Annotated in this window: 102 protein-coding genes, 1 tRNA gene, 1 other RNA gene, 1 pseudogene and 1 riboswitch (2 of these 106 cut by a window edge); of the genes and pseudogenes, 13 read left to right on the top strand and 92 right to left on the bottom strand. The window is 35.9% G+C overall.

Annotation, left to right across the window (positions count from 1 at the left end):
• From WCV66_RS07035 to WCV66_RS06975, 13 genes and pseudogenes are all read right to left on the bottom strand, one after another.
• Window positions 1–320, bottom strand: partial view of a flavin reductase family protein gene (locus tag WCV66_RS07035; RefSeq protein ID WP_338788431.1) — the 5' portion only. The gene continues 289 nt to the left of window position 1, outside the view; 320 of the gene's 609 nt are visible here — the first part of the coding sequence; its start codon is at window positions 318–320; its stop codon lies beyond the left edge, outside the window.
• A 24-nt stretch (window positions 321–344) separates the two neighbouring features.
• Window positions 345–1283, bottom strand: coding sequence for a ring-cleaving dioxygenase (locus WCV66_RS07030; RefSeq protein ID WP_338788430.1), 939 nt, complete (start codon window positions 1281–1283; stop codon window positions 345–347).
• 146 nt (window positions 1284–1429) lie between these two features.
• Window positions 1430–1828: a DoxX family protein gene (locus WCV66_RS07025; RefSeq protein ID WP_066329037.1), complete on the bottom strand. Its 399-nt coding sequence runs from the start codon at window positions 1826–1828 to the stop codon at window positions 1430–1432.
• Window positions 1829–1886: 58 nt separating this feature from the next.
• Window positions 1887–2315, bottom strand: a complete 429-nt coding sequence (locus WCV66_RS07020) for a MarR family transcriptional regulator (RefSeq protein WP_338788429.1) — start codon at window positions 2313–2315, stop codon at window positions 1887–1889.
• Window positions 2316–2518: 203 nt separating this feature from the next.
• A pseudogene (locus tag WCV66_RS07015) lies at window positions 2519–2689 on the bottom strand (enoyl-CoA hydratase); the annotation flags it as partial.
• A 60-nt stretch (window positions 2690–2749) separates the two neighbouring features.
• Window positions 2750–3526: an AraC family transcriptional regulator gene (locus tag WCV66_RS07010; RefSeq protein WP_338788428.1), complete on the bottom strand. Its 777-nt coding sequence runs from the start codon at window positions 3524–3526 to the stop codon at window positions 2750–2752.
• Window positions 3527–3554: 28 nt separating this feature from the next.
• A complete protein-coding gene (locus tag WCV66_RS07005) occupies window positions 3555–4130 on the bottom strand; it encodes a LysE family translocator (protein WP_338788427.1) in 576 nt (191 codons plus the stop codon).
• Window positions 4131–4336: 206 nt separating this feature from the next.
• Window positions 4337–4609, bottom strand: coding sequence for a hypothetical protein (locus WCV66_RS07000; protein WP_338788426.1), 273 nt, complete (start codon window positions 4607–4609; stop codon window positions 4337–4339).
• 108 nt (window positions 4610–4717) lie between these two features.
• Complete coding sequence (locus tag WCV66_RS06995) at window positions 4718–4888, bottom strand: Fur-regulated basic protein FbpA (RefSeq protein WP_338788425.1); 171 nt, start codon at window positions 4886–4888, stop codon at window positions 4718–4720.
• A gap of 26 nt (window positions 4889–4914) precedes the next feature.
• The gene (locus tag WCV66_RS06990) at window positions 4915–5328 is read right to left on the bottom strand and encodes an IDEAL domain-containing protein (protein ID WP_338788423.1); all 414 of its coding nucleotides are present in this window, start codon (window positions 5326–5328) and stop codon (window positions 4915–4917) included.
• An 818-nt stretch (window positions 5329–6146) separates the two neighbouring features.
• Window positions 6147–7250 carry a GerAB/ArcD/ProY family transporter gene (locus tag WCV66_RS06985; protein ID WP_338788422.1) on the bottom strand — a complete coding sequence of 368 codons (1104 nt, stop codon included), beginning with the start codon at window positions 7248–7250 and terminating at the stop codon, window positions 6147–6149.
• A gap of 17 nt (window positions 7251–7267) precedes the next feature.
• Window positions 7268–8443, bottom strand: coding sequence for a Ger(x)C family spore germination protein (locus tag WCV66_RS06980; protein WP_338788421.1), 1176 nt, complete (start codon window positions 8441–8443; stop codon window positions 7268–7270).
• On the bottom strand, window positions 8440–9939 hold the full coding sequence (locus WCV66_RS06975) for a spore germination protein (RefSeq protein WP_338788419.1): 1500 nt from the start codon (window positions 9937–9939) through the stop codon (window positions 8440–8442). The genes WCV66_RS06980 and WCV66_RS06975 overlap by 4 nt, the downstream gene beginning before the upstream one ends.
• Before the next feature lie 368 nt (window positions 9940–10307).
• Between WCV66_RS06975 and WCV66_RS06970 the strand changes: the two genes are divergently transcribed.
• The gene (locus tag WCV66_RS06970; protein ID WP_413789632.1) at window positions 10308–11447 is read left to right on the top strand and encodes a YibE/F family protein; all 1140 of its coding nucleotides are present in this window, start codon (window positions 10308–10310) and stop codon (window positions 11445–11447) included.
• Window positions 11444–12202, top strand: a complete 759-nt coding sequence (locus WCV66_RS06965; protein WP_066329045.1) for a YibE/F family protein — start codon at window positions 11444–11446, stop codon at window positions 12200–12202. Before WCV66_RS06970 ends, WCV66_RS06965 begins: the two co-directional genes overlap by 4 nt.
• 429 nt (window positions 12203–12631) lie before the next feature.
• Here WCV66_RS06965 and WCV66_RS06960 read toward each other — a convergent pair whose 3' ends face one another.
• Complete coding sequence (locus WCV66_RS06960; protein ID WP_338788417.1) at window positions 12632–13210, bottom strand: LysE family transporter; 579 nt, start codon at window positions 13208–13210, stop codon at window positions 12632–12634.
• A 133-nt stretch (window positions 13211–13343) separates the two neighbouring features.
• On the opposite strand from WCV66_RS06960, the gene WCV66_RS06955 reads away from it, so the two are divergent.
• A complete protein-coding gene (locus tag WCV66_RS06955) occupies window positions 13344–14276 on the top strand; it encodes a LysR family transcriptional regulator (RefSeq protein ID WP_338788416.1) in 933 nt (310 codons plus the stop codon).
• A gap of 183 nt (window positions 14277–14459) precedes the next feature.
• Here WCV66_RS06955 and WCV66_RS06950 read toward each other — a convergent pair whose 3' ends face one another.
• The 10 genes from WCV66_RS06950 to WCV66_RS06905 form a co-directional block, all read right to left on the bottom strand.
• Window positions 14460–15569, bottom strand: a complete 1110-nt coding sequence (locus WCV66_RS06950; protein WP_338788415.1) for an endospore germination permease — start codon at window positions 15567–15569, stop codon at window positions 14460–14462.
• Window positions 15570–16368: 799 nt separating this feature from the next.
• The gene (locus tag WCV66_RS06945) at window positions 16369–16974 is read right to left on the bottom strand and encodes an AAA family ATPase (protein WP_338788414.1); all 606 of its coding nucleotides are present in this window, start codon (window positions 16972–16974) and stop codon (window positions 16369–16371) included.
• 112 nt (window positions 16975–17086) lie between these two features.
• Window positions 17087–17953, bottom strand: coding sequence for a class II fructose-bisphosphate aldolase (locus tag WCV66_RS06940; protein ID WP_066329053.1), 867 nt, complete (start codon window positions 17951–17953; stop codon window positions 17087–17089).
• 42 nt (window positions 17954–17995) lie between these two features.
• The gene (locus WCV66_RS06935; RefSeq protein ID WP_338788412.1) at window positions 17996–18394 is read right to left on the bottom strand and encodes a tetratricopeptide repeat protein; all 399 of its coding nucleotides are present in this window, start codon (window positions 18392–18394) and stop codon (window positions 17996–17998) included.
• Window positions 18395–18425: 31 nt separating this feature from the next.
• Window positions 18426–19715 carry a PTS sugar transporter subunit IIC gene (locus WCV66_RS06930; protein ID WP_338788411.1) on the bottom strand — a complete coding sequence of 430 codons (1290 nt, stop codon included), beginning with the start codon at window positions 19713–19715 and terminating at the stop codon, window positions 18426–18428.
• A gap of 36 nt (window positions 19716–19751) precedes the next feature.
• Window positions 19752–20060 carry a PTS sugar transporter subunit IIB gene (locus WCV66_RS06925; protein ID WP_136355383.1) on the bottom strand — a complete coding sequence of 103 codons (309 nt, stop codon included), beginning with the start codon at window positions 20058–20060 and terminating at the stop codon, window positions 19752–19754.
• Between the two features lie 107 nt (window positions 20061–20167).
• A complete protein-coding gene (locus WCV66_RS06920; protein ID WP_338788408.1) occupies window positions 20168–22276 on the bottom strand; it encodes a BglG family transcription antiterminator in 2109 nt (702 codons plus the stop codon).
• Between the two features lie 875 nt (window positions 22277–23151).
• Window positions 23152–23817 carry a YesL family protein gene (locus WCV66_RS06915; RefSeq protein ID WP_338788407.1) on the bottom strand — a complete coding sequence of 222 codons (666 nt, stop codon included), beginning with the start codon at window positions 23815–23817 and terminating at the stop codon, window positions 23152–23154.
• Window positions 23818–23853: 36 nt separating this feature from the next.
• Window positions 23854–25149: a Gfo/Idh/MocA family oxidoreductase gene (locus WCV66_RS06910; protein WP_338788406.1), complete on the bottom strand. Its 1296-nt coding sequence runs from the start codon at window positions 25147–25149 to the stop codon at window positions 23854–23856.
• A 13-nt stretch (window positions 25150–25162) separates the two neighbouring features.
• Window positions 25163–25759, bottom strand: a complete 597-nt coding sequence (locus tag WCV66_RS06905; protein ID WP_338788405.1) for a hypothetical protein — start codon at window positions 25757–25759, stop codon at window positions 25163–25165.
• A gap of 216 nt (window positions 25760–25975) precedes the next feature.
• Between WCV66_RS06905 and WCV66_RS06900 the strand changes: the two genes are divergently transcribed.
• Entirely contained in the window at window positions 25976–28273 is a 2298-nt protein-coding gene (locus tag WCV66_RS06900) for a helix-turn-helix domain-containing protein (RefSeq protein ID WP_338788404.1), read from the top strand.
• Window positions 28274–28350: 77 nt separating this feature from the next.
• Here WCV66_RS06900 and WCV66_RS06895 read toward each other — a convergent pair whose 3' ends face one another.
• The 7 genes from WCV66_RS06895 to WCV66_RS06865 all read right to left on the bottom strand — a co-directional run bounded on the left by WCV66_RS06895 (window position 28351) and on the right by WCV66_RS06865 (window position 36861).
• Window positions 28351–29226: a carbohydrate ABC transporter permease gene (locus tag WCV66_RS06895; RefSeq protein WP_207981878.1), complete on the bottom strand. Its 876-nt coding sequence runs from the start codon at window positions 29224–29226 to the stop codon at window positions 28351–28353.
• A 21-nt stretch (window positions 29227–29247) separates the two neighbouring features.
• Window positions 29248–30207: a sugar ABC transporter permease gene (locus WCV66_RS06890; protein ID WP_338788403.1), complete on the bottom strand. Its 960-nt coding sequence runs from the start codon at window positions 30205–30207 to the stop codon at window positions 29248–29250.
• Window positions 30208–30814: 607 nt separating this feature from the next.
• Window positions 30815–31990, bottom strand: coding sequence for a mandelate racemase/muconate lactonizing enzyme family protein (locus WCV66_RS06885; protein ID WP_338788402.1), 1176 nt, complete (start codon window positions 31988–31990; stop codon window positions 30815–30817).
• 305 nt (window positions 31991–32295) lie between these two features.
• Window positions 32296–33753 carry an alpha-ketoglutaric semialdehyde dehydrogenase GucD gene (gene gucD / locus WCV66_RS06880; RefSeq protein WP_338788401.1) on the bottom strand — a complete coding sequence of 486 codons (1458 nt, stop codon included), beginning with the start codon at window positions 33751–33753 and terminating at the stop codon, window positions 32296–32298.
• Window positions 33754–33783: 30 nt separating this feature from the next.
• Window positions 33784–34704, bottom strand: coding sequence for a dihydrodipicolinate synthase family protein (locus WCV66_RS06875; RefSeq protein WP_338788399.1), 921 nt, complete (start codon window positions 34702–34704; stop codon window positions 33784–33786).
• Window positions 34705–34911: 207 nt separating this feature from the next.
• Window positions 34912–35601, bottom strand: coding sequence for a GntR family transcriptional regulator (locus WCV66_RS06870; RefSeq protein WP_338788398.1), 690 nt, complete (start codon window positions 35599–35601; stop codon window positions 34912–34914).
• A 156-nt stretch (window positions 35602–35757) separates the two neighbouring features.
• Complete coding sequence (locus WCV66_RS06865) at window positions 35758–36861, bottom strand: glycoside hydrolase family 105 protein (RefSeq protein WP_338788397.1); 1104 nt, start codon at window positions 36859–36861, stop codon at window positions 35758–35760.
• Window positions 36862–37192: 331 nt separating this feature from the next.
• Here WCV66_RS06865 and WCV66_RS06860 point away from each other — a divergent pair, with 331 nt between their 5' ends.
• A complete protein-coding gene (locus WCV66_RS06860) occupies window positions 37193–38692 on the top strand; it encodes an extracellular solute-binding protein (protein ID WP_338788396.1) in 1500 nt (499 codons plus the stop codon).
• A 51-nt stretch (window positions 38693–38743) separates the two neighbouring features.
• On the opposite strand, the gene WCV66_RS06855 is transcribed toward WCV66_RS06860, so the two are convergent.
• A complete protein-coding gene (locus tag WCV66_RS06855) occupies window positions 38744–39622 on the bottom strand; it encodes an alpha/beta hydrolase (RefSeq protein WP_338788395.1) in 879 nt (292 codons plus the stop codon).
• A 421-nt stretch (window positions 39623–40043) separates the two neighbouring features.
• On the opposite strand from WCV66_RS06855, the gene WCV66_RS06850 reads away from it, so the two are divergent.
• Window positions 40044–40469 (top strand): SRPBCC family protein, encoded by a 426-nt coding sequence (locus WCV66_RS06850; protein WP_066329066.1) that lies wholly within the window; start codon window positions 40044–40046, stop codon window positions 40467–40469.
• A 331-nt stretch (window positions 40470–40800) separates the two neighbouring features.
• On the opposite strand, the gene WCV66_RS06840 is transcribed toward WCV66_RS06850, so the two are convergent.
• The 3 genes from WCV66_RS06840 to WCV66_RS06830 all read right to left on the bottom strand — a co-directional run bounded on the left by WCV66_RS06840 (window position 40801) and on the right by WCV66_RS06830 (window position 44714).
• Window positions 40801–41547, bottom strand: coding sequence for a MerR family transcriptional regulator (locus WCV66_RS06840; protein WP_338788393.1), 747 nt, complete (start codon window positions 41545–41547; stop codon window positions 40801–40803).
• A gap of 490 nt (window positions 41548–42037) precedes the next feature.
• Window positions 42038–43471: a spore germination protein gene (locus WCV66_RS06835; RefSeq protein WP_338788392.1), complete on the bottom strand. Its 1434-nt coding sequence runs from the start codon at window positions 43469–43471 to the stop codon at window positions 42038–42040.
• Between the two features lie 340 nt (window positions 43472–43811).
• A complete protein-coding gene (locus WCV66_RS06830) occupies window positions 43812–44714 on the bottom strand; it encodes an AraC family transcriptional regulator (RefSeq protein ID WP_338788389.1) in 903 nt (300 codons plus the stop codon).
• A gap of 191 nt (window positions 44715–44905) precedes the next feature.
• Here WCV66_RS06830 and WCV66_RS06825 point away from each other — a divergent pair, with 191 nt between their 5' ends.
• The gene (locus WCV66_RS06825) at window positions 44906–45886 is read left to right on the top strand and encodes an aldo/keto reductase (RefSeq protein ID WP_338789410.1); all 981 of its coding nucleotides are present in this window, start codon (window positions 44906–44908) and stop codon (window positions 45884–45886) included.
• 366 nt (window positions 45887–46252) lie between these two features.
• Here the strand turns inward: WCV66_RS06825 and WCV66_RS06820 are convergent, their stop codons facing one another.
• Window positions 46253–47422, bottom strand: coding sequence for an MFS transporter (locus WCV66_RS06820; protein ID WP_338788388.1), 1170 nt, complete (start codon window positions 47420–47422; stop codon window positions 46253–46255).
• A 169-nt stretch (window positions 47423–47591) separates the two neighbouring features.
• Window positions 47592–48173 carry a GNAT family protein gene (locus WCV66_RS06815; protein WP_338788387.1) on the bottom strand — a complete coding sequence of 194 codons (582 nt, stop codon included), beginning with the start codon at window positions 48171–48173 and terminating at the stop codon, window positions 47592–47594.
• A gap of 488 nt (window positions 48174–48661) precedes the next feature.
• Here WCV66_RS06815 and WCV66_RS06810 point away from each other — a divergent pair, with 488 nt between their 5' ends.
• On the top strand, window positions 48662–49900 hold the full coding sequence (locus WCV66_RS06810; RefSeq protein WP_338788386.1) for an ATP-binding protein: 1239 nt from the start codon (window positions 48662–48664) through the stop codon (window positions 49898–49900).
• Window positions 49901–50191: 291 nt separating this feature from the next.
• Here the strand turns inward: WCV66_RS06810 and WCV66_RS06805 are convergent, their stop codons facing one another.
• The 6 genes from WCV66_RS06805 to WCV66_RS06780 all read right to left on the bottom strand — a co-directional run bounded on the left by WCV66_RS06805 (window position 50192) and on the right by WCV66_RS06780 (window position 58425).
• Window positions 50192–50872, bottom strand: coding sequence for an aspartate/glutamate racemase family protein (locus tag WCV66_RS06805; RefSeq protein ID WP_066329081.1), 681 nt, complete (start codon window positions 50870–50872; stop codon window positions 50192–50194).
• A gap of 1344 nt (window positions 50873–52216) precedes the next feature.
• Entirely contained in the window at window positions 52217–52855 is a 639-nt protein-coding gene (locus WCV66_RS06800; RefSeq protein ID WP_338788385.1) for an O-methyltransferase, read from the bottom strand.
• A gap of 60 nt (window positions 52856–52915) precedes the next feature.
• Window positions 52916–53401 (bottom strand): nitroreductase, encoded by a 486-nt coding sequence (locus WCV66_RS06795; RefSeq protein WP_338788384.1) that lies wholly within the window; start codon window positions 53399–53401, stop codon window positions 52916–52918.
• 247 nt (window positions 53402–53648) lie between these two features.
• Window positions 53649–54110: a MarR family transcriptional regulator gene (locus WCV66_RS06790; protein WP_338788383.1), complete on the bottom strand. Its 462-nt coding sequence runs from the start codon at window positions 54108–54110 to the stop codon at window positions 53649–53651.
• A gap of 276 nt (window positions 54111–54386) precedes the next feature.
• Window positions 54387–56840, bottom strand: coding sequence for a glycosyl hydrolase (locus WCV66_RS06785; protein ID WP_338789408.1), 2454 nt, complete (start codon window positions 56838–56840; stop codon window positions 54387–54389).
• Between the two features lie 304 nt (window positions 56841–57144).
• Entirely contained in the window at window positions 57145–58425 is a 1281-nt protein-coding gene (locus tag WCV66_RS06780) for a Gfo/Idh/MocA family oxidoreductase (protein ID WP_338788382.1), read from the bottom strand.
• Between the two features lie 338 nt (window positions 58426–58763).
• Between WCV66_RS06780 and WCV66_RS06775 the strand changes: the two genes are divergently transcribed.
• The gene (locus WCV66_RS06775) at window positions 58764–59120 is read left to right on the top strand and encodes a hypothetical protein (RefSeq protein WP_338788381.1); all 357 of its coding nucleotides are present in this window, start codon (window positions 58764–58766) and stop codon (window positions 59118–59120) included.
• 172 nt (window positions 59121–59292) lie between these two features.
• Window positions 59293–60549 carry a multidrug effflux MFS transporter gene (locus WCV66_RS06770; protein WP_338788380.1) on the top strand — a complete coding sequence of 419 codons (1257 nt, stop codon included), beginning with the start codon at window positions 59293–59295 and terminating at the stop codon, window positions 60547–60549.
• A gap of 141 nt (window positions 60550–60690) precedes the next feature.
• On the opposite strand, the gene WCV66_RS06765 is transcribed toward WCV66_RS06770, so the two are convergent.
• From WCV66_RS06765 to WCV66_RS06735, 7 genes are all read right to left on the bottom strand, one after another.
• Complete coding sequence (locus WCV66_RS06765) at window positions 60691–61791, bottom strand: GerAB/ArcD/ProY family transporter (RefSeq protein WP_338788379.1); 1101 nt, start codon at window positions 61789–61791, stop codon at window positions 60691–60693.
• A gap of 432 nt (window positions 61792–62223) precedes the next feature.
• Window positions 62224–62775, bottom strand: coding sequence for an acyl-CoA thioesterase (locus WCV66_RS06760; RefSeq protein WP_338788378.1), 552 nt, complete (start codon window positions 62773–62775; stop codon window positions 62224–62226).
• 495 nt (window positions 62776–63270) lie between these two features.
• Entirely contained in the window at window positions 63271–64704 is a 1434-nt protein-coding gene (locus tag WCV66_RS06755) for a DHA2 family efflux MFS transporter permease subunit (RefSeq protein ID WP_338788377.1), read from the bottom strand.
• A gap of 39 nt (window positions 64705–64743) precedes the next feature.
• Window positions 64744–65484, bottom strand: a complete 741-nt coding sequence (nfsA, locus tag WCV66_RS06750; protein ID WP_185653330.1) for an oxygen-insensitive NADPH nitroreductase — start codon at window positions 65482–65484, stop codon at window positions 64744–64746.
• 17 nt (window positions 65485–65501) lie between these two features.
• Window positions 65502–66845: an NtaA/DmoA family FMN-dependent monooxygenase gene (locus WCV66_RS06745; RefSeq protein WP_338788376.1), complete on the bottom strand. Its 1344-nt coding sequence runs from the start codon at window positions 66843–66845 to the stop codon at window positions 65502–65504.
• Between the two features lie 253 nt (window positions 66846–67098).
• Entirely contained in the window at window positions 67099–67524 is a 426-nt protein-coding gene (locus WCV66_RS06740) for a MarR family winged helix-turn-helix transcriptional regulator (protein WP_338788375.1), read from the bottom strand.
• 561 nt (window positions 67525–68085) lie between these two features.
• Window positions 68086–68445, bottom strand: coding sequence for a winged helix-turn-helix transcriptional regulator (locus WCV66_RS06735; protein WP_338788374.1), 360 nt, complete (start codon window positions 68443–68445; stop codon window positions 68086–68088).
• Between the two features lie 173 nt (window positions 68446–68618).
• Here WCV66_RS06735 and WCV66_RS06730 point away from each other — a divergent pair, with 173 nt between their 5' ends.
• Window positions 68619–69365, top strand: a complete 747-nt coding sequence (locus tag WCV66_RS06730; RefSeq protein WP_338788373.1) for an NADPH-dependent F420 reductase — start codon at window positions 68619–68621, stop codon at window positions 69363–69365.
• Between the two features lie 460 nt (window positions 69366–69825).
• Here WCV66_RS06730 and ssrA read toward each other — a convergent pair.
• The 18 genes from ssrA to WCV66_RS06640 form a co-directional block, all read right to left on the bottom strand.
• Window positions 69826–70188: a transfer-messenger RNA gene (ssrA, locus tag WCV66_RS06725) on the bottom strand.
• A gap of 196 nt (window positions 70189–70384) precedes the next feature.
• Complete coding sequence (gene smpB, locus WCV66_RS06720; protein ID WP_066329164.1) at window positions 70385–70852, bottom strand: SsrA-binding protein SmpB; 468 nt, start codon at window positions 70850–70852, stop codon at window positions 70385–70387.
• Window positions 70853–70971: 119 nt separating this feature from the next.
• A complete protein-coding gene (locus tag WCV66_RS06715; RefSeq protein WP_338788372.1) occupies window positions 70972–71097 on the bottom strand; it encodes a hypothetical protein in 126 nt (41 codons plus the stop codon).
• 117 nt (window positions 71098–71214) lie between these two features.
• Window positions 71215–73572 (bottom strand): ribonuclease R, encoded by a 2358-nt coding sequence (gene rnr, locus WCV66_RS06710; RefSeq protein WP_338788371.1) that lies wholly within the window; start codon window positions 73570–73572, stop codon window positions 71215–71217.
• 15 nt (window positions 73573–73587) lie between these two features.
• Complete coding sequence (locus WCV66_RS06705) at window positions 73588–74328, bottom strand: carboxylesterase (protein ID WP_338788370.1); 741 nt, start codon at window positions 74326–74328, stop codon at window positions 73588–73590.
• Window positions 74329–74785: 457 nt separating this feature from the next.
• Window positions 74786–75019 carry a preprotein translocase subunit SecG gene (gene secG, locus WCV66_RS06700; RefSeq protein WP_066329173.1) on the bottom strand — a complete coding sequence of 78 codons (234 nt, stop codon included), beginning with the start codon at window positions 75017–75019 and terminating at the stop codon, window positions 74786–74788.
• 229 nt (window positions 75020–75248) lie between these two features.
• Window positions 75249–76208, bottom strand: coding sequence for a nuclease-related domain-containing protein (locus tag WCV66_RS06695; protein WP_338788369.1), 960 nt, complete (start codon window positions 76206–76208; stop codon window positions 75249–75251).
• 238 nt (window positions 76209–76446) lie between these two features.
• Window positions 76447–77739 (bottom strand): phosphopyruvate hydratase, encoded by a 1293-nt coding sequence (eno, locus tag WCV66_RS06690; RefSeq protein WP_066329179.1) that lies wholly within the window; start codon window positions 77737–77739, stop codon window positions 76447–76449.
• A 14-nt stretch (window positions 77740–77753) separates the two neighbouring features.
• Window positions 77754–79289, bottom strand: a complete 1536-nt coding sequence (gene gpmI / locus WCV66_RS06685; RefSeq protein WP_338788368.1) for a 2,3-bisphosphoglycerate-independent phosphoglycerate mutase — start codon at window positions 79287–79289, stop codon at window positions 77754–77756.
• Window positions 79282–80043: a triose-phosphate isomerase gene (tpiA, locus tag WCV66_RS06680; protein WP_338788367.1), complete on the bottom strand. Its 762-nt coding sequence runs from the start codon at window positions 80041–80043 to the stop codon at window positions 79282–79284. The genes gpmI and tpiA overlap by 8 nt, the downstream gene beginning before the upstream one ends.
• A 307-nt stretch (window positions 80044–80350) precedes the next feature.
• The gene (locus tag WCV66_RS06675) at window positions 80351–81535 is read right to left on the bottom strand and encodes a phosphoglycerate kinase (protein ID WP_338788366.1); all 1185 of its coding nucleotides are present in this window, start codon (window positions 81533–81535) and stop codon (window positions 80351–80353) included.
• A 339-nt stretch (window positions 81536–81874) separates the two neighbouring features.
• Entirely contained in the window at window positions 81875–82882 is a 1008-nt protein-coding gene (gene gap, locus WCV66_RS06670; RefSeq protein WP_066329186.1) for a type I glyceraldehyde-3-phosphate dehydrogenase, read from the bottom strand.
• Between the two features lie 116 nt (window positions 82883–82998).
• On the bottom strand, window positions 82999–84018 hold the full coding sequence (locus tag WCV66_RS06665; RefSeq protein ID WP_338788365.1) for a sugar-binding transcriptional regulator: 1020 nt from the start codon (window positions 84016–84018) through the stop codon (window positions 82999–83001).
• 146 nt (window positions 84019–84164) lie between these two features.
• Window positions 84165–84398, bottom strand: coding sequence for a glutaredoxin family protein (locus tag WCV66_RS06660; RefSeq protein ID WP_338788364.1), 234 nt, complete (start codon window positions 84396–84398; stop codon window positions 84165–84167).
• 39 nt (window positions 84399–84437) lie between these two features.
• The gene (rpoN, locus tag WCV66_RS06655) at window positions 84438–85730 is read right to left on the bottom strand and encodes an RNA polymerase factor sigma-54 (RefSeq protein WP_338788363.1); all 1293 of its coding nucleotides are present in this window, start codon (window positions 85728–85730) and stop codon (window positions 84438–84440) included.
• Window positions 85731–86049: 319 nt separating this feature from the next.
• The gene (locus tag WCV66_RS06650) at window positions 86050–89901 is read right to left on the bottom strand and encodes an EAL domain-containing protein (RefSeq protein ID WP_338788362.1); all 3852 of its coding nucleotides are present in this window, start codon (window positions 89899–89901) and stop codon (window positions 86050–86052) included.
• A gap of 1 nt (window position 89902) precedes the next feature.
• A riboswitch (cyclic di-GMP riboswitch) is annotated at window positions 89903–89990 on the bottom strand.
• A 224-nt stretch (window positions 89991–90214) separates the two neighbouring features.
• Complete coding sequence (locus tag WCV66_RS06645; RefSeq protein WP_066329195.1) at window positions 90215–90463, bottom strand: hypothetical protein; 249 nt, start codon at window positions 90461–90463, stop codon at window positions 90215–90217.
• Between the two features lie 143 nt (window positions 90464–90606).
• Window positions 90607–90682 (bottom strand) — tRNA-Arg (locus tag WCV66_RS06640).
• A 367-nt stretch (window positions 90683–91049) separates the two neighbouring features.
• Here WCV66_RS06640 and clpP point away from each other — a divergent pair.
• Window positions 91050–91646 carry an ATP-dependent Clp endopeptidase proteolytic subunit ClpP gene (gene clpP, locus WCV66_RS06635; protein ID WP_066329197.1) on the top strand — a complete coding sequence of 199 codons (597 nt, stop codon included), beginning with the start codon at window positions 91050–91052 and terminating at the stop codon, window positions 91644–91646.
• 110 nt (window positions 91647–91756) lie between these two features.
• On the opposite strand, the gene WCV66_RS06630 is transcribed toward clpP, so the two are convergent.
• From WCV66_RS06630 to WCV66_RS06570, 13 genes are all read right to left on the bottom strand, one after another.
• Entirely contained in the window at window positions 91757–92014 is a 258-nt protein-coding gene (locus WCV66_RS06630; protein ID WP_066329198.1) for an HPr family phosphocarrier protein, read from the bottom strand.
• 31 nt (window positions 92015–92045) lie between these two features.
• Complete coding sequence (whiA, locus tag WCV66_RS06625) at window positions 92046–92996, bottom strand: DNA-binding protein WhiA (RefSeq protein WP_066329200.1); 951 nt, start codon at window positions 92994–92996, stop codon at window positions 92046–92048.
• A 29-nt stretch (window positions 92997–93025) separates the two neighbouring features.
• Entirely contained in the window at window positions 93026–93994 is a 969-nt protein-coding gene (locus WCV66_RS06620) for a gluconeogenesis factor YvcK family protein (protein WP_066329204.1), read from the bottom strand.
• Window positions 93995–93997: 3 nt separating this feature from the next.
• Entirely contained in the window at window positions 93998–94903 is a 906-nt protein-coding gene (gene rapZ, locus WCV66_RS06615) for an RNase adapter RapZ (RefSeq protein ID WP_083964509.1), read from the bottom strand.
• Window positions 94904–95020: 117 nt separating this feature from the next.
• Window positions 95021–95479 (bottom strand): 8-oxo-dGTP diphosphatase, encoded by a 459-nt coding sequence (locus WCV66_RS06610; protein ID WP_066329206.1) that lies wholly within the window; start codon window positions 95477–95479, stop codon window positions 95021–95023.
• Window positions 95480–96132: 653 nt separating this feature from the next.
• Window positions 96133–97083 carry a thioredoxin-disulfide reductase gene (gene trxB / locus WCV66_RS06605; RefSeq protein WP_338788361.1) on the bottom strand — a complete coding sequence of 317 codons (951 nt, stop codon included), beginning with the start codon at window positions 97081–97083 and terminating at the stop codon, window positions 96133–96135.
• 265 nt (window positions 97084–97348) lie between these two features.
• Window positions 97349–98809 carry a tetratricopeptide repeat protein gene (locus WCV66_RS06600; RefSeq protein WP_338788360.1) on the bottom strand — a complete coding sequence of 487 codons (1461 nt, stop codon included), beginning with the start codon at window positions 98807–98809 and terminating at the stop codon, window positions 97349–97351.
• A 256-nt stretch (window positions 98810–99065) separates the two neighbouring features.
• The gene (locus WCV66_RS06595; protein WP_338788359.1) at window positions 99066–100391 is read right to left on the bottom strand and encodes a gluconate:H+ symporter; all 1326 of its coding nucleotides are present in this window, start codon (window positions 100389–100391) and stop codon (window positions 99066–99068) included.
• A 139-nt stretch (window positions 100392–100530) separates the two neighbouring features.
• Complete coding sequence (locus WCV66_RS06590) at window positions 100531–101547, bottom strand: sugar kinase (protein ID WP_338788358.1); 1017 nt, start codon at window positions 101545–101547, stop codon at window positions 100531–100533.
• Window positions 101540–102295 carry a 2-dehydro-3-deoxy-phosphogluconate aldolase gene (gene dagF, locus WCV66_RS06585; RefSeq protein WP_338788357.1) on the bottom strand — a complete coding sequence of 252 codons (756 nt, stop codon included), beginning with the start codon at window positions 102293–102295 and terminating at the stop codon, window positions 101540–101542. Before dagF ends, WCV66_RS06590 begins: the two co-directional genes overlap by 8 nt.
• Before the next feature lies 1 nt (window position 102296).
• Entirely contained in the window at window positions 102297–103403 is a 1107-nt protein-coding gene (locus WCV66_RS06580; protein ID WP_338788356.1) for a DgaE family pyridoxal phosphate-dependent ammonia lyase, read from the bottom strand.
• Window positions 103381–104478, bottom strand: a complete 1098-nt coding sequence (locus WCV66_RS06575; RefSeq protein WP_338788355.1) for an amidohydrolase/deacetylase family metallohydrolase — start codon at window positions 104476–104478, stop codon at window positions 103381–103383. The genes WCV66_RS06580 and WCV66_RS06575 overlap by 23 nt, the downstream gene beginning before the upstream one ends.
• Window positions 104479–104769: 291 nt before the next feature.
• Entirely contained in the window at window positions 104770–105480 is a 711-nt protein-coding gene (locus WCV66_RS06570) for a GntR family transcriptional regulator (protein WP_066329231.1), read from the bottom strand.
• A gap of 408 nt (window positions 105481–105888) precedes the next feature.
• Between WCV66_RS06570 and WCV66_RS06565 the strand changes: the two genes are divergently transcribed.
• On the top strand, window positions 105889–106374 hold the full coding sequence (locus tag WCV66_RS06565; RefSeq protein WP_338788353.1) for a hypothetical protein: 486 nt from the start codon (window positions 105889–105891) through the stop codon (window positions 106372–106374).
• A gap of 247 nt (window positions 106375–106621) precedes the next feature.
• Here WCV66_RS06565 and hisIE read toward each other — a convergent pair whose 3' ends face one another.
• From hisIE to WCV66_RS06510, 11 genes are all read right to left on the bottom strand, one after another.
• Window positions 106622–107251 carry a bifunctional phosphoribosyl-AMP cyclohydrolase/phosphoribosyl-ATP diphosphatase HisIE gene (gene hisIE, locus WCV66_RS06560; protein WP_338788352.1) on the bottom strand — a complete coding sequence of 210 codons (630 nt, stop codon included), beginning with the start codon at window positions 107249–107251 and terminating at the stop codon, window positions 106622–106624.
• Window positions 107248–108006, bottom strand: a complete 759-nt coding sequence (hisF, locus tag WCV66_RS06555; RefSeq protein WP_066329241.1) for an imidazole glycerol phosphate synthase subunit HisF — start codon at window positions 108004–108006, stop codon at window positions 107248–107250. The genes hisIE and hisF overlap by 4 nt, the downstream gene beginning before the upstream one ends.
• Entirely contained in the window at window positions 108003–108740 is a 738-nt protein-coding gene (gene hisA / locus WCV66_RS06550) for a 1-(5-phosphoribosyl)-5-[(5-phosphoribosylamino)methylideneamino]imidazole-4-carboxamide isomerase (RefSeq protein WP_338788351.1), read from the bottom strand. The genes hisF and hisA overlap by 4 nt, the downstream gene beginning before the upstream one ends.
• Before the next feature lie 2 nt (window positions 108741–108742).
• Window positions 108743–109366 (bottom strand): imidazole glycerol phosphate synthase subunit HisH, encoded by a 624-nt coding sequence (gene hisH, locus WCV66_RS06545; RefSeq protein WP_338788350.1) that lies wholly within the window; start codon window positions 109364–109366, stop codon window positions 108743–108745.
• Window position 109367: 1 nt separating this feature from the next.
• Window positions 109368–109958, bottom strand: a complete 591-nt coding sequence (gene hisB / locus WCV66_RS06540; RefSeq protein WP_338788349.1) for an imidazoleglycerol-phosphate dehydratase HisB — start codon at window positions 109956–109958, stop codon at window positions 109368–109370.
• Between the two features lie 13 nt (window positions 109959–109971).
• On the bottom strand, window positions 109972–111240 hold the full coding sequence (hisD, locus tag WCV66_RS06535) for a histidinol dehydrogenase (protein ID WP_066329248.1): 1269 nt from the start codon (window positions 111238–111240) through the stop codon (window positions 109972–109974).
• 4 nt (window positions 111241–111244) lie between these two features.
• Window positions 111245–111850 (bottom strand): ATP phosphoribosyltransferase, encoded by a 606-nt coding sequence (gene hisG, locus WCV66_RS06530; protein WP_396652621.1) that lies wholly within the window; start codon window positions 111848–111850, stop codon window positions 111245–111247.
• A 25-nt stretch (window positions 111851–111875) separates the two neighbouring features.
• On the bottom strand, window positions 111876–113042 hold the full coding sequence (locus WCV66_RS06525; protein WP_338788347.1) for an ATP phosphoribosyltransferase regulatory subunit: 1167 nt from the start codon (window positions 113040–113042) through the stop codon (window positions 111876–111878).
• 373 nt (window positions 113043–113415) lie between these two features.
• The gene (locus WCV66_RS06520; protein WP_338788345.1) at window positions 113416–113940 is read right to left on the bottom strand and encodes an acyltransferase; all 525 of its coding nucleotides are present in this window, start codon (window positions 113938–113940) and stop codon (window positions 113416–113418) included.
• Between the two features lies 1 nt (window position 113941).
• A complete protein-coding gene (gene ppaX / locus WCV66_RS06515) occupies window positions 113942–114583 on the bottom strand; it encodes a pyrophosphatase PpaX (RefSeq protein WP_338788344.1) in 642 nt (213 codons plus the stop codon).
• A protein-coding gene (locus WCV66_RS06510) for a nucleoside recognition domain-containing protein (protein ID WP_338788341.1) crosses the window boundary here: on the bottom strand, window positions 114573–115343 show its 3' portion. The gene runs 177 nt beyond the window's last position; only the last 771 of its 948 coding nucleotides appear in the window; its start codon lies beyond the right edge, outside the window; the stop codon is at window positions 114573–114575. Before WCV66_RS06510 ends, ppaX begins: the two co-directional genes overlap by 11 nt.

Here is a 115343-nt window from a genome sequence, read left to right as displayed (position 1 = left end):
TCGCTTTGATCAGGAGGAAGGCTAGCCGCTGTTTCATTCACCTTTTCAACATTTTGCTCATCAACTATATGGATAACAAATTCTTTTGAACCAATGATGTTTCTCGCTGTATCCTTTTGTATTCCCTTTGAACGTTGAATTGATAATGAAATCATCGGTGGATTGGATGATACGATATTGAAGTAGCTAAATGGTGCACCATTTAAAACGCCATCCTTTGATAGGGTTGTGACAAAAGCAATAGGTCTAGGTATGATGCTACCTATTAGAAATTTATAATTTTCTCTTTCTGTATTTTTAGCAGGGTCAATTGATAGCAAAGAAATCACTCCTTCACATGAAACTTATTCTAACTCTCTTACTTCAAACTTTAGTAAACTTCGTTCAATCTGTCCTCTAAATTGTTCATACTGTTCTGGTAACATTAATTTATCTCCCATTGTCGCTACGGATTCATCGTGTGCAAATCCAGGAGGATCTGTTGCAATTTCAAAGAGAATTTCCCCATGTTCTCTAAAGTAAATGGCATTAAAGTAGTTTCTATCTTTTACAGGAGTTACACCATAGCCATTCTCTGCAATATACTCTTGCCAATCCAATTGGTCTTGGTCATCAATTGCTCGCCAAGCAATGTGGTGTACTGTTCCTACACCCATTTGCCCACGTCCTATTGGGGTTATTTTCAAGTCAATTACATTTCCAATTTCTGCAGAAGAACGAAAACGGATAAAGTCCCCTTCCTTTGAAATAAGTTCTAATCCCATAACCTTTTCTAATAATTCCGCAGTTTTATTTGGCTGAGTGGATAATAGTGTTGCTCCACCAAATCCTTTTATAGCAACTTCCGGAGTTATTCCTCCAAAGTTCCATGAATTTTCTTCCCCTTCTTCCCTTTCAACAATTTCCAAGTGAAGCCCATGTGGATCATCAAATTCTAAATATTGTTCCTCAAATCTCCTCATAACAGTAAAAGATACATTGAATTTTTCTAGTCTGTTTTTCCAGAAGTTCATTGCTCCTTTTGGAACAACAAATGACGTAACTCCTACTTGACCGTCTCCTATAACTCCTTGATTAGCTCCAGCCCAGGGAAAAAAAGTAATGATTGTACCTGGTTTGCCACCTTCATCACCAAAATAAAGGTGGTAAGTGCCTGGGTCATCAAAATTGACTGTTTGTTTCACTAAACGTAGACCTAAAACACCTGCGTAGAAATCAACATTCTCTTGAGGATGACCAACTATTGCTGTAATGTGGTGAATACCCATTGTTTTTTTACTCATTTTATTTCAACTCCTATTTTAAAATTTCAAATAGTTTCTTATAAAAATTCGCTAACTGGTTTACGGTACCCTCTATTTCTAGTATATAAATCTGCCATTTACTCACACATATACCTTTAATCAAAACATATTCACTTCGAGATATATTAAAATAAAAAAGCATCGAGACTATACTGACCAGCACCTATTAAAGCTATGCCGATAGCAACCGCAAGCAAGGTTAGGTTATATTCGTATCCATTTGATGTTGCCCATAATCCATTTGGAGCGTGCACTTTAACAATAGCCATTAACATAGTTCCTGCAATCATAATTCCAGCAAGTGGAGTTAAGAATCCTAAAGCGAATAAAATTCCTCCAATAAGTTCTGCTAATCCCGCGAACAGAGCCATAGTTACTCCTGGCTTCATGCCAATTGACTCAAACCATCCTCCTGTCCCTTTTAATCCATAACCACCGAACCAACCAAACAATTTTTGAGCACCGTGACCAATAAATAAAGCACCAATTACCAATCTAATTATTAATAACCCAATATCTATCATAATTAATTTCCTCCAATTTTTTATTTTATCTCGAATTCGAGATATATGATTATAAAAATTATTTTCCCAATCTAACTTTTACTTTTTTCAAAAGAAAGACCAAATTCTCTATCTCATTTGGATGCAAAGAATTAAAAGCATTATCAACCAATTCCTCATGTTCTGGCATTAATATTGTCATTAATTTAAGACCATCTTCAGTTAATATTACATGTACAACTCTTCGATCATCAGGGCAAGCATTCCTTTTTATCAGACCTTTTTGTTCCAATTTGTCAATAACATATGTCATTGAACTACTGGCAATTAGAATACTTTTAGCAATTTGCTGGATTGTTTGTTTACCTTTATGAAAAAGCACCTCTAAAACTGAAAACTCCGTAATACTTAAGTTGTTTTGAGCCATATCATCCCTTATTTGTTCCTGAAATGCTCTTGCGGTTTGCATTAGCAATAAAAAAGGATGATTCGTGCACTTTCTTTTCATGAGACACCTCCTTATTGATCTCACATAACTTATCTCGAATTAATTTATCTTGAATTAATTAATCTCGAATATGAGATAATTTTAATATCTGTATTGTCTTTTGTCAATAGCTTTTCGAATGTCTAAAAAATTTATATTTTTTATTTAAAAAGAACCTGGAAATGTTCCAAGTTCTTTTCATTTGTTTGTTGTGAAACGAAGTGTATTTTTGTTGGTAATGTAGCAGTTAGTAATCCTTGTATGACAAGTCTTCCCTGTTCATCAGGAGTCACATGGTGAGAGCTTTCATCACCTGAAATCGTAGTAAACAATTCAACATCCTCTACTGTGAAAGTCCGTTCAAATGTAATAATTTCACCTACAACTAAAGACAATTCTATTCCCCCTTTATTTTAAATCTATTTATCTTAACTAATTATGAAGACTACGTCCTCTCAATGTAAATGTGACATATATTCAAATGCTGTTGTTCCATATACGCTTTTAAAGTGTTTATTTAAATGGGTTAAATCAACAAAGCCACATTCAGCTACAGCTGAATAAACATCTCGTTTTTTTTCGATTAACTGCTTTGCACGCTCTATCTTGCAGTTAAGATAGTATTGGTATGGTGAAATTCCAGTATGAGCCTTGAATAATCTGATAAACTGAAATTTTGATAGATTAAGCTCTTTACATATATCATCAAGCTTGAGTACATTTTCTAAGTTGCTATGAAGCATATCCTTTGCTTTTCTAATTAGAGCGTTATCTGTCTTATGTTTTGTAGAAAGATTTGTTTGAATAAGGTTATCTGAGAGGGATAAGAGTAATTCATTGCACAAAGCCTCATCTTTAGCGCTCATTATTGCACTAGAAAGACTTAATATTTTTTGTTTAAGTGAATAATCATACACAATAGGGGTTGAAAAACGAACGATATCCTTTTTCTCACAAACCTCCAAAAGCAATTTTGGCTCAATATAAAGCATGACATAATCAAGGCCAGCCTTATCATGTGCCATTCCGTCATGTGCCTGTTCTGGATTAAAAAGCATAACACCATTTTGATAGGATAATTGTAAACTGCCATCCAAGGTATACTCTTGAATCCCACGCAATGTTACACCTATTGCATACTCTTTGTGAGAGTGCTTTTTATACGTAAAATCAGTCATACTTGCTGACAACGCAGTAATACCTGCAGATTTTTTATAGATAAATTTGTCCATTAAATTCATCACCTCTTAATTAGCTTACCTACATCCATATCATGATTGCAGCATAAACTAAAAATAGTGCCATCATTATATTAACAGGCTTTTGATGTTTCTGTAAAAACTGCTTAAAGATTGTACCGAAAAGAACCCATGTAATTAATGCTAAAAATCCGATAATCGTTATAGTGATAACACTTATTGTCACCTCAGGTATTGTGATATAGTTGGGCATAATAAAGCTAGGAATGACAGTCATTGTAAATAGTACCACCTTAGGATTTAAAAATTGCATAAGGAAGCCTGACAAAAAGGTACCAGTTTGGTTTACAATTGGTTTTGATGGATCCATTTTGTAAATTTGATAAGCGAGATAGAGCATATAAAAGCTTCCGATAATCTGCATAACAATTACTATTTTCGGTATGATCGTGATAAGCATCGTATTCAACATAGCTGAAATAATAAGTAATAAACTAAAAGCAAGAGTTGCTCCATATGTATATTCAATTGCCTTTTTCGGCCCAAAATTATGCACTGTGGATAATATGACGATATTAGTAGGCCCAGGTGTAAAAGTAACAATAAAACAGTATATTAAAAAAGATGTAATATTCATGAGAAAAACTCCTTTCAAGTTATTCTCATAAAAATATACATCTTAAAGCTAAAAGGCATATAGTATATTATTGCAGGATTATATAAGCTACTGTAAAAAGAAACTCTACAAATTCAGGGTTAACGTGGATGACTTTATCCATTTAGTGGGTAGTTCTCACAATCAATCACTGGTAATTTTCCATCAGTGGTAGATAAAATATCAAATTAGCAAATAAAATATTCTAAACTCTCTCCATGTTTCGTTTTGATATTGTATGATTGCATGGGGTGGACTACACAAGCTTCATCAGCATGCAATTGAAATGCTTCAAGTCCTAAATTTATTGTCCCTTCCCCCTCAATGACTATTAGCAGTTCAAAACAATGACTAAGCCTAAATGGGACTTCACGTGATTTTAATCGATTGATATCACTTAATTGATAATAATAGCGGTTCCAATTTTCTTCATTCTTATCTTTTTGGTTATTATATTGCAAAAGTAGTGGCTCCCTTCTAATGATTTTTTATTATTTGAATTTAAACATGCAAAATAAAGAAAGCAAAAAGGCTGTTTCCAATCTCATTGCTTTCATCATGAATAGATATTAAATTGCATTGTTTCGACTCTCCACAATCTTATACTCATTTTCTAATTCAGGTAAGGTCAACTCATATAACTGACGATTATCAGATGATTTATACCTTTTCATCTCTAACAACTTTTGAATCATCTTTTCTTTTGGATTCATCATTGCTTTGATAGAAATATTGTTCATATTTTCACGCCTTTTGAAAAAGAAATTTAAATGAATAAGTTTTCTTCGGATCGCTGCACGTAAATGTCTAATTTTGATTTATTTTTACTCGCTTCTGTTAATTTCTTTGTATACTGTAGAAATGATTCTTCATCACCTTTTTCCAGAGTTTGATCGATCTTAAATTGTAAATAGTTTACTTTTAAATCTAAATCCACTAACGACAAAATATATCCACACTTGAAATAATGTTCCAAATCTTCAATCGCTATAAAAAAGTCTCTGCTTTTATTAATAAAAATTAGAAAGTACCAGCCGAAGTCATCGATGTATCTGCGCTCGTTCTTTACTTCCAAAATATCTCCCTTACTTATTGTCACGACATCTGCATGCCCGCCATCTGGGCATAAACAGTCAATTTGATGTTCAAACATAATTTCAGCAATAAAATATCTGCTCATACACTTATCTCCTTTTTGATAATTAACCAACTGTGATATGTAACATCCTGGGTTATTAGGCTATTAACTCTGTATTGCCACTCATGCTTGAAAAAAGAATGATTTCATCACCAGATGATAATAATTCTCAACAAAAGACATATTTAATGCTCGTATAACGAAAGAAAACAGGCTTCGATAAGCTCCAGTCCACAACATGTACAATGAGTATAGGCAAAATTCTTGTCATCAACAATTTCTTGTCTAAAAGCACACCATTCACAAATCAACATAGTTTCTATACCTTTCTAAACCTATTTCTTTTATTCTAAAAACAAATGATAATGATTATCATTATCTTTTTGTATTATATTTGATAACCATTCTCATTGTCAAGAAAATCACTTGTTCATAATCTATCTAGAAGTTAAGAATAATGATTTATTTATTCTTGTTGTTACCTGATACTCCTGAAAAACCACTCTATAAGGATAAAACGACTTAGTTATTGGTTATGAATGATAAAACATGTTAAACATATTAAAGTAAACATGTGATCATAAATTCTTTTAGATTTCTATTTTACAAATAAATAATAGCTTGAGGTGAATCATGTGCTTACGTTAGGCATTCTTATCTCCATATTGATTAGTACTTTCGTTCTTATTGTCTTTCTAGATATAATGCAAGGTAATGATTTATACGAAGCTTGGTTTAATCTTAAAAATATCTTGAAAGTAGCAAGAGGAGAAGATTATTTTCTTATCACGATTTTTATTGTTTTATTTCTACGATTATTTTGGCACCATATTCGCGGAAAGAAATAACCTCTATTTATTTTATGAAGTAACTTGTTTTATTTTTCCTTTTATAAATACTGAAATTAATAAAAGTACCGGGATGATTATTTGAAAAGGTATATGAAGAAGATAAGGGACTTCTTTTAGCCCTTCATCTAAATGATCTTGGTAACTAGGTGCAATAATAATCGACGATATATAAATAATTGCTCCTACAAAATAAGTAGGAAACGAACTAGGTTTTAATTTGAACATGTTGTTCATTCCAATGACTGCACAAAAGAAAAATATTGTTATTTTAATAAATGCTAGGATCACAACTAATAAGATGATAAAAGTATCTAATCGCTGGAGAAATCCTGCGATATTTATATAGCCAACTGCTGTAAGTGCAGGAAATGCAGATCTTGATACGACGTCAGTTCCTAGTATGCAAATTAATAAAAGCGTGTTTAATGTTAAATACAAACCCGCGAATACAATAGCCATACCCCCAACCTTCATTATTTTCGTTTGTTTATTTATATAAGGGAATATCATAGACAAGATAATTAATTCCCCATAAGGAACGGTAATATTTAACGGTATTAATTCTTTTAGTATCGGTTTCCATCCCTCTACAAGAACGGGTGTTACATTTTCAAAATTGATTAAATCACCTATTACATAAAAAATATTTATTATTAATAATGTGAAAGCAATCATAATAAAACAAATGCAAACTGCCTTTGTGAATACTTCTATACCAAAATTCACTGCGTAGATTAAGACAAACGTCATGCAGATACCAATTGTAATAATCGAAGTTTTATTGTATGGGGCACTAATTAATAACTCCTCAAAGTCTCGTAAAACTCTTGAAGCGATATAAATAAAATAAATGATATAAAAGTAACCAATTATCCCTCCGATGTATTTCCCCCATATCTTCCTAACATATTCTGTTAAGGGCAAATCCGGAAAATGCTTGTGGAGTTGATAATAAACTGTAAACAAAATCAATCCTGCAATAGGAGAGATTAGAGTTACGATCCATGCATCTTGTTTTGCTCCACTGCCTAAATCTAAAAAAATCGCTGTCCCAAACATGAAAAGAACCATCATACAGAATAATTGAATGCCATCAATATTAACTTTGGACAAAACAACTCACCTCTTGGTTATTTAGTTTCATAGGGATCCGTTAACATTCCTGAATTATAGATAGAAGTATTCACATGAACATCGACACCTGCATTAGTGAATATATTTTCCCACTCATTTTTATGTTTTTTCCAATATTCAGGGTTTTCCTTTGATAATTTATTTCCAAACCCAAAAACATCTGATCCAGCATCTTGTGCGATTTGAATGGTTTGTTTTATTTGCTTTGTAATTTCTTTTTCCAAATCATTTTCCAATTTTTTCAACACTTTTGCTTTACTAATATCAATTATGCAATTTGTTTCACCAATTTCACTGTTTAATGTTACGTTAACTTGTAAAGTTGGACTAGGTTTTAAAACAGTTTTAATTGTGCTATTACTTCCTTTGGTCATAAATGTAATGTGCTTATTTTTATCACAGGATATAGGAAACGACGTACCTTTTAATTCTGATAGAATTAATTGAGCAGTACGAGCCTGTTCTCTATCGTACCAATTTACTAATTTATTATGATTAATAATCCCTAAACCACTAATTTCTATAATTGATGGTTCTATATCTTGTAAATTTTCAGTTTGGTTTCTCGATTTTAGGTCCTTATTTAATTGAATCCCAGTTAATAGAAGATCTGTTCCTTCACTAGCTAAGGCAGAAATGACTTCATATACAGGCATAACCTTTGCACTTGAATACATTTTTTGATTGTTTTCACTTGTGCTAATGATGCTTTTTGTTGGGTTTGACTCAATGGGTTCAATTACCCCTAAAATGTCTTCAGCAGTCGAACCTCTTGCAATAAAAACAGGCATATATGTTCTAGCATTTTCCCCTCGTTCAAACGAATCAAATAATAAGTTTAGTCCGTCCCTCGCCACCTCTTCGCCAATAACTAATAGAGCTAGATGTGAGACATCGTTTTCTCTCGGAATGATGGCAGATGCCTTTCGAAGTGCATCATAGATCGTTTTAGATTCGACCGTATAATTCGTAACTGGTATTCCATTTGAAGTGCCTGTTGTCGATAATTGGCTTGGATTCATCACTTGATAGGTAACGCGGTATCCATTGTCTATATCCTGAGAGCGATCTATTCCCATAGCAATTATCAGACCTAATTCATTTAATTCTCTATAGTTGGAACACCCAGTGAATAACATCATACATATAAGCATTGTGTAGATTTTCTTCATTTTTGATCCCTTCTTATATTAACGCGCGTTTCATTTGATTTATTTACCGGCGATTTCTTAAGCGCTGAAATAATTGGAAAACGAATTAAACCATCTCTTTGTTCACCTATTCTTAAAGGTGCAAAAGGAGCCAAATAAGGTACACCTAACGATCGTAAACTACATAAATGTAGTAAAATACATAATGAAATTAGCAAAATCCCATAAAAACCAATAAAAGCAGAGCTGAAAATTATCATAAAACGCAGCCCTCTCGCAACATTCACAATACTTGTATTTGGAATCGTAAAGTTACTAATTGCAGAAGTGGCTACAATGATAACAATTGCAGCTGAAACAAACCCAGCCTCAACAGCTGCTTGCCCTAAAATGAGTGCTCCTACAATAGAAACAGCAGGACCAATTGCTCTAGGCATACGTACTCCAGCTTCCCTTAGCACTTCAAATGCAAGTTCCATAATTAATAATTCAACGATTGCTGGAAACGGAACCCTTTCTCTTTGGGCCATTAACGAAACCATTAATGTCGTGGGGATTAATCCATGATGGTGTGTGATTAAAGCTAAATAGATGGCGGATGCATACATATTCACAAAAAATGAGCCAATTCGAATCAATCTTAAAAATGAACTAAAAATATTGTTTTCATAATAATCTTCTGATGATTGAAAAAACTGGATGAAGTATACCGGTATAATTAAGACAAATGGTGTTCCTTGTACGAAAATAGCAATTCTGCCTTCTAATAAATTCGCAACAACTGTATCCGGCCTCTCAGAATTCTGCAAAAGAGGGAAGATTGTTTTTCTGTTGTCTCGAATTACCTCTTCTATATAATTAGAATCAAGTATGCCGTTTAACTCAATCTTCTTTATCCTAGACATAGCTTCTATAACCATGTTCTTATCCGCAATTCCCTCAATATACATAATGCCAATATCCGTTTTTGTCACGCTTCCTACTTTTGTACGTTCAAGCCGTAATTTTGAATTTTGAATTCGTGCACGAACTAATGAAATGTTTGTACTTATATTCTCTGTAAAACTATCCTTTGGCCCCTTAATTACTGTTTGGGTAGTTGGTTCAGTAATAGAACGGGATTGAATTTTTTGTGTACCAACCGTTATTGCCTTTGTATTACCATTTATCAAAATCACTGTATTTCCGGCCAAAATACGATCTAAGAGTTCAGACCAGTCTAAAATAATATTGATGGAGGCTACAGAAATAATTTGAATGATTTGATCCACCAAGTCTTTTGTAGTATTGGTAGACTCGATTTCTTTAAGAAGGTGTATAATTGGCTTTATCACATTTTCATTTATGCTTTGTTCGTCTACTATACCTTCAATATGTATGATGGAAACATTTGAATTAGTGGAAAATTTGAGTTTTCTAATAGATAAATCGGCACTGTTTCCGAATTCATTTTCTAACTTTTGAATATTTTCATCTACATTCTCGCTAATTGGAATATTATTATTATTTTGGAACACAATAAATCCCCTTTAAATGAAATGCCATACATTTTAGATCATTATTATGTTTCCCGGAATAATCTTAATTATGTTTTAGATTTTAAGAGGAGAGGAAATACGAATAAATATTTTTGAGATAAGTAGTAGAAATTTCTACATATCGTAATAAGAGACGAATTGAATCGGGAGAAACTATTGACTGTTAAAAAACATTCCTGTTATTCTAATCCCATTGCTGAGTATCATCATTAGGCGAGGCTTCTGTATTGAAGTCGCCCTGCTCCCTAGTACAATGCACTTTTTGAAAAAAATCACGTAAATCTCAATTAGTTTCTGCAACTAATAAATCTAAAATTTTATTCATCCTGATAGTTGGAGGCTTTTTTTTGAATGTTATAGTAAATAAATTTAAGAGAATGACTTATAAACAAATTCTTTTTTACACCATACTAATACTTTGCTTTGCCGTCTCAATTGTTTTTGTTAATCACAATTATTCATTCTATGAACGTCCTATAGCCAAAGTCATCGAAACGAACTTGGAAGATACAACTGAAAGTATTGATATCCATGATAACGAGGATAAGATATTCTCTCAGAGTATAATAGCCGAATTGAAAAATGGAGAAGAAAAAGGACATCTTATCCACTTAACTAATGAGTATTCATCATCCGGAGGCTATGATCAAGAATATCATGTTGGGAATGATTTGTTTGTTTCGATTGATTCAAACACAGTACAAAATAAAGAGTTAACTGGAACCATAAATGACGTTAAACGTGATAAATATGTTTTGATTATTGCATGGATTTTTATCTTCACTTTACTTTTCGTTGGCAAAAAACAAGGGTTGTTTTCTATCATAAGTTTGGCAGTCAATGCCATTTTATTATCATATTCATTAGATATTTATCTGAAAACATCAAACATGAGTTTGTTATTGATATGCAGTATAAGTGTTATTTTATTTACCGGCATTTCTTTGTTACTCGTTAACGGTTTTAATGAAAAAACATTTGCAGCTATTGTTGCGACCTTGTTAGGAACTTTTATATCGCTGTTAATTACCTATCTTGTTATGTGGTTAACTGCTGAAGAAGGACTTCGATATGAAGAAATGCAATTTCTAACCCGGCCTTATAAAATGGTGTTTATGGCAGGGGTATTAATCGGATCTTTAGGAGCCGTAATGGATGTAGCCATTACAATGTCTTCTTCTATCTTTGGGTTATATGAAAATAATAATAGCATCCCAATAAAAGCACTGAAAACGTCAGGATTGGATATTGGTAAAGATATTATGGGAACCATGACAAATATATTGTTTTTTGCATATATAAGTGGTTCCATCCCAATGCTTATTTTATATTTGACGAATGATTCTCCATTGGCGTTTACACTTTCCATGAACCTTTCATTGGAATTAGCTCGAGCCTTAGCGGGTGGTATTGGAATCGTGTTAACGATTCCGATAGGTTTATATACATCTATTTTTTTCGTTAATAGAAAGAGGGCAAGATTATGAGTGTATTAGTATTAATGGCTGCCATTTTATTTCTATTGATGATCCTTATTGGTGGAAAAAAAGGGGCACGGTCTTTTATTGCTTTATTTTTAAACTTTGGTGTACTCTTTCTTACTATTCTTTTTATGACAGATCCAAATGTTGATCCGATTACCTTAACAGTGATTTCATCTACAGTGATTAGTTGTATCACTCTATTTTATATTAATGAAGTGAACCGCAAAACAACAGCAGCATTCATTTCTACTATTATCACTATTGTTATTTCACTCTTTTTTATTGTTATCGTGACAGAAAATTCCATGATTCAGGGGTTTGGTGAAGAAGAAATAGAGGAGCTTAGCATGTTTTCCATTTATATTGGAGTAGACTTTGTTAAAGTTGGAGCTGCCATGATTATCATGAGTACAATAGGTGCGATTACTGATGTAGCCATTTCCATTGCATCACCAATGCGCGAAATATCTCATCATAATCCATTAATTAGTAGGAAGGATTTATTCACATTTGGATTAAGTATTGGGAAGGATATCTTAGGAACAAATACAAATACGTTATTTTTCGCCTTCTTTGGAGGCTATCTGGCATTAATTATCTGGTTTAAAGATTTATCTTATTCTATTGGGGAAATTGTAAATTCAAAAGTATTTAGTGTTGAAATGATCACTATACTTTGTGCCGGAATTGGTATAGCTCTGGTTATTCCAATTACTTCGTTGATAACTGCCTATTTTTTTGTGAAAACAAGAGAATAACCTTAAATAGGCTTTATCACAATAAAGTAGATGTACCACATCCAATCGTTAATTTTGCTGATAAATGAAGGAAACCCAATCTTCCATAATGGTAAGGTTGGGTTTTTCTTCTAAATCTTTGAATATCCTTAATGTATATTGCCAGTTAACCTAATTACAAACCTTCATAATCTGTTGTTTTTATTAGGCTGTTTTCGCAAACTTTGTTGCTATTTACCTAGTGGTGCAGTGTGGTTGATTTCCACTCCAGTTGCTCGCTTTCCGCGGGGCGGGCGGTGAGCCTCCTCGGCGTAAACGCCTGCGGGGTCTCTCCTGTCCCGCTGTTCCCACTGGAGTCTCGCACTTCCGTTCCAATCAACCCTTCAATAGTTTTGTTTTAATAGCAACAAACTCTTAGAAAAGTGCCTTTTATTATAAGCTATTGGGTTATCACAGAAAAATAGTAACCGCAGAATAAATCAATAACAAGCACATAATGAACCGAAATGACTTATCATGTTTGGTAAAAAAGCTTTTGAATAGCGAGCCAAACCCTGACCACAGAAGCAATGCTAACCAACCTAGAAAAATGGCTAAAGTTAAATGGAAGACAATAGATTTAATAGAATGATTGAACGGCAGAATAAAAGCACTCATCACTGTTAAAAAGAACAATATGCTTTTAACATTTATAATTTGAAAGATAAAGCCTGATAAAAAGGAAGATTTCACATCACTAAAATTCTCCTTGGAACTTTTTGATAGACCAACCTGCCAAGCCAAATAGAGTAGATATATTGCACCGGTAATTTTAAAATATGGTTCTATAATCGGGACTAAATTGTATAGACCTGTTGTAAATACTCCACTCATAATCCCAAGTGCCGCAAATCCTGCCAAGATACCAATCATAAACCTCCAAGACCCTAAAAAGCCAAATCTTCTCGCTTCATTCATCATTAAGATGTTACTTGGCCCCGGTGTAATTGATGTAATAATCACATACGAAAGAAACGCTATTATACTCATAGACTCACCTTCATTTACTAATTTACGATCGAACAGCTTTTATTGTATGATGATCATAACTATAAATAAAATTGAAATTTAAAAATTCATTATCATTTTTTTCGATACATCATACAACATAAGGAGAAACGATATGGAAATTAGACACCTTATAACATTTCAATCTATTGTAGAAATAGGAAGTTATACAGGGGCTGCTACGAAGTTAGGTTATACTCAATCTACACTAACTTCACATATACAGGCTCTTGAACGTGAGATTGGTGGGGAGCTTTTTACTTATATAAATAGAAATTTGCAACTTACTCATTTAGGGAGAGAATTAATACCTTTAGCGGAGGATTTACTTTCCACTCACGAACAGATTAAGAACATGCGAAGCACCAACCAGGTTAAGGGAGTACTAAAAGTGGCTGCACCAGAGTCTTTAACAATCTCTAGGTTAGGCCCAATAATAAGGGAATATTCCTTAAAATATCCTAATGTTAAATTAATATTAACCAACGGTACTTGTGGGCAAAACCAAATTGACTTAATGACTGGACATGTAGATGTTGCATTCATGGTCTATCCAGAAATAAAACCTGAAAAATGCATTCATTATTCGTTAATTGAGGAAAAAATCGTTCTTGTAAATGGAAATAGCGGTCCAGCACATTTTGATGAATATAAAAAAAATAACACCAACCATTTCTTCATCACAAATGAAGAAGGCTGTAGTTATCGATCAATGTTCGAAAGATATCTTTTAAAGCATGGAGTGCACAACTTTCAAACAATGGAGCTATGGAGTATAGAAGCAATCAAACAGATTGTTATGAGTGGACTTGGATTTTCTGCCTTGCCATATATGACAGTTAAAGAAGATGTAGAGAATGGTAATCTAAAAGTCTTGCCTCATTCTGAAAAATTTGAACCAATTTATTCTCATATGCTGATCAAAAAGAAAAAGTGGTTATCTCCTGCTATAGAAGCTTTTGTGGAACTTGTTATAAATTCGATTAGTGAAACTGATAAAGATATGTTTGTTCAAGATCAAGAAATAGAATTAATCAAGCAAAGTTAAAAAATAAAAAGAAAAGCTAAATTTTAACTTGAGGCAAATTTATCTTTTCTTTTTGTATTAACAAAAATTTCTCATTTGACTAAACTACCATTAATAACACTTTTTCAACAAAATGGTATTTTTGTTGAAAAAGAAATTGTATATTTTCTAAGTTGAGCATATACCTACTTGCCCTTAAATTTTTCAGTTAGAAGAGTTTTTAGGATTGAACTTTTTACGAATAAAGGCGATGCATAGTAATAGGGTTGGTATAATGATTTGCAATAGGGTATGGATATATGGAATATATACCGTAAATCCGATTTCTAAATGTTCTACATAACTTGAGGTGCTTATGAGTGATAAGGAGGTAATAATTGTCCCCAGTCCAAGTATGACAGAACGGGTTTGTTTTAATTTAAATAATTGAGCGATTCCAACAGCAGCTCCGAATGTAAACCCTCCAACCTTAAAAAACACTCCGGTTATCATCATCAAAATAACAAGTACATCAAAACGTTCAAGAAAATCTGCAATAGATACTATCCGGGTAGCTGTAAGAAGAGAAAAAAAATTATTACTATAAATCTCTGGACCCAAAACGGACAACATCATTATTGAATTAACTGTTAATAGTATACCCCCAATTAGAATGGCGGATAATCCTATTTTTTTTATGTTTTTCTTATTATTTAGAAATGGAAAAAACATCATGAAAACAACTGTTTCTCCAAATGGAAAATTTATAGCAGAGGGAATTGTCTTTATTAAGACTGGCTTAACACCATTTGCTAATACTGGAGCTAGATTATTAACATCAAACCCTTTCACGCTAATTAAAAGAATCCAAATCAGCATAAGAGCAAAAATATAAACTGGAAACACTACTTCGCCCATACGACATAAAATCTCCACTCCACCCCTTAGACAATAAATCATTAAAACCATAAAGCTACCGATTATTACAAATAGAGGAGTTTCTGTTAAAATTGTTGTGACAAGAAGATCTCCTAATTCTCTACATGCTCTTGCTGCAGAATATGTAAAATGCAAAATATAAATCAAAATTATTGGATACGAAAGATACTTTCCAATAATTTTAGGAATCATCTGAACCAATGTATCATCAGGATAAAAAGCTGATAATTGCATGTAAATAGCCATTAAGACCATACCGAATACCATACCGACTAAAATAAATATCCATGCGTCCTGTTTTACTTCTGCTCCTAATCCCAAAATTATAGCTGTCCCTAATACGTATCCAACTATTAAATAAAAAAGTTGAAACCTACCTATTTTTTCTTGGTTCATTATTGTCTCCCAGTTATAAAAAGGATTACAATCTTATTATGAAAATCGAAATCTTATTTTTGTTTATTATTACCAAGCGCAAATATGTTATACAAGTAAATAAGATACCAAATATCACATGAATACTCTTTACATTCTACTTATGACTCAGACCTTAAAATGAAATAGGCGCTATCCTTGTTAAAGGATAGCACCCGATTGTCGATGACCCTTATTAAATTAAGGCTCTTTTCTAAAAGATTGTTGTTTTTGAACAAAACTGATTAGGGTGATTGGAACGGATATGCGAGACTCCTGTGGGAGTAGCGGGACAGATGAGACCCCGCAGGCGCTTCGCGCTGAGGAGGCTCATCGCCCGCCCCACGGAAAGCGAGCATCCTGGTGCGCCAATCAACCAACCCAATACTATTTTAAAAGCAACAAAGTTTGCGAAAACAGCCTAAATTAAAGAACCCTATTAATCAATAATGAAATAACTGGTCAAACCGTTCGTCCATCTCTCAATAAAATAAAATTGTTATGCAGCTCCCTTTCATTAATCGATATCCTAATTGCCAAGTCTTTAGTTCGTAAAACAAAATCTCTGACACCTATAAATTCAGATTCAGCAATCAAATAGAATTGTGTTCCCTTTTTTAGACCTTTAAAATCATTGTTCAGCTTATATATCTTCATTTTATTACCTAGCTACTTCCTCTTAAATTTATTGATCACTGGTGGCCCTAACTAAACTTAATAGGTTGCAGGTCTTGCATGAATTCCAGAATCGCTAATTATTATATATTTTTTTTCAACCATTTTAATTCTCCATCTTTAAAAGGTCTTCCAACAACCTAGAATAATTCACTTTGGTATAATCTGATACATCCATTTCATATAACTTACCTAATTCAAACGTATCATATCCTCTAGTTGTACATCTTTTTATAAATTCCTCATAGTTTAATAAGTTATCAGCATTTCTTCTATCAGCTAATTGATCCCCTTTTTTGTAGGAAGTTACGATATGACTCAAATGCCTTGTCGGATCTAAATCTCGGTTTTTTTGTCGTTCAAATAATACATCTAAATCTGCAATTAATCGAATAGTAACAACCTCGTAACCATATCTTTCTACTAATTGCTGAATATGGGGTTTTTGTTTCTGACTAAAAGGATAATCAGACATAATATTGCTACCTACTTGCATTTGCTGTTCCATTATTTCATAGTACTTCTTCCATGCTATTTTTTCAATCCTCTGCTTTTCTTCTAAATTACGATAACCATACATATCACAATAAGATTCTTTCAAGTTATCCTGAGAAAGATTATAAAATAACCCTAATGTACTATTGATGATATTACTCAAGTAGGTTTTTCCTGTTCCTGGTAAACCCGCTAATAAGATTAAGACTTTATCCATCTTACCACCTCATAATCTAAAGAGAGAGTACAAGGAATTCCCCGTACTCTCTTTCTTTATTAGTCACATTTTCTCAAACTCTTATGAAAAAGACTATGAACTTTTATTGTAATTATTTTACTTGAAGGGTACGGTCTTCTTTATTCATGAAGATTCCGATTTTATGTTTGACAATTTCTTTTACTGCATGGTTACATGGAATAATATTATGTCGTAATGATTTAGTTACTTTAGTTTCTCCGAATGTTTCTTTCGCTGTTTTCGTCCATGCTACTAATAATTCAGTACCCACATTAAATTTACGAATCCCGTTATTAATTAACTCATGTATATCCATTTCATTAACACCTGTACCTCCGTGAATAACTAAAGGTACATCTACTACAGCGTTGATTTCTTTTAATAGTGGTAGATTAACTTCTGTTTTGGATTTATATTGACCATGATTAGTACCAATTGCAATGGCCAAAGCATCTACTCCTGTTGCTTTAACAAACTCTTCTGCATCTTTTGGGTCCGTGTAAACCTTATCATTCTCATCTACATGTATCCCTTCTTCTGTACCGCCAATAGTTCCTAGTTCGCCCTCGACTGAAACACCATATTTGTGTGCATACTCTACTACTGCTCTTGTTTTCATAATGTTCTCTTTGAATGGTAAATGAGAACCATCAAACATCACTGATGTATATCCTTTATTGATTGCCTCTTTAATATCATCAAAATCCCTTGCATGGTCTAAATGCAATACCACATCCACCATTTCATTTGTAGCCATCGTTTTACATACAGCAACGATATTTTCATGACCAATATATTTCGCAGTATCTATACTTGTTTGTATAATAATTGGCGCTCCTTGCTCTTTTGCTGCACGGATCATATCCGGTAACATCTCTAAATTATGTGCATTAAATGAACCGACTGTATAATTCAATTCTTCAGCTCTAAGTGTTACGTCTTTTAATGTTGTATACATGGTCAATTACTCTCCCTTTATATTAATCATTTATTTTCTTCCTTATCGAACACCGCGTGTAACCTCTTTAGAAACTTGCATCATTTGATCCATTTTCTTTAGATATACCTGTAATAATTCTTCATTATTCACTTTTGCTGCTTCTGCACGCTTCTTGTTATAAAGTTTTAATAACGTTTTGTAACCATTTCCTAATGACTTTTTGGCCTGAATACTTTTTTCTAACGAATCAATAGCATTATCTTCTTCGCCAAGTTCATTAAATGCTAAGCCAATCTCCTCATAAATTTTTGCTTGTTCTTCTCCAGATGTTTGATTTATGTCTTCTTTTTTAATAGAGATGGTCCGTAATAACGCTTCTTTTCGTTCTGCTGTTAACACTATCTCTTCGGTTGTTTCTTTTTTCGGTTCTTTCGTTTTTTTCTTACCAAATCCAAACATTACTTAAAACCTCCCTTTCTCTTCCCACATTCTAGAAAGCTTTTAAAAGTGGACCAATGAGCCATGCATATAGTAAAGCAGCTGTTACTGTATCAACATCTGTAGCTGTTGCATTGACAAATCCCATAGAATTGAAAGTCGTTACTAACAGTGCTGGTAATAATGTAATGAAGAAACCATGTACAATACCACCAATAATTGCTCCACGAATACCACCTGTTAAGTTACCGAATATACCGGCAGTACCACCCGCGAAGAAAGCTGTAAGCATACCTGGTAAGATCATTGCTAACCCAAAGACAGGTAATACAAACATTGCAATAATCGAGCCTATAGTAGTTGTGATAAACCCTACAATGACTGCATTGGGGCTAAAAGGGAATAGGACTGGACAATCTAATGCAGGCTTTGCATTTGGAACCAATCGCATGGCAATCCCTCTAAATGCCGGAACAATTTCACCTAGTAGTAAGCGAACCCCTGCTAATAATACATACACCCCAACTACGAATTGGATAGATTGTAAGAACGCAAACATTAAATAGTGGGTATCTCCTGATAATGTAGAAGCGAACTTTTCACCTGCAAACGCTGCTGTAATAATGTAAAGTGGAGTCATTACCACCATCAAAGATAGATAGGTATCTTGTAAGAATTCAAATTGAGCTGGTAATTTCAAATCTTCAACAGATTTTTTCTTATCGCCTTTTCCCCCAACAAGTTTCGCTACTCCTGCTTCAAACACATACCCAACTGTACAAAAGTGACCTAAAGCAATATCATCCATTCCAGTAATTTTACGAACAAATGGTTGTGCAATTGCAGGCATTGCTACCGCAAAGACACCCCCAATGAAACCGCCTACTAAAATCAAAGCAAGACCACGTAAACCTGCAAAATAACCAAATACTGTTGTCATAGTAGCCATCCAAAGAATTGCCTGACCAGTTAAAAAGATGTATTTCCATTTAGTGAACCGTGCAATGATGATATTGAAAACAAAGATAGCTAAGAAAGTTAGTGCGATATCACGACCTAAACCTAACTCATTCATTGCTTGACCGTTAATAGCTTCAATCGAAGGAATAATCCCTTGCATATGGAAACCTTCTGTAAAAATATGACCGAAATATATTAAACTACCAACAATAATGCTAGAACCGGCAGACAATACCATAAACCCTAACATCGTCTTTAACGAACCAGAAATAACTTGCCCTGTTGACTTCTTTTGCAAAATTAATCCCAACATAGCAATCAACGCGATGGTGACTGATGCCTGTGTCAAAATATTCTCGATAATAAAATTAACTACACCCATGTTTTCCCCCCCATTTCTAGCTATCTCTATTTATTTTTAAGCTAAAACGCCTTTTTCCCTTAATACTGGGGTGATTTTTTCTTCAATCTCTGGCTTAGATACAATATTTCTCAAATAAACAATTGTCGTTTGTTTCGGATCAACTGAAAATTTTTCAAATTGGGATTTGAAATTCTGTGCCGTAATAATAATATCGGGTTTTACTGAAACAGCAGACGAGATATCACTATGATCTAGTTTGGCATTGACACCTAATTTGCTTAATACATCCTCTGCCGCCATTTGACAAGCAAAACTGCTTCCTAAACCTGCTCCACATACAAATAAGATATTTACTTTTTTCATTTCACTCACTCCTATACACTTTTTGGATTATATATTTATTTGGTACTAGAAAAATCATTTGTTTTATATAAGTTCTTCTACATCAATTTTAATAACCACAGCTTTCCTTACTCCATTACTTCACTTCCATATAACACCTGCTTAAACAAGTTTATATTTTGTGCTGTAATCAATTGGTCCAATTTCTCTTCATCATTAATTAACTCAATCAGATTTTTCATCACATTTAGATGCGAATAAGAATCCACTGCTGCTAGACAAAAGACAATTTTCACCGGATCATTATCAGGATTTCCGAAATTCACCGGTTCCTTTAACGTCATGACGCTAACACCTAATTTATTTACTCCATCTTCCGGCCTTGCGTGCGCTAACGCTAAGTGCTTCCCTACTACTATATATGGCCCATAATCTTCCACAGATTTAATCATGGCATTTATATATCGTTCTTCAATGACCTCTTCTGTTAATAAGCCCTGGGCAGACTTTGTAATCGCCTCTTTCCAGTCTTTGCATTCTTGCTTTAGTAGAATGTTGGAATCCCTCAAAATATCCTGCAACATCGGCTGTATCTCCCTTGTATTAATTTTCAAATGATGTTCTTTAAAAGTATCTTCTACTTTGTGATAGCTTTCCTGTGTTACCTTCCCACCGCTTTCAACAATTAACATCAGAATATCCTGCATTAGCTTTGTGGCATCTAACTTATTGGACACGATTCTTCTCATATTCTTATTTTTGAGTAAAAAATCTTTAATTTCCTTCTTATCACTTTCTCTTAAAATCGGATTAAGTAATAATACAGGTTTTCTTGGATAATCAATTGAAATGGTTGTAAAAACTAAATCAACATCCAGCTTGTCAATAAAGGCTAGTTCATACGAACTCAATACAGCTACAATCTCGATATTGAATTGCTCTTTCAAATTCGCAGCCAATAGCTTTCCAGTTGAAATCCCATGATTACAAAGCACAACCGCCTGATAAACATATTGTTCTTTCTGCTTTATCTGGCTAGCAGAAGTTGAAAAATAAACGGTCAAAAACCCGATCTCATCTTCTGATAATGGCTTTTTGATGTAGTCTTCTATTTGCTTACTAAAGTAAGTGACTGCCTGATAAATTTCGGCATAGGATTCCTTAATAGTGTCTTTTAACGGATTAAATACCTGTAAATCATTCTTCGCCCTGCTTAATAACCCTGTGATATGCTTATACAAACCTTCATACAAATCTTCTTCTCTCTGAGAAAAAGGAATTCTGGTTACCTTTTCTACATGTTCAATTAATTGAATAGCTAATAATTGTGCTGTAACCCAATCGAATGAATTATTCATATCTTTTGGATTAAACGATTCGATTGTAAAGGTAGTATATTTAATTTCATTTAATGATGGATATAAACCAAACTCTATACAGATGGAATCGACAAAGTTTCTGACTGGATCTTCTCTTATTTCGGCTCTTACTTTGGCTAATTCCCTAAGGGTATTTCCTTCTTGCAACCGCCTTACCCATATCCCTAAAAATAGAATGCTTTGATTTCGATATACATGATTAATCTCTACTCTTGACTTTTCAAAGACATCGTCATAATGTTCTCCAATGACCCTCAATGCACTTGTATCCAAATAATCAAGAACAAATCGGTCTGCAAAGGTATTCACTGCATCAATATCTCGGTATCCCAAGAGATTTGAAATATCTGTCATACTATTAATCACGTCGTACAACATAGTGCGTATTGATCGTTCATCACCTTTTAATACAATACCTTGCTTCGTTAAACTCACTACAGAAATACCATACTCCTTTAAAAACTGACGTAGTTTTCTCATATCCTCATCTAATGTACTTTTCGATACCTGCAGTTTTTCTTCCATTTCAAAAAGCAATGTCGTTTTTGTAGTATCGGCAATATCTAAAAGTAAGGCAAGAAACCGTTCATTGGGCCTATAATAATCTGTTTCTCTGTCATCCCCAATTTTAGACAGGAGCTTTTCTCGATCCATCTCTGACAGCTCTAATTTCAACCCTTTTCCTCTTGTCGTCGTAATCGACGGATAGTTATTTTCTTCTAGGTATTTATTAATTAGGACCAATTCATTTCGGAAAGTACGCTCACTAATATTGAACTCTTTACTTAAATCCTCACAAGTCAAAAAGGTATTTACTGTCAAAAATCTTGTTAGTACTCGTTGAGTTCGTTCTTTCATGATAGTAACTCCTTTCATAATTTGATTATAAATTGTAATATTTAAATAGTTTAGTACATCTTTTTGCAACTTCAATTTGCAAAAATGTAAGCGTTAACACTTTTTTTTACAACGACAAAAAGCGACCTCATTATTCTAATTAATGAAGTCGCTTAGCCTATTTTCATACTTATTATTATTTCCACTCATTTTTGAAACAGTATTACAAGATTAGCAAAACATTATGTAAGGTAAGAATCAATTTCAAATCGATCTTTTTATACAAAATCAGTTAATGTTAATTTGTTCTTTCTCTCAATTTTAAATCCTGTTACCTCCTATATTTACATCCATATCTTTATGATTTTCAATCTATCATTCTTTTATACATCTAAACTTCCTAATGGAACAAAGTAAATCTCCTTAAACTTCCAGACCTCGTTCCTAGTATCGGCCCCACCTACGCCAAATACTTTGACAGCCACGCGTGCCATCCAACCCATAATCATTATAATTGAAAACGCTTTCAAATCCAAAGGTTATTAGAAACCAAATTTCGACATAAATATGTACGGCAACTTTGAAACTCGCTAATCGATACAGCTATGGATTAAAAAAATTGAACATTTTATCGATAGTTGTTGAAGTAGAACAGATTGGTAAGCTTTGTAACTATGTAAAATAGAATATATTAAAATTAAGCACGACTGTTTAATTAGAAAAACGAAGGCTTTCACCAAGCCCTAAGGCGAAAGCCTTCGTTTTTTATTCTTTCAACCATAAGAGATAATTTCTAATATTACAAAAAAGGCTGTAGGTGATTTCTGTAAAATCTCTACAGCCTTTTGTTTTAACGTTTGTTGGTTGTACCCCTATTAGAAAGAAATCTATTTTCTTCATGCCAAATCTTGTTGAGTAGATGACTGGCTTGAATAAGCATCTTTGTTTACTACTAAACTCTCTGCTTTTATAAATACTTGATTCGCAATCCACATGACGAGATAGGCTAATAAACTAACACTAAAAAATGGTATAAACCCAGGCACAATTGTTAATAGGACATATAGCAAAAACAAACAAAAGATCATTCCAAAAGTAAGGTGTGGATATGAGGCACCTAAAATAAATGCATTTTTTAAGTATTTGCTTATTTTCCAATCATAATGAACATAAATAGGGAAAATATAAAGTAAGACAATGAGAAACAAGAAGCTGATGACTAAAACGCAAAATCTTAGTATTGTGTAAAATATGCCTTCGGTTGGGATTAATGTTAGATCAACATATAAACTATAGCCAAAAATAACTAAGATCGCTCCAAGTATATTTGATTTTATAAATTCTTTACGATAGGTTTTCCAAAATGTCGAAAATACAGGAACTTCGGTTTGTTTTAATACCCATTTACGGATAATTGTAAAAAGCGCAACAGTTGCTGGCATAAATCCTAAGAATACAATCCCTGCCAATGTAAAAACAAGCCAAAGGAAGTTTACATATGCAAGCCTTGATATCCATTCACTTATTTTAAAAAATCCACCTGATAGCCCACCTAATCTCATATTTGCAGCCTCCTTAGATCAGGATTAATACAGAAACTAACTATTAATCTTATTTTCAACATTTAACATACTTTGGATGTTGATTGGTGCCTTTTCCTTTACCGATCTCCATACGGCTTCACCAATAGCGATAGAATATGCTCCTGCAACAGTTCCAGCCATTATTTCATAGGACCTTCTTGGATCAGGACCTAAGAAAATATCTTCTAAGAGAATCGGGTCTCCTCCACCATGTCCTCCTGGTGTTTGAACAACATGAATAACTTCTTTCGATCCAAATAACGGATAATATTCAATTGTTTGTTCAGGTACTGGAAATGGCACTCTACTTGGTGCATGGAATTCCGTTGTTTCAATTCTTCCCTTTGTACCATTAATAGCTAGGCGATAGCCTTCATACGGTGAAGAAAAATTAATCGAGTAGCTTAACAGCGCTCCTTTGTCATAATTTACAGTTGCAGCATATGTGTCTTCGATGTCAATCTCCGAATCAAAAATACAAGCATCAGGACGATAGCCTGTATAATTACTAGCACTCATATCTTTCATCGTATAATGATCATCTTCAACATTTGCCGTCTCGCTTCGCGTACTCCATCTCATAAAATAATCACATTTATGTTTTACATGACATGTACCACAATAGCGATTATCTCCAATTTCGGGATTGTGTTCACCTTCTGGTCCATAATAATTTAGAGCACCAAATGCAAATACTTCAACTGGGCTTTGATCTAGCCACCAATTGACTAAGTCAAAATGATGCGTTGATTTATGTATTGATAGTCCACCGGAATACTTCCGCATCCGATTCCAACGTTTGAAATAGCTCGCCCCATGATAGGTGTCAATATACCAATTTAAATCGACAGATGTAATTCTTCCAATCTTTCCTTCTAGTAGTAATTCTTTGATTTTTCTATGAAATGGACTATAACGATAATTGAATGTAACAGTCACTTTTCCTTTGCTGTTCGCCTCTGCTTTTAGCACTTTTTTTACATCTTCAACATTTGTAACCATAGGTTTTTCTGTAATTACATCCAAGTCGTGAGCAAGTCCATTCAGTATATAATCTACATGTGTATCATCTCTACTTGCTACAATTAATGTATCCGCTCTTGTTTCTTCAATCATTTGTTGAAATTGCTCAGGTCCATATGTAGGAACATTGATTAATTGTGGATACTCTTTCTTACAAGCGGTAATTCTATAATCATCAAAATCAAGTAGTGCAACAATTTCGTTGGTCGAAGAGAACTCGTTTAATAAAGGTTTAATAAACATTTTCATTGCTCTATTACTTAATCCACATATCGCATACTTCTTCAATTCATATCACCTCTTAATTATTTGTATTGACCAATTCAGATAGAATGCTATAAGCTTCATCCTGATAGTTTGTGTACTTTGGAATAATCCCTACCATTTCAGCAGAGTCATTGTAATTAAGCTCCTTTAATAAGGGTGACTCTAGTGGTATAGGTAACGCATAAAGATGAATATTTCCTTCTTCATCTTTCAACTGATATTCTTTTAGATCGTTTTTATCATTTGTAATTTTGATTTCATCCAAAGCATGTAAACCAACCGGATCGAAAATGGATGACAATAACTCCTTTTCCATCAGTATGAGATCTCCTGAGTGGTCCACAAACTCTACAATCAATTTTTCAGGCATTGGATTATGAAACTCAATATCAATAGGTTGATCTCTTCTTGAATTGTCGTTAATGATTGTTCGTATTTGTTTTTTTGTTTCTTCCTGTAAGTTTTTAAAAATGAATAGCTGAAAATCATCGTTTTTTTGCTGACAGCCAGTCATAAGCAATATGATGAGTAAAGAAATAGAAATAAGAAATACATTTCGAATCAAAATGTGTCTAGTGCTTGTAAGCGATACCATTTTATTGAAATTTACGATCCTCTCCCCCTTATCCAAGTTCTTGACTCTAACGTACCTGATAATTGATATGACATCTATAATCATATCCACAGCTAAGTTAATTGTTTCGCATATTAATAGGTGGTCAGACATAAAAAAACTGAGATACTGAATGTGACATAAGATAATGATTATACCCATATTGTCGTGTTTTAAGATATAATTAAATTACTATAATGCAAATTTTCAAAAAAGATATGTAAGGGGGTTCTTATGAAGAAAAATTCAACAAACTACTATTTTCGATTAATGACCTTTATCATCATTTTAACGACTGTTCCTGTTATTATTGTTGGATTATTTTCTTATTTAAAATCTTCAGAGGTTATTCAATCGAATGTAGCGAAAGAAAAACAACATAGTATTTACCAAGTTCAAACCAATATTGAACAAGTTATGAGAACCGTTGATCATTCATTTACTAATTTAGTTTCTTCATCCCAACTTACGGAAACTTTAAGACAACCATTAACTCCAGATCAATTCCAGTTATATAATCAGGTGAGAGAAGAATTAAGCCATCTTCAAACCTATGATACTGGATTGAAAGATGTGTTATTAGTCAGTTTTCATGGAAATTGGATCATAAACAACAGTGGCCTTCGTAGACTCAATAATGAACAAGCAACGGAGATTAATCGTAACTACCTCTCTTTACCAACGAAATCGATGTGGGTTTTGGAAAAGAAAAACGAACTATTATTTAATCAAGATGCAAACAATTCCTGTATGCATTATATGAATCTCGTTAAACAATTACCTATTAATAGTGTAAGGAAAACTGGAGTTGCTGTGGCAACCATACCTATATGTGAATTTTCAAGCATTACATCACAAAATCTTGACCTGGAAGAGACGGTCATATTAAATGAAAAATTCGAGGTCGTTGGCCATAGTACAAATAAAAATATCGGGAAAAACTATTCCAACCATAAATTGATTCAAAATTTACAGGAGATTAAGCAGCAATCAGGACAATTTAATATGGATATTAATGAAACCGATTACAAAGTTACATTTCGAAAATCAGATTATAATGGTTGGACCTATCTATCGTTAATAAAAATAAAAGACTTGAACAAACAATCGAGTTCCATCGGTTGGTTTACCTTCTTCATTTGTACATTATTGCTTATTCTGTCTTTGATTATTTCTTTCATAGGTTCAAACCGAATATATCGACCAATTCATCAGCTTCAATCTTTTATTTCAAGTAAATTTCATCATAAACCCGAGCTCGAGCACCGAAATGAATTTGATTTAATTGAGCATCAAATTCAACATATGTTAGACCAAAATGTTCAGCTAGAACAAAAGGTACAAGGTCAGGTGACACAATTAAAGCAGTTTTTTATGGTTAAGCTTTTACAAGGAAAGATAAGTACAGATGAGTTACAAACAAAGCTAGCTTCCTTTGGCTTTAATCAGCACTGGAGGAGACTTTGTGTATTTACGCTCCAAATTGATTCGTTTGAAGGGACAGGCTATAACAGGAAGGAAGAGGATTTATTACTATTTGCCATTAATACAATGATTGAGGATCTTTTTCCAAGCGACATAAGAATGATGCCGATTGTCATGAATTATTACCAGGTTACCATCTTTTTAAGCGACCATGATTCTGACTGGGAATACACCCAGTTTATCACCTCCACCGCTCAAACGATTCAAACAAAAGTTAAAGAAGAGTTGAATATCCCTGTCAGCATTGGAATAAGTTTACCTTTTACCAATTTAACTTCTACAATTCACGCGTACAAAGAAGGCAGTGAAGCACTGAAATACACGATAAAATTCGGTAAAGAATCGATTATCTTTTTTGATAATTTACAAAGAAGTAAAACATTTCATACTTTCTTTCCAAAACAAATTGAACATGAATTATTTGATGCCATTAAAGTCTGTGATAAACCAAAAATTGATGAACTTCTACATACTCTCTTATCAAAAATCGTGGAAAAAGAATTAAATCATACTCATTATCAAATTTCCATTGTTCGTCTACTAAATGATCTAATAGAATTAATGCAAACATTAGGTATCGAAATTTTTGAATTTGATAATAAGAAATCGCTTTTTGATCATTTGTATGAATTAAAAACATTAACAGAAATCCAATATTGGTTTAGGGACATCATTATTTATCCTTTAATAAATAAAATAGAAGAACGAACAGAGTCTCAATATAAAAACCTATCTGATAAGATTATCCATATTGTTCAACAGGAATTTGATACAGATATCACACTAGAGTCAATTGCAGCAAGGCTTCACTACAATACGAATTATTTAAGCACCATCTTTAGCAAAGAGACAAATATATCGTTCAGTGACTACTTATCGTTGTATCGTATAAATATGGCGAAGAAATGGTTATTGGAAACAAATATGTCTGTAAAAGAGATTTCCGAAAAGCTTAAATATAATAACTCACAAAACTTTATTCGTTCGTTCCGTAAAAATGAGGGAACGACACCAGGAAAATATCGTGAGCTAAAGAAAGCAAAATAAATAGCTTTCAGTAAGGAAACAATAGGAGCTCTCTCGATTTGAGATCGCTCCTATTGTTAATGTTACATGTTAATCACTTACTCTTTAATGGATCCTAGCAAGGCACCTTTCGTAAAATGCTTTTGTAGGAAAGGATAAACCAATAATATCGGTAGTGTAGCTACTACAATTACAGCCATTTTAACTGTCAATTCTGGTGGAGGAGCATCTGTAAACTCTGCTCCGTCATAGTTTAGTCCACTTGCCAACACAACAATTTGTCGCAAAAGCACCTGGACAGGCCATAGATCGGCATTATTAATATACAAAATGGCATGCATATATGTGTTCCAATACGTTACTGCATAAAACAAGGAAATGGTCGCAATTGCCGGCATTGAGCAAGGAATAATGATTCGAAATAAAATTCCAAAGTCACTGCAACCATCAATCTTTGCTGCATCTTCTAATGAGTCAGGCAACCCTTGAAAAAAGCTTTTTAAGATAATCATATTAAATACATTGATTGAAACTGGGATAATTAATGCTAGTAAAGAATCGAGCAATCCTGTATATTTTACCGCTAAGAAAGTCGGTATCATCCCACCATTGAACAGCATAGTGAAGACGAAGAAAAACATGATAAACCTCCGACCAACTAAATCTTTTCTGGAAAGACCATAGGCTGTTAAGACAGAAAGAAACATACTCCACAAAGTTCCGCCTGCTGTGACAACAATTGATACTAACAGTGATCGGAAAATTGTATCTGTTGAAAAGATATATTTATAGGCTGCAAGGCTCCATTCAGTTGGAAAAAGAACAAATTGCTTCTCTGCTAATTCAGCGCTTGTCGTAAAAGAACTTGCTATCACGTGGATAAACGGCAGTACAGTCACCAATGCAATAATGGATAGTAGCAGGATATTCGTAATCGTAAATATACGGCTCCCTAAAGACTTGTCTTCAACCATTCTAATTTCCCCCCTATATAATTAATAAATTCCTTCTTCTCCACTTTTCTTAGCTAACCAGTTAGCAAAGATAACAAGAATCAGACCAACAATACCTTTAAAGAAACCAACAGCTGTACTGTAGCTAAATTGGCCTTGCTTTAATCCTGCAGTATATACATACGTATCAAAGATTTCTGCTACCTCTCGGTTTGCTGCGTTTAATAACAGGAAGACATGTTCAAATCCAAGTTCAAGAACATCACCAATCTTCAAAATAACTAAAATGATAATAACACCCTTAATGGCTGGTAGTGTAATATGCCACATTTGCTGGAGTCGACTAGCCCCATCCATTCTTGCAGCTTCATATAATTGGGGATTAATCGCTGCCATTGCAGCAAGATAAATAATCGTACCCCATCCTGCTTCACGCCAAATTACCTGGGTGATATAAATAGGACGGAACCAGTCGGGATTCAAAAGGAAATTAATTTTTTCCAAACCTATAGCAGTCAATAATCCATTAATGACTCCACCATCTAGTGTCAGCATGACATAGCCAATTGAAACAATGATGACCCAAGACATAAAATGCGGTATATAAATCAATGTTTGAACTGTTCGTTTAAATGCCATATACCTTACTTCATTAAGCATGAGTGCTAAAATGATTGGAATTGGAAAGAAGAGGATTAAATTTAACGCAAATAACATAAGCGTGTTTCCAAAGATCATCCAAAAATCAGGATCTGTAAATAACCTTTCAAAATGTTCCAACCCTACCCATTCACTGCCGGAGATTCCTAAGTATGGTTTATAATCTTGAAATGCAATGATCAAACCATACATAGGGATGTACTTATAAATGATGAAATACAAGATACCTGGTAAAAGCATTAAGTAGATCCATTTATTCTTCTTAATTTTCCCCATAAGTTCTTTCCGCCGAGCTTCTTTCAAAACGATAGGATCTTTGTTTACAGCTACCTCACTATTCATTGCCATCATCCTTTCTAGAATAGAATGTATGAAGGGTACTACCCTGCCAATTCACTTCACTTGGAAAACCTTCAATTTTTCTTTTTAATATGTGTTGGAGAGTCCGAGGTACTTTTAAGCGCTTTCATTTAACTGAGTGACAAGTGTGGTTATCCGTAGTGTAAGAGTAGTACTAACATTCTTTCTTGATCTGGTCATTTTCCTATCCTCCATTATCTAATTGTTTTTTCGTGAATCACATTTACAGACTACTTCACCAAAATCATTTCGTAAATAATCACTTCCTCATATTCCCTTGAAAACACTAGGTTTCTAGCTGGTCAAATCTTAGAAACTAATACAATGATTATCGGTTTATGGTTGCAATTTAGGCATTCGTATATATCGCCTGACGATTGGTTTTTAACCATTTCAAATGGAAAACTAACAAAAAGTAAGCGAGTTGATACCTATAAAAATAGATAAAAAGATTATCGGGAGTTCCTAATCAATATGAAAAAATCCCCTCAAAAAAAGCATCTGCACTCATACTTCACAGATACTTTTTAATATGCGGACTTTATTTCTCTTCTATATAATTACTTTTATTTCATTACTCATACGCTTCTTAGACTTTCGTTTGCGCTGTTCGGTCTTGTAATTGATGGACAGAGACTTCTCCCCAGCTCAAATCTTTTACTTGGTATTTTTCTATCAATTCTTCATCCAATTCAATACCTAAACCTGTTATTCCTCGATCTGGCAAATGGAGATAACCATCTTTATAGTGTACTCTATTTTTAACTACGTCTCCTATATATAACTCTGGACCTGTTGGATCAGAAGTATAAGTTAAATTTGTAAGTGCTGCTCCTAAATGGGCCATTGCAGCTGTTCCAATTGATAATTCCTGTGTGGTTCCTAGAATAACACCTTTTGCAGCAACTTCTGCTACTGCGGCTGCCCTTTTCGCTGCGGTTAAGCCACCGATAAACACTGGAGATATATTAAAGATATCAACTGAATCATGCTTAATCATTTCGTATTGCTGTCTAGTACTCCACACATGTTCACTAATTGGATAATCTGTTCTCATTCGAATATGATTAAGGCCTTCATGATCATTTGCAAGTGCAGGACTTTCGATCATTTCCAATCCTAAATCATACTTGGTTAATCTTTTAACTGCTTGTAGAGTCGTTTTCCAATCATGTAAGTGACTAAAATCTAATGACTTTATTTTTACTTTCTGACCAAATTCACGTTGTACAGCATCTAAAAATGCCTCATCTGCATCTATGTTTTTCCCAACATATAATCTAAACACATCAAAACCTTGATTTAAACGCTTACGAACAACTTCAATATTCTCCTCTACTTCATCCATAAACCTCATTCTAAAAATTGGATAGCAGACCTTTATTTTGTCTCTTACTCTACCACCTAACATATCCGCAACTGAAATTCCTAAGTATTTTGCACAAAGGTCATAAAGTGCAGCATCGATTCCATTACGAATAAAACTACCTTTTTCATAATAGTACATAGCTTCAGGGAAATTTCCGACGAGCTCTTTGTTTAGCTTCATAATATCAAATGGATTTTCACCAACGAGAACTGACTTGATTACTTTCGTTAAATCCTCAACATCTGGTGCATAGCGCGGTAGATGAGAAAAATCTGACATTTCCCCGATCCCAATTACTCCCTCATCTGAATAAATCTTCACGATGATATGTTTATTTATAAAACCAGTATGACGCGGAACACCAACTACCGTTAATTTAATATCTGTGATCTTCAATTACCATCATCCTTACAATTTTATTTTTGGCTTTTTTCGCAAACTTTGTTGCTTTGAAAATAGTATTGGGTTGATTGATTGGCACTCCAGGATGCTAGCTTTCCGTGGGGCGGGCGATGAGCCTCCTCAGCGCAAAGCGCCTGCGGGGTCTCATCTGTCCCGCTACTCCCACAGGAGTCTCGCATATCCGTTCCAATCAACCTAATCAGTTTTGTTCAAAAACAACAATCTTTTAGAAAAGAGACTTATTTTTCATGCAAAATATGATTGTTATGTAGATTCTAGTAGCATATTGTTATTGCATTTTACGGAACTGGGGTGATTGTGACTGTTTTAATTGATGTGAAAAATTCCTTTGCCGCCTCACCTTGTTCTCTTGAATGTGAGCTTGATGCTTTCATTCCGCCAAACGGTGCCTGTAATTCAACTCCTGCACTTTCACCGTTTACTTTGATTAATCCTGCTTCTATTTCATTAATATACGTAAATGATTTAGCTAAATCTCTTGTAAATAAGGATGCAGATAGACCAAACTTATTGTCATTTGCTTGTCTTAATGCATCTTTTAAACTAGTAACTTTAAATAAGCATAAAACAGGGCCAAAAATTTCCTCTTGGGCAATGGCATTTTTGTTATCCACATTCTCAAACACGGTAGGTTCTACATAGTATCCATCTTTGAATTCATCTCCTATTGGAACTTTACCACCAGTAAGCAATGTTGCTCCTGATTTTTTCCCTTCCTCAATATAATGTAAGACATTCTCAAGCTGAGCCTTAGAAGCTACAGGTCCCATATAAGTCGATTCATCTAAACCAGGGCCAATTTTTATTGCGGCTACTCTCTCAAGTACCTTCGCTTTAAATTCTTCATAAATGGATTCATGTATATATGCTCTACTAGTTGCAGTACATTTTTGTCCGGTATGTTTCATTGCCCCATTCACGGTCAGTTCTGCTGCAAGATCCAAGTCTGCATCATCTAGTATAATTGCTGGGTTTTTTCCACCCATTTCCAACTGATATTTAGCCCCTCGCTCTATGCATCCCATAGCCACTGCTTTGCCAATTTCATTTGAACCAGTAAAACTGATTGCATTTACATCCGAATTATTAATTAAATTTCCACCTACGACAGAACCTTTACCTGTTACAATATTAACAACACCAGTTGGAAACTCAGCTTCTGCAAATGCCTCGATTATTTTAATCGCTGTGATAGACGTTTCAGACGCAGGCTTTAATATGACTGTATTTCCATACACTAGTGCTGGCGCAATTTTCCAAACCGGTATTGCAATTGGAAAATTCCACGGAGAAATAATTCCAACTACGCCTACGGGTACTCTTGTTGTAAATAATAGGCTTTGACTGTCACCAGATGGAATATTATCTCCAATTTTGCGATATCCTTCTTGTGCATAATATCTTAAGATTTGAACCGCCCTAGCAACCTCACCTCTTGTTTCTGCTAAGGTTTTACCCATTTCCATCGTTGCTGTATAAGCAATGTCTTCCAATTTATCAGCTAAAATATCAGCTGTTTTATGAAGAAAGTTGCCTCTCTCTAGAGCTGAGAGATTTCTCCAAGATGAAAAAGCATGTTTTGCTGATTGGACAGCACGGTCGACATCCATTGAGGTAGAGCTAGGGAATAATCCTACAATTTCAGAAGTATTTGCAGGATTTTTACTTTCTAGTGTTTCGTCATTACTAGATTGACACCAATTTCCATTAATGAAATTCGCATATAATTTTCTCATTTGCTATCATTTCCCCTTCTAATTGGATCTTTACTTGACTGAATGTGGAGTAAATCCCCAGGAATGAATAAGATTTCGTAATTCTTGACGATCATTTTCCTTAAGCTCTGCAACTGGTTGTCTTGTAATCCCAGCGTTTAATCCAATATGCTCCATAGCTTCCTTTATAACGACAACATTATTACCGTTATTATATTTAGCTCGCAAATTTTCAAAAGGGACAACCTCTCTCCATACTTTCCATAGTACAGCTTCATTTTTTGACTGCAGTGCTTCAAGCATTTCAAATGATTTTTCAGGATATAAATTTACTAGTCCTGAAGTAAACCCAATTGCCCCTGCGTGATAGAAAAATGGTGCCCATTTCTCTGCCGTCCCACATATCCAGGCAATATTAAGTTCTTTAGGTACTGATTGAACTGTGTTTGCAAATCTAGGAAGGTCATTAATAGCATATTTAACAGCTACAAGTTTTTCTAAGGGGGCTAGTTTGAAAAGGATATCATCACTTAAATTAGGATCTTTGAAATAAATGACGGAAGGTAAATCAACTGCTTCAATAATCGTTTCAAAGTAATCGAAAGCACCTTCATCTGTAATATAAGGGTGAATAGGCATATGAATCATGATACTATCAGCGCCTACCATTTTGGCGTAATTACCCATTTCAATGGCTGTATCAACTGAGTAGCCGATTCCTGCTACAACTATTGCACGCCCATTCACATATTCTACAACTCTTTTAATCTCTTCTTTTGCTTCATCAATTGTTAATGAATAGAATTCGCTTGTGTTCCCACAAGGTACTATGACTTTTACACCTTTGTTGATGAGAAACTCAACATTCTCTTGCACTCCATTCCAATCTATTTCTTTCGTATCTTTTTTAAATGGTGTAATTGTAATTCCCGATATCGTTTCGAATTTTTTCCTAAATTCAGCGTAATACATCGTTTCCTCCTTTTTGCTAAGCACAAAGATCTCTTTGGATCTAAGACTTTCATAGCTTATATTTTTCATTAAGAGTACTAACTCAATTAGTTAGCGCTTTCAAAAATAACAACACTAGTAAAATAAAGTACTTGTTCAGAAGGGGCATCTTCTATAGAAGCAATATCGCTGCTTTTTCCCATACAGAACAAGTACTTTAAGGATGATCTACTTTTCTTTCGATCCATTTAAAACATCTTGGGCCGTTCTTAAAATATGCTGTTTCATTACCTGTTCAGAAAGCTCTGGATCTTTTGAAATAATTGCTTCATATATTTCTTTATGTTCGGAGAAACCAGCTCGTAACTCGCTTTCTTCTTTTAAGGCTCTTTTCCGAAAGGCTTTGTCAAAACTCGAAATATTATCTGTAATTTGCAACATCATCGGATTACCAGCTACCTCATTAATCAAACGGTGAAACTTTGTGTTTTCTTCTATCAATTGATCAACTTCATTATTATTTAAAAGAAATTCCATTTTTTCAATTTGATGTTTCAATGCTAATTCGGTTTTTTCCGTTAATTTCATTGCAGCAAGTTTTGCACAAACTCCTTCAACTGCAGCCCTTAGCATTTGCACCTCCTGAATACTAGTTTCCGCTAAATCGGAAACATATGTACCTTTTCTTGGGATAGTTACAACTAACCCTTCATAACCAAGCATTCGAAATGCCTCTTTTATAGGGGTAGTACTCACTCCCATTATTTCTGAGAGCTCCCGTTCTTTTAAATGTTCTCCAGGCTTAAATCGACCAGTTACTATTGCTTCTCGAAGGGATTCAATGACAATATCTCTAAGTGATTTTACTTGTTCAGTTTTCATTGAAAATAAGTCCCTATTTATGGATTGTTCACTCATAAAACTCCTCCATTTTATGTTTCCTGTAGTACTGATATCTGATATATCATATTTTAGCATAAGCGTTTTTTCCTGTAAATACCGAATTATCAGATAAAGGATTCAGGGTTATACTTCATTGTAATTTTTGTTTATTAATCTAAAACATACGACTATCTATTTAAGCATTAGCATCTCATTATAAGCCATTAACAAAGGAGCTACTCCATGTCCGTTGTTTTCTACGACTTTTTCACGATATACATAATATTCATAACTACCATCACGAACGATCCCTGTATCTGGATTTGTCCCCAAACCAGCACTTCTGCATATACCACCAAGCAATACTTCACCATTTTCCTCACGAATATACTTCTTTACTGTACCTTCAAATGCGGCTACACCGTTATTTTTATAGGTTTTGGGCAAATAGCCAAGACGGACTCCTTTTAAGATGGCATAAGACAGCATTGATGTTCCGCTTGTTTCCAAGTAGTTTCCTTCTTCACCGATGTAATCAACAACTTGATACCACATACCATTTTCATGCTGATATTGCAGCATCCCATCTACAGTTTCTTCTAAAAGGCTTTTTAATTCCTCGCTAAATCCTTCCTCACCTTCTAAAATTTCAATAATATCAACTAATGCCATCACATACCAACCTACTGCACGGCCCCATACATGTGGTGAACGACCCGTTTTCTTATCACACCAAAACATCTCGCGACTTTCATCATATGCATGGACATAGAGTTGAGTTTTCTCATCAAATAGAAACTTACGTACATTTCTAAATTGCTGTAGCGTATCTGAGTAATCCTTTTCCTCTTGAAATTCCTTTATATATTGAACATAAAATGGTTGCCCCATATAAAGACCATCCAACCAAACTTGATTTTCATAATTTGTTTTATGCCAAAAACTCCCGCTATCTGTTCTTGGATAGGTTTCTAATTGGTTATAAATTAAATCTAGTATTCTTTTATATTTTAGATCTCCTTCCTTCTTGAAAAGCGTAAATAAAATAGATGTCATTCGAATTTGGTCAATATTGTAATACTGGATCTTAATCGCATCAATTTCTCCATTCTCATTAAAGAGTTTGTCAATAAAGTTCTTTACAAAAAGATAATCATCCTCATTACCTGTGTATTGATAGCTATCTAAGTATGCCTTAAGGATACAACCTTCTATGTAGTGCCATCTTGACGAATACCATTTACCACACCCATTCATATATTGCGTTTTCAACTTTCCTACTAATTCATAATCCATCTTACTTCCCCTCCTAGCTTTCTTCTAAAATGGTAAAAAACCATTTTTTACAAAAAATGAAAAAATAATCAATATTTCCTTATATTTAAAAGTAAGTTGAAAGCGTTGTCAACAAGAAGCATTTCATCTAAGCAAATTTAGACAGCTAGAATAACCTTGTGTGTATATAAATATATTACGCTACTCTTTATTAATAGACTTCTAGTTGACATTAATTATCAGATTAATTTAAAAAATCCAAAAAAATGTTTACTTATTAATGATCGTCGTTTAATATAAAAAGTGTTGATATATCAAATATCAAATATCACGACAATGGGGGTTTAATAAAATGAACAAATCAGGGAAGGTTTTTTCTGTCATTTTTGCACTTTCTTTAAGTATTGGTTCTTTAACAGCGTGCAGTAATGAAAGCGCTTCAAACGAAGGTTCTAAAGAACCATCTGAATTTTCAGCCATGGTTAAACTACATACTCCAGAGGTTCCTGATAAAAAGGTGTTAGACATCATAGCAAAAGAAACGAACATGGAATTAGATATTCAATTTGTACCTGCTACTACTTATCCAGAAAAAGTGAATACCTTATTCGCTACAGGATCATTTCCTGACTCCGTTGTTTTAGACTTAGATATGTTAACACAATACAAAGAGGCAATCCGTGATGGACAATTTTGGGAAATAGGTCCTTATTTAGATGAGTTTGAAAATTTAAGTAAAATGAAGAAAGAAGTAGTTGAAAACACGAAGGTTGATGGAAAAATTTATATGATCTATGAAGGAAAGCCAGCGTCTCGTCAAGGTATGATCTATCGAAAAGATTGGGCGGAAAAACTTGGACTTTCTGCTCCAACCAATACAGATGAGTTTTATGAAATGGTAAGAGCATTTACCGAGGACGACCCCGATGGAAATGGAAAAGATGATACCATAGGCTTAACGGACCGAAATGAATTAATATTCGGAGCTTTTAAAACAGTTGCGTCTTGGTTCCATACGCCTAACAACTTTGGCGTGAAGAACGATAAAATCGAACCAGAATTTATGTTCCCTGAATATATGGAGACATTAGACTTTTTTAGAGATCTACATGAAAAAGGCTATATAAACAAAGATTTCCCAGTAACAAGTAAAACCGATCAGCAAGCGATGATCAAAAACGGGACAGCAGGCGTTTATGTTGGGTCTATGGGAGATGTACAATCTCTATACACCGATGCAGCTGCCATTAACCCAGATGTTGAGTTAGATGTACACAACAAAGTTGCAGGTCCCGATGGTAAATTCACAGTCTGGTCTTTACCGGGATATGGAAATGCTATATTATTCCCTAAATCATCAGTTGAATCAGAAGAAGAGTTAAAGAGAATTCTAGCTTTCTATGATTACCTGATGACTCCTGAAGGTGCAAATTTAATTTATTGGGGTATCGAAGATGAACATTACACAATTAAGGATGGAATGGCTGAAATAAAAGATCAATCTTTATTTGATCGAGAAGTATTACCAATACAAACATTAGAGATCGCCGAGGAAGAATCCAATGGTAGATTGAAAGGTTATTTCACATATGAACCACAAAACAAGGCAGAAGAATTATTTACAGATAACGAGCAATATTTAATCAAAGATCCGACAATTGGGCTTGACTCACCAACCTTTTTAGAAAAAAGCGTTTCATTACAAAAAATCATTGATGACGCAACATACAAATATATTATTGGAGACCTAGATAAAAAGGGATTCCAAGCTGCAGTAGAAGAGTGGAAAGAACAAGGTGGAGATGAAATAATTGAAGAATTCAGTTCGTCTTATCAAGAGATGAAGAAATAAATTTTGGATATCGAGCCTGTAGGGGATTTTCTGCAGGCTATTTTTCCCTTATCAGTAGTGTGTATTTAAGAATCCCCTAATTTCATTGTTAATTTCTATTAAATGTTCTTCTGAAGGAAAATGTCCCATATCAATTGTTTTGACGTCTATTAAATTTGATATGATTTCTTTTGCTACTTTGTTTAACCGATAGGCTGGAAAAAAGATGTCTTTTTCTCCTGTAATAATCAAGGTTGGAGAGTTATACTGCATTAATTCCTCCTTTTTTGTTAATTTAGGCATTTCTTGTTCAAGTTTAATATATTTGAAAATATCTCCAATCATGCGTTTATCAATTTCTTTCATGCTATTAGAAGACATAATGTTAGTAATATTATTGAGATATTTTTCAGAAGAAGTGAAATTAAATAGGATTAATGGAAGTAAAATATGCTTAATCATTTTAAACTTAGATCCCAACTGTATTCCTGCTGGAGAGACTAAAATTGAACAATCAATCTTATCTGGCATAAATGTAGCTAATCTAAGAATAATTCCAGCACCATAAGATGGACCGATAAATGCACATTTTTCAATATTAAAATAATTCATTTGCTCTGTTATCCATTGAGCAAAACTATTGTCCTTTGCTGAAATCCTTTTTTGTTCACTGTATCCAGGGTGACCGATAGTATCTGGTGCGTAGATTCTATACTTATCCATAAGAGGTAAAAACCATGACAGTGTCATCGGATTAATACAATTTCCTCCTTGAAGTATAAACAAAGGTTTACTTTCAGTCGGACCCGCAACAAGCATATGAGTTTTCCCGAAACTTGTATCAATATAAAATCTTTCAATATCGTATGTAAAAGTCTTTATATAATTTTCATAGTACTGATCAATTTTTCTTTTTCCTTCTGTACTTTTGTAAATTGTTGTTTCCCTCATGATACACCTCGATTCATATTTCAAATATAATCTTCTATTTAGATTTTACGTTAACTATCCTTTAAAAGTTTCATCTTTCTTTATTTGTAGAATGTGATCTTCAGTTATATCGCCCTAAAAAGGATACCATCGGCAACTAAACCAGTAGGTATCCCTTCAAGTTTTTATCCTTCCACACGTTCAATTTATAACCACTGTCCAACTGGCAAAATGATTCCTTTTTTCATCACAATTTCTTTATAACAATAGATTTAAGTTTCCTGCTTCATTGAGTTTCTATATTAATTTAACGGATTACGAGGGCGATAAAAGGAACTAAGGAAGAAGTAGCGTAAATATTCAAAATACTCTACAATATAGTCAGACACCTATTGTACAACTTTCTTAAAAAATATTCGTATTAAGAGAGGCGGTAAATGTAATGGAAACAACTAAAAAAATTACAGTAGAAACAACAGTTCACGTACCAGTAGAAAAGGTATGGGAATATTGGACAGAGCCAACTCATATAAAGAAATGGAACAATGCTTCAGATGAGTGGCACACACCAGTTGCTGAGAATGATTTGAGAGCAGGTGGGAAATTCCTTTCAAGAATGGAAGCCAAAGATGGCAGTTTTGGTTTCGATTTTGGTGGAATTTATGATGAAGTGATATTACATGAGGTTATTGCTTATACAATGGGTGATGGAAGAAAAGTTAAAATTACTTTTAAAGGTCAAGATAACGAAACCGAAGTAATTGAAATCTTTGATGCTGAAACTACAAATTCAATTGAGTTACAACAACAAGGATGGCAGGCAATTCTAGATAATTTTAAAAAGTATGCAGAGCAAACAACCATTTAAAAAGCATAATAAAAAAATAACAGTTTCTACAACATCTTTAGGCATTACAGGCGAGTTAATAGGTTGATGACTTAAATACGCCACTTTTCTCCAATCAGGTTTAGTATCCATCATCGGAGTACTGACCATTGTAGGTGCAACAGCTTTTGAGCTGTTTGCGTCTAAATTGAATTGCAAAAACGCATGACATTTTTTCGTGTCATGCGTTTATTTTATTTGGCGTGATGTATTATTTCCGCAAAAATTCGTATATTCTCTTTATCCTGAATAACTTTTTAAATAACCTCCGCTAAAGGGCCTCCTATACAAAGGACAACCCTTTTTCGTTCATTCACTTTTTATTATTGTCAGCGTAGTAAGCCATAGCATCCCTCATGAATTGTGCCAGTCCTTCACCGAATTGGTCGATACTTTCCGTGAATCGCTCATCTTCGACATACATTTCACCTAGGCCCTTGAATGCCTCTAGTGAATAATGGATTCCGATATTACTGTTCAAAAAGATGTACCATTTCTGGATTGCTGCTTGAGCTTCATCTGATTCTGGTAAAGTGTGACGAAGAGAGGCAAGGCTGCGATAGATGGCGTTCATTTCTTCTTGCATCGCTTTTTGTTCCTCTTTTGTCATACTAGCCAGGTTAGCGTTTGATTTATCGACTGCTTCATCACCCCAACGTTCACGTGCTTCCTGTTCATATGGATTATGACTAAAGTCGAACCCTTCGAATTTTTCTTTATTGGTCATTTCGATCGTTCCTTTCATATGTTCAATTGTCATATCGATCGTCGAGATCATCTTATCGATGCGCAAGCGTCTTTCCACCAGTATTTTCCGATGGAAATTGAGTGCTTCCTTTCGATCGAAGGAAGGACGATTGATGATCTCCTTTATTTTCTTTAAAGGGAAGTCAAGCTCTTTAAAAAACAGGATTTGTTGCAAGGTTTCAAGATTTTCATCGGAATATAGACGATAACCAGCTTCAGACGTCTGTTCCGGTTTTAATAACCCTATTTCGTCATAATGATGCAGTGTGCGCACACTGATGCCGACCAAGTCAGCAACTTCCTTCACTTTCATAGCTGTGTACCTCCCTTTAATCTTTACTTTAAGGTATCACGTAACGTGAGAGTCAACTAGAAAATGTTAATTAATAAATGGGTGAAAGTTATGGAAAAACGACATTCGCCATGCGCTGATTAAAAGCACGCATATTTTCAGTTCGTAAATCCACATAAGATGCGTCACATACCTGTCCGAGATGTAAAACGTTATCCCCAACAATTATGCACCAGGATTGGATAAACGTAATGAAGATCTAGATAGTTCGGATAATTTTCCTTATAATATGTTCAAGAAACAACAAAAAAACGTCCCAAACCCTTTATTAATAAGAATTTAGGATGTTTCATTTATAGTAAGTTGGTTTGGATAATTGATATTTTACACACTACCAATTATTTCAAAATCAGTTGACAAACTCAATCTTTAATTTAATAAAAAAGACACTTACCTTTTTACCGATAAGCGCCTCGATTGTTGAAGAAAATATTGAATTGACTATTAACAACTAGTTATTGTCAGGGTATGAGTGCTTACTATTAAGTAAGGATCGTAAATCACCTCTATAAAGAGTATCTTTTAACTCTTCGTATCTAAAAGGAATTAATGGCGAAAGATAGGGAACCCCTGCAGACTTTAGATTTGTCATATACAAAATGAGGATTGTTGTGCCAGCAACTAAACCAGTGAATCCAAAAAAAACAGCAATTAGTAAAAATAGGAAACGCAATGTCCCCATAGCATCGGCTAGTCCTCTATAGACGATGAGAAAGCTTGCTAAAAAAGTAATTCCAATGGTAATTAGGCTTGCAGGGTGAATGATTTTAGCTGTCACAGCTGTTTCACCAATAACAATTGTTGCAACTAACGATACTAGAATAATTGCGCTTTTAGGAATCCGGAAAGAAGCATCCGTAAGAATTTTTAATAAAAAAATCAAAAACAACATTTCCCAAAAGGCGGGTAATACTTCACCATCAGAGAACAATGACTTTACTACTTTTTTGGAATACTCATCTTGATGGAATTTTTCTAATGTTACATATATTGCAGGCAGATAAACAGATAAGAAAAAGCCAATAAAACGGATAAATCGGGTTGTAAATCGACCTGCTTTAAAATAATAATCATCTGGGGTTTGAAAGGCATCTATAAATAAGGATGGTGTAATAATAGCGAAAGGAGTACCATCCACAATAATTCCTACCTTTCCTTCGTACAAAGCGGATGCAAGAACATCAGGACGCTCTGTTGTTTTGTTTAAGGTAAAAATACTTTTCTGTCCTTCAATTGCCTCGTCAATAATTCTGGCTTCTAATATGTATTTAACTGAGAGATTGCTTATACGTGATTTTACCTTTTCTAATACTCCTTTATCGACGAGTCCATACATATAAATAACTGATATGTGTGTTTTTGAAATTAGTCCAATCTCTTTATTTTCTACACATAGCTTAGGGGATTTAATAATTGAACGTAAAATATTAATATTCGTTTTGAGTTTTTCTGTTAAACCAATAATGGGTCCATGTGGTACACGTTCACCTTGAGCTTCTTCAAGACTTCTTTCATTCCACTTTGGAGTATCTACAATAATTCCAATGTCATGATCTTCAAATAAAATAGCTGTTTTGCCATTAATTATTGCATCCGTTAGTTCCTGAAAGTTTGTACCCATTTTGACATCAGCCGATTCAATAACTTCACTGACTAAATTTATAATATCGTTTTTTTCAGATGTTTTTGTAAAATCAAGTAATGGTCTAATCACAAAATCCTGTATTATTTCCGAATCAATAATACCATCAATATAAATAATGGCTGCATGTTCTGACTTCTCAATACCAAACTTTAATTTTCTTACAACTAAATCAGATGTTTGATTAAATAAGTTCTTTATATGATCGATATTGTCTTCAAGTTTTTTTTCAATATTATCCACTTTTATCTCCTCAGGATTAAAGAATTTAAACTTATTATGTGAGGAGCTTTTTTATTTATTCCTTATCAACAATATGCCCGATTGTTGAACAAGATCTGTGATAACCAGTTCACATAAGCAATGTTATCAGTTGAACTAACGAGTTTTATTAAAAATACACCCAGTTTAGATAGTTCGGATATTTTTCCTTATCGTTAATTTTTATAATTAAAAAGACGCCTTAACCCAATAATACCAAGGATTTAAGACGTCACATTTATACTCATAATGGAAACCTTTGCAGTATGAGTGTCTGACTAATTTTAATTACTACGGAAGATATTTTTCTATTCGAGAATCGTTAATTATAGTTTTCTCTCATCCGTCTTATATCTACTCTAGGTGAACAGCCAAACATTCGGGAATACTCCCGACTAAATTGCGATTGACTTTCGTACCCCACCTTGAATGCAACATTAGCTACATCTGTTGGATCAGCCAATAACAAGCGCCTTGCTTCTTGCAATCTCAATTGTTTTTGGAACTGAATAGGACTCATAGCTGTTACCTCTTTAAAATGTCGATGAAGAGATGACACACTCATATTAGCTATTTTAGCAAGCTCTTCAATTCGAAAGGGTTCTTTAAAATTTTTGATAATATGGTCTATCACTTCTCTTATTCTAGATGCATTGCTACCCTCTAATGCTATTTGTTCTAGTGCTTCTCCATGTGGACCTTGTAAGATCCAATAGATAATTTCTTTTGTCAATAATGGACCAAGAACAGGAATGTGCTTTGGATTCTCTAATAAACAAGCTAATCTTAAAACTGCATCCAACAAAGATGGTTCTACTTCGCTAACAAACATAGCTCGTTTCGAGTTCTTTCTCTGATGAAATGGAATATCTGTTTCATTTAAAACTTCTAAAACTTGTTTCGTTGTAAATTCAAGCTTGAGAGCTAAATAGGGAATTTCTGTAGTGGCCTTTCTTACTTGCCCTGTTACTGGCAAATCAACGGAAGCCACAATATAATGACCAGGGCCGTACAAGAATCGCTCTTCTCCCAATAATACTTCCTTCTCTCCTTGGAGGATAATGCAAAAAGAAGGCTCGTTAACTCTTGAAATTGGTTCAGTAATAATGGATTCACGGATGAGAAATAAAGAGGGGATAGATGTAGCGTGGACACCATCCTGTTTTGAAAAGTTCTCTATGAGATTAACAAGTTCTAGTTGCTGTTTGTAGGTTTTCCCAGACATTATTTATTTCTCCCTTTTCTTCATCTACATTTATATTATCTGATATTCGTTGTTTAGGTAAGAGGAGTTGATAGGATTAGGCAAAAACTTGGTAGGAATGGGATAAGGATTTCCTTATTATTTATGACATAATTATTTCTAAAGAGGTCACGATAAACGTGGCAAATATACTAAAGAGAGGGAACAATCGTATGGAGTATGTGAAACTTGGTAATACAGGCTTAGATGTATCTCGATTTTGTCTTGGTTGTATGGGTTTTGGTGATGCAACTAAATGGCTTCACCAATGGGTACTTAACGAACGGGACTCACGCCCCGTAATAAAAAAAGCCCTTGAATTAGGGATTAATTTTTTTGATACTGCCAATGTATACTCACTTGGCACAAGTGAGGAATATCTTGGGCGAGCCCTGAAAGATTACGCAAATCGTGATGAAGTTGTAATAGCAACGAAAGTCCACGGTCAAATGCACAAAGGTCCAAATGGTTCCGGCCTATCTCGAAAAGCCATAATGAGTGAAATTGATAATAGCCTTAAGCGTTTGGAAACAGATTATGTAGATCTTTATATCATCCATCGTTGGGACTACAATACTCCTATTGAAGAAACAATGGAAGCATTGCATGACGTTGTGAAGTCAGGAAAAACAAGATATATTGGTGCTTCTGCGATGTTCGCTTGGCAATTCCAAAAAGCTTTACACGTGGCAGAAAAAAATGGTTGGACGAAGTTCGTTTCCATGCAAAACCACCTCAACCTAATCTACCGTGAAGAGGAAAGGGAAATGCTACCTCTTTGTAAGGAAGAGAAAATTGGTGTAACTCCATATAGCCCCCTTGCCTCTGGGAGATTAACACGGGACTGGTCAGTAACCACACATCGTTCTGAGACCGATCAAATTCAAAAATCAAAATACGATGCGACTACCGATGCCGACCGATTAGTCGTTGAGCGAGTAGCATCAATTGCAGAAAAACACAGTGTTCCTCGTACACACATCGCACTTGCTTGGTTATTACAAAAAGAGACAGTAACAGCTCCAATTATCGGGGCAACGAAAATATCACATCTTGAGGATGCTGTAGGTGCTTTATCAGTAAAGCTATCACCTGAAGAAATTGCTTTTCTTGAAGAGCCATATGTACCACATCAAATAGTAGGTCATAACTAGTTTCGATATTTTTAGAGCAGCGATTGAAATGTCGAAAGAACAAATTCAGGCAATCCAGCAAATCTTTCCCGACAACCATCGTCCTGTTTTCCAAAAAAAATACCACACAAACTCATATTTAGGGTAAATAATAAGAATCCATTTTGCAAAAGAAATTGATCAAAATGGATTCTTATCTAGCAGTTTTAGTTTTGTTTTATAATAATGTTTGATCATTTCAACCTTCTTCCGCAATCGCGTTCTATTGTGGAAGATCAGTACTACTCAAAAGTATCGTTGTACTGCGCAAAAAAATTCTGTTTGAAATTATAACTATTGTTCAACTAAAGCTAACTGTTAGTTCAACAAAAAGACTTCATTTTGAGTTCATCTATCTGCTGGAAAAGCTGATTCTTTTTTTGTGTCTTGGACCTTTTGGGTACTGAGGACAAAACTAATGATTGCTGCAATGCTACAAACATACGGAAGGAAAGGGTATCCCCAATTAGATATGACATAACCACCAATCATTGAACCAATGGTAATACCAATATACAGAGCCGTATTATTCCACGCCATAACAATTCCTCGTTCCTTTGGATATTCGACTGCTAATCTTGCTTGGTATGATGTAAATCCTGCATACCCAACCAAAGCCCATATGAACAGAAAGAAATATATCCAATAGCCAGATGAGAAGAATATTCCTAAACAAATGAGTATTATAGTCAAAAAAATTAGCGAATCTTTCGAAATCTTCCTTGATCCAAACCTATCTGTAAATTGTCCACTTATAAGATTTCCTAAAACAGCACCAATACCATAAAAAGTGACAGCTAATGCGATTTCTGATGATGAGAATCTATTTTCGGAATAAAGAGCTGCACCTATGTAAACATAAAGAGAATACATTGAAATCGCCCAAATGGTGGTTACACTTACCGAACCAAGTATTCTTAGGAGATTTCCTTCTAATAAATTTCTTGTAGTATCACTTTTAGGTACATATTTCCATGTTTTGAAATTCACTACTGCTAATATGGTCCCTATAATAGCCATTACAACAAATACTGAACGCCAACCAAGAAAATGCTCTAGTAACGAACCGACTGGTGCTCCTGCCCAAAGAGCCGTTAGATGTCCTGAAACAACAATTGAAAGCCAAGTTCCCCTCCGATTTGATGGTGCAATATCCCCGATAATGGCATAAATCAATGGGGTAATCGCAGCAACCGACAAACCAGCTAAAATACGACTAATGATTAACCAGGTAAAATAAGGTGACAAAGCAGTTAAGATATTAGAGAAGGAAAATAACAATAACCCAAGCGTAATAAAAATCCCTCTTCCATTTTTATCTGAAGCCCAACCAAAAAAAGGTGCTGCAATAGCATACGTTACAGCAAAAACAGTTACCATCCATCCCGTCATCGCTGAACTAACATTATACGCTTCCGAAATGAACGGTAGTAACGGAGATACTACAAATAAATCAGTACCCATGAGAAACAAAGTTATCCAACCAACACTTAAACATACTCTCCCTTGCGAGTTCATTACATCCCCCATTTACACTTAATATTATATGTATATTCTTTATAGTCTAGAAAGAACTTCTTGTTCAGTAAACTCCCGTTAGAGGAACAACAAAAGGGCTGCCGCAGCAACCCTGAATCTTCAACTATAGCACCCTTAGTTTAATAAGGAACACTTCCAAAATATTGGATTACCGTAGCATACTCTCTAATTTGTCCTTCACTAGCACCCATTCTTGGTCGATTATACTGTAAAAAACAGAGTCTCTTAGATAACCGTCAGGCATAACCACATGATTCCGAAGCACTCCTTCTTTTACCGCACCCAACCGTTCCATTGCCTGCTGAGACCGCAAGTTTCGACTATCTGTTTTCAACTGAACACGAATCGTCCCAAGTGTCTCAAAGCAGTGTTTCAAAAGAAGATACTTACATTCTGTATTTATTCTAGTTCTCCAAACAGTTGGAGAGAGCCATGTCCAACCAATTTCCAAGTTACGGTTTGGTATGGATATATTAAGAAAACGAGTGCTTCCCACAATTTTTCCCGAATCCTTATCGAAGATAACAAAAGGAAATTCGCTTCCTTGCTCTCTTGCTAGAAGTGCCCCATTCACAAGGTACTTCATATCTTCAATCGATTGAACCTTCATTGGCATGTATGCCCATATATCTGGATTGTTTCCCGCATCAAATAATTCCTGTACGTGATAATCCTCCATAGGTTGTATCTTTACTCTATCTCCTATTAATACTACTGGTGTTACCTCCATCATTCTTCTCTCCTTTTTCTTCTTTGGTAGAATTATATAAACAAACTATCCAGTATTAAAGTGTCAGTTGTATATTTTTTTATTAAAGTCAGATAAAGAAGGAGGTTAAGGAACTCTTCATATCCACTAATCTGACCGTTACTTTATGTACATTTTTTCACATAGTCATATGAAAGTGAAGACTTATTGCACAGTATTTAGTCTACTACGTAATAAAAGAGTTACACCACAATCTGGCCCTAAACTGAAATAAGCGCATTTCCTTGTTCCAGAAAGGCGCTTGATTACTGAAGATTGATATTGAAGGCAATAATTTTGACGATTAGAAGATTTCAGGGAAATTTATCCTCACATTTTTTTCCTATAAGACTAGAAATATGAAATAATTGAACAAACTCTTACCAAAAATATAGTATGATAAAAATCAATCCTATTATATATAGTATACTTTTTTAAGTTGATATAGAAGACGAAAGGAAGTCATTCCCTTGTTTGAAACATTGCTAGTGAATTTCTTATTTTTACTTTTACCTGTTGTAATATTTCTGATTTTCTTTGAAAACAAACAATATACATATAATAAAATAATTCTGATATTACTTTCATCCGTAACAATGTTTCTTTGTATGACCATACCAATTAAATTAGATATCGGCTTTATTTTTGATTTGCGATATATTCCTTTTATTGTCGTTGCCCTTTTTGGTGGTTACAAAAACGCTTTCCCCCTTTATCTCGTATTAAATATTTATCGATTCTACTTAGGTGGGGAGGGAACTATTCAATCCTTTCTTTTTTCAACAGTAATATTCATTATAGTACCTTTGTTAAGCAAAAAGTTTAGTCAACTACAATCAAAAAATAGAATATTTTTCGCAACATTTGTTTCTTTTTTTACAATGGGATTTTACCTTTTTATTTTAAGTACATTTTTTGATTCATTAACTAGAGAGTTTTGGATATTAACAATAAATGCATTAACTACTCATGTAGGGATGATGCTCATCATTATGACCTTAATAGAGCGAATTATTATCAATATAAAAAATCGTGAAAGGTTTTTCCATACAGAAAGACTATCTGTTATTGGTGAATTATCAGCTAGTGTTTCCCATGAAATAAGAAATCCACTTACTGTTACAAATGGATTTCTACAACTTTTAAAATCATCAAAGAACCTATCTCAAGATGAAAAGAGATATGTCGAGTTTGCATTACAGGAATTAATTCGAGCTGAAAAAATAGTAAGTGATTATCTAACACTAGCTAAGCCACAATCAAAAAATATGATTTATTCCAATTTAGAAGTCGAGACAGAATATACAAAAGATCTAATTACACCCTTTGCGAATATGCATCAAGTCAATGTTCAATATTGTTTTAACAATTCGTTAAAAATAAATTATGATAAAAATCAAATCCAACAATGTATGATAAATTTGTATAAAAACGCAATTGAAGCGATGAAGGAAAAAGGTGGAGGGACTCTACTCATAGATATTTCTGAGCAAAAGCAAAACATTTTGATCAAAATTCAAGATACAGGAATCGGAATGACAAAAGAAGAAGTTTTACGTTTAGGTAAACCATATTACTCAACAAAAGAAAAAGGAACTGGTCTTGGCATGCTAATGGTATACAGTACAATTGATAAATTGAAAGGAAAAGTTGAAGTTCAAAGTGTAAAGGGAAAAGGCACAACATTTCTGATAACTATTCCCGTTTAACAATAACACATCATTTTTTTATGGCTATGTAATTGTGACACTAAACAATCGTATTTTTCATATGATATTTAACAGCCTGACGGATTACCGTTAAGCATAGTTTTTTCCCGACAAGACCTAAAAATAACAAGCGCTTATCCTTATTTATGGACAGCGCTTGTTTTAATTTCACTCGTTAAATAATTAACTTTCTTGTGATTGATCCTCAACAATCTGGCTCTATAAATGAAAAAGAGCGACATCCTTATTCAAGAATGGCGCCCTTTAGCTGGAGAAGGACACATCAGTCTATCATTGATTTATCCTCTCTAATTCTAATTGATTAACAACCGAAGATACTAGTGTATTCAATGGGTTAATAATAGTCTTAGATGTTTCATACTCGACTTGCTGAGATGCATCAACCATAGATAATTGAGCAACGGAGATAACTTTCTTCCCATCTTTAATGATTTGATTTAAGAACTTTGAAATTTCTTGGTTGTATTCTTCTTTTAGTCCTCGCATTATCAATTCAAAAGTATTATTTATAACAACAACCTCAAAATCTAAAGATTTTTGATGGTTATTAGCATGTTGTTTAAGACGTTCTACTGTACCTTCAACAGTTGCAGGATTTGTAAAAAGAATTGTCTGAGGTTGCTGTATATTGCAGATGTAATCAAAGAAAGGTTCATCAATTTTAATAATTGGCACTGATATCGAGAGTTGATCTTCCTGTAAGATGGCAATATAGTTTGTGCAAGTAATAAGGATAGCATCAACATTACATTTGGCAATCCATTCTATTTGCTCTTTAACTTTAGTTTGAGCATCTGCTTCTTGAAAATTTTCATCTGATGTAACTCGATACATTAATGCGGGGTCAACAAAATGGATTAATTCTATGTTATATGGGGAAAGTGCATTTTCTATATATTCTATATTCGAATAATGGGCGTGTAAGCATCCTAATCTTTTTTTCAATTCGATTCCACCTCTAATATGTTTCTGCTTATTCTATCAGTATGCGCATCCAAATGTCTATTAAAATTGAGATAGAGACCTTTCCTCTTATTCTACTAAAGGCTCCGATTGTGGAATAAAGAGATTGTATAATTATAAAGATGTGCCATTAGTCTACATGACCTAAATTTTATGTTATTTTAGTTATAGCAGAATCAGAAAATACTAATATAACCAAAGAAAGGTTACCAACGGCGATAACCAATCGGTAACCTTTCTTTTGTTATATTATTTTTTTTCCTTTACACGACCAATTGATAATCCTTGTCCTCGATTCCAAATCATGATCATTCGCCATAAGTTGATTAAATGCACGCATGTTTTCAGTTCGAAAATCAACATAAGTGGCGTCACATACCTGTGTATGTACATCTTTCTTATTAGTATTGCTTTAGATGATAATAGTCGCAATTAGCGCAACGAATAGAGCCTGTTACATAAATTATTACATATGGCCTTTTTTTATCGCATTGAGGGCAAAATTTCAAATTCGATTGTGCTGTCTTTTCAATTGTTTCATTCATGTAAAAACCTCCTTTACACATAATTCGTTGAAAAATCAACATTTTCATCTCCTAAAAGAGATTTACAATTGCATAAAAATGCTAATTTTAAAAATTAAAAAGTCATATCCTCTATTGAAAACAATTGTTTTGTGTATAAATGAAGCTAAAGAACAATTCTCTATTCTATTGGGTTTTTTCTCAAGTTATTTTGTTATATTAGTAAAGTCTTTTCCATAGGAAATCAATTCCTCAAATCTTTTCTCTATCAAATAAATATATGACAATGTATATATTAGTTTAATGTTCTAAATGTAAAATTGGAGCAATTTAATCAATTAGCACATAGCATCTCATAAGAGAAGAATGACATAAAATAAAAATATTGAACTACCCTTTGTATCGGCCCCACCTACGCCAAATACTATGACGGCCACGCGTGCCATCCAACCCATTAATATTATAACTGAAAACGCTTACATTTGTAAAGACTAATAGACCAAAAGTTTCTAATTGTTGACCAACCGTTTTTTTATTTTTTATGATTATGTACTATTTTATACAACGTTGATTTATCATCGTTTGGGCCTCGGAAGAAGCCTTGTAACTGCATGAAAAAGTGAGATTTTATGCAGTTCTTTATTCAATATAATGGCCATTTTGTTGAAGAAGAACAGTGTATTCCTCTTCTTTTCATTAATCTACTTATTCATAATATTTTGTTCGGTTAGTTATAGTAGACTCAGAAACTGTGAAATAAAAAAAGATACCATCAGTAATAAACCAATTGGTATCCCTTCAATCAATATCATTTTGATTCCTTTACCCGACCAATTGATAATCCTTGACCAACCGGCAGTATAATCGATTCCAAATCAGGATCATTAGCCATACGTTGATTAAATGCACGCATGTTTTCAGTTCGCAAATCAACATAAGTGGCGTCACATACCTGTCCACGTTGCAAAACATTATCCCCAACAATTAAAGCTCCAGGATTGGCTAAACGTATTGAACGATCCAGGTAGTTCGGATAATTTTCCTTATCCGCATCGATAAAAATGAAATTAAATCTTTTTTCGTTCTTCTCGAGTTGATCTAAACTCTTTAATGCTTCTCCCGTATAATAAGTAACCCGATCACCAAACCCAGCTCTTTGTAGATTTTCATGTGCCAATTGAGCATATTCTTCTTTTAGCTCTAAAGAGGTTAAATGCCCCTCTTCCCGAAGGCCACGAACAAGACAAATTCCACTATATCCTCCAAGTGCTCCAATTTCCAGTATTTCTTTGGCTCCAGAAATTTTCACCAATAGAGTAAGCAGCTTTCCGATTTCTGGTGGTACTGATATATTTCGCATACCGTTAGCATGAATACTCTCCAACACTTTTTCTAATATAGCATCATCTTTAGTAAATAAAGAGTGGATATACTCTTCTACATTCATCCATTTCCCTCCTGAATTTAAGTCGGTTGAACTCTCTCTGGTAGATGATCGTTTCCTTTTTTACGATAAGTGCTTTATTTTGTCTTGAATCGGCGTTCTTTCTTTTGGCTGATTTATTTCTTCTGGATATCCTACACCAAATACTCCGATTACATCATATCCATCTTGAACACCTAGAATTTCGCGGTTTTTCTGAGCACCTCCCATTGATGACCAGAACGTTCCAACTCCTTCTTCCCAAGCGGCTAAATTAAAATTTTGCACGAAGCAAGCAGTAGCAATTACATTTTCTTCTGTTTCAATTTCTGTAGCACCATGCTTGGATAAAATGGCTAGTACTACAGGAGCATTGAAAAAATTTGCTTTATGATTTAACTTTTCTCTTGTCTCCGGTCCAACCACATACACTTCCCATGGTTCAGTCATTTTATGATTTGGAGCCATCGTACCAGCCTCCAGCCATTTGCTGATTTGCTCCATATTGACCGGATCTGATTTGAATTTTTTTATAGTGCGTCGAGAATTGATGGTTTCTATAATACTCATGAAATGTTCCTCCAATTAGTTTATATTTAAAAAATGTAAAGCCTTTATCTAATTTCCTAGATCTAAAACTGAAATGATGAGGTAAATGAAATCCATGAGTGACAATTGTAATGTAACCGCGAACATTCTGTCCTAAAGTTAAAATATATGCAGAAACTTCCATTGATTGTCCAGCATCCGTATCTTTTTCACCACTTTATATAGCGACCCTAAATAATGGGTCAACTAATAGGCACAACAATCCTGGCTATTTTCCTTCTTGGCGTTGTCGTCCTTGTGGTTTTAGAGAGCTTGTCATCTTCTGCATTATCTCGACAAGTGCCGTCTGTTCCTCCAGTGTTAACTGATTAAACGGACCAGCCAACATCTCAACTTGAGCATTCTTCATTCTTGTAATCGTCTCTCTACCAGTATCTGTTAATTTAACAATTCGCGTTCTCGCATCATTCTTATCTTGTTCACGAAATACCGTTCCCGCTAACTCTAAGCGGTCAATCATTTGCGACATTGAACTCGAACGAACCTCTAGACGCTCTGCTAGCTGACCAATCGTACAACCGTCGTGTTTCCACAGAAAACGCAGGATTAGCCATTGTGTTTTTGTAATTTCAGTTGCTCCTTGGTTACTCCATTGATTGCGTTTCATAAACCGCCCAATTGCTTGAAAACAGTCTACAAATTGCTCCAGCTGCTTATCACGTGATTCCATCATATTCCACCTCACAAATAAATTATATAGCGATCCTAAATAACTTGTCAATACGTGGATAAATTGATTCCCAATTAGGAGTATCAATTAAGTAGGAAAAATCACGAAGTAAAAAGAACATCATGAAAAATATCATGATGTCCAAAAAATATTACACTAATAACTTGTTATTGATTATAGCAAGCTCTACGATCGGCTTATTTTATCAAGTGCCTATTGTGAAATACTCCAATTAGTAACTTTCCCTATCTATTTAAAATTATTAAATAACTTCTTTTATTTTTCACAACATATCTCAAGTGTAACAGGACCAAGTAATCCAGAAGTTAAACGTGCATCATCCATTTCATTTGCGCGATTGTTAGTGACAGCAACAGTTAGTTTATTAACACCTTTTATAAGATAATCTGGATTAACTTCAAGGTGATAAGGTGCCCACATTTTCACACCAACCTCATGTCCATTTACTGTCACCTTTACGATTTCATGTACTTCACCTAAATCTAGGTAGACTTTTATAATTGAATTCTTTTCTTCTATTATAAACTGATTCTCATAGATTACTGTTCCCGAGAAGGATTGCATACCATCCCAATGAAGCCACGATTCCAATGCGAGATTTTGTCTGTTATCAATGATCCAATTATTATCAAGCTCTAGGCTTTCCACTTTAAAGATCGGTATAACTGATCCGTCAATCAAAGGCTTTTGATCAGTATCGACAGCATACACAACTGAAGATCTACGGTCGACATTCAATGGAGCTACTAATCCACCACTTTGGCGTTTTAGGTTTACTTGTTCGATTTCACCAGTCCATGCGTCCCATTTTTCGACACTTCCTTCTTCCTTCAGGTGGAAGATCCCTTTATAGTTTTCCTCCCCTTCATTAACAAAGAAATAAAAAAGCTGACAATCTTTAACGATTTTACTGACTCTTATGTCCTTGCTGGTAGGGGAGATCACCACTTCTTCACGGTGAATTGAAGATAGTATATCAACAACCTCTTCGGGCTTTTGAACTGTTTTTGCCCCATTCATCGGTGAAGATACATGTTCATCCGTCAGAACGATTACCTCACCTCCACTTTGAATAAAGGTTTCCAGTTTATCGATTGCAGCAGATTCAAGCTTTGAGCTATCCTCAATAATCAAGGTTTGATAGGATTGACTCACTATCTCTATTTTCCCATTCCTAAGATGACTTGATGATAAAAACAAAGACTCCTCAAGATAATTGAATTCCACTTGATTTTCAAATAATGGTTTTGCAACCTTCCATGGCAAATGATCTTCCACACACAAAATAGCTACAGCCGTTTGATTCGTGCTATCGGTCATTAACCAGCTTAAACGCTTCATGTATTGGGCAAATTGTTTATAATACGGCCACCATAGATTATTCGGACCAACATCTGGTGGGCGCTCGTGACTTCTCCGTTCTCCTTCAATTGAATAATAAAAGGCGTGTGGACTGAGAAGGTTGACACCTCTGACTAGTAGCCAATCTATATACCACTTCATGTCACCTGGAGTAAGCGCCCAAGGACTTTCTTTGCTACAAACTCCTAAAAATTCATTCAAATTTCTTCGTCTTCCTCTATGTCTTGCTGCGTCGGCTGAACACTTTCCGGCTGTAGAGTGTTCTCCTTCTAAAGCTTTTCCATCCTCTGGTGCAACCCAACGCCACACAACATCCTGACCAGGGATTTGAAAATGATCGAGTAAACCAATGTCATCACTTTTCGCAGGATGGCCTGTTAAGGCAATACCGTGGCTTGCACACCAGTCACTAATTTGATTATAGTAAGCTTCTGTTAGTCTTTTATTGACGGTTTTTCGATAGTTGCTTCGATTTGTTTCAGTTTCCAACCCGGCATTAAACCACAAAGAGGCCAAATGCTCCTCCTTGTTTCCATGCTGCTTATAAAAGTTGAGAAAATCTCTGGTCCATGGCTTCAAATCTCGAGCTGAACCTCTCCCCAAAATGTCTGGCTCATCGGTGAACATGGCAATCACCGTATTTCCAAAGTAGTCTTTCAACTTATCGTAATAATTATCATGTGTGATGCGGATAAATTTTGCCACTGTATCAGGATTTAGTAAATCAGCAGATGCTGGAGCATTCTCCTCACCATCGTCTTCACCAAAATGGATACCACGGATATTTCCACCCGAATACGTTTCGACGAACACGAGTATGGACCAGTTATCGTCATCTGGAGCACTAAACGACACTCTGCCATTTACGCAATCTAACACCTGGGATGTCGATGAATCTATTGCTTCTAGTGATAGCTTTTTAACTGCTAGAGCCGAAACAAATGAGTCTCCCGCCACTAGATCAATCTTTATTTCATTAGCCATGTTACATGGATACTCGATCATTTTTAAGCCTCTACTTGCATATTCTGGATTATCTTTAACAACTAATCCTTTAGCTGACCCTGAAGGATACATCGCTTCATCGTATAAAATAACTAACATTCCCAACTGTTTTGCTTCTTCTACGGCTGTTTGGACCAATTCCATAAAATAATCTGACAAATATACGATTTCCTCAGGAATCCCAATCCTTGGGTGTAAAACGAATCCCATTACCCCTTTGTCATAGAAATCGTTGATTTGTCTAGTAATTTCCTCTTTCGTTAAGGAATCATTCCAAAACCAGAAAGGAATCGGAGTAAATTCCTCTGGAGGATGCAAGAATTGTTGATGTAACGCACTCATCACTATTTCCCAACCCCTTTCTAATTTGTGTCAATTCGAAAGGCTGTTTTCTAAGAAATTGTTGCTTTTATAACATAAACTAATTCAGGTTGATTGGAGCGGATTGCGAGACTCCTGCGGGAATAGCGGGACAGGTGAGACCCCGCAGGCGTTTACGCCGAGGAGGCTCACCGCCCGCCCCGCGGAAAGCGAGCATCTCTCGCTGCAATCAACCGCCGTATTACTTGGTAAATAGCAACAAAGTTTGCGAAAACAACCATTCGAAAACAGATCCTTCTTGTCCAAATCGTCTAAGATGCTCGAATTAGAATTTAATTAGTTCATCTACTTTTACCGCATGACCTGTGTTAAGCGAGATGTTTCCTGCAATTCCAGTTAAAATGGACATCGCACCATCAACATGAGAAGCTGCCCGTTTGAATTCGTCTTCAACTGGAGACCCGAAAATATCTTGTAAAAGGATCGGATCCCCACCACCGTGTCCTCCTTTTCCTTCGACAACATCTACTTCATAAGGCTGACCAAACATTGGCATAACCATGATTGATTTCTCTTTAACTTTTCCCTCGTCATCCTTGCTACCACCCGAATTAATGTAAGATTGTTCACGAATTCGAACTTCAATTCTTCCTTTTGTACCATTAATGGAAACAATGTAGCCTTCCCATGGTAAGTAAGCGTTTAAAGAATAGTTTAAGATCGCTTTATTTTTGTAGGTTACCATAACACCCAGTGTATCTTCGATGTTAATTCCGTCTCCAAAAACACTTTGGTCACGTTGGTAACCATCTTCTTTTTCCGCATCCAAATACATAGCTGTTAAGTGCTCATTGCTTTCCAAGTCAATTGCGAAAGGATCATCTTTCGCATACTCACTTCCATATGCACGTTGATAAAATTGTGTAACACCTCTAGATTCTGCATTTTCTCTACCATAGAAACGTAGCCCTCCAGATGCATAAACTGTTTCTGGTTTTGTATCGAGCCAAAAGTTCACTAAGTCAAAGTGATGTGTTGATTTATGAACAAGTAATCCACCACTATTGCGCTTATCGCGGTGCCATCTACGGAAATAGTCTGCACCGTGCTGAGTATCTAACGCCCACTCAAAATGAACGGAATTTACTTGGCCAATCACATCATTCATAATTAGCTCACGAATTTTCGTATTGTGTGGTGCATAACGATAGTTAAAAGCAACGCGAACTTCTTTTCCAGTTCTATTAATCGCGTCAATAATCGCTTGGCATTTTTCAGCATCCACTGTCATTGGTTTTTCAGTAACAACATCACAGCCTAATTCCAATGCTTTAATAATGTACGTATGGTGTGTACGGTCAACAGAAGTAACCACAACCGTGTCCGGTTTTTCTTCCGTAATCATTTTTTCAAAATCAGTGTGTATGTACGTGTTAATTTTAGGATGATTATATTTTTCTTCGAGTAAACGATTCGCATAATCCATTCTAGTTTGATTCAAATCACAGAAAGCGACTAGATTACAAGTTTCATTAAAATCTCTAACAATTGCTCCATAGAAAAATTCAGCTCTTCCACCAGTTCCAACTAATACATATTTTTTCACTTGATTCTCCCCCTTTATTTTTTAAGGAACAAATTCCTTTTCTAATTTGAATTATTTAATTGATTGTTAGACAAATAAGAAAAGTTACCAAAAGACGAGACAGAATAATCATCTCTCTTCTTACGTTAATATCTTGATAAATTTCCAGCAATAGTACTTTTTTGAAAAAGGCAAATTTGGGGTGATAATGATAAAATAGATGATCATTTTTAATAATTGAATATTATTTAGTAATGCCACTCTATAAAAAATGAAAGGGAAAACATAATATTGACACCGAGTATACAAATGTATACAATAACTTATGTATACATTTGTATACTGAAAGGGTGAGGAAAATGAACGATAAACACGGAAGAAGATACAAAAGAGATGAAAGACACTTCAACGGTGAACACAATCGTGAAGAACATCGTCATGGCAAAGGTAGTGGGCACAAGCGTGGCGCAAAAACATTTCGCCGAGGTAGAGCTATTGAATTTTTAGACAGAATGAATGTAAAACGTACAACCTTAAAACAACAACTAGAATCACCAGAGCTGCAATCAATTAATCCAATTTTAGTAGGTGAATTAAAAGCGGTCGAATCAATCATAAATGAATTTACTCAATTATTTGAAATTCACGAAGATGAAATCAAACGGAAAGAAGATGATGGTTCAGCTGAAAATAGCCTTCCTAATGGGAATGAATAACAGGTTCAAATTAGGAAAGTCACCTATGACAGAATTAAACACCTTAACTAAATCGTGGGAGTGCCTGGGCAGTCCCTTACCTATTTTCTATTAACCTTCAACTATTAAACTCAAACTTCAACAGGACTATCTAAAATCAATACGGTAATTCTTCGAAAGGATGAAAATATTGATGATTAATTCTCTAAGTAAATTAGATATCGCGACGAACAAACCTAAAAAGTCCAAGCGTTTATGGATCGCTTTTGTACTTGGAACATTAGTAGCCTTTGGACCACTCTCAATCGATATGTACTTACCTGCCCTGCCTCAGATGGCTAATGAGTTAAAAACTACCCCTTCGCTTATCCAACTTAGTTTAACTTTTTTCTTACTTGGTTTATCACTTGGCCAATTATTTACCGGACCATTAAGTGATGTCCATGGACGTCGAAAACCTTTGCTTATTGGCATAGTCATCTATTTTATTGCTTCTTTATTATGCGTTTTTAGCCCATCAATCTGGATATTTATATTTTTGAGGTTTATTCAGGGGTTGGCAGCTTCCTCCGGTGTGGTCATTTCCCGTGCAGTAGTACGAGATCTTTACTCAGGTTCAGAGCTAACGAAATTTTTCTCTCTACTAGCTTTATTTAATGGTGTTGCACCGATTGTTGCGCCTGTAATTGGGAGCCAACTATTACATATTGCACCTTGGCAAGGTATCTTTGTTACCTTGAGTTTAATCGGCCTAGTAATGTTTTTCATTGTATTATTTGGTTTACCAGATACTTTACCTAATGAATTACGGTCTAAGGGTGGTATTAAAAAAACACTAACAACGTTTAAGAGCCTTTTAGTTGATCGTAGTTTCATAGGATACGCCCTTTCGCAAGGTTTAATATATGCTGCCATGTTTGCTTATATTGCAGGATCACCTTTCATATTACAAAATATTTATAATGTGTCTCCCCAAGAATACAGCATCATTTTTGCCATTAACGGAATTGGGATTGTGATTGCAAGTCAAATAACAGGAAAATTAGCTGGTCATATCTGTGAAAGAAGACTGTTCGTTTTGGGGCTAATTATTGCCTTCATCGGAGGAATTACATTGTTAATTATGTTAATCCTGAATATCGGATTATCGACAATATTACTTCCTCTATTCTTTGTCGTATCAAGTATCGGAATAGTCAGTACTTCTGGATCTTCTCTTGCAATGCAAAACCAAGGAAGATCAGCAGGCAGTGCTTCGGCATTACTTGGTGTATTAATGTTACTTTTGGGAGGAATTGCTTCCCCTCTTGTTGGTTTAGGAAATAACTCAGCTATAACAATGGGAATAGTAATTATTATTGTTAGTATTTGCTCGATCCTATCTTATCTTATACTCGCCCCACGTAGAGAACATGAATCTAAGCAAAATTCAAATTCTGTATCAATGTAGAATTATTAAATAGAGAATTAAATAGGCATTGTTTCTATTTCAATGCCTATTTGCTTTAGTTAAATCTTGGTCAATAACAAAATCAATTACTTTTGTCCGGAGTCATTTTTCTCATAACTGTAGTTTTTCTAAAAACTATATTTATATTTGGAGTTTAAATTTCTTCCGAATAAATGCGATACAGAGCAACAATATCGGAAAAACAATTTGCAAAGGTATATGAAAGTATAATGTGAAAAAATCTAGCCCAATTTCATTATGTCGAATTTGGTTTGATGCAATTAAAAGGGATAATGGGGTAAGAATAGTCCCTAGGCCAAGGAATACAGAACGATTTTGTTTTAATTTAAATAATTGAGCAATCCCAACAGCTGAACCAAATGTCCAACCACCAATCTTAAAAAACACGCCTGCTAACATCGTTAAAATAACCAATGCATCAAATCGTTCCAGGAAATCTGCAATTGAAACCATTCGTGCAGCTGTAAGAAGAGGGAAAAAATCCCGACTGTATATTTCTGGTCCTAATACTGATAAAACCATGATCAAATTTACTGTCATTAAAACACCTGTAAATAGGATAGCTGCCATTCCAACAATTCCTTTTCTACCCATATTGTTTAAATAAGGGAAAAACATAGTAATGATGATTGACTCTCCGAATGGAAAGGTTAATACTTTTGGAAATACTTCTTTTAATATAGGCTTCGGGCCATTTCCTAAAATGGGGGTAAGATTTTTTATGTCAAATTCTTCAACAGTTAGCAACAGAACCCAAATGATACTCAAGGCCATAATATAGGAAGGAATAACGGCTTCTCCCATTCTGCTGAATGATTCAATTCCCCCTCGAAAACAATATACAATTAAAACCATAAAACTTCCTATTACAACCACCAGGGGGGTTTTGACTAACATTGATGCAGCGAGAATTTCTGCGAAATCTCTACAAGCTCGAGCGGCTAGATATGTAAAATAGCTGATATAAATCAAAATAAATGGGATGGCCAAAAACTTCCCGATGATTTTTGGGATCATCTGGATTAACGTATCATCTGGATAATAGTTCGATAATTTTGTATACACAAGCATCAAGATAAACCCACCTAGCATCGACACCAAAATAACTAGCCAAGCATCTTGTTTTGCCCCTCCACCTAATCCAAAAACAAACGTATTACCAATTTGAAACCCTAGTATCACATAAAATAACTGTAGAGGACTTATTTTTTCGTGTTTCATATTATCACCCTAGAGGATATTGATAAATTATTTGTTGGAACTTTACGTAATGCCCCTTACTCATATTGGTTATTTTATCCGTTAGTGGGATTTCTATTCTATTGTGATATTCAGAAAGGTGCATTTATCAATAAGTGAAGATAGTTTCCAATGTTTTTGCTACTCAATCATTTATAATTCTTACTAAATTTGACGGATTATTGGATTTCTATTTATTTCCACTCAAAAAAAATAAGAATTATGTATACGTTCTTTAATAGAAGTATAAATAATTCCAACTAAAATAGACTATTAATCTTATTCTTTTCTTAATTGAAGCACTGCGTAAATTGATTATGTACTCTAAATATTCAGAATTATAATAGCGTTATTCTTGAGTAAAGGAATAGAAATTGCAAATACAATGTAGGAAAGCTTGATTATCAATTCTGATTATCCTGTCACAACACCATACAACTGTTCATTCACATCAAGATGATTTGTGTTGATATAAGTTAAAGTTTCAATTAGTTCTTTTGTTTCCTCTCTATGTTTTTTTCGTGAAATGGCACGCATCGGAGCAGTTCTAAATAAATACTCCTCTTCCTCTGTCTCAGGGATTACTTCTGGTACAGGAACTGGTGTTCCATTGTCATCTATAGCTACAAGAGTCTGAAACGATACAGCTGCAATTCTTCTTTCTCCTGTCATCAAGTCTTCAGCAGTAGAGCGAATAAAAACTTCCATCGAAGTTCTGCTTGTCCATGTTACATAAGCTACTAAACAGATTGAATCCCCTACTCGAACCGGGGAAAGGAAATCGACAGAATCTGTAGAAGCTGTGACACAAGGTTTTCTTGCATGGCGGGTTGCAGATAATACAGCCACTTCATCTATTAACTGCATGAGTCTACCACCGAATAATGTGTGGTGATGCTGCGTATCTGGTGGAAGAACAACATTGGCTTTGACACAACGCGAAAGTTTACAGGGTTTAGCATCCATAATATCACCTCATAATATAGTAAATATAAATTGTATTATAACAGATGTATTATTAATTTGTTGTTATATTATAGATAGTGAGTAAAACAGGTAAATATACCTATTAAATTGAGTAGAGAGGGTGACTAACCCTTTGAAGGAAACCAGTTAATTTCAATACCTTCATCATCGTATGAGTTACTGAATCCAGACATAAAATGAAAATAAGCGCTCATCCTTGTTACTGGAAAGCGCCTAAAGTGGAGCATCATTAATCTTTGCCCTTTTGATTTTCATAGAATTACTCTTTTTCAAAAACCTTTTAGTAACTAAACATCCCTTCTTTTATAAACCTATTAAAAGGACCTTCACATTTTAAAATATTGAATGCAACATTTACAAACACGCATCTATAGATTAGGAATTTCCTTATAGTAACTAAGAGTAGGTACTAACATATTCGAGTTATAGATACTATCAAGTTCTGATCTAGTTACCCACTTTTTTATAAAAATATCAATGCGCCGAATACCTCTTCTCGTGGATGACTACGCGGCGAATGAAAAATGCCAGGATCAAGCCAATCAATGCTATGATCATCGTGAACCAGAACACGTTTTGTGACCCTTCCGTCATCGCGTTTGCTATTTCGGTTAGCTTAGTCGGATCGGAGGAGCCGCGCAAGTATTTCTCCACACCACCCGTAAGGATACTGATTGCTACAGCTATTCCAATTGCGCCTGCAACCTGCTGCAGTGTATTCAAGACTGCCGTGCCGTGGGGGTATAACTCCGGCGGCAATTGATTTAGTCCATTCGTTTGAGCAGGCATCCAAATCATAGATACCCCCACCATGAGCCCGATATGCAAAGCCACGATAAAAGCCACTGAAGAAGCAGGGGATAGGGTAGTAAAAAACCATAACATGACTGCAACGAGAACGAGGCCGGGGGGAACTAGCCATTTCGGTCCATATCTATCGAATAAACGCCCCACCAGTGGTGATAGGATACCGTTCAACGCACTGCCCGGCAAAAGCATGAGTCCGGCGATGAAAACAGACAGTCCTGCACCAGTCTGCAGAAACATTGGCAGTATAATCATGCTCGACATAATAATCATCATACATGACAGTACTAGAAGCAGCCCAACGACGTACATCGGATACTTGAAAACGCTCAGATTCATCATCGGATCATTCATTAAGTTCTGTCGTAGTATGAACAATACCAGCGCTACAAGTCCAACGACGATTGATGTGATTACGACCATGCTGCTCCAACCTTCAGCTCCTTCGCCCGCCTTACTGAAGCCAAAGACAACTCCTCCGAAACCGACCGTTGACAATAAGACAGAAAGAAGATCGATCCTAGACTTTGTAACATCAGTAACGTTTTCCAAATACTTTAGCCCTATCAGCAACCCTATAACCAAAAATGGAAGTGATAACCAGAAGATGTAATGCCAGGTTAAATATTCGATTAATAGTCCGCCTATGGTCGGTCCGGTCGCTGGAGCAAACATTATAACAAGTCCGACGAATCCCATTGCCGCACCCCGCTTTTCAGGCGGATATATGACAAGAATTGTATTGAACAAGAGTGGAAGCAACAAGCCCATGCCTACAGCCTGTAAAACTCGTGCGAACATTAACATTTCAAAATTGAACGCAAGCGCAGCAATCAACGTACCAACGATTAGGCTGATGAGAGAACCTGTGAACATCTGCCTTGTCGTAAACATCTGCAGCAACAACCCGCTCATTGGCATTAAAATGCCTAGAGTCAACAAGAACCCAGTTGTTAACCACTGTGCGGTTGCGGCCGAAATTTGGAAAACTTCCATAAGATTAGTCATTGCAATATTGAGGGCAGTTTCGCTGAACATGCCGACGAAACCGCAGATAAGCAGCGATGCCATAATGGCACGCGTATTGTATTGATTCTTCATTTTTTATCTCCTCGTAAATCAATTTTAAGTAATATCAGATTATTTTTTAGCAAATCCTTGTTTGTTTAAATACTCAAGCATAAAGGGCAGTCTGCTTCTATCAAGATGATCCTCAATGTGATCTTTCCATCCCTTTACTTTCTTAACTGTGAAAGGTGCTTTAACAGGACGATTTTGGTAATATTCACGCATCTGTTCGTCATAAGTTGCTAATTTTTCTTCATCTAGTGGTTGATACTGATTATCAAACATGACCATCGATTGAGGTAAACGTGGTTTTAGTCCAGGCTTCTCTCCAGCAGGATGTCCTATGCATAGCCCTACTAAAGGAATCACAAACTTTGGTAAATTTAATACCTCAGTTAATTCTGTAATATTAGCTCTTACTCCACCGATATAGACACCACCGAGTCCCATTGATTCTGCTGCAGTTAAAGCATTTTGAGCCATTAGCCCAGCATCGAATGTACCTATTAAAAGGTATTCAATATAGTCAAGGTTTACCTTGGGTGCAATTTCATTATTTCTGTTAAAATCTGCACAAAAAATCCAAAACTCTGCTGCTTCTTCAATATAAGGTTGATTTACAGAGAGTTGCATCACTTTTTTTCGTAGTTCTGGATCTGTAATTCTAATGATAGAAACCACTTGTAGTAGACTAAATGATGAAGTTTGATTAGCTGCCTTAAAGATTGCATCTCGTTGTTCCTCTGTCAGTGGTTGATTTGTAAAAGAACGAATGGATGTATGATTATGAAGCAATTCAAGGGTATTATTCATTTGAAACCTCTCCTCTATTAATTATTGTTCTCTTTCAGCCTTCCGTATTGGTAAGGAACCCCCATATTCTCGCGCAGTGTTTTTCCTTCATATTCCCTGTGGAACAAACCGCGATCCTGCAAAATTGGGACAACCAGTTCCACAAAATCAGCAACTCCATCATAGGCTATATCCGGAACAACTGAGAAGCCGTCACATGCACCAGCCAAAAACCATTCTTCCAAGAAGTCAGCAACTTGTACGGGGGTACCTGCCACTACTGGATGATAGTTAATGACTCCGTGGGCAAGAACGTCTCGAATGGATAGCCCTTTTTTCAGCAGCTCTAAAGCTCTGTGGGAGCGTGGATCCATTGGGTTGGCATATGCCTTTTTCAACATGTCAGTTGCTAAAGGTTGATCAATATCTACCGAGTGCACCGATAGTGGTAAACCAACCATGGAACCAAGGTATCTTACCCTATTTGGAATCTCTTCAGGATTAAAACTCATAAGCTGTCTTCGCCGTTCTAAAGCTTCTTCTTCAGTTGAACCTATGGAAAACATAAAACCTGCATACATCTTGATATCATCGGGATTTCGGCCAAAACGAGCTGCACTTTGTTGGAGCGCTTGCCTATGTTCACGAGCAGACTCAATGTCATAAGGATTAGCGTAGACACCAGAAGCGTACCTCCCCGCCAATTCCAAGCCTTCCTCCCCTCCGCCTGCTTGGAAAATAACTGGCTGGCCTTGGTCAGAGGGGGGGATTGGCAACGGACCACGAGATGCATAATACTGCCCTTGAAGATTGATTGGCTGAATTTTGTCCATGTCGGCAAATTTTCCTCCCTCTACATCTAACGTCCAAGCGTCGGATTCCCAACTCCCCCACAAAGCTTGGACAATTTGTATGGATTCATGAGCCATGTCATATCGTTCTTTACGACTGGCAATCTGAGCACCAAAATTTGCTGCTGCTAATGGATCTGATGTAGTGACCGCATTCCATCCTACACGTCCCTGACTTATAACATCCAGTGCTTTGAACTGACGTGCTATGTTATATGGATAATTAAATGTCGTTGAGAGGGTAGCAACAAGCCCAATATGTTTCGTTTCTCTAGCTACAGCCATTAGTGCTAACATAGGATCCATAGGGAAACTAGGAGTCTGAGGCCCTAAATCGACGGTTAATGCTGGAGTATCAGCGATAAAAATCATTTGAAATTTTCCTTTTTCAGCTAATTTAGCTCGCTCCACATAACCATCCGTATTTATGTAGGCTGCTGGGTCGGTTCCAGGCATTCTCCAAGCACTGAATTCAGCACCATATCCAGAAACCATTTGTAGTGCTAGTTGCATCTCTTTTCTTTTTTTCATGTACCTTCTCTCCTTTACTTTTTATAGGTATAGGCTCCAAATAAGCAAAAGAGCCGCTTTTTCTAATTACAGTTCAGTAGATCTGAAAAAACATAAAATAATATTTAGCTTGCTAAATAATTTAAAGCATTTTAGCTAGTACGGATCTTCTTTCAGTGGATTCCCGTAACCTTTACTCAGTAAATAAAAGATATGGAACTATTTAGGTTACTAAATAGTTATTTAGCATGCTAAGTATCAACATAGAGAAAACTTAGAACAAGTTTCTCTCCATTCGCTTCATAAGTTCCCTTAAGATTATGCGTTCTTCCGGTAAGATTGAACCTAGTAATTTTTCTTGCTGCTGTTTCCATTTGAAATCAACTGGTTTCTTTAATTCTTTGCCTTTATCTGTTAGAAAAATCCGCATAACCCTTGCATCTTGTTCATCACGTTTACGGTATATGAACCCATTTTGCTCCAGCGATTTAACCATATTTGTTACCGTAGGTGGCTCGCATTTTAAATGTTCACATAGTTGCATTTGTGTTATTCCATCACCTAACCACAAACGAGCGAGTAGTCTATCCTGACCTACATGAAGATTAAGTTCTCTTAGATTTTCGCTATAATCTCGACGCATTTTGGATGAAATTTTATCTAAGGACTCACGAATATCGCATCCAACCATATCGTTCATAGGTATGCCCCCACTACTATGATGTATTTAGCAAGCTAACTATATCATGATGAAAATTTAGTTGTCAATTTATCTTAAGGGGCCTCCTCACATTTTATCGGGCTGAATTTATCTAGTACGAGGTCAAAAGTATGGATACAACACTTAATCCCCATCAGCTGTTTCACACTGAAATGTCCGGATTCTGTTTATAACCCCATTTTTCCTATAAACTTGTTGTATCGAGTAATATTGTTACATGTACTAGAATAAAACCATTTCTCATCTTTTTGAAGAGGGCAATAAAAATAGACATAGTACATTTTTTTGTACTTAACAGTTGAAAGCTGGTGAAACACCTGCCACGAGGAAAAGTGTTCGAATAAAAAAAGCTGCCACACTTGACAGCTTAGGATCTTTTAACTCTTGCCCCCGTTACTTTAATTCATTTCTTCACAAACTTTTATCGCAAAAGAAAAAACTGCCGTTAAAACAATCTCACCTCCCACAACTATTACTTTATTCACCATTTAGTTTTTGAATTTTAGGGTAAACGGTAAACGATGAATGTGAGCGCTTTGGTTAGTCTACCTGCTCCCCAAACTTCTTCCCGAACTCTTCCATCAAATCAATTATTGGAATGAATTCTTTTCCTTTTAAGGATAATGAATAAACTACTCGAGGAGGAACCTCTGGATAAACTTTGCGATTTATTAAGCCATCTCTTTCTAATTCTCGAAGCTGCTTTGTAAGAGAACCTTGTGAAATATCCCATAAAAAGGCTTTAATTTCACTATAACGACGCTCTTTGGTCTTTAAATACCAAAGAATGATATATTTCCATCGTCCAGAAAGAATGTTTTGGGTATAAGCAATGCCATAAACTTCTCTTTGTTCCTTTATACACTCTTTGTTAAATCCATCCGTACATATCCTAGACACCTTTTCACCTGCTTTCTACTGTTAAGTACAAAAAAATGTACTACGTCAATTTTTATTGCCTACTTCAAAAAGATGAGAAATGATTTTATTCTAGTATATGTAATAGAAAAACTCAATACGTAACATTAAGCATATTAATTCTTTTATATACAAATTCTTTAGGAGGAAAAATAATGAGATTTGGAATTATAGGTGCAGGACCAATTGGGTCAATTATTTCTAAAAAATTAGTTAAGAGTGGACATGATGTCAAGATTGCAGATGCACGAGGAATTGAACGTTTAGATGGAAAAGAGCTTGCTGGAAGAACTGTACGTGTAGAGGATGCAATTAAAAATATTGAGGTTCTTATCATATCTCTCCCTATAAAAGCACTGCCAAGTATTCGGAACATTATCGATCAAATCGGGGAGGAGGTAATCATAGTAGATACTTCAAATTATTATCCTTATCGAGACGGAATAATTGAAGAAATCGAGAACGGGATGGTTGAAAGCATTTGGGTTTCAAATCATTTAGGCAGACCTGTAATTAAAGCTTTCAACAACTTATTAGCCTATACTTTAGAAAATGAAGGAACAGCCGAAGATTCTAGTGGACGAGTTGCGATGGCAGTTGCTGGTAATGATCCATCACAAAAACAAGTAGTCATGGACTTAGTATTCGAGCTGGGCTTCGACGTAGTAGACAGTGGTTCTTTAAATGACTCTTGGAGACAGCAGCCAGGAACTCCTGCTTACTGCACAGAGCTAACAAAAGATGAACTCACGAAAGCGTTGAAAAAGGCAATTAAAGAAAATGCACCATTACTACGGGACAAGGTGATGGAAAGGTTCGCAAAGCTCTTTGCAGAAAAAAATGAAGTTGAATTTTCACATAAGGATATTGTGAATATAAACAGAGAAATATACAATTCATAAAAACAAAAGGTGCACTCAGTTAGAGTGCACCTTTTTGATTATCCATATATCGCAGTAAAGTGTGAAGATCTATGTGTACCTTTCCTTTTTGCCCCAAACAATCATGAAAGTTATTGGTAATTCTGAGATCTTACAAAAGGCCTTCCATTCCGATCTCAATCTTTTCAAAACAGACTTTAAGTATGATTATGTTTTAAATCCAGCTACCACGAACCTTCCCCGAGGTACAATTCTTTACAATCTCTATGTTATTGATTTTAGTTATTTAAAGAATAAAAACAGCTTCAAATATAATTTGAAGCTGCGTTTTGTAATTTATTAAGTTAAAGAGTTCTATTTCTATAAACTCAAAAGATGTTTAAAGCATAAGTTTGACACTATAATTTTAAAGCATAATGATGTCACTTTCACATTTTTATGATTTAAATCACAATAAAACAAAAACCACCAAATATGTATTTGGTGGAGACGGTGGGAATCGAACCCACGTCCAGAAACATCGCCACTTAAGCGTCTACGAGCGTAGTCGATATATTCGCAGTTTCGCTAACTCCTATGCCTATCGACAGGCGTCAGAGCAGCTAGTCTGATTGGTCTCTTCCATCATCCCCAGACGGAGGAATTAGGCGTAGTCCACTAAGAGTGAGTCCCTTACCCTACCACATGGACGATGGAGGGAGGAACAGCTACGCAGTTATTAAGCTGCGAAAGCTAAGTTATTGTTAGTTTTGCCAGTTATTATTGGCGTGACGTTTTAACGAAGACGATCCCTTCGGCCCGCAACCTAAGCTCGAACTACCCCTGTCGAATCCGTAACGTCCCCATGATAAGCCGTATTATACCAGCTAGGGAATACGGGAGATAAAGCAGTTAAAGCTTAATTGCTTATGAAATTGTTGTGAAGGAGTTAACCCTCATTTTTGATGACGTGTTTATCTGCCATCAGAGTTGTAAGTGACTGTCTTACAAAATCTATTATAACAGACTGATACAAGAATGCAATTGTAAGGTTTTTCCTACTATTCCTTTTGACGTTCTCTAAAGGCACGTTCGATATCACGCTTAGCTTCTTTTTTCTTTAAATCCTCACGTTTATCGTATTTTCTTTTACCCTTACCAAGGCCTATTAAAACCTTAGCGTAACCATTTTTTAAATACATTTTCAATGGTACCAATGCATAGCCTTCTTCTTTTGTAGCACCTATTAATTTTACAATTTCACGTCTATGCAATAAAAGCTTTCTTGTACGTAAGGGTTCATGGTTATAACGATTCCCTTGCTCATATGGACTAATGTGCATATTGTGCAAATATACTTCGCCATGTTCCACTCGTGCGAAGGAATCCTTTAATTGTACTCGACCGTTACGAATTGATTTTATTTCAGTACCTTGAAGGACAATGCCGGCTTCATACGTTTCTTCAATTGAGAAATCATGATTAGCCTTTTTGTTTTGAGCTAATACTTTTCCAGTTCCTTTAGGCATTGCTTTACCCTCCCTTTAATAGCTATTTCATATAGCGATAAATTACATTTTAGCAAAAATTGGACTTTTCCTCAATATTTACGTGTTAATTCGAACAAAAACGAATGAAATGATGGAACTTAGATGGTTTTTTGGCAATTTTGATTATTTTTTTGCAATTTTCTTTGGTTATTTTGCAAATCTCGGTCATTTTTTTTGCAACTTCCAATAAGTTCGCAGCCCAGCCCATTTTTTGCAACTTCCAATGAGTTCGCTGCCACCTTTTTTTGCAACTATCCATTCTTATTATTCCAAAGTAAATTTGTTCCACAACTTAAGAGGGTCTGACACAAATTGCCTGTGCCAGACCCATCTTTAAACGATCAAGCTTTCTTTTTCTTTTTCCGCTTCGCTTTCGGTGCATTTTCATAGTGCTTTTTCTTCTTTTTTCGTGGTGGACGGGTTGACCAGTCACCATCCTTATCCTTATCTTTCTCTTTTCCACTACCGCTTCTATTACCTTTTTGATTTGCATCTTTTCTACCTTTACCAGCTATAATAACCTTTGGTCTATCTTTCGCTTCCGGTCTTCTCGTTCCCTTCATGCCAACGATCTCAAAGTCGATAGAGCGCTCTTCTTTATTAACATTTACGACTCGAACCGTAATTTCATCACCAATTCGATACACATTTCCTGTACGTTCGCCAATCATTGCGTAATGACGTTCATCATATCGATAATAGTCATCCGTCATATAACTAACATGAACGAGACCTTCAATTGTATTTGGTAACTCAACAAACATACCAAAGTTAGTAACAGAGCTTATCATGCCGTCATATTCTTCGCCAATTTTATCAAGCATGTATTCTGCTTTTTTCAACTCATCTGTTTCACGCTCTGCTTCAACCGCTCTGCGTTCCATATTTGATGCTTGTTCTGCAATGACAGGTAAGCTTTCTCCCCATCTCGAACGGGTCGCTTCATCAACTTTGCCTTCAATTAAATATGTTCGAATTAATCGATGGACAATTAAGTCAGGATAACGACGGATTGGAGATGTAAAATGTGTGTAAAATTCCGTTGATAATCCAAAGTGACCTAAGCTTTCTGGGTCATATTTTGCTTGCTTCATTGAGCGAAGCATTACCGTTGATATCACCGTTTCTTCTGGTGTTCCTGCTACTTCCTCCAAAATATTTTGCAATGCTCTAGGATGGATTTCGTTAGCAGAACCTTTAACCGTGTATCCAAAATTTGTAATAAACTCTAGGAAACGCTGAAGCTTTTCAGTATTTGGATCTTCATGAATTCGATAAATAAATGGCACGTTCATCCAATGAAAATGCTCAGCAACCGTTTCATTTGCTAATAACATGAATTCTTCAATTAACCGCTCTGCAACCGAACGTTCTCGAATCACAACATCATGTGGGTGGCCTTCATCATTTACAAGCACCTTTGCTTCTTTAAAATCAAAATCAATTGCGCCACGGTTCATTCGTTTTGTGCGTAGGATTTGTGCAAGTTCACCCATTTGTTCAAACATTGGTACAAGCTTTTCATACTTTTGCAGAAGTGCCTCATCACGATCTTCGAGGATTTTTTTCACATCAGAGTAGGTCATCCGTTCAGTCGTTTTAATGACACTTTGGAAGATCTCATGTTTTACAACTGTTCCTGCTTCATCTATTTCCATTTCACATGACAAGGTTAGTCGATCTACCTTTGGATTTAATGAACATATTCCATTTGAGAGACGATGAGGAATCATTGGAATTACACGGTCTACAAGGTACACACTTGTCCCACGCTCTAATGCTTCACGATCGATTGGGGACTGCTCGGTTACATAATGACTTACATCGGCAATGTGAACACCTAGCTTGTAGTTTCCATTCGCTAATTTTTGAACGGTAACAGCATCATCTAAATCCTTTGCATCTGCTCCGTCAATTGTCACAATTGTTTCATTACGTAAATCACGACGGTCTTTTAAATCTTCTTCATTAATCGACTCAGGTACATCGTTTGCTTGCTGAATCGCTTCTTCAGGAAACGGACCAGGTAGTCCATGTTTATGGATAACAGATAAAATATCAACACCTGGGTCATTTTTATGACCTAAAATATCGATTACTTCACCTTCTGCACTCATTCGTCCTTCAGGATAAGTTGTAAGTTTCACAACAACTTTATGGCCTTCTACTGCCCCATTTGCAGCATTTTTTGGAATGAAAATATCATTGGCAATTTTCTTATCATCAGGAATCACAAAGCCAAAATTTTTGCTTTCTGTATATGTCCCAACAATTTCTTTTACGCCGCGTTCTAAAATACGAATAATCGTACCTTCTTGACGTGATCCACCTGCAGACTTAGCGCTTACTCTTACTAAAACAATATCACCATGCATCGCAGTTTTTAGTTCGGTAGGTGGGATAAATACATCATCTAAGCTAGTATCTTCAGGGTCTACGAAAGCAAATCCTTTTGCATGGCCGATAAGCTTCCCTTTTAATAAATTCATTTTTTCTGGTAAGCCATATCGGTTACTTCTCGTTCTAACAACTAATCCTTGATCCTCCATCGCTACTAACGCTTTGACAAAATCTTTAAATTCAGTTGAATCCTCTATTCCAAACGCTTCCTCTAGTTCTTGAACGGTAAGAGGCTTGTATGCTTCTTCCTTCATGAAAGCTAGTAGTTTATTGATATGTACTTGTATATCTTGATCCATGTAGTATCCTCCTTTTTACCAATCAAGGCTTTCTAGAAATTGGTAGACGTCTTCATGCAACTGGTCGCGTTCCTTATCTAGTGTAAGAACATGTCCAGACTCCTCGTACCATTTTATTTGCTTTTGATCGGTTTCTACTTCGTTATATATAATGTTTGCACTATCGGTATTAATCATGTGATCATGTCTACCTTGTGCGACAAACGTTGGTGAATAGATCATATCGACATTATTTCGGACGTCTGCAATTAGCTCCTGCAATGCTTTTAATGTGTTCATTGGAGACTTCGCAAACTCATCCATTTCTTCTTCAATTTGTTCAGGTGATTTTCCTTCAAACTTTTTATAATTTCTCGCATACTCAAGAACACCTTGATACATTACTTCTTCGCTTTTTATATACATTGGTGCACACATTGGGACAATACCCTTTACAGGTACAGTGTAACCTAATTTAAGGGAAAACACTCCGCCAAGTGATAAACCTCCAACTGCTATCTTTTCAAACCCCATATTCTTTAAATGATCATAACCTTGCTGGACGTCTTGCCACCAATCCTCAGGACCTGTATGTACTAGCTCTTCTGGAGGAACACCATGCCCCTTGTATTGTGGTGCATGACAAGTATAGCCTCTTTCACTTAAATAACGAGCCAGCATCCTTACATCTGCTGTATTCCCAGTAAATCCATGTAATAATAAAACTGCTTTCTCTCCGCCCTCAAACGTAAACGGCTTTGGTAATACTCTTTTCATACTAAGTAACTCCTTCAAAATAAAGATCTTTTAACTAGTTTATCCCACTTTAACTTCCAGTAGTACATCTTGCGCTTTATGCCATATATCTATTTAAACAAACGTTTGATTTATTACCAAAAGGTTTGCTTGAAAGAAAAGCGGAAGCACCTTGCTCAGCGACGTAGAAAAAAGAGCACTTCGTATGAGATAAAGCGAGACTTCCATCAGTGGGTTATCTGATGGATAGCGAGACTTATCGGACCTTTACGGGCAGTTATCAGTTACTGACCGTTAAGGTGTGGCAAAGGAAACACGAAGAGCACGAGCGTTCGATATTGACTTAGCGTATAAGGAGTGTGAAGTTCACTAGTCGCTAGGCGCTGGAGCTAGACACAAAAACTAGGTACTATAGCGTCATAATGAAATATTAAAACTAAAAAAAGAGCCTGAAGCATCAGACCCTTTGTTTTAAAGATTATTTAACGATATATGCTACCAAGATAGTCAAAATAAAGAATAGCACTGATAAAATAACTGTCGCACGGTGTAAAACTAAATCAAGACCACGAGCCTTTTGCTTACCAAAAAGCTGCTCGGCACCACCAGAAATTGCACCTGATAGACCTGCACTCTTACCAGATTGTAATAATACAACTGTAATTAAAGCGACTGATACTAAAACAAGTAGGATAATTAATGCTGTATGCATGAAAAACGACACCTCCTGATATACGCACAACTAGATAGTTTTAATGTATCATATCTATTCGTAATTCACAATACAAGTTTAGATTGGCTTCATGGATAGAAATTGGAATCGACTATAAGTGGGTTATCTTCGATTTTGAGAGATTTATCTTCGATTTGGAGAATTTATCTTCGATTATTCCTTTTTATCAACCATTAGACAAAAATCGACAAAGACTCACTATCCATCATTAGTCTAATTGATAAACACGATCTTTATTACTCCCTGTGTACCTGAGGTTCATTGCTTTAAGTAGTCTATTCGCTATTGCCGGGGAAGTTATGTTCAAAAAATACCTCAGTTCAGCATTTGAAATTGTTGGTTTTACTAACAGTTTGTACTCTTTTATCGCCTGAATATGAGCCTGTTTATCTTTTCTATTACATTTTGGGCAATGCCAGTTAGCCTTTACTCTAATTAAGGGAAGGTAATTACAACTAGAACATATCACACCATTCAGAATTTCACTTTCATTTATTTTAAAGCGGGCTAATATAGAAAAATCTGCATTAGTATGCTTTTTGAGTAACTTTCGAGAGATCTTTTTTAGTTCCTTTTCTTCAAGATCTGGTGAATTGATGGATTTCTCTAATTGAATAATTTTAGTGGGAAGGTTTTCTTTGCGGATTACTTTGTGGTGAATAATTTGGTCGTCTGGAGAAGAGCGAATTACTGTAGATGGGTTGCTTATGACAACAATTGAGGTGATTTTCATTTCTTTTAAATTATTATTTACTAGCCATTCTTTTAATTGTGATTCTTGCCGTTCCAATTGTATTAGCGGATATTGATATGCCTTTTCCGTTTGGTCTTTTGTTTGAATCAGTTGTTTAAATATCGGATCGAAGTAAATGGTTCCTGATATATTTTTCACCTCAATGATTATTGCCATTTTCCGAGTTAAGATAAGGGTATCAATTTGGAAGTAATGATTTTTACCTTTTAGCCTTATGTCATGAAAAATATAGTAGTCTTTTTCTTCAAGGAAGCTTAAATAATAGTCAATAGCTTCTTCACCTCTGTAGCCAGCCATTCTTTTTTTCAAATCTTCAATAATTATTGGGATTTTTGGATGTTTTAGAGGAAGTCTTAGAAGTAATGCTTCTAATTTTTCAATCGTAAGGGGGAATTCGCGGTGTTTTAAGATCATTTTCTCACTCCATATAATATTTTGCTTAAAACCTTCGCCAATTCTAGTGGAAATCCTGCTACTACTTTTCTTCATTAATAATTTATCTTCGATTTTGATGAGTTTATCTTCGATTCTTCAAATTTATCTTCGATTCTCGCAATTTATCAACGATTAGACATAGACCGTCAAAATTCGCCAAAACCCCCGAACAAAATATCAAAAAAAGGAACTGCCTCAGCAGTCCCTTTCCCAAAAATTATTTCTTTAAGTTATAGAATGTTTTGATTCCATCATATCTTGCTGCATCTACAAGTTGATCTTCGATACGTAGAAGTTGGTTGTATTTCGCAACACGGTCTGTACGTGATGGAGCACCAGTTTTGATTTGGCCAGCGTTAGTTGCTACAGCGATGTCAGCAATTGTCGTATCTTCTGTTTCACCAGAACGATGAGAAATTACTGCAGTGTAACCAGCGCGTTTCGCCATTTCGATTGCTTCAAATGTTTCAGTTAATGTACCAATTTGGTTCACTTTGATTAAGATTGAGTTACCAATTCCTTTTTCGATACCTTCAGCAAGCTTCTTCGTGTTTGTAACGAATAAATCATCACCAACAAGTTGAACTTTACCGCCAAGACGCTCAGTTAATAATTTATGACCTTCCCAGTCATTTTCATCTAAACCATCTTCGATTGAAATGATTGGGTATTTAGAAGACATTTCTTCATACCAGTCAACCATTTCAGCAGATGTTTTGACAACACCTTCACCTGAAAGATGGTATTTACCGTCTTCTTTGTTGTAGAACTCAGAAGAAGCAGCATCCATAGCAAGCATAACTTGCTCACCTGGTTTGTAACCAGCTTTTTCGATTGCTTCGATGATTGTTTGAAGAGCTTCTTCGTTTGAACCTAAGTTTGGAGCGAATCCACCTTCATCACCTACAGCAGTGTTAAGACCTTTACCATGAAGAACTGATTTTAAGCTATGGAAGATTTCTGCTCCCATGCGTAGAGCTTCACGGAAGTTTTCAGCACCTACAGGCATAACCATGAATTCTTGAATGTCAACATTGTTATCAGCGTGCTCACCACCGTTAACGATGTTCATCATTGGTACTGGTAATGTTTTCGCGCTGAATCCACCAAGGTATTGGTATAAAGGTACTTGTAAGAAATCTGCAGCAGCACGAGCAGCAGCCATAGAAACACCAAGGATTGCGTTCGCACCTAATTTACCTTTGTTTTCTGTACCATCAAGCTCGATTAATGCTTGGTCAATTGCAACTTGTTCAGTTACTTCGAAACCAAGTAATTCTGGAGCGATTAATTCATTTACGTTTTTAACAGCTGTTAAAACACCTTTTCCTAAATAACGCTCTTTGTCACCATCACGAAGCTCAACTGCTTCGTATTCACCTGTTGAAGCACCACTTGGTACCATTGCGCGTCCAAACGCACCTGATTCTGTGTGTACTTCTACTTCAATTGTTGGATTTCCGCGTGAGTCTAATACTTCGCGTGCATATACGTCTACAATGTATGGCATTTAATTTCTCTCCTTTATTTTTGGATTAATGTTTTTCCTGTCATTTCTTTAGGTAATTCGACATTTAATAGATCAAGCATTGTTGGTGCTAAATCGCCAAGAATTCCACCTTCACGAAGTGTAACACCCTCTTCAGTCACAATGACTGGAACTGGATTTGTCGTATGAGCTGTCATTGGCTCACCTTCTAATGTTACAACTTCATCAGAGTTACCATGGTCAGCTGTAATGATTGCTTTTCCACCTTTAGCGATGATTGCATCAACTATTTTTCCAAGACACTCATCAACTGTTTCAATTGCTTTAATTGTTGGCTCTAGCATTCCAGAATGTCCTACCATATCTGGATTTGCAAAGTTTAAAAGGATTGCATCAAATTTATCAGCTTCAATTTCGGCAAGTAACGCGTCCGTTACTTCATATGCACTCATTTCTGGCTGAAGATCATAAGTTGCAACCTTTGGTGAAGCAATTAAAATACGCTCTTCACCTGGAAACTTCTCTTCACGACCACCACTCATAAAGAAGGTTACGTGTGGATATTTTTCAGTTTCTGCAATACGAAGTTGTGTTAAATTATTTTGTGCTAACACTTCTCCAATTGTATTATCTAAGTTTGTTGGTTTAAAAGCAACATATCCATCAACTGTTTCACTAAAATGTGTTAAACAAACAAAGTGTAAGTTCTTAGGATGTTTTTCTCCACGATCAAATGAACGGAAATCTTCATTTGTAAACGTGTTTGAAATTTGTATTGCACGGTCTGGACGGAAATTATAGAAAATTACCGCATCGTTATCACTTAGAGTTGCAACAGGTGAACCGTCTTCCTTCGTCATAACAGATGGAAGTACAAATTCATCGAAGATACCATTGTTATAAGAATCATCAATACATTCCATTGGAGTACTGTAAGTAGGACCTTCCCCGTACACCATTGAACGGTATGATTTTTCTACACGGTCCCAACGCTTATCGCGGTCCATTGAGTAGTAACGTCCTGATAAAGTCGCAATTTCCCCGACACCGTATTCTGTGATTTTTTCTAGTAAATCATTCAAGTATGTTTTAGCAGTTTTTGGTCCTACATCACGACCATCAAGGAAGCCATGGATGTACACATTTTTCACGCCTTCTTTAGCTGCAAGCTGCAAAAGAGCATATAAATGCTGGATATGACTATGAACGCCACCATCTGATAATAGACCAAATAAGTGTAGGTTTGTACCGTTTTGTTTTACATGATCAATAGCAGCTGTGAAAGTTTCATTTTTTTCAAATTCTCCTTCACGAATTGCTACGTTTACACGTGTTAAGCTTTGATACACAACACGACCTGCACCAATATTTAAGTGCCCTACTTCAGAATTCCCCATTTGTCCTTCAGGAAGACCTACCGCTTCACCAGAAGCCGTTAATTGCGAATGTGGATACTGATTCCAGAAACGGTCAAAGTTTGGCTTCTTAGCATGAGCAACTGCATTTCCTTTCGATTCTTCACGGCAAGCAAAGCCGTCAAGAATAATTAGTGCAACTGGTGCTTTACTCATTGCTACTTGCCTCCAAAAGCTGAAGGAAGGATTGTGCTTCTAAACTTGCTCCACCGACTAGTGCACCATCGATATCAGGCTGCGCCATATATTCTTTAATATTTTCAGGCTTTACACTACCACCGTATTGAATACGTACAGCTTGTGCAGCAGCTTGTGAAAATTGCTCACCAACAACTTGGCGGATATGTGCACATACTTCATTTGCATCTTGAGAAGATGAAGATTTGCCAGTTCCAATAGCCCAAATTGGTTCATACGCAATAACAGTTTGAGTTACTTGCTCTTCAGTTAAACCTTGTAAAGCTAGTTTCACTTGTTCACCTACAAGATCATTTGTCTTACCAGATTCACGTTCTTCTAACGTTTCACCACAGCAAACAATTGGAGTTAAACCATGTTTGAAAGCAGCTAGTGTTTTCTTGTTAACTGTTTCATCTGTTTCAGCAAACATTTCTCTACGCTCTGAATGTCCTAAAACAACATAGCTAACACCTAAATCTTTAAGTGCTACTGGACTAATTTCGCCAGTGAATGCGCCATTTCCTTCAAAGTGCATGTTTTGCGCACCTACTTTTAGGTCACTACCTTCAGTTAAACCTACAAGGCTTTCTAAAAATAGTGCTGGAGCACATACTACTGAGTCAACATTAGCTGCAGTAGGTACTAAACCTTTTACTTCTTCAACAAAGCTTCTTGCTTCAGAAGAAACTTTGTTCATTTTCCAGTTACCTGCAATAATTGGTTTTCTCATGATTACACCGTCCCTTTTCAAGTTTCCTAAGACTAATAACGCCACGATAAAAAATGAAGGTAAATGCTTGCGTAAAAATAATAGTCAAGATGTCGCGACTAATCTTGGTTTCTTATTTTACAAACATAAAACTTGAGACACGACTTTTTAATTAGTTTCGTGTCTAGCTCCAGCTCCCAGCGACTAGTGAACTTCACACTACTCCTTACGATAAGTCAACATCGAATCGCTTACGCTCTTCGTGTTTCCTTTATCTCATACGTAGTGCTCCAGTTCATACGTCGCTAAACGGTCGCTTCCGCTTTTCTTATTTATCGTTTAATGCCACAACACCTGGAAGTTCCTTACCTTCCATAAATTCAAGAGAAGCTCCACCGCCTGTAGAAATATGGCTCATTTTATCTGCCAACTCAAACTTTTCTACAGCCGCTGCTGAATCTCCTCCTCCGATTACGGAATATGTATCATTTGCTTCAGCAAGTGCTTCGGCAACAGCCTTCGTACCACCTGCAAATGCATCTAATTCAAACACACCCATTGGTCCATTCCAAATAACTAATTTAGATTTTTTAATAACATCCGCATAGATTTCGCGTGTTTTTGGACCTGCATCAAGACCTTCCCAATCACTAGGAATGCTGTCGATTGGTACAATTTGAGTATTTGCGTCATTTGAGAAATCATCTGCAACAACGACATCAACAGGCACGTAGAAATTAACGCCTTTTTCTTTTGCTTGGTCTAGGAATGATTTTGCTAAATCTATTTTATCTTCTTCTAAAAGTGATTTCCCTACATCATGGCCTAATGCTTTGATGAATGTATAAGCTAATCCACCACCGACGATTAAGTTATCAACTTTATCAAGTAAGTGTTGAATAACACCAATTTTATCCTTAACTTTCGCACCACCGATAATCGCTGTAAATGGGCGTTCAGGATTTGATAAGGCTTTACCTAATACTTCAAGCTCTTTTTCCATTAAGAAGCCTGCAACAGCTGGAATATGTTTTGCAATTCCTTCAGTTGAAGCATGTGCACGGTGAGCAGCCCCAAATGCGTCATTAACATAAATATCTGCTAAGTCAGCAAATGCTTTTGCTAGTTCTGGATCATTCTTTTCTTCACCAGGGTAGAAGCGAACGTTTTCTAATAATAGAACGCCACCTTCTTCTAGCTTCGCAATTTCAGCTTTAACAGTTTCACCGTAAGCTTCATCTGTTTTCACAACATTCTTACCTGAAAGTGCCTGTAGCTTTTCTGCCACTGCATTTAAACGTAGCTCTTCAACTACTTGTCCCTTTGGACGTCCTAAATGACTTGCTAATACGACCTTTGCACCTTGCTCAGTAAGGTACTGAATCGTAGGTAAAGCTGCACGAATACGTGTATCATCTGTAACTTGTCCATCCTTCATCGGAACGTTAAAATCAACGCGACAAAAGACGACTTTTCCTTTTACATCAATGTCTTTAACTGACTTTTTGTTCATGAAAAGCCCTCCTATTCTGAAATGCGGAAGCGCCTTGGTCAGCCCCGACAAGCACAAGACGACCCTCACAGAAAGGTGTTCTTTACCTTTCAGTGAGGATTGGCTTGTGACCTCGAGGCAGTTACGAACGCGACGTCCTGTCGCTGTAACTGCACTTGCACGTCCTGTGCTTCGGGGCTAGGCGCTGCAGCTAGACACAAAAACTTAGTAATAAGCCAAAGTGTCTTAAAAACTTATGCCTTAAAAACAAAACAAGGAAAGGGGATGATCCCCTTTCCCCATTTTTTCATACATTTAAGTCTTATTCAATTAATTCTCTATCTGAGAATTCTTTAAGAATTAAAGACCTTTAGACGCAAGGTATTCAGCAAGATCTACTACACGGTTAGAGTAGCCACTTTCGTTATCATACCAAGAAATAACTTTAACCATGCTACCTTCCATAACCATTGTAGATAAAGCATCGATTGTAGAAGAATTAATGTTACCGTTGTAATCACCAGATACTAATGGCTCTTCACTGTATCCAAGGATACCTTTTAATTCGCCTTCAGCAGCTGCTTGTAATGCTGCGTTTACTTCATCAACAGTTACTTCTTTATCTAATTCAGCAACTAAGTCAACTAAAGAAACGTTAGGAGTTGGAACACGCATTGCTCCACCGTTTAATTTACCTTTTAATTCAGGTAATACTAGAGAAACAGCTTTAGCAGCACCAGTTGTAGTTGGGATGATGTTTTCAGCTGCCGCACGAGCACGACGGTAGTCTTTATGTGGTAAATCTAAGATTTGTTGATCATTTGTGTATGAGTGAACAGTTGTCATCATACCACGTTTGATACCGAATTTATCATTTAATACTTTAGCAAATGGAGCTAAACAGTTAGTAGTACAAGAAGCGTTAGAAATTACATCGTGGCTAGCTGCATCGTATTTATCTTCGTTTACACCCATAACGATTGTAATATCTTCGTCACTTGCTGGAGCAGAGATGATAACTTTTTTAGCGCCTGCTTCTAAGTGTTTCGCAGCGTCTGCACGCTTAGTGAAGAAACCAGTAGATTCAACTACGATATCAACGCCTTGCTCGCCCCAAGTTAATTTAGCTGGGTCACGCTCAGCAGATACTTGAATTGTTTTTCCTTCTACTACTAGGTTGTTACCGTCAACAGAAACTTCTGCATCTAATTTTCCGTGAACTGTATCATATTTTAAAAGATGAGCTAACATGTTAGCATCTGTTAAATCGTTAACTGCTACAACGTCAACGTTAGGATTTTTTAATGCTGCACGGAATACATTACGACCAATACGACCAAAACCATTAATACCGATTTTTACTGCCATGATTAATTTCCTCCTTTAATTGTGTTCAATAGGTGATACACCCTTGAACGCTACATTACTAAGGTTGTTCAATTCTCAAAAAGTATTAAGAAATGAACATATATAATCAGGGATAATTAATCCCTTATTAACTCATTTGCAGCACCTTCATCTGTTATTAAAACAGAGTCTAATGCTTGTTTCATATAGGCATTAATTGCCTTTGCCTTTGATGCTCCACCTGCTACCGCAATAACATTTGGCACCTCATCAATGTCCTCTAGCTGAATTCCTACTGTTTGAACCTTATGTACGATATTACCCTCATGGTCAAAATAATAACCAAACGATTCTGCTACAGCATTTCCTTTTTCGATTTTAAGGAAATCCTTTTCCGGAGTTCTCCGGCGCTCTGCCATCGTTTTAGCGTCTCCAATTCCATGAATAACCATACTTGAGGATTTCACCATATCTAAGAGTTCTTTAATAGAAGGCTCTTCAATGATTGATTGATAAGCATCCTTACTAAGCTGATCAGGAACGTGTAAAAGTCGGTAATTTCCACTAGCACGCTCTGCCATCTTTGCACAAATTGTGTTCGCTTGATTTTCAACTGTTTCTCCAAGTCCTCCACGTGCAGGAACAAATAGGATTTCGCGATTTTTGCTGTCTGGAGTCATCATTTCCGCAACAGCAGCAAGGGTAGTACCTCCAGTAACAGCGACGATATTTTTTGCATCTAATCGCTTTTTTATGCATGATACACATGCTCTTCCCATTTCTTTTTTCACCCATGGAGATTGATCACTGTCACCAGAAACGACGATCACTTTGTTAAGATTAAATTTCTCCTTTAATGTATTTTCCAAAAGAGTCAATCCTAATACGTCTTTCATCATTTCTTCGAGAACAGTCAATAGAGATGTTCCGTCTTTCGTTAAGTTCATACCCGAAGTGTGAATTTCAATTAAGTTCTGATCTTTCAGAAATTGAACTTCACTCCTTAGGACTCTTTCACTTAATCCTAGACTAATTGAGAGACTTCTTCGTCCAATCGGCTGCATTAACCGAATGTATTGCAGAATTTGATAGCGTTTTTGCATAACCTGTAATAGGTCAGGCAATAATTTCTTTTGTACTTCTATTAATGATTTCATCTTTGCTATCCCTTTCTGAGTCGATCTGGACTTTTAATGTCCCGCTATGACTTATTATGTCCCACCTACTCAAAAAAAAATCTCCCCTGCTACATCTTTATTTTAACAGGGTAAATTTGCATATTCAAGGAATGTTTTACGACTTTTTAAAGTAACCGCTTTCTTATGTTATCTTTTTCCAATATTCCATAAGAAGCGATTTCATCATCGATTTTTACGACGGGGATCATAATTTGATATAGTTCCAAAAGTTCATCATCCTGATAAATATCCACAATATGATATTCAAAAGGAATTTCTTTTTGAATGTCTTTTAAAATCGCTAAGCCCTTATCACATAAAGAGCAATTTTCCTTTGAGTAGAAGATAACCTTTTTCATGATTCACTAACCCTTCCATTCTGTTGACTACTATATTTATTAATACTGCTTTCTTATCGCTGATGATGAAATGTTTAATTGTTCGCGATATTTTGTAACAGTTCTTCTTGAAATATTTATACCATAACGAGATTTTAACTCATTTGCAATTTTTTGATCTGATAAAGGTTTCTTTTTATCTTCAGAATTAACCATTTCCATCAGTTTCATTTTTACAGATGCAGATGAAACCTCACCACTTTCTTCATCAAGCTTATTTGAGAAAAATGATTTCATACTTACTAAGCCATGAGGTGTTTGGATGAATTTATCCTTTACCGTCCTGCTAACCGTCGATTCATGAATGTCCAAGGCATCTGCGATATCCTTTAATGTTAGTGGCTTCAGAAGGCTTTTTCCATATAAAAAATATTCGTGTTGTTTTTGAATGATCACCTTCATTACATTTAACATTGTCTCTTTACGCTGTTCAATCGCTCTTTGCAGCCATCTTCCCTGTGTTAGCTTTTTAGAATAAAAATCCTTTGTCGCTGAATCCATCGTACTCAGAATAGCTGGTTCTAAGGTCTGATTAAATAATAGTTGCGGAATAAGCTCGTCATTATAAATTACCTGTAACTCATTATTTGTCTTTCTAACGATCATGTCAGGAGTTACATATGTTGATTCATCACTTTCAAATTTTAGCCCCGGTCTCGGTTCAAGTTTTTTTATTTCGTGCTGTATTTCCTGGATTTCAATTATTGAGACATTTAATTTTTTAGCTAAGTCCTTCCAAGACTTTTCAGCAAAGCTCCGGAAATGGTCTAAGATGATCGTTTCCGCGAGTTCATTTCTAATCGGCAATCGCCTTAACTGTAATAAAATACACTCTTGCAGAGAACGTGCACCAACACCTGCAGGCTCTAAGCTTTGGAGCATATATAACTTGCTTTCAAGCAATTCTTCGCTAACGTTAACGATACGAGCAAGGTCTACTAAGTTGTCCTTTAAATATCCATTTGCGTCAAGAGCATTGATTAATAAATCAAGACATGCTCTATCGTTAGTGGTCATCGAAAAATCAATTAGCTGATTCCGCAAATGCTCTCTAAGGCTAGGCTTTTCTTCGAAGGAATTCTCAATAAATGATTGCTTATCTGATTTTGAGCTGGACTTACGATATGGAGAACTGTAGGTTTCTCTTACTTCAATGAGGGGATTTTCCATTGTGAGTTCCTGGATATAAGAAAGGAGATCAACTGAGGAATATTGTAATAAAGTAATCGCTTGCTGTAATTCTTGAGTCATTTTCAATTTTAACGTTTGTTCTTGCATTAACCCAATTTTCATGTTAGCTTCCCCCTATTTTACATACTACTCAAAGTTTAAGAAAAGAGGTACAGTATAGCCACAAAGGAAACGCTTACATTTAGTGACGTATTCTCCTTTTCAACAAAACTATCCTCAAACTTCTTAATTATAATCCTACTACATGATTATGTTTCTGTCACAAAAAAATGCTGGAATTAGGTTTTTTGTATTAATCGCTAGAGAATGGCTAAATCCTGTCTTTAGGCCAATAGCCATCAATACAATAAATAACGAAAAAAGCTGACCATTTATTGATCAGCCTTTCGATTGGTCGTAATTCAATTTACCACTTAAATTATTATTCATCTTCCTCATCCACATTTTTACTTTTTTTGTCCTTTGTGGAAGTCGTGTGCTTATACTGCTTAAGAAACTCATTAATGATCTCTTCAACCAATGTAATTTCAACCTGGATGATATCAAAGTATTCTGGTTTATAGATTCCTTTTTGAAGTAACTGGAACAAACCCTTTATTGATGTCATCGGGTTTCTTATTTCTTGGGCAACTTCAGCTGCTATTTCTCCGGCAATTGTTAACTTTTCAGATTTCCGTAAAAGCTCTTCTGCTTTTTGCATCTCAGTAATATTTCTTGCCACCCCAATGACATGCTGAACATTTCCATTTTCGTCCAAAATCGGTGTTAATACTGATTCAAATATACAAATGCCACCATCAAGCTTTTTGAATTTAATTTCTTTCTGACTTGCTTGCTTTGTTTTTACCATTTCCATAAAAGAAAACTTATGCATGTTCTGATCAGCTTCAGGGAAAAGACTATATATTTTCCTACCTTCAAAATGACTTGGAGGATAACCGAGTACATTTTCATGAGAAGGAGAAGCGTATACCATTGTCCCGTTTACATCATAAATTGAGACGAGATCTTTCATATTTTCAGCCATTAGGCGATACATTTCTTGGCTTTTACGTAATGCTTTTTCGGTTTCTTTTAATTGCGTAATGTTTATACATGAGCCAATAATCTCTACAATTTCTCCGCCTCTTTTAATCGGACTTAAAGCAGCAAGATAATAGATACCGTTAAGCTCACCTTCGTACGTTACATTTTCCTCGCCATCCCATGCTCTTTGATAATATTTTGTTTTCTCTTTTGCTTTTTCAACTGGTATAAAATCAATTAGCTCTTTTCCTATTGTTTGTTCAGGAACTAGGCCAAGTTGATAAGCTAGTTCTCCGTCGAATAAGGTATGAATAAATCGTCCATTCACTTTTTTGAACTTCATGGTCATTCCTTGCTGTAACCGCACAGTTTCCTGAAGTTCTTTGCGTGCATTTTGAATTAATTTCTCAGCCCATAAACGATCATTTAAATCTTGAGAAATTCCACATGAGATTACTATTTTTTCAATGTCCTTAAACTTGCTTTCAAATTCTTCCGCAAGAACGGGTTTACTAAAATAATATCCCTGACCTTCATTACAAACATATTGTTGAAGAAACACTAAATGCTCCTTCGTTTCAATCCCCTCAGCTACAACGTTTAAATTTAAGTTGTGAGCCATCGAAATAATTGTTTTTACAATTGTTTCGTCACTAGGATTATTATGGAGTTCACGAACAAAGGATTGATCGATCTTTAATGTATCAACAGGGAAACGTTTTAAATAATTCAATGAGCTAAAGCCTGTCCCGAAATCATCAATACTAATTCGTACGCCTAAACGTTTTAATTCCTTTAAAGTAGTAATTGTCCTTTCAATATCTGTTGTCATACTTTCGGTAATTTCAATCTCCAAGTACTGCGGATCAAGCCCAGTCTCATTTAATATTTTTGCAACTGTTTGAACAAGGTTTGCCTGAGAAAATTGCCGTGCTGATAAATTTACAGACATAACTAAGTTTGGAAATCCTTTTTTATGCCAAGTCTTGTTTTGAACACAGGCTGTATACAAGACCCATTCTCCAATCGGAATAATTTGTCCTGTTTCTTCTGCAATTGGGATAAAATTTTCAGGAGAAACAATTCCCCATTCAGGATGATTCCAGCGAATTAATGCCTCTGCACCAGAGATTTTACCTGTTTTAAGATCTATTTTTGGTTGATAGTGCAAGACAAGCTCATGACGTTGGATTGCTTTGTGCAATGCCATCTCCATTTCTAAAGAATTATATGTTCCTTCTTCCTCATTTGAAGAATAAAATCTATACGTTTTCTTTCCAGCTGACTTTGCTTGATACATCGCAAAATCCGCATGTTTAATTAAGATCTCTCCCGTTTCCCCGTCATCAGGATATAAGCTAATCCCAATACTCGGAGAAGTAAAAATATCATATTCGTTAATTTTGAAAGGTTTAGCTAGCATTTCGATTATTCGTTCTGCTATCTTTGCGGCTTGATCACGATCCACATTTTCCAAAATCACAATAAACTCATCGCCGCCCTGTCGGAATACCATATCGTTTTCATTTACAGAGCGCTTTAAGCTTTGAGCTACTTCTTTTAACAATAGATCGCCTATCGTATGGCCTAATGTATCGTTTATAACTTTAAAACGGTCTAAGTCAATAAACAGGACTGCTTTTCTCGTTGAAAGTTCTAATCCAGTCGACAAACACTTCTCAAGCATACTTCTGTTTGGCAACCCCGTCAGATGATCATGGTATGCCATATGCTGTACCAAAGCTTGTGCTTTCTTTTGCTCTGTAATGTCCTTTGCAATTCCATAAATGCCCACAATTTTCTTTTCAATAACAATCGGTATATTTGTTACATTAACATAAACTAGTTTCCCCGATTTATGAACAACGTTTACATAAAGTGTATCGGTACTCCCTTTCGTTGCATTATCAAAAGCAGTCATTGCTTTTGATATATCATCCGGATGGATAATCTCCTCAAATGACATAGTTAATAACTCAGCTGAACTGTAACCTGTCAGGTGTTCACTGGCTTTATTAACATTAGTAAAATTTCCTGTTAAATCAAATGAGTAGACAGCATCCTTGTTATATTCAAAGAGAGACTGATAACGTTGTTCGTTGATCGTTAATTGTTCGATGAGCACCTTCTGTTCGGTAAGATCTTTCCCCATTGCTAAAAGCGCTGGCTTACCATTATACATAACTTTTGCTCCAGAACCCTCTACAATAATAGATTTTTTATCAAGTGTAAAAAGCTTATATTCCTGAAAATGTTGTTCCTTGCCTTTAAATAGATTATCCACTGAATTTTTAAAGTGTTCGATACTATCAGGATGAACAATTTTCTTAATTGATTTTCCAATTAATTGCTTCTCATGAGAAGCACCATATAATTTAATCGCTTCAGGATTTGCGTAAACAATTATGTCATCTTGAATTACAAGCAGTGCTATGGGAGATTTCTCAATAAGATTACGATAACGTTCTTCACTCTCAATCAGTTCCTTCTCCACCTGTTCAGTACGTTCTAACTTCTGTGACTGGCTGGTGAATTTTCTATCTATTACAGAAATCAAAATAAAAAAGAAAAGAATAACTACACTACCTATTCCTATTCCAACGGTTAAGTAAATATTATGGTTGATGGTTACATGCTCAGAAGCAGCAAGATGACTTGTCATTCCTACCATTGATAAAAAGTGCAAACACATTAAACTAATTCCCATAAGAATTCCGCTAATCATCTTCATACGAAAAATGCCTAATGAAGGAGATAACATATTCCGCATAAACATTTTTAGAATATAAAAGGTCGGTAATAAGGCGAATAGTGTCGCTACTAAAACTGAGAAAAAATTGTATTCAATTTGACCATGAAATGACTCCATTCCGCTAAAATGAAGTACGAGAAAGCTTATCCCCCAAATAAGACTTGCTAAGTTGCCATGAGCCCTACTTTTTTGAGCTTTTGCACTGATGATTAATGTCAAATACATAAGACTTATTGCAACTATTAAAGAAATAGACACATGAGATAAGTCAAATGAATGAAAGGGTATAAAAGCAAGCATTCCTAAAAAATGCGCCGTCCAAATCCCAATACCAATAGTAAAAGAACCATACCATATCCAAATTGTTTTCTTTCGCCCCTTTTGGTTTGAAAGGCGGTAAAGTATATCAAAACCAGTATAAGAAGATAAGATAGCAATAATAAATGAAACAACAAAAAGTAATGGATGATAGTTAGCAAAAAATGAATTAATCACTTAGTTCACCTCAAGTAAAGTAAAAAGAAATTCTCCTTAGGTCCGTAGCTTTGCGTCACCAACTTTCGCTGGGTTTGCCATTATCGAAGATTATATTACTTTTATCGTCATTTAATCCTGACTTTAGATGGTAAATTTCACAAAAAAATTTTTATATTCCTGAAAGTTAAAATTCAGGCACTTAAGTGGTTAAACTGAAACATGTGTACTAAAAAATCGTAGGGATCCTATCAAAGGATCCCACCGTTAGGTTTGACGTTCTAAAGTGCAATAAAGCTTAAATATAACTCATACATACTTGATAAGCTTTTTGTTAATTATATTCACCTTCATTGTACTTGGTTATTAAATAGGTAGTAACAAATACACGGCAATCTGGAGATAGCGAGCTGTTTAAAGGATGAATAATATCCCCAAAAGGTTCACCATTCAAGAATTTTATAACACCTTTAAATTCAGAACCCAATATCGCATCATAGCCTTTCACTTCTACAAAACACTTATTATCATCAATTCTCTTATAATCAACTGTTGTGACTGAATGAGGTTGTTCTTTATGCATTTTTATTCCTCCTCTATTGTTAAAAGGATAAAGAAAAGGTTTCTAAATTTAGATAAACTAAAATAATAAACAAGAAACTTGTCCATAAAAAATAACAAGGACCTGAGATTCACTCAAACCCTTGCTATCCTAAACATCTATGACGCGCTCGGAGGGATTCGAACCCCCGGCAGACGTGGTACCGGAAACCACCGCTCTATCCGACTGAGCTACGAGCGCAAAATATTCATACATCAGTAACGAAAATTATACGTGAACTTTACAATAATTTCAACTGTCTTTTTATAGCAAACACTATATTCTATTCCTAATCCAATTTCGATTATTTATACCGTTTGAAATGCAATAAATGTGGGAAACATGATAAACATGTTATGATTAACAAATACATAGTATAGTATAAATAAGGTCAATAAGGATCTTTGACCTTTTCGTTTGACCTTTATTGACCTTAGTTGTATGATGGAAATACATAAAGTATTACAACTGCTAGATGCATGTTTAGTATTATGTTCTAAAGGATTACATACTGGTATAAGTTTATCCTTTAGTGCAATCTTTCTTATTACGAAGGAGGAATAGAATAATGAATTTAATCCCTACAGTTATTGAACAAACAAATCGTGGTGAGCGTGCTTACGACATTTACTCTCGTCTATTGAAAGACCGCATTATTATGCTTGGAAGTGGAATTGACGATAACGTAGCAAACTCAATCGTATCTCAGCTATTATTTTTAGAAGCAGAGGATCCAGAAAAGGATATTTCCATTTATATTAACTCACCTGGTGGATCAATCACTGCTGGTATGGCAATTTATGACACGATGCAATTTATTAAACCACAAGTTTCAACAATTTGTATCGGTATGGCCGCTTCAATGGGTGCATTCTTACTTGCAGCTGGTGAAAAGGGTAAACGTTATGCACTTCCTAACAGTGAAGTAATGATTCACCAACCACTTGGCGGAGCACAAGGTCAGGCAACAGAAATTGAAATTGCTGCAAAGCGTATTCTTTTCTTGCGTGACAAATTAAACAAAATTCTTTCAGACCGTACTGGTCAGTCCTTAGATGTCATTGAGCGTGATACAGAGCGTGATAATTTCATGACTGCTAGTCGAGCTCTAGAGTATGGTTTAATTGATAAAGTATTAGACCGTAGCCCAATTGGCGAAAAGTAATATATAGTAAAAAGCTTACCATTGAAGGTAAGCTTTTTTCTTTTCTGTTATTTAAATAGGGTAAAAAATAGCACACCGTCTCTATTTCCTGAGCGGTGTGCTGCCTTTTGTTATCCTTCTTGCTGTACATAGTTAGCTAATGTATCTACTGCTTCTTCTTCGTCATTACCTTCTGCAATTAGTGTTATGATAGATCCTGAACTTATTGCTAAACTCATAAGCCCCATAATGCTTTTAGCATTTACCTTTTTTCCGTCTTTCTCTAAGAAAACATCTGATGCAAACCGGTTTGCTTCTTGAACAAATAGTGCTGCTGGACGAGCTTGTAAACCAGTTTTCAGGTGAACTTCAACTTTTTTTTCAACCATAGTTATCTCCTCTTCTCTTTTAATTAATTTATTATTTTAATGATAGCGGTTGGCCAGTTCGTAGTTGTTCTGCAATTTGGTCTAATTTTCGTAAGCGATGGTTTATACCAGATTTGCTAATTGTTCCGCTTGTTACCATTTCACCCAGTTCTTTTAATGTAACATCCTGATATTCGACTCGTAGCTTTGCTATTTCTCGAAGTTTATCGGGTAATGCATCTAGCCCAATTTTATTATCAATGAATCGAATATTTTCAACCTGTCTTAGTGCAGCACCAATCGTTTTGTTCAAATTGGCTGTTTCACAATTCACTAGACGATTAACAGAATTTCTCATGTCTCGGACAATTCTTACATCCTCAAAACGAAGTAATGCTTGATGGGCACCGATTATATTAAGAAGCTCGGTAATTTTTTCTGCTTCTTTTAAATACGTAATGAAGCCCTTTTTTCGTTCTAACGTCTTGCTGTTTAAATCAAATGTATTCATTAACTCGCAAAGAGAATCATTATGCTCTTTGTAAAGAGAGAAAATTTCGAGATGATAAGAGGAAGTTTCAGGATTGTTAACAGAGCCTCCTGCAAGAAATGCTCCACGAATATAAGAGCGTTTGCAACATTTCTTTTTCACCAGTGAGCTTGATATATTCCTTACAAAGGTAAAATCTTCCTCTAAAATATTTAAATCCTCTAAGATAGCCTTTGCCTTTTCAGCTAGGCGAACAATATAGACATTGTTCTTTTTCAATCGCATTTTTTTACGTACTAGTAATTCCACTGTGATATCATATTGTTTTTTTAATAATATATAGATACGCCTTGCAATAGCTGCATTTTCTGTTTGAATATCAACCATAATCACTCGGTTTGAAAATGAAAGGGATCCATTCATTCTAATAAGTGCAGATAGCTCTGCTTTTAGGCAGCAAGGCTTTAGTTCTAAGTTTGTTAGTTCCTTTTTTGTTTCAGATGCAAATGACAACCACTGCACCCCCATTCTAAGACATGCACTTATGTCATTTCTTGCTGAAGGATTCCATAAAGTAGCTTTGCCACTTTATTTGTATCATGTCTAATAACACTATTTTCGTAACTTACAATTTTATCTGTGATGACCTCAAGGCCTAATGATTTTAATGCCTCGATATCAAAATGTACTGGCTTTGCAAGCTCCTCTTCATATAACGATTTGATATGATCAGGAATTTCTTCTTCATTAACAAGAATGGTATTCATAAATGTGCATCTCATATGATCATATAATGCTTTAACATGATCACTTGCAGAAAAATTCAATGTTTCTCCTGCTTGTGTCATCACATTACAAATGTAAACCTTTTTTGCTTTTGCTTTACAAACCTCTTCGCCTATTTTTGGAACAAGAAGGTTAGGGAGAATACTTGTGTACAGACTTCCAGGCCCAATTATAATTAAATCCGCTTCTCTAATCACATCAATTGTTTCAGGTAACGGCTCAATATCATCAGGACTAAGAAAGACTCGCTTTATTTTCTTTCCTGAAAAAGGAATTTTGGACTCACCAGAAACAATGGTTCCATCTTCCATTTCAGCGTTTAAAATGACACTGGTATTTGCAGCAGGTAATACTTTTCCACGCACATTTAAAACAGTACTCATTTCCTTTATTGCATGGACAAAGTCACCAGTAATATTTGTCATAGCAGCTAGGATAAGATTTCCTAATGAATGTCCAATTAAATTATTGCCTTTATTGAAACGATGCTGAAAAAGCTCCTCGACAAGAGGCTCAACATCTGACAAAGCTGCTAATACATTGCGAATATCACCAGGAGGAGGAATGTTTAATTCATTTCGGAGCCTGCCTGAGCTCCCGCCATCATCTGCGACTGTGACAATTGCTGTAATGTCTAAGGGGAACTGCTTTAATCCTCGTAATAGGACAGATAAACCAGTACCCCCGCCAATGATGACAACCTTTGGCAAATGTTCATTCACCATTAATTAATGTTGCTTTCTTTTCTCAATATCCCGGTGAGAAACTTGAGTATGATAGTCATTTTTATAATGGTTTGCAATGTATTCTGCAAGTGTTACCGAGCGATGCTGTCCTCCCGTACAACCAATCGCAATGACGATTTGACTTTTACCTTCCCGTTTATAATAAGGAAGCATAAAAGTAAGCAAATCGATGAGTTTTTCTAAAAACTTTTGTGTTTCACTCCATTTTAACACATAAGAGGACACTTCTTCTTGTAATCCAGTTTTTGGTCTCATATGGTCAATATAGTGCGGGTTTGGCAAAAATCTTACGTCAAACATTAGATCAGCATCAATTGGTACACCATATTTAAATCCAAATGAAGTCACATTTACAGTAAATGTATGCTCAACACTTGAAGAAAATTGCTTCAGGATTTTTTCTCTTAAATCTCTTGGCTTCAAGTCTGAAGTATCATAGATAAGCTGTGCTCTTCCTTTAAGCTCCTCGAGAAGCTCACGTTCAAGACCAATCCCCTCTAATGGAAGCCCTTTTGAAGCTAGCGGATGTGACCTCCGCGTTTCTTTGTATCTTGTTACTAGTGTAGCGTCTTTCGCATCAAGATATAATATTTGCGGTGTAAGCCAAGTACTTTCTGACAAATCATCAAGTGCTTGGAAAAGATGGTCGAAGAACTCCCTTCCTCGTAAATCCATAACTAATGCAACCTTATTCATCTTAGCGCCAGATTCTTTCATTAGCTCTAAAAATTTCGGCAGCAATGTAGGTGGTAAATTATCAACGCAAAAATACCCTAGATCTTCGAAACTTTGAATCGCCACAGTTTTACCCGCACCTGACATCCCTGTGATAATCACCATCTGTACTTCTTGAGTTGAAATTTGTTGTTCACTATTTTCAATCGTCATAGCCTTTTCCTCCTCTCTACTGATACCTAGCTCTATTTATTAAAATATATGGATTGTCAAAGTTCCCACATATTATTAATGTATTGAATTAAATTGTCTCATAGGAGATAGTTTAATTTATTGTGGATCTAAACGATAGGAGATTAATTCATAATCCGGTGTGTAGGTAAAGGTTCCATATAGCATACCCGTCCCCTTAATGACATAATCCAATATGTGATGATCCCCTGGAGCCATTGGCAATTGTTGAATCGCTTCCTTCTCGTGCCACTTAATTGTTCCCTCTTCCGATTCAAGGACATTTGTACCCTGATAATCTGATGCTAAGAACGTAAACATCATCCATTCAGATACAATTTCTTTGCCGTCTTGAATTAAAAAGGTAAAAACTCCCTTTAACTGAGGGTTTTTAATGTATATGCCAGTTTCCTCGCGATATTCACGGGTTACGGTATCCTTAACAGATTCACCTAGCTCCATTTTTCCACCAGGAGCTACCCACCAGCCTCTTTTTGGTTTTTGCAGGAGAAGTACTTTGTTTCCTTCTACTAAGACGCAATTTGTAACTCGTTGCACCTTCTTCACCTCTATTTTCACATGACTTTAGAAAAGCATAAGCGAATACTCAGCTTCTTAGGGGCATTTGCATATAAGGAAGGGATTCATTACCTTCTATTAATATGTGACCGGACCCTAGAAAAAAAGGTTTTATTATTCCTCTTCAGGAGTTAGACACCTACACTAAGTACAAAAGTCTAATCTTGTTTGTTACGTTCTTCACTTTCATTTATTATACTATTTTAATTTGGTCTTAACAACGAAGTCGATTGGTTGTAAATGTTGGACTTTCTATATGTATATACGAATGAAAATCAAAACAGTTTCACTTTTTAAGGTAAAACTAACGATTTCACACAAAATTCATATTAATAGTGAATTGAACTTCATTCTAAAGAGGTAGGTAAAAATCACTGTATTACTCCTGTACGTGAAAAAATAAAACAGTTGTGAGGACAAAAAAAGGGAGCATGGGAAAGGGCGCCCATGCTCTAAAATAAGTCTATTTATAAAAGGGGGTCAATTACTAACTCAATAATAACCTATAATTGTTTCACCCATGTTACAGGAGAGTTAAAACAGAATTACGAATTTGTTAAAATTGAAAAGCGCAAGCACCTGTTCATATGTCGCTGGGCTTTTGAGCTAGATACCAAACACTTATCCGAGGCTTACTTAACTGCTTTTAGCTTCTCCGCTAACTCTTCTACATAGTGTTGAGCACTTTGCGCTGCAATACTGCCATCACCAGTTGCTGTGACAATTTGGCGAAGCGTTTTTTCACGAATATCTCCAGCTGCAAAGATCCCCTCAACCTTAGTTTCCATGCGATCATTTGTTTCAATATACCCATTCTCATTTGTGATACCAAGACTTTCAAATGGTTTTGATAAAGGAACCATTCCAATATATATGAAGACACCATCTGTTTTAAATTCTTGTTCTTCACCATTAACAGTATTAATTAATGTTACTTTCCCTACTTTACCATCTTGTTCATGAATTTCTTTCACAGTATGGTTCCAAATGAAATCTACTTTTTCGTTATCAAATGCACGTTGTTGCAGAATTTTTTGCGCTCGTAATTCTTCACGTCGATGAACGATTGTAACTTTAGAAGCAAAACGTGTTAAATACACACCTTCTTCGACAGCTGAATCTCCGCCACCAACTACAACTAGCTCTTTTCCTTTAAAGAATGCACCATCACAAACTGCACAATAAGAAACGCCACGTCCACCTAGTTCTTTTTCACCTGGTACACCAATCTTTTTATATTCTGCACCAGTAGTAATAATAACTGCGCGTGCTTTGTACTCTTTTTTTCCTGCTATAACCGTTTTGTACTCTACGCCATCAATCACTTCTTTAATATCACCGTATGCATATTCAGCACCGAACTTCTTCGCATGGTCAAACATTTTCGTTGATAGCTCTGGTCCTAATATATGATCAAAACCGGGATAGTTTTCAACTTCTTCTGTGTTTGCCATTTGCCCACCTGGCACCCCACGTTCAATCATAAGTGTTGATAAGTTTGCACGTGATGTATAAACAGCTGCAGTCATGCCTGCTGGACCCGCACCTGCGATAATCACGTCATATATTTTTTCTTCTGACACGAATGTTCACTCCTAACAAGAAAGTTTACTTTGATCTGTACGATATCTTCTTCATTTTGCCCTATAAACATCGTATAAAATAATGACGATTCATGCCATTTTTTTGCTCAAACTAAGAGAAGCGCAAGCGCCTTGATCAGACTAAGGCAGGCATAAGACGCTCAGGAATAAAAGACGTTCTTTGTCTTCAATTCCTGAGTGGCTTATGACCCCGAGGGTCTAGGCGCTGGAGCTAGACACCAAAACTAAGTATAAAGACTTGTCGTTAAATGCTAATGTCAGTCATGTTCTTAATAAGCTTTACATACTTCCCAACCGAAGAAACCGATACACCATACATATTTGCTATTGTAGCTTGGCTTACTTGCTCATTACTTTGATTTTTCCATACGTAATCTAACGCTGCTGCCCAACCAAGTTGGTTTTTTAGCGAATAGTCACGTTTATATGCTTTTATAAGAATTTTAAACGAAAATAAAAATAACTCATCATGCTCAGAGTGTACAAATAAAGAGTTTGCAATCTGATAAAAAGAGGTAATTTTATCATAAGCATTAAAATCCTTCGATAAGGCTAACTTGATAAATTCTTTTTCTAATTGTGACTGTGGAACATTTGATGCTTTGTAATCATTAATTTGCTCATAATTATTCGTTTGAGCTGCAAGAAAAATAGCATACAAGCGCTCTTCTAACGTCATACTCGTTGCTCGCCCGAAAGCTGTGTCAACCTTATGATTCCATGGCTCAGAACCAGCCTTACTTTTATTTTCTTTTAACACACGCTCCCACATCTGTTCAGCAAAAGAAATATGTCCTGTAAAATAAGCTGAATAGGATAGCCAATAATAAAAGGTGTCATCACCTTCAAATCCTGACTTATGAAGAGAACGAAGCCATTTATATGCAAGTGGATAATACCCTACTAACGCGAAGGTTGCCCCTAATTTATAACGATGCTCGTAAAGAAGCGGATGAACTGTCGATAGTATTTTTGTAAGCTCTTCAACCTTTTCATCTTGGCGTTCATAAAAATAAAAAACTAATAAATTGCAGTACGCATGTAGATTACCAGGATTACGTTGAAGAACGGTTTGCAAATATTCTTTCGCTTTATCAACTTCTCCAACATAGAAATAAGCTAGCGATAAATTATTATGGGCAGACCAAAATTCAGGGTACTCCACGACAATCTCTTCAAGTAGTAAAATAGCCTCTTCAAACTGACTATTTTCTAATAGAGATTTTGCGGCATCCTGTTTTAATATCAAATCATCTGGATCCTTTAAAAACGGTTCCTCCCCATCATCTTCCATTGTAAGGAGATCAATAAGGTCTTCGTTTTCCTCTATAAATTCACCATAAGGTTCTTTGTTTGCATATTCAGTTGCACACTTATATGCTTCCTGAAATAATCCAAGATGTGCGAAATTATTTGCCATAAAATAGTGGCACTCTGTCATTTCTTTGTCAACTTCATCAAGTATATATGAAAGCAATTCATTTGATTGGCTATACTTCCCCATATCTGTATAAATCGTTGCTAATTGGGATAGCATTGTTAAATCTTTAGGATTTAAATCAACTGCCTTTTGCAAATATTTGCTTGCCTTTGGAAAGTTCTGCTCTCGATAAGCCTTCAGGCCTTTATTATAATAATATTGTCCATCTTGGAGAAACGGGACAACCTGTGCTTTTTGTTGTTGTTTGCTCAATTGTTTTCCCACTGAAATCCTCCATTTCATTCATTTCACCGTAGGTTAGTATACCATAAGATAAGTGTCGAATAATAGAGGGGATACAAAACATTCCAAAACACAGCTTTACACGGATTTTCATCGTTTACTATAGATCACTCTCCTTACCTTAATTTTTTTGAGTGAATTCGTAAAAAATCTCAAAAGGGATTCGGAACTAGACATTCCGAACCCCTTTTGTCGAGAGTTTGACTCCCTCTACAATGTGTAGAAAACGAGTTTTGTTTTAAACGAACATATCGAACAATAAAACCGTCCCAAAAGCAATAAATGAAAGCAATGTCTCCAATACCGTCCACGTTTTAAATGTTTCTTTTACTGATAAGCCCAGATATTCTTTTACCATCCAGAAACCAGCATCATTTACGTGTGAGAACATTAGCGATCCTGCACCTGTTGCGATAACGAGTAATTCTAGGTTCACACCTGACATGTGTTCAATAACTGGTGCAACAATTCCAGCTGCTGTTGTTAATGCTACTGTAGCTGAACCTGTAGCAATACGTATTAATCCTGCTACAATAAACGCCAACACAATTGGTGAGAGAGAAAAATGCTCGGACATTTGGGCAATGGATGTTCCTACGCCACTTTCAATAAGGATTTGTTTAAATCCACCGCCTGCACCAATGATTAAAATAATTGGACCAACTGGCAGCAAGCACTCTTCTGATAACTTCTGAATAAATGTTTTATCCATACCTTGACGAATTCCAAGACAGTAAAATGCTGCGAAACAAGAAATTAAAAGTGCGATGACAGGACTTCCAATAAACAGAAAGAATTTTAGCACACCACTAGGCAGTGACATATACGGTGCAACGACTGATAACACCATTAATAGAACTGGTAATAAGATAATGAAAAATGAAATGCCCGTGCTTGGCAATTTTTCTGACGTATTACTTACTCGAATTAACTGTGGCTCACCTTCAGGAATCACGCGATTTTTAACCCACTTTGCAAACAATGGCCCTGCAATGATGGCTGCTGGCAGAGCAATGATGAGAGAGTAGACCAAGACTTTTCCTATATTAGCATTATAGATACCTATCGCCGTCATTGCTCCTGGATGTGGAGGTACAAGACCGTGAACAATAGATAACCCAGCAAGAACAGGTATGGCAATTAATAAAATGTTTTGTTTTGTCGTTCTATAAATTGAAATAACTAGTGGTAATAACATGACGATCCCTACGTCAAAAAATACTGGGATCCCAATGATAAAACCTGAGAGCAACATCGCCCAAGGCAATTTTTTTACACCAAAGATCCGAATAAAGAAATCTGCCACTTGCATTCCTGCACCTGAATCTGACATCAACTTTCCTAAAATCGTCCCTAACGCCAAGATTCCTACTAAATGACCTAGGACGCTCCCAACACCGGTTTCATATGCACTAACGATTTTATCCATCGATAAACCAGACATAATCGCTAAGAACAAACTAGCAACGGTTAAACTAATGAACGCATGCCATTTCCACCAAGCTACTCCTAAAATGACAATCACAATCGAAAGCAATGTAATTGATAATAAATATAATTCCATCGTTCTTCCCCCTTCTCCCAGTACGTAAACGTTTACAAATCCTTAGCGAGAAAAGGAGCTTTTCTCAATTCTCGTAATTTCTCTATCTATAATTCACTACACAAATAAGCATTTTTGTAAGGTACTACCTTGATCTTTACTACCTTTCTATATCGCCTACTGAGTCTGTCATCACCCGCAGAATATCACTCTCCGATGACATCGGGGTATCGCCTACTATTGTATGTGCAAGCATTCCTGCTGCTGCGGCAAATTCAACCGTTTTCTTAAGCGAAAACCCTTCCATTTCTCCATGTAAAATTCCACTTGTATAGGCATCTCCTGCACCTATTCTGTCATAGACAGAAAACGTGAGTGTTTTTGAAAATGTGAATGTTTGATTTTTGAAAATAAAACCGCGTAAAGAATGGGTATTGTCACCATTGATTGAACGATGCGTTCCTGCAATGACAGAAATATTGTATGTTTTCGCTACAGCTGGAATCAATTCCATGAGCTGCTTTCCGCGATCTTCCTTCTCTGTTTTCATACCAAGGACAAACATTGCATCTTTTTCATTCATCATGACAATATCCGCCAAATGAAGCATTTCTTCATAATGTGGTTTTGCTTTTTCATATCCGTCTTCGCCCCAGAGGGATGGACGGTAGTTACAGTCAAATACAACAGTACCTCCATTTTCTTTAACTGCTTTAGCGAATGTTTTCATGTGATGACGGACAGTATCATTCATCGCAAGCGTGATTCCACAAAAGTGAACAACATCCATTTTCTTTGCCATTCTATTGAAATCATACGTTCCCTCAGATGCTGTATTGAAACTGCTCTCAAGTCGATTGGAATAGGTTACCCGACTAGGCCGTACACCGAATCCATTTTCTAAAAAGTACATTCCAACGTAATTTCCGTCACGCATAATGAACGATTGTGTAACACCTAATTTTTGTAGATATGATACTGCTGCATCACCAACTGCATTCGCTGGCAATGTAGACACGAGATACCCAGTATGCCCAAAGCGTGCTAAAGCTGCGGTTACATTTACTCCCGTACCGGAGAAAGAATAGTTTAATGTGCTTGCTTGTGACAGGAGTTCATATCCTGGCACCTGCAAGCGCATCATTACTTCTCCAAATGCTGCAACATGTTTAGGCATTTTGATCAACCAATTTCTTTATCGTTTCAAGTAATTCACGTACATCTTCGACATTTGTTTTCCCTGTATTTTTGTCGATAATCGATGAATACACGTGAGGAATAACTTGTGGCACATTAGCCTCCAAGGCAATACGCAAGATTGCTTCAAAATTCTCTTTGTCGATCCCGCCTGTTGGTTCTAATGCGAATCCTTCTTCCCCGCATGCTTGTGCAACTGCTCGGAACTCGTCTTCAGTGCTTAACCCTTTCATTGGGAAGTATTTCAATGCGTTACCTCCCATGTCACGTACAAGCGCAATCGCCGTTTTGATTGGTACAATCGCATGCTCGTCCTGCGCAGCGCTAACTGGTCCTGTTGAAATGTTCACATAACCTACACGTCCTGTCGGAGACACTAAACTATTAATCCAGCTCTTCTTTTCACCAAGGTTGGCACGTGTTGCTCCAACAGCAGGAAATACTTGGTTAATATGACTGCCAGGATAGTGTTTCGCAATCTCTGCTACTACAGCAGCTTGGCGATTGTCACCAGCTCCTAAACCAATCGATACGGCTTCATCAATTTCTTTTCCGTAGTTTTTCATAGCTGCTACTGCTTCTTCTATCGTTGGGTAGTCTTTTGAAAGAACACCGACTAAAACAAAACCTTCAGCTGCTTCGTATACCTCTTTGGCATTCTCTACACTATTTGCTAAAACATTTAATGCGACACGGTTCTTGTAAAAACGTTTTGTAATGTTTGACATCTTATTTTCCTCCCCCTACTAGTTCACGTATCTTAGCTTGTATTACTTCAATATCATCATTTTGCAGTGGACGGGGATCGATATCGAAATAACCCTGTCTCACACCATAATCACGTGTATAGATGGCAATTTCACCTTCGCGCAGACAATAATTGACTTCTTTTGCTGTTATATGTGCTTGTTTCGGATCAATTTGAATCCTTGCACGGAATATCGCTCGACCCGCTTCATCCTGAACAATCGTCACAGTGACGCCTTCAAGTTCATTCAATGGCATTAATGATTGTAATAATTCCTTTTCTTGTTCGCTTTTATCTTCTTTTTGGCCGTATTCATCGAGAGCTTGAAGTAATCCAAATGATGTTTCTTTCCCAACTTTCATACTGCGTCCAATCCCATGTAATTGAACTTTCACCCACTCAATATAGGTTTGCTTACCACCAATAATCCCTGAAGTTGGACCTTCAATGGCCTTCGAACCGCTGTAGATTGCAAGGTCAGAGTATTTCACGTACTTTTGAATGTCTTCCTCTGCAGCAGCATCCACAATGAGTGGAACTCCGTTTCGATCAGCAATCTCCCATGCTTCCTCCACAGAAATCATATTTTTTTGAACGGCATGGTGTGATTTAACATAAAGAATGGCTGCTGTGTTTTCAGAAATCGCATCCTCTATATGTTCCGCTCTTCCTTCATTAGCGTAGCCAACTTCAACAAGCTTTCCTCCGCCTAAATAGATCATCGTTTCAACAGGTGCACCGTATTGAACGTTGTGACCTTTTAGCATGATGATTTCACTTTTAGAAATATCTTCTTGATGCAGACGCAAACTTTTACGACGATTCCCTTGTGTAACAATTGCCGCAACAGAAAGTGCAATACCACTTGACGCCGAGTTGACGATCACCGCTGCCTCTGAACCTAGAATGCGTGCTACGTAATCACCTGCTTTATCTACTAAATCTGCAATCTCAACATAACTTTGTCCACCTTGCTTCATCGCATCCATAACCGTATCGGTCGGAGCTGATACACCTAAGATACTCATTCGTCCACTTGCATTAATCACACGTTTAAGACCATATTTAGCATTCAATGAATTCGCCATTTGCAACCACTCCTATTGTTTCAATTCTTCGATCCGCTACTCGCTTTTCTCCTTCGGAATCAGTTAGTTTAATCGGTTCATTTCGAACGGTAAAAAGTGTTAAATTCGCAACGTCTCCGACCTTTATCCGGCCAAGCTCAGGTTTTTTAAGCCAATTAGCTGCATTTGTTGTAACCGCTGTAATCACTTCTTCCAGCGAATATCCTAAGGAAAGAAATTTAGTCAGTACATTGGCCAAACTATATACAGGACCGTTCAATCGGTTCCCACGGTAGATATCTGTACTGATCGTATTTAAACCGATATGATGTCGTTTGGCAGCTTCAGCAACTTTAAATGAGAAGCTTGCCGTACCATGACCAACATCCAAATGCACACCGCGTTCAATTGCTTGCTTGAACACTTGGAGAGGCTCCTCTTGTGCATCGAAAAGATTATTTTGTTTTCCATTAAGATAATGCGTAATGATATCCCCTTTTTCCAAGAGTGAAATAACCTCATCAATAGTTGGCGGTCCCGAACCGATGTGGACCATTAACGGCAATGATGTTTCACTAGAAAGAGTACGAGCGATCCTTAATGGTTCAATACCGCTTTCACTAACAACACTTTTACTAATCCGCGCCTTTAAACCGACGATAACTTCTTTATAATCATTAACTGCTTGTACAACCTTCTCTTTATCAATCCATTCTAACTTAGATAGTTCATCCACTCTTTTTAAACCAATACGAGAAATATTTAAAAATGCATATACGTTCGTTTTAGCTGTTTTTCTACTTGCTACCAAATCTGAAATTCGATCAGCTCCGCAGCTCCCTGCATCCACGATTGTCGTTACACCTTGACTAACTCCAATTTCATCAATTTCATCACCATACGGATTAAATTCAGGAAATGCATGAACATGTAAATCAATCCAGCCACTAGATACATAAACACCTGAGTAATCTAAAACATGCTTTCCTTGTCCATACCCAGCCTTAGTCACCTGGGTAACTTCACCAGCCTCTATGACAATATCAATCTCTTCTCCATTTACTGTCTTTACTTGGCTCAATACGAAGTCTTTCAATTCATTCACCTCTAATTTAAACGCGCTTACAATTTATATTGTAGACCTATTCCTCCCATAACATAGGTTGTGTGAGAGAAAAAATAAAATAATCATAACGTTATAATGTTTAATGATTCAATAAGGTTAAGATTGTTATAACGATAAGATAACACAGAAAATCAACAAAGTAAATATAACGTTATAATGTTTGTTAACTGAATTTAAATGTAAAATATTCCATGTCCAAACCATGAATATCTGAATAACAGAAAAAAGCTAAGAACTTATTGGGTAACTTAGCTTTTTCTCCTATACATTTAAATTCACAACATATTTATGAATATCGGTATTATAGTATCCGATTGAGTATTCGATTAATTGTTCATTGATATCATATGAAAAACGAGTTCTTTGAAATAGTGGTTTCGATTCTATATTTAGCAAGTTCGCAATTTTTTCATTTGGTGTTTCTACACCAAATTCATCTTGAAATCGATTAAAGTATACTCCCTTTTTATATAACAATTCATATAAGGAATCTTTAACTGTTTCAGGGTCTAATGAAAGTGAAAATCGATCAGGAATATAGTGTGTAAAATGAATATATGGTTGTTCATTTAACGTATAAATCCGCTCAATACAATAGCACTCTCTTTCAAAGTTTGTAGATAAAATTGGATGGTTTGAAACATCAACTTTAGAGATCGTTACGTTGCCCTTCCTTAACGTATATCCTGTCGATAATAAATATTCAGAAAATCCCTGACCCTTTGATAATTTAGAGATTGCACGATTATCCAATACTTTCGTACCAATACCGCTATGTTTTTCCACATAGCCCTCCATTGCCAATTGTTCAACAGCTTTGCGGATCGTGATTTTACTGACACCAAATTCCTTTTCTAATACGGGTTCAGGTGGGATTAACGAATTTTTTGGATATTCTCCTTTTATGATCCGTTCTTTTAATTCATTTTTTACTTGAATATAAAATGGTCCCTTATTACGTAACAATCTCATAAAGATATCTACCTTTCCAACGTTTCTAATCTTAAATCAAACAATGTTCAAATATTGTCTAAAGAAGCAACTGGTAAGTCTCTATATGTAATGCTTTTCCTTTACATATGAAGTCATTTATTTTGTTGTTTATCAAAGTACACATTCTTTTTTATTGTACCAGTAATTGTATAAATGTTGTATCTTTTTGAAAATAGAGGGATCAATTGCTCTACAGAGCTCCATGTATTTAAATACTAATGTAAAAATGCTCAACCATTTTTGGTACTTTGTTTTTTTCGATCTATATTTTTAATAATTCTTTTAGGAAGTACTAATGTTTTTAAGACTTATGAGCATATTTATTTTAAATTATCAAATAATAGTAAATAAATTTTACATATAACCAATTCATAAAGGAGACACACCGTGGAAAAGTTTATACAAAACTTAGATTTGACAGCAAAAGGTATTTGGTTTCCTATTACTTTAGGTACTATCGCTTTGATTTACATACTTTTCATGCCAAAACGGTTAAATTGGAGAGAAATTTATCTTATCTTTGGTACGATTGGTTATGTAGCATTAATAATAGATATGTTCTTTATGTTAAATTACTTTGATATCTTTGATCTAGGCCGTGATCCAAAGCAAGAAGGAATTGGTGATTTGATAAGTTATGGTATCATCCCTTCTTGTTACGCTGTAATATTTCTTAACCATTTTAAACCAGAAAAGAAATGGTTATATGTTGCTCTTTTTACACTTTTGTCTTTTTTATCTGAATGGGTGCTTGTACAAGTTGGATACATGAAGTTAAAAGGATGGCAAACTTGGTGGTCTATCCCTGTATTTATTATTGTTTTTGGTTTTTGGTTACCTTGGCATTTAAGGTTAATACGAAAAGAGTCATAAATATAGGTTATTGAAAACAAGATATTGGAAACCTGTATAAAGCATTCATTTCTTAGTTTATAAACTCAATTAAATGGTCTAAAAATGAAAAATGAGCGCTTATCCTTGTTCCAGGATAGCGCCCTTTCATTAAATAAGCTTATTTAACATACTATCTATCATTTTGATCTTTCAAACCTAAGACTATTGTTGCATCTGAAATCAGGTATGTATTAGACCCTAAAAAGACTCTTTCTCACCAACTTCACTAGTCCTTCGCAACATGTCTCTTTTCTAACACACTTAACACCTCATCTAATGGAAGCTTTTGTTCTCTCAGCAATACCATTAAATGAAATAGCAAATCAGCTACTTCCCATTTAAGTTCTTCAGCATCTCTATTTTTTGACGCGATAATAACCTCTGATGCTTCTTCGCCAACCTTTTTCAGGATTTTATCGACACCTTCATTAAAAAGATAGGTTGTATAAGAGCCTTCAGGAAGTTCATTTTCACGTTCTGCAATAAGTTTTTCTAATGTGTTAAAAATTTGAAAGCGATCTTGAACGACTGATACTTCCTGTTTAGCAATTGTTTCACTAAAGCATGTGTATGCACCTGTATGACATGCAGGTCCAGCTGGTTGTACAAGAACTAAGATCGCATCCTGGTCACAATCATATCTCATTTCAACAACCTTTTGAATATTTCCTGATGTGCCACCTTTGTGCCAGAGCTCTTGTCTTGAACGGCTATAAAACCATGTTTCTTTCGTTTCTATCGTCTTTTTTAACGATTCCTCGTTCATGTAGGCTAAAGTTAATACTTCTTTACTTGCCGCATCCTGTACGATTGCCGGAACTAGCCCATTTTGGTCAAATTTAATCGATTCAATCATCGTACATTCACCCCCTGTTGATTTAAGTAAACTTTTACTTCTTTTACGGACGTTTCTTTATAGTGGAAAATTGATGCTGCTAGTGCTGCATCAGCTTTTCCTTCTTCAAAGGCAGCTAAAAAATGTTCTGCATTTCCTGCCCCACCTGAGGCAATCACAGGGACAGTTACTGCTTCACTTACCGCTTTATTTAATGCGAGATTAAAGCCGTTTTTCTCACCATCACTGTCCATACTTGTTAGTAGGATTTCTCCGGCACCACGTTTAACAGCTTCCTGTGCCCACTGAACAACTTCCCATTCTGTTGCATTTCTTCCACCATGGGTATAAACACGCCAGCTGCCTAATTCTTCATCATATTTCGCATCAATTGCGACAACAATACATTGAGAACCAAAGAATCCTGCTCCCTCTGTGATTAGCTCTGGATTTAGTAAAGCAGCTGTATTTAATGATACTTTATCCGCACCTGCTCGCAGTATTCTTTTCATATCTTCAAGTGAATTTATGCCGCCACCAACAGTAAATGGGATCGCAAGCTGTGCTGCTACTTGCTCAACAACATCAACCATTGTTTTCCGTCCTTCATGTGACGCAGAAATATCAAGAAAGACTAGCTCATCTGCACCCTCTTGATCATAAAACTTTGCTAGCTCAACTGGATCTCCTGCATCTCTTAATCCTAAAAATTGGATTCCCTTTACAACTCGGCCTTCTTTTACATCTAAGCAAGGAATAATACGCTTTGTGATCATGATGGATTTCCTACCTTCAATGCCTCTGTTAAACTAAATTGATTCGTGTAGAGCGCCTTTCCAACAATCGCACCAGATACTCCTTCACTTTCGTATTCAGAAAGTGTTTCTAAATCCTTTAACGAGCTCACACCACCAGAGGCAATGACTTGCTTATTTGTTGCCTTAGCCGTTTCAACGATTGCCTCAACATTTGGTCCTGAAAGCATGCCATCTGTTGCAATATCAGTGAAGATAAATACTTCTGCACCAGCATTAGCAAGTTCTTTCCCAAGGTCTGTTGCTTTTACATTTGACGTATTTAACCAACCCTCTGTAGAAACATAGCCATCCTTTGCATCAATGCCAATTGCAATCTTTTCACCATATGTAGCAAGCATCTTTTTTACGAATTCAGGATTTGATATTGCCGCACTACCAAGGATGACACGATCGACTCCATTTGATAAATAATATTCCACATCTTCTTCAGTACGAATGCCGCCACCAATTTGAATTTTTGCTGATAGCTTTGTAGCTGCGTCAATTACATGCTGATGATTCACAAGCTTTCCCTCTTTAGCACCATCTAGATCAACCATATGGATCCAGCTTGCCCCTTGATCATCAAATTGTTTTGCCATATCAAAAGGAGAATCGCCATATACCGTTTCTTTGTCATAATCACCTTGAAGCAATCTTACGCACTTGCCACCTCGCATATCAATTGCAGGATAAATAATAAATTGGCTCATCTTCATTCTCCTTCCACGATCTTAATGTAATTTTTTAAAATGGCTAACCCAAGCTCACTACTTTTTTCTGGATGAAATTGGGTACCATACACATTTCCTTTTCCAACAACGGCTGGAACGTCAACACCATAATCAGCTGTTGCTAAAAGCGTGTCACCTTGCTCAGTATCAATGTAGTAAGAGTGAACAAAATAAGCATAGCCACTATCAATACCTTGAAGTAAAGGACTTTGATTTCGTATGTTCAAATCATTCCACCCCATATGTGGAACCTTAAGCGTGTTTCCCTCTATCGTGTCAGGAATTTTCACAACTTTACCTGGTAAAAGTGATAAACCTTTTGTTAATCCGTTTTCCTCACTCTCGTCAAACAAAAGCTGCATACCTAAGCAAATTCCTAAGAGTGGCTTGCCTTCTGCAACGATTTTTTTAATAAAGCTGGTTAAACCAGCTTCCGTTAATATCGCCATAGCATCCTTAAACGCCCCAACACCTGGGAGGATATAGCCATCCGCTTTTTCTAACACAGCTTCCTCGTGGGAAACAATATAGTCGACGTTCATTCGCTCTAGCGCTTTGCTAACACTATATAAATTCCCCATTCCATAATCGATAATGGCGATCATCTTATAACATTCCTTTCGTAGAAGGAAGAACACCCTCAATGCGTGGATCAACCATCGTGGCTTCATCCAAAGCTCTTGCTAATGCTTTAAAAATTCCCTCAATCATATGGTGTGTGTTATGTCCATAATGAACGATCACATGAAGGTTCATACGTGCTTCAAGGGCAAACTTCCATAAAAATTCATGAACATTTTCTGTATCAAATGTTCCAACCTTTTGACTCGGAAACTCTCCTTTGAACTCTAAGTGTGGACGATTACTTAAATCAACTACAACCTGTGCAAGGGCCTCATCCATTGGTACAAACGCACTTCCATAGCGCTTAATTCCTCTTTTATCACCTAATGCCTCACGCAGAGCCTGACCTAAACAGATACCAATATCCTCTGTTGTATGGTGGTCATCGATTTCAATATCACCATTTGCCTCAACTGTTAAATCAAATTGCCCATGCTTTGTAAAAAGATCGAGCATGTGGTCCATAAACGGAACATCTGTCTTAAGTGAAGACTGACCTGTTCCATCTACGTTAAATGATAAGGAAATTTGTGTTTCTTTTGTATTACGCTCAACTGATGCCGTTCTTGTCATTAGTATTTCCTCCTTATTTTCGTCTTTCTTCCAAAGCACGAGCATGGGCTTCTAATCCCTCGAGCCTAGCTAATTTTGCAATTTTTTCATAGTTGTTAGTAAATGCTTTTTCACTGTATGAGATAATACTCGATTTTTTCATAAAATCATCGACGTTTAACGGGCTAGAAAAACGTGCTGTACCATTTGTTGGTAACACATGGTTAGGACCTGCAAAATAGTCACCTACAGGTTCTGAGCTATAACGTCCAAGAAAAATCGCTCCTGCATGCTTTAAATCATTTAAAATCGCTAATGGATTTTCTGTTAGTACTTCAAGATGCTCTGGAGCAAGCTCATTCACAACAGCAATTGCTGTTTCTAGATCATCAGTCACGTAAATATGACCATACGTATCAACAGATGCCTTAGCAATCTCTTTTCGAGGTAAAGTAGCAACTTGTTTTTCTACTTCAAGCTTTACTTCCTCAGCCTGATTCATCGACGTTGTCACGAGAATACTAGATGAGTTTTTATCATGCTCTGCTTGAGATAATAAATCTGCAGCAATTTCATTTGCCCTTGCTGTTTCATCACTTAAGACAACAATCTCACTTGGACCTGCGATCATATCAATATCAACAATACCGAATACTTCTCGTTTTGCTAACGCAACAAAAATGTTTCCTGGACCCATGATCTTATCCACAGCAGCAATCGTTTCAGTTCCATATGCTAACGCTGCGATTGCTTGTGCTCCACCAACCTTATAAATTTCAGCAATGCCAAGTTCTTTGGCTGCAACTAAAACACCTGCTGGCAGTGTACCTTGTTGATTTGGAGGTGATGTAATAACAATCCGCTTTACCCCAGCAACTTGTGCAGGAATCACATTCATTAATACAGAGGACGGATATGCTGCGGTTCCACCTGGTACATAAACCCCCACTGCATCTAGTGCTGTGATTTTTTGTCCAAGCATTGTTCCCTCATCATTATAGCTAAACCAAGATTCACGCTTTTGTTTTTCATGAAAAGAGCGAATATTGGCTGCTGCTTCACGGATAATCTCAACTAATTCATTATCCAGCTCTTCATATGCTGCTGTAAATTCTTCTTCTGTCACCTTTAAGCTTGATAATGATACTTTATCAAATGTTTCTGTGTAGGAAAAAAGCGCCTTGTCTCCGTCAGATCGAACGGTTGAAATAATCGATTGAACGATTTTCCTTTGTTCTTCTGTCCCAGTATCAATTGTTCGTCTTAACGATACTTTTTTATCAGTAATACGGGTAATTTTCATTGCATTAACCTCCAATGACTTTCGATAACCGTTCAACTAGTTCATCAATTGGCTCATCCTTCATACGATAGCTAACAGGGTTTACGATCAAACGAGATGTAATGTGACAAATATGCTCAAGCTCAACTAAACCATTCTCTTTTAACGTTCTTCCAGTCGAGACAATATCAACAATGCGATCTGCTAAACCAATCAATGGTGCCAGTTCAATTGAACCATTTAATTTAATGATTTCAACTTGTTCTCCTTGTTCACGGAAGTAGCTTGATGCCACATTCGGATATTTTGTTGCCACTTTAGGAGCAACATCTGTTAGTTTTGCATTCGGAAGTCCGGCAACCGCTAAATAGCATTCACTTATTTTTAAATCAAGAACCTCATAAACGTCACGATCTTCCTCTAACATGACATCCTTACCCGCAATTCCAACATCGGCAACACCGTGCTCTACATATGTCACAACATCCATAGGCTTTGCTAAAATAAAGCGAATATTTTCATTTGGGACATCTAAAATCAACTTTCTTGACTCATCAAATTCAGGTGGGAGCTGATAGTCGGCTTTACGAAGCATATCTGCAGCTTCCTCAAAAATTCTTCCTTTTGGCATCGCGATCGTTAACACATCTTTCACCTCACAGCTCCTCCTTTCTTGAACCGATAAAATAGACTACCTCTTCAAAATGCTTTGTAAATGCATCAACATCTTTAATTCCATTTATATCTTGCATGACAACTCGTTTATTGTTCATGCGAAGCTCATTTGTATGGGCAATCGCCTCTGTACGGCGTTCCAGACTATAGATCACACATTGTAGCTGTTGTTCATCTGTCATTTTCAGAGACTCTATAATGCGATCAATGTGTAAACCAAATCCAGTTGCTGGTGCTGCTCGATTAAATTTTTCAAAAAGATGATCATATCTTCCACCACTACCTATTGGAAAGCCAACATTGTCTGCATAGACTTCAAATAAAATCCCAGTGTAATAGCTCATATGACTGACAATATTTAAATCTAGCTTTAAATAATCTGTGACCTGAAATGCTTCTAGTGTAGACCATAACTGAGTAATTTCTTCTAATGCGTCACGTGCAGCCACAGTGGAGACTAAATCCTTAGCTTCTGCTACTTTATCAATGCCTCCACGTAAAGTTAATAAACTAAATAAGCGCTCTTTATCAATTGAAGATAGCGGCAGCCCTTTAACATGCTCTTTATAGCCTACATAATTTTTTTCATATAAGAAGCGCCTTAAAACATCAGCACGTTCTTGATTTCCTAATACCTCTTTAAACAAGGCATCTGCATAGACAATATGGCCGATGGCAATTTTAAAATTCTCAAGTCCAGCTTCCTTTAGTGAAGCAATCATCAATGCAATCACTTCAGCATCTGCACTTGTTGTTCCATCACCGATTAATTCCACCCCAACCTGTTCAAACTCAGCGGGACGACCACCTTCTCGCTGCTGTGCGCGAAAAACATTTGCAGAATACGCAAGTCGTAAAGGGTAAAGATGATTATATAATTTAGATGCAGCAACTCGAGCTATAGGTGCTGTCATATCTGGTCTGAGCACCAATGTATGACCTTGCTGATCTAATAGTTTAAAAAGCTGTTGATCAAGTATCGCGGATTGAACCCCAACTGTCTCATAGTATTCAAGAGTTGGTGTTTCAATAAATTGAAAGCCCCATTGCTCAATGACATTTGTCATCGCATGACGCGTTTTCTTCTTTACTTCATATAGATTTGGTAATGTATCAACCATTCCAAGCGGTTTCTCAAACATAAACATGTTTCTGTACCCCCGTCGTAATTTTCAGAATGCTTTACTTCGCTAATATGCTAATATACTACCAAAGTGAAGGAGTTTTTTCAAGAAATTAATTACACATTTTGGCTAACCTTCGCTATTTATTAATTGTTTATTTATTCAGTCTTTTTAAAATATAGTTAAACAAACGTTTATTTATTTCATGATTAACGCTTGGCCTTCCTATGTTTTCAGACAATAGCTTGGCCCATTATTAAGCATAGGCTCAGTTCTAAAAGATTGTTTCTTTTAAAAAGAAAACTATTTAAGGTTGATTGGAACGGAAATCAACCACACTGCATTACTTGGTAAATAGCAACCAAGTTTGAGAATACAGAATTATGCAAAAAGGCCACTAGTTTTTACTAGCAGCCTCCAGTTCCCTTTTTGCCAGCTCTTCTTTTGTATAAATAATTTGCATTGGATTTCCACCAACAAATGCACCTGCAGGAACATCCTTATGGACGAGTGTTCCTGCCGAGACAATAGCACCGTCACCGATGATCACACCAGGGAGGATGGTAGAATTGGCACCAATTAGCACCTCGTTGCCAATCTCTACATCTCCGAGGCGATATTCGTTGATTAAATACTCATGAGCTAGAATTGTTGTATTATAGCCAATCACAGAATTTCTACCTACTGATATTTTCTCAGGAAACATCACATCAAGCATCACCATTAGTGCAAATGAAGCATGTTTTCCTACCTTCACTTTTAAAAAGGTTCGATAAAGCCAGTTCTTTACGGATAAAAATGGTGTATACCTTGCGAGCTGAATGACAATAAAGTTTCGGACAACCTTCCAAAATGGTACTGTCTTATAAACATGCCATAATGAATTCGCGCCAGAAACTGGGTATCTAGTCGTTCTTCTCACATCATTCCACTCCGACGATTGGTAGTAAATCACTCATTTTTTCTAATAAATAATCTGGGTTATAGCTACTAATATACTCTCTACCTTTAATACTCCAAGCTACTCCTGCTGTTTTCGTTCCAGCGTTTTTTCCTGCTTCAACATCATGATGATTATCGCCAACCATGATTGCTTCCTCAGGTGATGAATCAAGCTGCTTTAACGCCAATAAAACTGGTTCAGGATGTGGCTTTGCATTTTCAACATCATCAAGGGTAACGACAACATCAAAAAATTGATCAAGCTTAGTTAGTTTTAATCCCATATTCACGGTGTCACGAATTTTCGTTGTAACAATCCCTAGTTTAAAGCCTTGCTCCTTGAGTGTTTTAATTGTTTCAAAAACAGTTTCATATTCGGTTACAAGGGTATCATGCTGTTCATGATTAAATTTACGATAAACTTTAACCATTTCATCCATTCGATCTTGATCCACACTGCCAAACGTATCATAAAGAGTTGGACCGATAAACGGTAGAACATCTTCTCGTTTATATTTGCTTGGGTAATATGAATTTAACGTGTGAAGGAACGATGCAATAATGAGCTCGTTTGTATTAATTAATGTTCCATCTAAATCAAATAACAGTGTATTAATTTTCATAAGACGCTTCCTTTCTGCTTGGTACAGCTTCTACCTTCCGCCAGATCGTCGCAATTGTTATTGTTAATAGGATTGCCACAACTAGACGAATTGCAAGCAATGGCAAAACAGGAATTCCTAATGGAATAAAAATAAGTGTATCCTCAACAACCGCATGACATGCAACAAGGAAAATAAACGCTAACGTTAAATCTTTGCGACTTACATTATCCTCTTTTACAGCCTGGATCATCACACCTGCCCCATATGCCAATCCAATTGTAAGTCCTGCAACTAATGTCATCGACGTATTTTCTTTCATCCCTAACATCCTTGTCACCGGTGCCATCCATTTTGTGAAAACAGTTAATAAACCTAAGTCTTTTAAAAATTGAATCACAATCATTAATGGAATTACAATTAATGCTAGCTGGAGAACACCTAAGCCTGCCTTTTGTATGGCCAAACCAATGATTTCCAACCAACCGTTTGGGACAACCTCTGTTTTGCTTACAAAACCATATTGGGCCATTTCTCCGCCGCCCTGCCAGACAAGGTTCACAACGATGGCGGATACGAAGGCAAGACCAATCCTTACAAATAGGATTACCCACAGCTTAAGACCAACTTTTGCTGCAACAGATGACTCAATAAGTAAATTGTGTGAAAAGGATAGCATGACAGCTAAGATAAAAACCTCTTTCACAGTTAAATCAAGCGATAAAATCGCCGCAATCCCTGCATACAGATTAAGAAAATTGCCGATGACTAACGGGATTGC

The sequence above is a fragment of the Metabacillus rhizosphaerae genome, from assembly GCF_037201795.1.
GTDB classification, from domain to species: domain Bacteria; phylum Bacillota; class Bacilli; order Bacillales; family Bacillaceae; genus Metabacillus; species Metabacillus rhizosphaerae.
The sequence above is the reverse complement of the archived record's forward strand: the minus strand, read 5'-3'. Positions and strand labels throughout refer to the sequence as shown.

Excerpts from the sequence above, each read along its gene's own strand:
- WCV66_RS07030 (WP_338788430.1), bottom strand. The coding sequence starts at position 1,283 with ATGAGTAAAAAAACAATGGGTATTCACCACATTACAGCAATAGTTGGT.
- WCV66_RS07025 (WP_066329037.1), bottom strand. The coding sequence starts at position 1,828 with ATGATAGATATTGGGTTATTAATAATTAGATTGGTAATTGGTGCTTTA.
- WCV66_RS07020 (WP_338788429.1), bottom strand. The coding sequence starts at position 2,315 with ATGAAAAGAAAGTGCACGAATCATCCTTTTTTATTGCTAATGCAAACC.
- WCV66_RS07010 (WP_338788428.1), bottom strand. The coding sequence starts at position 3,526 with ATGGACAAATTTATCTATAAAAAATCTGCAGGTATTACTGCGTTGTCA.
- WCV66_RS07005 (WP_338788427.1), bottom strand. The coding sequence starts at position 4,130 with ATGAATATTACATCTTTTTTAATATACTGTTTTATTGTTACTTTTACA.
- WCV66_RS06995 (WP_338788425.1), bottom strand. The coding sequence starts at position 4,888 with ATGAACAATATTTCTATCAAAGCAATGATGAATCCAAAAGAAAAGATG.
- WCV66_RS06990 (WP_338788423.1), bottom strand. The coding sequence starts at position 5,328 with ATGAGCAGATATTTTATTGCTGAAATTATGTTTGAACATCAAATTGAC.
- WCV66_RS06980 (WP_338788421.1), bottom strand. The coding sequence starts at position 8,443 with ATGAAGAAAATCTACACAATGCTTATATGTATGATGTTATTCACTGGG.
- WCV66_RS06965 (WP_066329045.1), top strand. The coding sequence starts at position 11,444 with ATGAGTGTATTAGTATTAATGGCTGCCATTTTATTTCTATTGATGATC.
- WCV66_RS06960 (WP_338788417.1), bottom strand. The coding sequence starts at position 13,210 with ATGAGTATAATAGCGTTTCTTTCGTATGTGATTATTACATCAATTACA.
- WCV66_RS06955 (WP_338788416.1), top strand. The coding sequence starts at position 13,344 with ATGGAAATTAGACACCTTATAACATTTCAATCTATTGTAGAAATAGGA.
- WCV66_RS06950 (WP_338788415.1), bottom strand. The coding sequence starts at position 15,569 with ATGAACCAAGAAAAAATAGGTAGGTTTCAACTTTTTTATTTAATAGTT.
- WCV66_RS06945 (WP_338788414.1), bottom strand. The coding sequence starts at position 16,974 with ATGGATAAAGTCTTAATCTTATTAGCGGGTTTACCAGGAACAGGAAAA.
- WCV66_RS06940 (WP_066329053.1), bottom strand. The coding sequence starts at position 17,953 with ATGTATACAACATTAAAAGACGTAACACTTAGAGCTGAAGAATTGAAT.
- WCV66_RS06935 (WP_338788412.1), bottom strand. The coding sequence starts at position 18,394 with ATGTTTGGATTTGGTAAGAAAAAAACGAAAGAACCGAAAAAAGAAACA.
- WCV66_RS06930 (WP_338788411.1), bottom strand. The coding sequence starts at position 19,715 with ATGGGTGTAGTTAATTTTATTATCGAGAATATTTTGACACAGGCATCA.
- WCV66_RS06925 (WP_136355383.1), bottom strand. The coding sequence starts at position 20,060 with ATGAAAAAAGTAAATATCTTATTTGTATGTGGAGCAGGTTTAGGAAGC.
- WCV66_RS06920 (WP_338788408.1), bottom strand. The coding sequence starts at position 22,276 with ATGAAAGAACGAACTCAACGAGTACTAACAAGATTTTTGACAGTAAAT.
- WCV66_RS06915 (WP_338788407.1), bottom strand. The coding sequence starts at position 23,817 with ATGAGATTAGGTGGGCTATCAGGTGGATTTTTTAAAATAAGTGAATGG.
- WCV66_RS06900 (WP_338788404.1), top strand. The coding sequence starts at position 25,976 with ATGAAGAAAAATTCAACAAACTACTATTTTCGATTAATGACCTTTATC.
- WCV66_RS06895 (WP_207981878.1), bottom strand. The coding sequence starts at position 29,226 with ATGGTTGAAGACAAGTCTTTAGGGAGCCGTATATTTACGATTACGAAT.
- WCV66_RS06890 (WP_338788403.1), bottom strand. The coding sequence starts at position 30,207 with ATGAATAGTGAGGTAGCTGTAAACAAAGATCCTATCGTTTTGAAAGAA.
- gucD (WP_338788401.1), bottom strand. The coding sequence starts at position 33,753 with ATGAGAAAATTATATGCGAATTTCATTAATGGAAATTGGTGTCAATCT.
- WCV66_RS06875 (WP_338788399.1), bottom strand. The coding sequence starts at position 34,704 with ATGTATTACGCTGAATTTAGGAAAAAATTCGAAACGATATCGGGAATT.
- WCV66_RS06870 (WP_338788398.1), bottom strand. The coding sequence starts at position 35,601 with ATGAGTGAACAATCCATAAATAGGGACTTATTTTCAATGAAAACTGAA.
- WCV66_RS06865 (WP_338788397.1), bottom strand. The coding sequence starts at position 36,861 with ATGGATTATGAATTAGTAGGAAAGTTGAAAACGCAATATATGAATGGG.
- WCV66_RS06860 (WP_338788396.1), top strand. The coding sequence starts at position 37,193 with ATGAACAAATCAGGGAAGGTTTTTTCTGTCATTTTTGCACTTTCTTTA.
- WCV66_RS06855 (WP_338788395.1), bottom strand. The coding sequence starts at position 39,622 with ATGAGGGAAACAACAATTTACAAAAGTACAGAAGGAAAAAGAAAAATT.
- WCV66_RS06850 (WP_066329066.1), top strand. The coding sequence starts at position 40,044 with ATGGAAACAACTAAAAAAATTACAGTAGAAACAACAGTTCACGTACCA.
- WCV66_RS06840 (WP_338788393.1), bottom strand. The coding sequence starts at position 41,547 with ATGAAAGTGAAGGAAGTTGCTGACTTGGTCGGCATCAGTGTGCGCACA.
- WCV66_RS06830 (WP_338788389.1), bottom strand. The coding sequence starts at position 44,714 with ATGTCTGGGAAAACCTACAAACAGCAACTAGAACTTGTTAATCTCATA.
- WCV66_RS06825 (WP_338789410.1), top strand. The coding sequence starts at position 44,906 with ATGGAGTATGTGAAACTTGGTAATACAGGCTTAGATGTATCTCGATTT.
- WCV66_RS06820 (WP_338788388.1), bottom strand. The coding sequence starts at position 47,422 with ATGAACTCGCAAGGGAGAGTATGTTTAAGTGTTGGTTGGATAACTTTG.
- WCV66_RS06815 (WP_338788387.1), bottom strand. The coding sequence starts at position 48,173 with ATGGAGGTAACACCAGTAGTATTAATAGGAGATAGAGTAAAGATACAA.
- WCV66_RS06800 (WP_338788385.1), bottom strand. The coding sequence starts at position 52,855 with ATGAATGTAGAAGAGTATATCCACTCTTTATTTACTAAAGATGATGCT.
- WCV66_RS06795 (WP_338788384.1), bottom strand. The coding sequence starts at position 53,401 with ATGAGTATTATAGAAACCATCAATTCTCGACGCACTATAAAAAAATTC.
- WCV66_RS06790 (WP_338788383.1), bottom strand. The coding sequence starts at position 54,110 with ATGGAATCACGTGATAAGCAGCTGGAGCAATTTGTAGACTGTTTTCAA.
- WCV66_RS06785 (WP_338789408.1), bottom strand. The coding sequence starts at position 56,840 with ATGAGTGCGTTACATCAACAATTCTTGCATCCTCCAGAGGAATTTACT.
- WCV66_RS06775 (WP_338788381.1), top strand. The coding sequence starts at position 58,764 with ATGAACGATAAACACGGAAGAAGATACAAAAGAGATGAAAGACACTTC.
- WCV66_RS06770 (WP_338788380.1), top strand. The coding sequence starts at position 59,293 with ATGATTAATTCTCTAAGTAAATTAGATATCGCGACGAACAAACCTAAA.
- WCV66_RS06765 (WP_338788379.1), bottom strand. The coding sequence starts at position 61,791 with ATGAAACACGAAAAAATAAGTCCTCTACAGTTATTTTATGTGATACTA.
- WCV66_RS06760 (WP_338788378.1), bottom strand. The coding sequence starts at position 62,775 with ATGGATGCTAAACCCTGTAAACTTTCGCGTTGTGTCAAAGCCAATGTT.
- WCV66_RS06755 (WP_338788377.1), bottom strand. The coding sequence starts at position 64,704 with ATGAAGAATCAATACAATACGCGTGCCATTATGGCATCGCTGCTTATC.
- nfsA (WP_185653330.1), bottom strand. The coding sequence starts at position 65,484 with ATGAATAATACCCTTGAATTGCTTCATAATCATACATCCATTCGTTCT.
- WCV66_RS06745 (WP_338788376.1), bottom strand. The coding sequence starts at position 66,845 with ATGAAAAAAAGAAAAGAGATGCAACTAGCACTACAAATGGTTTCTGGA.
- WCV66_RS06740 (WP_338788375.1), bottom strand. The coding sequence starts at position 67,524 with ATGAACGATATGGTTGGATGCGATATTCGTGAGTCCTTAGATAAAATT.
- WCV66_RS06730 (WP_338788373.1), top strand. The coding sequence starts at position 68,619 with ATGAGATTTGGAATTATAGGTGCAGGACCAATTGGGTCAATTATTTCT.
- smpB (WP_066329164.1), bottom strand. The coding sequence starts at position 70,852 with ATGCCTAAAGGAACTGGAAAAGTATTAGCTCAAAACAAAAAGGCTAAT.
- rnr (WP_338788371.1), bottom strand. The coding sequence starts at position 73,572 with ATGGATCAAGATATACAAGTACATATCAATAAACTACTAGCTTTCATG.
- WCV66_RS06705 (WP_338788370.1), bottom strand. The coding sequence starts at position 74,328 with ATGAAAAGAGTATTACCAAAGCCGTTTACGTTTGAGGGCGGAGAGAAA.
- secG (WP_066329173.1), bottom strand. The coding sequence starts at position 75,019 with ATGCATACAGCATTAATTATCCTACTTGTTTTAGTATCAGTCGCTTTA.
- WCV66_RS06695 (WP_338788369.1), bottom strand. The coding sequence starts at position 76,208 with ATGATCTTAAAACACCGCGAATTCCCCCTTACGATTGAAAAATTAGAA.
- eno (WP_066329179.1), bottom strand. The coding sequence starts at position 77,739 with ATGCCATACATTGTAGACGTATATGCACGCGAAGTATTAGACTCACGC.
- gpmI (WP_338788368.1), bottom strand. The coding sequence starts at position 79,289 with ATGAGTAAAGCACCAGTTGCACTAATTATTCTTGACGGCTTTGCTTGC.
- tpiA (WP_338788367.1), bottom strand. The coding sequence starts at position 80,043 with ATGAGAAAACCAATTATTGCAGGTAACTGGAAAATGAACAAAGTTTCT.
- WCV66_RS06675 (WP_338788366.1), bottom strand. The coding sequence starts at position 81,535 with ATGAACAAAAAGTCAGTTAAAGACATTGATGTAAAAGGAAAAGTCGTC.
- gap (WP_066329186.1), bottom strand. The coding sequence starts at position 82,882 with ATGGCAGTAAAAATCGGTATTAATGGTTTTGGTCGTATTGGTCGTAAT.
- WCV66_RS06665 (WP_338788365.1), bottom strand. The coding sequence starts at position 84,018 with ATGAAATCATTAATAGAAGTACAAAAGAAATTATTGCCTGACCTATTA.
- WCV66_RS06660 (WP_338788364.1), bottom strand. The coding sequence starts at position 84,398 with ATGAAAAAGGTTATCTTCTACTCAAAGGAAAATTGCTCTTTATGTGAT.
- rpoN (WP_338788363.1), bottom strand. The coding sequence starts at position 85,730 with ATGAAAATTGGGTTAATGCAAGAACAAACGTTAAAATTGAAAATGACT.
- WCV66_RS06645 (WP_066329195.1), bottom strand. The coding sequence starts at position 90,463 with ATGCATAAAGAACAACCTCATTCAGTCACAACAGTTGATTATAAGAGA.
- clpP (WP_066329197.1), top strand. The coding sequence starts at position 91,050 with ATGAATTTAATCCCTACAGTTATTGAACAAACAAATCGTGGTGAGCGT.
- WCV66_RS06630 (WP_066329198.1), bottom strand. The coding sequence starts at position 92,014 with ATGGTTGAAAAAAAAGTTGAAGTTCACCTGAAAACTGGTTTACAAGCT.
- WCV66_RS06620 (WP_066329204.1), bottom strand. The coding sequence starts at position 93,994 with ATGGTGAATGAACATTTGCCAAAGGTTGTCATCATTGGCGGGGGTACT.
- rapZ (WP_083964509.1), bottom strand. The coding sequence starts at position 94,903 with ATGACGATTGAAAATAGTGAACAACAAATTTCAACTCAAGAAGTACAG.
- WCV66_RS06595 (WP_338788359.1), bottom strand. The coding sequence starts at position 100,391 with ATGGAATTATATTTATTATCAATTACATTGCTTTCGATTGTGATTGTC.
- WCV66_RS06590 (WP_338788358.1), bottom strand. The coding sequence starts at position 101,547 with ATGCCTAAACATGTTGCAGCATTTGGAGAAGTAATGATGCGCTTGCAG.
- dagF (WP_338788357.1), bottom strand. The coding sequence starts at position 102,295 with ATGTCAAACATTACAAAACGTTTTTACAAGAACCGTGTCGCATTAAAT.
- WCV66_RS06580 (WP_338788356.1), bottom strand. The coding sequence starts at position 103,403 with ATGGCGAATTCATTGAATGCTAAATATGGTCTTAAACGTGTGATTAAT.
- WCV66_RS06570 (WP_066329231.1), bottom strand. The coding sequence starts at position 105,480 with ATGAGATTGTTACGTAATAAGGGACCATTTTATATTCAAGTAAAAAAT.
- hisIE (WP_338788352.1), bottom strand. The coding sequence starts at position 107,251 with ATGATTGAATCGATTAAATTTGACCAAAATGGGCTAGTTCCGGCAATC.
- hisF (WP_066329241.1), bottom strand. The coding sequence starts at position 108,006 with ATGATCACAAAGCGTATTATTCCTTGCTTAGATGTAAAAGAAGGCCGA.
- hisA (WP_338788351.1), bottom strand. The coding sequence starts at position 108,740 with ATGAGCCAATTTATTATTTATCCTGCAATTGATATGCGAGGTGGCAAG.
- hisH (WP_338788350.1), bottom strand. The coding sequence starts at position 109,366 with ATGATCGCCATTATCGATTATGGAATGGGGAATTTATATAGTGTTAGC.
- hisB (WP_338788349.1), bottom strand. The coding sequence starts at position 109,958 with ATGACAAGAACGGCATCAGTTGAGCGTAATACAAAAGAAACACAAATT.
- hisD (WP_066329248.1), bottom strand. The coding sequence starts at position 111,240 with ATGAAAATTACCCGTATTACTGATAAAAAAGTATCGTTAAGACGAACA.
- hisG (WP_396652621.1), bottom strand. The coding sequence starts at position 111,850 with ATGCCAAAAGGAAGAATTTTTGAGGAAGCTGCAGATATGCTTCGTAAA.
- WCV66_RS06525 (WP_338788347.1), bottom strand. The coding sequence starts at position 113,042 with ATGTTTATGTTTGAGAAACCGCTTGGAATGGTTGATACATTACCAAAT.
- ppaX (WP_338788344.1), bottom strand. The coding sequence starts at position 114,583 with ATGAAAATTAATACACTGTTATTTGATTTAGATGGAACATTAATTAAT.